Annotated in this window: 105 protein-coding genes, 2 pseudogenes and 2 riboswitches (1 of these 109 cut by a window edge); of the genes and pseudogenes, 43 read left to right on the plus strand and 64 right to left on the minus strand. The window is 72.4% G+C overall.

Features of this window, described 5'->3' with window-relative positions; all coding sequences use genetic code 11:
- Window positions 1–250: 250 nt before the first annotated feature.
- The 3 genes from ACFT32_RS08080 (at window position 251) to ACFT32_RS08090 (ending at window position 5,938) form a co-directional block, all read left to right on the plus strand.
- Complete coding sequence (locus ACFT32_RS08080; RefSeq protein ID WP_382487109.1) at window positions 251–2,740, plus strand: beta-glucosidase; 2,490 nt, start codon at window positions 251–253, stop codon at window positions 2,738–2,740.
- A 113-nt stretch (window positions 2,741–2,853) separates the two neighbouring features.
- A complete protein-coding gene (locus ACFT32_RS08085; RefSeq protein ID WP_382487111.1) occupies window positions 2,854–5,241 on the plus strand; it encodes a phosphoketolase in 2,388 nt (795 codons plus the stop codon).
- A gap of 70 nt (window positions 5,242–5,311) precedes the next feature.
- Window positions 5,312–5,938 (plus strand): DedA family protein, encoded by a 627-nt coding sequence (locus tag ACFT32_RS08090; RefSeq protein ID WP_382487113.1) that lies wholly within the window; start codon window positions 5,312–5,314, stop codon window positions 5,936–5,938.
- A gap of 14 nt (window positions 5,939–5,952) precedes the next feature.
- Here ACFT32_RS08090 and ACFT32_RS08095 read toward each other — a convergent pair whose 3' ends face one another.
- Complete coding sequence (locus ACFT32_RS08095; protein ID WP_382488813.1) at window positions 5,953–6,480, minus strand: gamma carbonic anhydrase family protein; 528 nt, start codon at window positions 6,478–6,480, stop codon at window positions 5,953–5,955.
- A 112-nt stretch (window positions 6,481–6,592) separates the two neighbouring features.
- Between ACFT32_RS08095 and ACFT32_RS08100 the strand changes: the two genes are divergently transcribed.
- Together ACFT32_RS08100 and ACFT32_RS08105 are read left to right on the plus strand one after the other, a co-directional pair.
- A complete protein-coding gene (locus tag ACFT32_RS08100) occupies window positions 6,593–7,390 on the plus strand; it encodes an acyltransferase (protein ID WP_382487116.1) in 798 nt (265 codons plus the stop codon).
- Between the two features lie 30 nt (window positions 7,391–7,420).
- A pseudogene (locus tag ACFT32_RS08105) lies at window positions 7,421–7,561 on the plus strand (acyltransferase); the annotation flags it as partial.
- Window positions 7,562–7,563: 2 nt separating this feature from the next.
- On the opposite strand, the gene ACFT32_RS08110 reads toward ACFT32_RS08105, so the two are convergent.
- Window positions 7,564–8,421, minus strand: coding sequence for an EamA family transporter (locus ACFT32_RS08110; protein WP_382487117.1), 858 nt, complete (start codon window positions 8,419–8,421; stop codon window positions 7,564–7,566).
- Window positions 8,422–8,518: 97 nt separating this feature from the next.
- Between ACFT32_RS08110 and ACFT32_RS08115 the strand changes: the two genes are divergently transcribed.
- Both ACFT32_RS08115 and ACFT32_RS08120 read left to right on the plus strand, forming a co-directional pair.
- Window positions 8,519–9,091 (plus strand): XRE family transcriptional regulator, encoded by a 573-nt coding sequence (locus ACFT32_RS08115; protein ID WP_382487119.1) that lies wholly within the window; start codon window positions 8,519–8,521, stop codon window positions 9,089–9,091.
- A gap of 42 nt (window positions 9,092–9,133) precedes the next feature.
- Window positions 9,134–9,691 (plus strand): YbaK/EbsC family protein, encoded by a 558-nt coding sequence (locus ACFT32_RS08120; protein ID WP_382487121.1) that lies wholly within the window; start codon window positions 9,134–9,136, stop codon window positions 9,689–9,691.
- Between the two features lies 1 nt (window position 9,692).
- On the opposite strand, the gene ACFT32_RS08125 is transcribed toward ACFT32_RS08120, so the two are convergent.
- Complete coding sequence (locus ACFT32_RS08125; protein WP_382487123.1) at window positions 9,693–10,721, minus strand: cation diffusion facilitator family transporter; 1,029 nt, start codon at window positions 10,719–10,721, stop codon at window positions 9,693–9,695.
- Window positions 10,722–10,783: 62 nt separating this feature from the next.
- Between ACFT32_RS08125 and ACFT32_RS08130 the strand changes: the two genes are divergently transcribed.
- Entirely contained in the window at window positions 10,784–11,143 is a 360-nt protein-coding gene (locus ACFT32_RS08130; protein WP_382487125.1) for an ArsR/SmtB family transcription factor, read from the plus strand.
- A gap of 1 nt (window position 11,144) precedes the next feature.
- Here ACFT32_RS08130 and ACFT32_RS08135 read toward each other — a convergent pair whose 3' ends face one another.
- A complete protein-coding gene (locus ACFT32_RS08135) occupies window positions 11,145–12,368 on the minus strand; it encodes a 4-hydroxybenzoate 3-monooxygenase (protein WP_382487127.1) in 1,224 nt (407 codons plus the stop codon).
- Window positions 12,369–12,404: 36 nt separating this feature from the next.
- Window positions 12,405–12,812: a CoA-binding protein gene (locus ACFT32_RS08140; RefSeq protein ID WP_382487129.1), complete on the minus strand. Its 408-nt coding sequence runs from the start codon at window positions 12,810–12,812 to the stop codon at window positions 12,405–12,407.
- A gap of 86 nt (window positions 12,813–12,898) precedes the next feature.
- Window positions 12,899–13,088, plus strand: a riboswitch (cobalamin riboswitch).
- Window positions 13,089–13,214: 126 nt separating this feature from the next.
- Here ACFT32_RS08140 and ACFT32_RS08145 point away from each other — a divergent pair.
- From ACFT32_RS08145 to ACFT32_RS08185, 9 genes are all read left to right on the plus strand, one after another.
- Window positions 13,215–14,174 carry an ABC transporter substrate-binding protein gene (locus ACFT32_RS08145; protein WP_382488814.1) on the plus strand — a complete coding sequence of 320 codons (960 nt, stop codon included), beginning with the start codon at window positions 13,215–13,217 and terminating at the stop codon, window positions 14,172–14,174.
- A complete protein-coding gene (locus ACFT32_RS08150; RefSeq protein ID WP_382487130.1) occupies window positions 14,171–15,184 on the plus strand; it encodes a FecCD family ABC transporter permease in 1,014 nt (337 codons plus the stop codon). Before ACFT32_RS08145 ends, ACFT32_RS08150 begins: the two co-directional genes overlap by 4 nt.
- Complete coding sequence (locus ACFT32_RS08155; protein WP_382487132.1) at window positions 15,181–15,993, plus strand: ABC transporter ATP-binding protein; 813 nt, start codon at window positions 15,181–15,183, stop codon at window positions 15,991–15,993. Before ACFT32_RS08150 ends, ACFT32_RS08155 begins: the two co-directional genes overlap by 4 nt.
- Before the next feature lie 73 nt (window positions 15,994–16,066).
- Window positions 16,067–16,864, plus strand: coding sequence for a hypothetical protein (locus ACFT32_RS08160; RefSeq protein ID WP_382487134.1), 798 nt, complete (start codon window positions 16,067–16,069; stop codon window positions 16,862–16,864).
- On the plus strand, window positions 16,861–17,406 hold the full coding sequence (locus ACFT32_RS08165; protein WP_382487135.1) for a SixA phosphatase family protein: 546 nt from the start codon (window positions 16,861–16,863) through the stop codon (window positions 17,404–17,406). Before ACFT32_RS08160 ends, ACFT32_RS08165 begins: the two co-directional genes overlap by 4 nt.
- 48 nt (window positions 17,407–17,454) lie before the next feature.
- A complete protein-coding gene (locus ACFT32_RS08170) occupies window positions 17,455–18,081 on the plus strand; it encodes a YigZ family protein (RefSeq protein ID WP_382487137.1) in 627 nt (208 codons plus the stop codon).
- An 819-nt stretch (window positions 18,082–18,900) separates the two neighbouring features.
- Window positions 18,901–20,064, plus strand: coding sequence for an exonuclease SbcCD subunit D (locus ACFT32_RS08175; RefSeq protein WP_382487139.1), 1,164 nt, complete (start codon window positions 18,901–18,903; stop codon window positions 20,062–20,064).
- Window positions 20,061–23,054, plus strand: a complete 2,994-nt coding sequence (locus ACFT32_RS08180; protein ID WP_382487141.1) for an AAA family ATPase — start codon at window positions 20,061–20,063, stop codon at window positions 23,052–23,054. The genes ACFT32_RS08175 and ACFT32_RS08180 overlap by 4 nt, the downstream gene beginning before the upstream one ends.
- Window positions 23,055–23,122: 68 nt before the next feature.
- Window positions 23,123–23,641, plus strand: a complete 519-nt coding sequence (locus tag ACFT32_RS08185) for an immunity 21 family protein (protein WP_382487144.1) — start codon at window positions 23,123–23,125, stop codon at window positions 23,639–23,641.
- A 157-nt stretch (window positions 23,642–23,798) separates the two neighbouring features.
- Here the strand turns inward: ACFT32_RS08185 and ACFT32_RS08190 are convergent, their stop codons facing one another.
- A complete protein-coding gene (locus ACFT32_RS08190; RefSeq protein WP_382487146.1) occupies window positions 23,799–25,490 on the minus strand; it encodes a DUF885 domain-containing protein in 1,692 nt (563 codons plus the stop codon).
- A gap of 31 nt (window positions 25,491–25,521) precedes the next feature.
- Entirely contained in the window at window positions 25,522–26,013 is a 492-nt protein-coding gene (locus ACFT32_RS08195) for an Lrp/AsnC family transcriptional regulator (protein WP_382487147.1), read from the minus strand.
- A 59-nt stretch (window positions 26,014–26,072) separates the two neighbouring features.
- Between ACFT32_RS08195 and ACFT32_RS08200 the strand changes: the two genes are divergently transcribed.
- On the plus strand, window positions 26,073–27,380 hold the full coding sequence (locus tag ACFT32_RS08200; RefSeq protein WP_382487149.1) for a trans-sulfuration enzyme family protein: 1,308 nt from the start codon (window positions 26,073–26,075) through the stop codon (window positions 27,378–27,380).
- Here the strand turns inward: ACFT32_RS08200 and ACFT32_RS08205 are convergent.
- The 5 genes from ACFT32_RS08205 to ACFT32_RS08225 all read right to left on the minus strand — a co-directional run bounded on the left by ACFT32_RS08205 (window position 27,287) and on the right by ACFT32_RS08225 (window position 33,464).
- Window positions 27,287–28,543, minus strand: coding sequence for a GNAT family N-acetyltransferase (locus tag ACFT32_RS08205; RefSeq protein ID WP_382487151.1), 1,257 nt, complete (start codon window positions 28,541–28,543; stop codon window positions 27,287–27,289). The two genes, ACFT32_RS08200 and ACFT32_RS08205, sit on opposite strands and share 94 nt — an antisense overlap.
- A gap of 128 nt (window positions 28,544–28,671) precedes the next feature.
- The gene (locus tag ACFT32_RS08210; RefSeq protein ID WP_382487153.1) at window positions 28,672–30,246 is read right to left on the minus strand and encodes an alkaline phosphatase D family protein; all 1,575 of its coding nucleotides are present in this window, start codon (window positions 30,244–30,246) and stop codon (window positions 28,672–28,674) included.
- Between the two features lie 138 nt (window positions 30,247–30,384).
- Window positions 30,385–31,824 carry a PLP-dependent aminotransferase family protein gene (locus ACFT32_RS08215; protein ID WP_382487155.1) on the minus strand — a complete coding sequence of 480 codons (1,440 nt, stop codon included), beginning with the start codon at window positions 31,822–31,824 and terminating at the stop codon, window positions 30,385–30,387.
- Window positions 31,825–31,872: 48 nt separating this feature from the next.
- Complete coding sequence (locus ACFT32_RS08220) at window positions 31,873–32,703, minus strand: alpha/beta fold hydrolase (RefSeq protein WP_382487158.1); 831 nt, start codon at window positions 32,701–32,703, stop codon at window positions 31,873–31,875.
- Between the two features lie 107 nt (window positions 32,704–32,810).
- Window positions 32,811–33,464 carry an NADPH-dependent F420 reductase gene (locus ACFT32_RS08225; protein ID WP_382487161.1) on the minus strand — a complete coding sequence of 218 codons (654 nt, stop codon included), beginning with the start codon at window positions 33,462–33,464 and terminating at the stop codon, window positions 32,811–32,813.
- Between the two features lie 110 nt (window positions 33,465–33,574).
- Here ACFT32_RS08225 and sigJ point away from each other — a divergent pair, with 110 nt between their 5' ends.
- Together sigJ and ACFT32_RS08235 are read left to right on the plus strand one after the other, a co-directional pair.
- Window positions 33,575–34,462 (plus strand): RNA polymerase sigma factor SigJ, encoded by an 888-nt coding sequence (gene sigJ, locus ACFT32_RS08230; RefSeq protein ID WP_382487163.1) that lies wholly within the window; start codon window positions 33,575–33,577, stop codon window positions 34,460–34,462.
- A 169-nt stretch (window positions 34,463–34,631) separates the two neighbouring features.
- Complete coding sequence (locus ACFT32_RS08235) at window positions 34,632–35,393, plus strand: GntR family transcriptional regulator (protein ID WP_382487166.1); 762 nt, start codon at window positions 34,632–34,634, stop codon at window positions 35,391–35,393.
- Between the two features lie 75 nt (window positions 35,394–35,468).
- Here ACFT32_RS08235 and ACFT32_RS08240 read toward each other — a convergent pair whose 3' ends face one another.
- The 3 genes from ACFT32_RS08240 to ACFT32_RS08250 form a co-directional block, all read right to left on the minus strand.
- The gene (locus ACFT32_RS08240) at window positions 35,469–36,620 is read right to left on the minus strand and encodes an ROK family transcriptional regulator (protein WP_382487168.1); all 1,152 of its coding nucleotides are present in this window, start codon (window positions 36,618–36,620) and stop codon (window positions 35,469–35,471) included.
- A gap of 88 nt (window positions 36,621–36,708) precedes the next feature.
- Complete coding sequence (locus ACFT32_RS08245) at window positions 36,709–37,371, minus strand: response regulator transcription factor (RefSeq protein WP_189724460.1); 663 nt, start codon at window positions 37,369–37,371, stop codon at window positions 36,709–36,711.
- A 14-nt stretch (window positions 37,372–37,385) separates the two neighbouring features.
- The gene (locus ACFT32_RS08250) at window positions 37,386–38,570 is read right to left on the minus strand and encodes a sensor histidine kinase (RefSeq protein WP_382487170.1); all 1,185 of its coding nucleotides are present in this window, start codon (window positions 38,568–38,570) and stop codon (window positions 37,386–37,388) included.
- A 108-nt stretch (window positions 38,571–38,678) separates the two neighbouring features.
- On the opposite strand from ACFT32_RS08250, the gene ACFT32_RS08255 reads away from it, so the two are divergent.
- Genes ACFT32_RS08255 through ACFT32_RS08265 form a run of 3 tightly spaced genes read left to right on the plus strand, consistent with a single transcriptional unit; the run spans window position 38,679 to window position 40,802 of the window.
- Window positions 38,679–39,599 (plus strand): ATP-binding cassette domain-containing protein, encoded by a 921-nt coding sequence (locus ACFT32_RS08255; protein ID WP_382487171.1) that lies wholly within the window; start codon window positions 38,679–38,681, stop codon window positions 39,597–39,599.
- A gap of 3 nt (window positions 39,600–39,602) precedes the next feature.
- Window positions 39,603–40,331, plus strand: coding sequence for an ABC transporter permease (locus ACFT32_RS08260; RefSeq protein ID WP_382487173.1), 729 nt, complete (start codon window positions 39,603–39,605; stop codon window positions 40,329–40,331).
- A 39-nt stretch (window positions 40,332–40,370) separates the two neighbouring features.
- Complete coding sequence (locus ACFT32_RS08265) at window positions 40,371–40,802, plus strand: hypothetical protein (protein WP_382487175.1); 432 nt, start codon at window positions 40,371–40,373, stop codon at window positions 40,800–40,802.
- A gap of 20 nt (window positions 40,803–40,822) precedes the next feature.
- Here the strand turns inward: ACFT32_RS08265 and mug are convergent, their stop codons facing one another.
- The 6 genes from mug to ACFT32_RS08295 all read right to left on the minus strand — a co-directional run bounded on the left by mug (window position 40,823) and on the right by ACFT32_RS08295 (window position 47,170).
- The gene (gene mug / locus ACFT32_RS08270) at window positions 40,823–41,368 is read right to left on the minus strand and encodes a G/U mismatch-specific DNA glycosylase (protein WP_382487178.1); all 546 of its coding nucleotides are present in this window, start codon (window positions 41,366–41,368) and stop codon (window positions 40,823–40,825) included.
- An 8-nt stretch (window positions 41,369–41,376) separates the two neighbouring features.
- On the minus strand, window positions 41,377–42,819 hold the full coding sequence (gene purB, locus ACFT32_RS08275) for an adenylosuccinate lyase (RefSeq protein ID WP_382487180.1): 1,443 nt from the start codon (window positions 42,817–42,819) through the stop codon (window positions 41,377–41,379).
- A 128-nt stretch (window positions 42,820–42,947) separates the two neighbouring features.
- Window positions 42,948–43,721, minus strand: coding sequence for an SGNH/GDSL hydrolase family protein (locus ACFT32_RS08280; protein WP_382487183.1), 774 nt, complete (start codon window positions 43,719–43,721; stop codon window positions 42,948–42,950).
- A 60-nt stretch (window positions 43,722–43,781) separates the two neighbouring features.
- The gene (locus ACFT32_RS08285; protein ID WP_382487185.1) at window positions 43,782–44,795 is read right to left on the minus strand and encodes a hemolysin family protein; all 1,014 of its coding nucleotides are present in this window, start codon (window positions 44,793–44,795) and stop codon (window positions 43,782–43,784) included.
- Window positions 44,792–46,132, minus strand: coding sequence for a hemolysin family protein (locus ACFT32_RS08290; protein WP_382487187.1), 1,341 nt, complete (start codon window positions 46,130–46,132; stop codon window positions 44,792–44,794). Before ACFT32_RS08290 ends, ACFT32_RS08285 begins: the two co-directional genes overlap by 4 nt.
- A gap of 156 nt (window positions 46,133–46,288) precedes the next feature.
- Window positions 46,289–47,170, minus strand: a complete 882-nt coding sequence (locus ACFT32_RS08295; protein WP_382487189.1) for an MBL fold metallo-hydrolase — start codon at window positions 47,168–47,170, stop codon at window positions 46,289–46,291.
- A 117-nt stretch (window positions 47,171–47,287) separates the two neighbouring features.
- On the opposite strand from ACFT32_RS08295, the gene ACFT32_RS08300 reads away from it, so the two are divergent.
- Genes ACFT32_RS08300 through ACFT32_RS08310 form a run of 3 tightly spaced genes read left to right on the plus strand, consistent with a single transcriptional unit; the run spans window position 47,288 to window position 49,501 of the window.
- Window positions 47,288–47,497, plus strand: coding sequence for a hypothetical protein (locus tag ACFT32_RS08300; RefSeq protein WP_382487191.1), 210 nt, complete (start codon window positions 47,288–47,290; stop codon window positions 47,495–47,497).
- On the plus strand, window positions 47,484–48,875 hold the full coding sequence (locus ACFT32_RS08305) for an amidase (RefSeq protein WP_382487193.1): 1,392 nt from the start codon (window positions 47,484–47,486) through the stop codon (window positions 48,873–48,875). The genes ACFT32_RS08300 and ACFT32_RS08305 overlap by 14 nt, the downstream gene beginning before the upstream one ends.
- 59 nt (window positions 48,876–48,934) lie before the next feature.
- The gene (locus ACFT32_RS08310; protein WP_382488816.1) at window positions 48,935–49,501 is read left to right on the plus strand and encodes a TetR/AcrR family transcriptional regulator; all 567 of its coding nucleotides are present in this window, start codon (window positions 48,935–48,937) and stop codon (window positions 49,499–49,501) included.
- A gap of 10 nt (window positions 49,502–49,511) precedes the next feature.
- Here the strand turns inward: ACFT32_RS08310 and ACFT32_RS08315 are convergent, their stop codons facing one another.
- Complete coding sequence (locus tag ACFT32_RS08315; protein WP_382487196.1) at window positions 49,512–49,937, minus strand: GNAT family N-acetyltransferase; 426 nt, start codon at window positions 49,935–49,937, stop codon at window positions 49,512–49,514.
- A gap of 159 nt (window positions 49,938–50,096) precedes the next feature.
- On the opposite strand from ACFT32_RS08315, the gene ACFT32_RS08320 reads away from it, so the two are divergent.
- Window positions 50,097–50,759, plus strand: a complete 663-nt coding sequence (locus tag ACFT32_RS08320) for a phosphatase PAP2 family protein (RefSeq protein ID WP_382487199.1) — start codon at window positions 50,097–50,099, stop codon at window positions 50,757–50,759.
- A gap of 13 nt (window positions 50,760–50,772) precedes the next feature.
- Here ACFT32_RS08320 and ACFT32_RS08325 read toward each other — a convergent pair whose 3' ends face one another.
- From ACFT32_RS08325 to ACFT32_RS08425, 21 genes and pseudogenes are all read right to left on the minus strand, one after another.
- On the minus strand, window positions 50,773–52,098 hold the full coding sequence (locus ACFT32_RS08325) for a glutamate-1-semialdehyde 2,1-aminomutase (RefSeq protein ID WP_382487201.1): 1,326 nt from the start codon (window positions 52,096–52,098) through the stop codon (window positions 50,773–50,775).
- A 7-nt stretch (window positions 52,099–52,105) separates the two neighbouring features.
- A complete protein-coding gene (gene rfbC / locus ACFT32_RS08330; RefSeq protein WP_382487202.1) occupies window positions 52,106–52,657 on the minus strand; it encodes a dTDP-4-dehydrorhamnose 3,5-epimerase in 552 nt (183 codons plus the stop codon).
- The gene (locus ACFT32_RS08335; RefSeq protein ID WP_382487205.1) at window positions 52,654–53,877 is read right to left on the minus strand and encodes a polysaccharide pyruvyl transferase family protein; all 1,224 of its coding nucleotides are present in this window, start codon (window positions 53,875–53,877) and stop codon (window positions 52,654–52,656) included. The genes rfbC and ACFT32_RS08335 overlap by 4 nt, the downstream gene beginning before the upstream one ends.
- Complete coding sequence (locus ACFT32_RS08340; RefSeq protein ID WP_382487207.1) at window positions 53,874–54,821, minus strand: glycosyltransferase family 2 protein; 948 nt, start codon at window positions 54,819–54,821, stop codon at window positions 53,874–53,876. The genes ACFT32_RS08335 and ACFT32_RS08340 overlap by 4 nt, the downstream gene beginning before the upstream one ends.
- Complete coding sequence (locus ACFT32_RS08345) at window positions 54,818–56,107, minus strand: hypothetical protein (protein WP_382488818.1); 1,290 nt, start codon at window positions 56,105–56,107, stop codon at window positions 54,818–54,820. Before ACFT32_RS08345 ends, ACFT32_RS08340 begins: the two co-directional genes overlap by 4 nt.
- Before the next feature lie 5 nt (window positions 56,108–56,112).
- A complete protein-coding gene (locus tag ACFT32_RS08350) occupies window positions 56,113–57,396 on the minus strand; it encodes a DUF4910 domain-containing protein (protein WP_382487210.1) in 1,284 nt (427 codons plus the stop codon).
- On the minus strand, window positions 57,384–58,409 hold the full coding sequence (locus tag ACFT32_RS08355) for an NAD-dependent epimerase/dehydratase family protein (RefSeq protein WP_382487212.1): 1,026 nt from the start codon (window positions 58,407–58,409) through the stop codon (window positions 57,384–57,386). Before ACFT32_RS08355 ends, ACFT32_RS08350 begins: the two co-directional genes overlap by 13 nt.
- A gap of 3 nt (window positions 58,410–58,412) precedes the next feature.
- Window positions 58,413–59,060, minus strand: coding sequence for a PIG-L deacetylase family protein (locus ACFT32_RS08360; protein WP_382487214.1), 648 nt, complete (start codon window positions 59,058–59,060; stop codon window positions 58,413–58,415).
- A complete protein-coding gene (locus ACFT32_RS08365) occupies window positions 59,057–59,851 on the minus strand; it encodes a glucose-1-phosphate cytidylyltransferase (RefSeq protein WP_382487217.1) in 795 nt (264 codons plus the stop codon). Before ACFT32_RS08365 ends, ACFT32_RS08360 begins: the two co-directional genes overlap by 4 nt.
- A complete protein-coding gene (locus ACFT32_RS08370; protein WP_382487219.1) occupies window positions 59,848–61,101 on the minus strand; it encodes a class I SAM-dependent methyltransferase in 1,254 nt (417 codons plus the stop codon). Before ACFT32_RS08370 ends, ACFT32_RS08365 begins: the two co-directional genes overlap by 4 nt.
- Window positions 61,102–62,331, minus strand: coding sequence for a glycosyltransferase (locus tag ACFT32_RS08375; protein ID WP_382487221.1), 1,230 nt, complete (start codon window positions 62,329–62,331; stop codon window positions 61,102–61,104).
- A 2-nt stretch (window positions 62,332–62,333) separates the two neighbouring features.
- Entirely contained in the window at window positions 62,334–63,563 is a 1,230-nt protein-coding gene (locus ACFT32_RS08380) for an O-antigen ligase domain-containing protein (protein ID WP_382487224.1), read from the minus strand.
- 1 nt (window position 63,564) lies between these two features.
- Complete coding sequence (locus ACFT32_RS08385) at window positions 63,565–65,088, minus strand: right-handed parallel beta-helix repeat-containing protein (protein WP_382487226.1); 1,524 nt, start codon at window positions 65,086–65,088, stop codon at window positions 63,565–63,567.
- Window positions 65,089–65,096: 8 nt separating this feature from the next.
- On the minus strand, window positions 65,097–67,049 hold the full coding sequence (locus ACFT32_RS08390; RefSeq protein ID WP_382487229.1) for an alginate lyase family protein: 1,953 nt from the start codon (window positions 67,047–67,049) through the stop codon (window positions 65,097–65,099).
- Window positions 67,046–69,217, minus strand: coding sequence for a bi-domain-containing oxidoreductase (locus ACFT32_RS08395; protein ID WP_382487230.1), 2,172 nt, complete (start codon window positions 69,215–69,217; stop codon window positions 67,046–67,048). The genes ACFT32_RS08390 and ACFT32_RS08395 overlap by 4 nt, the downstream gene beginning before the upstream one ends.
- Complete coding sequence (gene asnB / locus ACFT32_RS08400; RefSeq protein WP_382487232.1) at window positions 69,214–71,130, minus strand: asparagine synthase (glutamine-hydrolyzing); 1,917 nt, start codon at window positions 71,128–71,130, stop codon at window positions 69,214–69,216. The genes ACFT32_RS08395 and asnB overlap by 4 nt, the downstream gene beginning before the upstream one ends.
- Window positions 71,131–71,133: 3 nt before the next feature.
- Complete coding sequence (locus ACFT32_RS08405) at window positions 71,134–72,687, minus strand: Wzz/FepE/Etk N-terminal domain-containing protein (protein ID WP_382487235.1); 1,554 nt, start codon at window positions 72,685–72,687, stop codon at window positions 71,134–71,136.
- On the minus strand, window positions 72,684–74,051 hold the full coding sequence (locus ACFT32_RS08410; RefSeq protein WP_382487238.1) for a polysaccharide biosynthesis protein: 1,368 nt from the start codon (window positions 74,049–74,051) through the stop codon (window positions 72,684–72,686). Before ACFT32_RS08410 ends, ACFT32_RS08405 begins: the two co-directional genes overlap by 4 nt.
- A pseudogene (locus ACFT32_RS08415) lies at window positions 74,048–75,327 on the minus strand (glycosyltransferase family 4 protein). Before ACFT32_RS08415 ends, ACFT32_RS08410 begins: the two are co-directional and overlap by 4 nt.
- Entirely contained in the window at window positions 75,317–76,642 is a 1,326-nt protein-coding gene (locus ACFT32_RS08420) for a nucleotide sugar dehydrogenase (RefSeq protein ID WP_382487241.1), read from the minus strand. Before ACFT32_RS08420 ends, ACFT32_RS08415 begins: the two are co-directional and overlap by 11 nt.
- An 82-nt stretch (window positions 76,643–76,724) precedes the next feature.
- Entirely contained in the window at window positions 76,725–78,203 is a 1,479-nt protein-coding gene (locus ACFT32_RS08425) for a sugar transferase (RefSeq protein ID WP_382487243.1), read from the minus strand.
- Window positions 78,204–78,973: 770 nt separating this feature from the next.
- On the opposite strand from ACFT32_RS08425, the gene ACFT32_RS08430 reads away from it, so the two are divergent.
- The 3 genes from ACFT32_RS08430 (at window position 78,974) to ACFT32_RS08440 (ending at window position 82,347) form a co-directional block, all read left to right on the plus strand.
- Window positions 78,974–80,959, plus strand: coding sequence for a serine/threonine-protein kinase (locus tag ACFT32_RS08430; protein ID WP_382487246.1), 1,986 nt, complete (start codon window positions 78,974–78,976; stop codon window positions 80,957–80,959).
- Window positions 80,960–81,007: 48 nt separating this feature from the next.
- Window positions 81,008–81,685 (plus strand): hypothetical protein, encoded by a 678-nt coding sequence (locus ACFT32_RS08435; RefSeq protein WP_382487247.1) that lies wholly within the window; start codon window positions 81,008–81,010, stop codon window positions 81,683–81,685.
- A gap of 101 nt (window positions 81,686–81,786) precedes the next feature.
- The gene (locus tag ACFT32_RS08440; protein ID WP_382487249.1) at window positions 81,787–82,347 is read left to right on the plus strand and encodes a dihydrofolate reductase family protein; all 561 of its coding nucleotides are present in this window, start codon (window positions 81,787–81,789) and stop codon (window positions 82,345–82,347) included.
- On the opposite strand, the gene ACFT32_RS08445 is transcribed toward ACFT32_RS08440, so the two are convergent.
- Genes ACFT32_RS08445 through ACFT32_RS08455 form a run of 3 tightly spaced genes read right to left on the minus strand, consistent with a single transcriptional unit; the run spans window position 82,344 to window position 86,697 of the window.
- Window positions 82,344–83,240 (minus strand): LLM class F420-dependent oxidoreductase, encoded by an 897-nt coding sequence (locus ACFT32_RS08445; RefSeq protein WP_382487252.1) that lies wholly within the window; start codon window positions 83,238–83,240, stop codon window positions 82,344–82,346. The two genes, ACFT32_RS08440 and ACFT32_RS08445, sit on opposite strands and share 4 nt — an antisense overlap.
- Window positions 83,241–83,286: 46 nt before the next feature.
- Window positions 83,287–85,854, minus strand: a complete 2,568-nt coding sequence (locus ACFT32_RS08450; protein ID WP_382487255.1) for an ABC transporter permease — start codon at window positions 85,852–85,854, stop codon at window positions 83,287–83,289.
- A gap of 3 nt (window positions 85,855–85,857) precedes the next feature.
- A complete protein-coding gene (locus ACFT32_RS08455) occupies window positions 85,858–86,697 on the minus strand; it encodes an ABC transporter ATP-binding protein (protein ID WP_382487258.1) in 840 nt (279 codons plus the stop codon).
- Window positions 86,698–86,833: 136 nt separating this feature from the next.
- Here ACFT32_RS08455 and ACFT32_RS08460 point away from each other — a divergent pair, with 136 nt between their 5' ends.
- A complete protein-coding gene (locus tag ACFT32_RS08460; protein ID WP_086560028.1) occupies window positions 86,834–87,073 on the plus strand; it encodes a toxin-antitoxin system HicB family antitoxin in 240 nt (79 codons plus the stop codon).
- A gap of 4 nt (window positions 87,074–87,077) precedes the next feature.
- A complete protein-coding gene (locus ACFT32_RS08465; protein WP_382487261.1) occupies window positions 87,078–87,452 on the plus strand; it encodes a fic family toxin-antitoxin system, toxin component in 375 nt (124 codons plus the stop codon).
- On the opposite strand, the gene ACFT32_RS08470 is transcribed toward ACFT32_RS08465, so the two are convergent.
- From ACFT32_RS08470 to bioB, 6 genes are all read right to left on the minus strand, one after another.
- Window positions 87,453–88,127, minus strand: coding sequence for a class I SAM-dependent methyltransferase (locus tag ACFT32_RS08470; RefSeq protein WP_382487264.1), 675 nt, complete (start codon window positions 88,125–88,127; stop codon window positions 87,453–87,455).
- A gap of 78 nt (window positions 88,128–88,205) precedes the next feature.
- Window positions 88,206–89,135: an endonuclease/exonuclease/phosphatase family protein gene (locus ACFT32_RS08475; protein ID WP_382487266.1), complete on the minus strand. Its 930-nt coding sequence runs from the start codon at window positions 89,133–89,135 to the stop codon at window positions 88,206–88,208.
- A 10-nt stretch (window positions 89,136–89,145) separates the two neighbouring features.
- Window positions 89,146–90,045: a class A beta-lactamase gene (gene bla, locus ACFT32_RS08480; protein ID WP_382487269.1), complete on the minus strand. Its 900-nt coding sequence runs from the start codon at window positions 90,043–90,045 to the stop codon at window positions 89,146–89,148.
- Window positions 90,046–90,127: 82 nt separating this feature from the next.
- A complete protein-coding gene (bioD, locus tag ACFT32_RS08485; RefSeq protein WP_382487271.1) occupies window positions 90,128–90,853 on the minus strand; it encodes a dethiobiotin synthase in 726 nt (241 codons plus the stop codon).
- 1 nt (window position 90,854) lies between these two features.
- A complete protein-coding gene (locus ACFT32_RS08490; protein WP_382487274.1) occupies window positions 90,855–92,150 on the minus strand; it encodes an adenosylmethionine--8-amino-7-oxononanoate transaminase in 1,296 nt (431 codons plus the stop codon).
- Window positions 92,143–93,315 (minus strand): biotin synthase BioB, encoded by a 1,173-nt coding sequence (bioB, locus tag ACFT32_RS08495; protein WP_382487276.1) that lies wholly within the window; start codon window positions 93,313–93,315, stop codon window positions 92,143–92,145. Before bioB ends, ACFT32_RS08490 begins: the two co-directional genes overlap by 8 nt.
- A gap of 150 nt (window positions 93,316–93,465) precedes the next feature.
- Between bioB and ACFT32_RS08500 the strand changes: the two genes are divergently transcribed.
- A complete protein-coding gene (locus ACFT32_RS08500; protein WP_382487277.1) occupies window positions 93,466–94,593 on the plus strand; it encodes an 8-amino-7-oxononanoate synthase in 1,128 nt (375 codons plus the stop codon).
- Window positions 94,594–94,689: 96 nt separating this feature from the next.
- Here ACFT32_RS08500 and ACFT32_RS08505 read toward each other — a convergent pair whose 3' ends face one another.
- Window positions 94,690–94,920 carry a DUF397 domain-containing protein gene (locus tag ACFT32_RS08505; RefSeq protein ID WP_382487279.1) on the minus strand — a complete coding sequence of 77 codons (231 nt, stop codon included), beginning with the start codon at window positions 94,918–94,920 and terminating at the stop codon, window positions 94,690–94,692.
- Window positions 94,921–94,929: 9 nt separating this feature from the next.
- Window positions 94,930–95,790, minus strand: coding sequence for a helix-turn-helix domain-containing protein (locus ACFT32_RS08510; RefSeq protein ID WP_382487281.1), 861 nt, complete (start codon window positions 95,788–95,790; stop codon window positions 94,930–94,932).
- 213 nt (window positions 95,791–96,003) lie between these two features.
- Here ACFT32_RS08510 and ACFT32_RS08515 point away from each other — a divergent pair, with 213 nt between their 5' ends.
- On the plus strand, window positions 96,004–96,462 hold the full coding sequence (locus ACFT32_RS08515; protein ID WP_382487284.1) for an ATP-binding protein: 459 nt from the start codon (window positions 96,004–96,006) through the stop codon (window positions 96,460–96,462).
- Window positions 96,463–96,544: 82 nt separating this feature from the next.
- Here the strand turns inward: ACFT32_RS08515 and ACFT32_RS08520 are convergent, their stop codons facing one another.
- The 4 genes from ACFT32_RS08520 to ACFT32_RS08535 form a co-directional block, all read right to left on the minus strand.
- Complete coding sequence (locus ACFT32_RS08520) at window positions 96,545–96,730, minus strand: hypothetical protein (protein ID WP_382487287.1); 186 nt, start codon at window positions 96,728–96,730, stop codon at window positions 96,545–96,547.
- 359 nt (window positions 96,731–97,089) lie between these two features.
- Window positions 97,090–97,563 carry a C40 family peptidase gene (locus tag ACFT32_RS08525; protein WP_382487290.1) on the minus strand — a complete coding sequence of 158 codons (474 nt, stop codon included), beginning with the start codon at window positions 97,561–97,563 and terminating at the stop codon, window positions 97,090–97,092.
- A 3-nt stretch (window positions 97,564–97,566) separates the two neighbouring features.
- Window positions 97,567–97,779: riboswitch (cyclic di-AMP (ydaO/yuaA leader) on the minus strand.
- 345 nt (window positions 97,780–98,124) lie between these two features.
- Window positions 98,125–98,433, minus strand: a complete 309-nt coding sequence (locus ACFT32_RS08530; RefSeq protein WP_382487293.1) for a hypothetical protein — start codon at window positions 98,431–98,433, stop codon at window positions 98,125–98,127.
- 7 nt (window positions 98,434–98,440) lie between these two features.
- Window positions 98,441–99,076, minus strand: coding sequence for an ATP-dependent Clp protease proteolytic subunit (locus tag ACFT32_RS08535; protein ID WP_382487295.1), 636 nt, complete (start codon window positions 99,074–99,076; stop codon window positions 98,441–98,443).
- A gap of 90 nt (window positions 99,077–99,166) precedes the next feature.
- Between ACFT32_RS08535 and ACFT32_RS08540 the strand changes: the two genes are divergently transcribed.
- The 8 genes from ACFT32_RS08540 to ACFT32_RS08575 all read left to right on the plus strand — a co-directional run bounded on the left by ACFT32_RS08540 (window position 99,167) and on the right by ACFT32_RS08575 (window position 105,994).
- The gene (locus ACFT32_RS08540) at window positions 99,167–99,454 is read left to right on the plus strand and encodes a type II toxin-antitoxin system Phd/YefM family antitoxin (RefSeq protein ID WP_382487298.1); all 288 of its coding nucleotides are present in this window, start codon (window positions 99,167–99,169) and stop codon (window positions 99,452–99,454) included.
- Between the two features lie 189 nt (window positions 99,455–99,643).
- Window positions 99,644–99,946, plus strand: coding sequence for an urease subunit gamma (locus ACFT32_RS08545; protein WP_162468422.1), 303 nt, complete (start codon window positions 99,644–99,646; stop codon window positions 99,944–99,946).
- Window positions 99,947–99,958: 12 nt separating this feature from the next.
- Window positions 99,959–100,270 (plus strand): urease subunit beta, encoded by a 312-nt coding sequence (locus tag ACFT32_RS08550; RefSeq protein ID WP_382487300.1) that lies wholly within the window; start codon window positions 99,959–99,961, stop codon window positions 100,268–100,270.
- Complete coding sequence (locus ACFT32_RS08555; RefSeq protein ID WP_382487302.1) at window positions 100,263–101,984, plus strand: urease subunit alpha; 1,722 nt, start codon at window positions 100,263–100,265, stop codon at window positions 101,982–101,984. Before ACFT32_RS08550 ends, ACFT32_RS08555 begins: the two co-directional genes overlap by 8 nt.
- A gap of 10 nt (window positions 101,985–101,994) precedes the next feature.
- Entirely contained in the window at window positions 101,995–102,669 is a 675-nt protein-coding gene (locus ACFT32_RS08560) for an urease accessory protein UreF (RefSeq protein ID WP_382487305.1), read from the plus strand.
- Between the two features lie 134 nt (window positions 102,670–102,803).
- Window positions 102,804–103,484, plus strand: a complete 681-nt coding sequence (gene ureG / locus ACFT32_RS08565) for an urease accessory protein UreG (protein ID WP_382487307.1) — start codon at window positions 102,804–102,806, stop codon at window positions 103,482–103,484.
- Between the two features lie 2 nt (window positions 103,485–103,486).
- Complete coding sequence (locus ACFT32_RS08570) at window positions 103,487–104,245, plus strand: urease accessory protein UreD (RefSeq protein ID WP_382487309.1); 759 nt, start codon at window positions 103,487–103,489, stop codon at window positions 104,243–104,245.
- 141 nt (window positions 104,246–104,386) lie between these two features.
- On the plus strand, window positions 104,387–105,994 hold the full coding sequence (locus ACFT32_RS08575; protein WP_382487311.1) for an alpha/beta hydrolase: 1,608 nt from the start codon (window positions 104,387–104,389) through the stop codon (window positions 105,992–105,994).
- Between the two features lie 45 nt (window positions 105,995–106,039).
- On the opposite strand, the gene ACFT32_RS08580 is transcribed toward ACFT32_RS08575, so the two are convergent.
- Complete coding sequence (locus ACFT32_RS08580; protein WP_382487313.1) at window positions 106,040–107,074, minus strand: NAD-dependent epimerase/dehydratase family protein; 1,035 nt, start codon at window positions 107,072–107,074, stop codon at window positions 106,040–106,042.
- A 60-nt stretch (window positions 107,075–107,134) separates the two neighbouring features.
- The gene (locus ACFT32_RS08585) at window positions 107,135–107,854 is read right to left on the minus strand and encodes a lysophospholipid acyltransferase family protein (RefSeq protein ID WP_382487315.1); all 720 of its coding nucleotides are present in this window, start codon (window positions 107,852–107,854) and stop codon (window positions 107,135–107,137) included.
- 324 nt (window positions 107,855–108,178) lie between these two features.
- Between ACFT32_RS08585 and ACFT32_RS08590 the strand changes: the two genes are divergently transcribed.
- A complete protein-coding gene (locus ACFT32_RS08590) occupies window positions 108,179–108,634 on the plus strand; it encodes an RpiB/LacA/LacB family sugar-phosphate isomerase (protein ID WP_382487318.1) in 456 nt (151 codons plus the stop codon).
- A 47-nt stretch (window positions 108,635–108,681) separates the two neighbouring features.
- On the opposite strand, the gene ACFT32_RS08595 is transcribed toward ACFT32_RS08590, so the two are convergent.
- The 4 genes from ACFT32_RS08595 to ddaH all read right to left on the minus strand — a co-directional run.
- On the minus strand, window positions 108,682–109,914 hold the full coding sequence (locus ACFT32_RS08595; protein WP_382487320.1) for a PP2C family protein-serine/threonine phosphatase: 1,233 nt from the start codon (window positions 109,912–109,914) through the stop codon (window positions 108,682–108,684).
- A gap of 66 nt (window positions 109,915–109,980) precedes the next feature.
- Window positions 109,981–112,446, minus strand: a complete 2,466-nt coding sequence (locus ACFT32_RS08600; protein ID WP_382487323.1) for a SpoIIE family protein phosphatase — start codon at window positions 112,444–112,446, stop codon at window positions 109,981–109,983.
- Window positions 112,447–112,559: 113 nt separating this feature from the next.
- On the minus strand, window positions 112,560–113,777 hold the full coding sequence (rocD, locus tag ACFT32_RS08605; RefSeq protein WP_382487324.1) for an ornithine--oxo-acid transaminase: 1,218 nt from the start codon (window positions 113,775–113,777) through the stop codon (window positions 112,560–112,562).
- Window positions 113,774–114,130, minus strand: partial view of a dimethylargininase gene (gene ddaH, locus ACFT32_RS08610; RefSeq protein ID WP_382487326.1) — the 3' end only. It continues 465 nt past the right edge of the window; only the last 357 of its 822 coding nucleotides appear in the window; its start codon lies beyond the right edge, outside the window; its stop codon occupies window positions 113,774–113,776. The genes rocD and ddaH overlap by 4 nt, the downstream gene beginning before the upstream one ends.

The following is a 114,130-nucleotide window of genomic DNA, read 5'->3' on the forward strand; positions in this document are numbered from 1 at the left end:
AACGGTTCGATCACCACCCACGATTCATCAGTCAGCTCATGACGACGCACCACGAACAGACCAACGACGCCGCCACTTTGCGGACACGACCTAGGGCCGGGGCAGCCGGTGGGGTGACCCGGCCCGCTGCCGTGGCAGCCACGGGTCACCCGGCCGGGTGACCCAGGCGTCGGTTCACGGGGGAGAGGTTCACCCGACCTGACCGGGTGTCCGGCGGAAGGCGAAGGCGGGGCCGGCGCATAGTGCGTTCATGACCGACACCGTCTCCCGGTTCCCCCGGCGGTCCGCCCTCCGTCTGCTCGGTGGAGCCGTTGCCGTGGTCGCGGCGGCCACCGGCGGTTTCGCCCCGGCTTCCCGTGCTCACGCGAGGGACGGACGCGGCCGGGGCGCCGGCGCCCGGGTCGAGGGGCTGCTCGCCCGGCTCACCCTCGACGAGAAGATCTCCCTGCTGCACGGCGCCACCGACCCGCACCCGCTCGGCCAGGCGGGCTACGTCCCCGGAGTGGCACGGCTCGGCATCCCGCCGCTGCGTCTCGCCGACGGCCCGGCCGGTGTCCGCGTCACCCGGCACGCCACCGCCCTGCCCGCCCCCGTCCTGCTGGCCTCCGCCTTCGACCCCGACCTGGCCAGGCGCTACGGCCAGGTCATCGGACGGGAGGGCCGCGCCCTCGGCCAGGACGTGCTGCTGTCCCCGATGGTCAACCTCATCCGCACCCCGTACGCCGGCCGCAACTTCGAGACCTTCAGCGAGGACCCGCTGCTCTCCGCCCATCTGGTCGCCGCCGAGATCGCAGGCATCCAGGCCGAGGGGCTCATCGCGACCGTCAAGCACTTCGCGCTCAACAACCAGGAGCGCGACCGCACCTCGGTCGACGTACGCGTCGGCGAACGGACCCTGCACGAGACCGAGCTGCGCGGCTTCGAAGCGGCCGTCGCGGCCGGCACCGGCGCGGTGATGGGCGCGTACAACAAGGTCAACGGCACCTTCGCCTGCGAGAACGAGGAACTGCTCACCGGTGTGCTGCGCGAGCGCTGGGGCTTCACCGGCTGGGTGATGACCGACTGGTCCGCCGCGCACAGCACGCGCGAGGCCCTCATGGCGGGCCTCGACATGGAGATGCCCGACGACACCCACTTCGGCACGCCCCTCGCCTCGGCCGTGCGGGACGGCGGCGTGCCCGAGCGGTACGTCGACCGGACCGTGCGCCGCGTCCTGACCGTCATGGACCGCTTCGGGCTGCTCGGCGGCACCGTCCCGCGACGCCCGGACCGGGACGCGAAGGCCGGCGCGGCCGTCGCGCGCGAGGTCGCCGAGGCGGGCGCCACCCTGCTGCGCAACGCACACGGCACCCTGCCCCTGACCGGCGGCGGGAGCGTGGCGGTGATCGGGCCGACCGGCGCCCGGCCCCTGGTCAGCGGCGGCGGCAGCGCCCATGTCGTGCCCGAGCACGCCGACAGCCCCCTCGACGTCATCCGCTCGCGCGCCGCGCGGGTGACCTACGCGCTCGGCGAGGACGCCTTCGGCAAGCCACTCCCGGCGAGCGCGCTCGGCCCCGCCTTCGACACCGAGGCGCAGCGCGTCGACGCGGGCCGGACCTGGACTTACGACGGCACCCTCACGGTGACCGACGCCGAAGCCGGCGACGACTGGACGTTCGTCCTCCACTACTCGGGCACGCCCCCGCTCCGCCCGAAGGTCCTCCTCGACGGAGAGGAGCTCTTCCCTCTGGTGCCCGGCTGGGACGAGTACTTCATGGGCGGCCTGCTCACCCACGCGGCCGACGGCCTGTCCGTGCGCCGCAGGACCTGGAAGCCCGCCAGGGGACCGCACCGGCTGTCGGTCACCGCACAGGGCGGAGACACCGGCCAGCTGTTCCGGCTGCGCCGCATCACCGCCGCGACCCGCGCCCAGGACGTCGCGGAGGCCGTGCGGGCCGCCCGCGCCGCCCGGGACGTGGTCCTGTTCGCCTACGAGGACGCCATCGAGGGGCAGGACCGTACGACCATCGCCCTCCCCGGCAACCAGGAACGGCTCATCGAGGCCGTGACGGCGGCCAACCCGCGCACCACCGTCGTCCTCAACACCTCGTCCGCCACGTCGATGCCGTGGCTGGAGCGCACCGGCGCCGTGCTCCAGATGTACTACCCGGGCCAGGAGGGCGCGGCCGCCACCGCCGCCGTCCTGTTCGGCGACCGCGATCCCGGCGGCCGCCTCACCCAGAGCTTCCCCGCCGACGACGACCACCACCCCGTCGCCGGGGATCCCCGCCGCTACCCGGGGGTGGACGGCACCGAGCAGTACACGGAGGGCGTCCACGTCGGCCACCGCTGGTACGACGCCGAGGACGTGGCGCCGCTGTTCCCCTTCGGCCACGGACTGTCGTACACGACCTTCGCCTACGAGGACCCGGACGCGCGCTGGACGGCCGGCGGCCTGGACGTCGCCTTCACGGTCCGTAACACCGGCCCGCGCGAGGGCGTGGCCGTGCCGCAGGTGTACGCGGGACCGGCTCCGGACCTCCGGCTCGACCAGCCGGTACGGGTACTGGCCGGGTACCGGCGGCTCTCTCTGCGGGCGGGCGAACAGCGGCGTGTCACCGTACGCGTCGAGCCGCGCACCCTGTCCTCCTGGGACCCGAAGGTCCACGACTGGGTGCTCGGCACCGGCCCGCGCACGCTGTGGATCGGGGCGTCGTCACGGGACACGCGGCTGCGGACGAGCGCACGGGTGGGCGGCTGAAACCCGGCGGGTACCGAGCGGCCCGCGCCGCATGGCCGACAGGCGCCTGGCATCGAACCGGAACAAACTGGTACTCCTCCTGAGGCCGTCGCAGAACCCCCAGGGAGTCACTCATGCCCGAGGCCCCGCGCAAGGACAGCAGGACCGCACCGACCGACGAGGAGCTGCGCCGCCTGGACGCCCACTGGCGGGCCGCCAACTACCTGGCGGCCGGTCAGATCTATCTGCTGGCGAACCCCCTGCTGACCGAGCCGCTGCGGCCCGAGCACATCAAGCCCCGGCTGCTGGGCCACTGGGGGACCTCACCCGGGCTCAACCTCGTCCACACCCACCTCAACCGCGTGATCAAGAACCGCGGTCTTGACGCCCTGTGCGTCTGGGGTCCGGGCCACGGCGGGCCCTCCGTGCTGGCCAACTCCTGGCTGGAGGGCAGCTACAGCGAGAAGTACCCGGACGCGACGCGGGACGCGCCGGGGATGGAGCTGCTGATGAGGCAGTTCTCGTTCCCCGGCGGCGTGCCCAGCCACGTCGCCCCGGAGGTCCCCGGCTCGATTCACGAGGGCGGCGAACTCGGCTACTCCCTCGCCCACGCCTACGGCGCCGCCCTCGACAACCCGGGCCTGCTGGTCGCCTGCGTGATCGGTGACGGTGAGGCGGAGACGGGCCCGCTCGCCGGCTCCTGGCACGCCAACAAGTTCCTCGACCCCGTCCACGACGGTGCCGTCCTGCCGATCCTTCACCTCAACGGCTACAAGATCGCCAACCCGACCGTGCTGTCCCGCCTCCCGGAGGAGGAACTCGACGCGCTCCTGCGCGGCTACGGCCACGAGCCGATCCATGTCGGCGGCGACGACCCGGCCGTCGTCCACCGCGCGACGGCCCATGCCCTGGACACCGCGCTCGACCGCATCGCCGAGGCGCAGCGCGCCGCCCGCGAGGAGGGCGTGACCGAGCGCCCGCGGTGGCCGGTGATCGTGCTGCGCACCCCGAAGGGCTGGACCGGCCCGGCCGAGGTGGACGGCGAGCCGGTCGAAGGGACCTGGCGCTCCCACCAGGTCCCGCTGGCCGGTGTCCGGGACAACCCGGAACACCTGAGGCAGCTGGAGGCCTGGCTGCGCTCGTACCGGCCCGAGGAACTGTTCGACGCCGAGGGCCGCCCGGTCGCCGACGTCCTCGACTGCGTCCCCGAGGGCACCAGGCGGCTCGGCGCCACCCCGTACGCCAACGGCGGACTGCTGCTCCGCGACCTGCCGGTCCCTTCCCTGGACGACTTCGCCGTCCCGGTCGACAAACCGGGCACGACGACGCACGAGCCCACCCGGGTCCTGGGCGACCTCCTCGCCCGGGTCATGCGGGACACCGCCGACCGCCGTGACTTCCGTCTGGTCGGCCCGGACGAGACCGCCTCCAACCGGCTCCAGGCCGTCTTCGAGGCCAGCGGCAAGACCTGGCAGGCCGGGACACTGCCCGTCGACGAGCACCTGGACCGGCACGGCCGGGTGATGGAGATCCTCTCCGAACACCTCTGCCAGGGCTGGCTGGAGGGCTATCTGCTCACCGGCCGGCACGGGCTGTTCTCCTGCTACGAGGCGTTCGTGCACATCGTCGACTCGATGGTCAACCAGCACATCAAATGGCTGCGCACCTCCCGCCGACTGCCCTGGCGCGCCCCCATCGCCTCCCTCAACTACCTGCTGACCTCGCACGTGTGGCGGCAGGACCACAACGGCTTCTCCCACCAGGACCCCGGCTTCGTCGACCACATCCTCAACAAGAGCCCCGAGGTCGTCCGGGTCTACCTCCCGCCGGACGCCAACACCCTGCTGTCCGTCGCGGACCACGCCCTGCGCAGCCGTGACTACGTCAACGTCGTCGTGGCCGGCAAGCAGCCCTGCTTCGACTGGCTGTCGATGGACGAGGCCCGGGTGCACTGCGCCCGCGGCGCCGGCATCTGGGAGTGGGCGGGCACCGAGCACGGCCTCCGGGAACCCGACGTGGTGCTGGCGTGCGCCGGCGACGTCCCCACCCAGGAGGTCCTGGCCGCCGCGCACCTGCTCCGCCGGCACCTGCCCGACCTGGCGGTCCGGGTCGTCAACGTCGTGGACCTGGCCCGGCTGCTGCCGCAGGAGGAGCACCCGCACGGCATGAGCGAGTTCGAGTACGACGGCCTGTTCACCACCGACAAGCCGGTGATCTTCGCCTACCACGGCTACCCGTGGCTGATCCACCGCCTCGCCTACCGCCGCACCGGGCATCAGCACCTGCATGTGCGCGGCTACAAGGAGTCCGGCACCACGACCACGCCCTTCGACATGGTCGTCCGCAACGACCTCGACCGCTACCGCCTGGTGATGGACGTCATCGACCGCGTCCCGGGCCTCGCGGTGCGCGCCACGGCCGTACGCCAGCGGATGGCCGACGCCCGCACCCGCCACCACGACTGGATCCGCGAGCACGGCACCGACCTGCCCGAAGTCGCCGAGTGGACGTGGAACGCCTGAGCCGCGGAGCACGTCCTGCAACCCGGTAGGCTTCCCGTGCCCGCAGGGAAGCACAGGGAAGGAACCGGCTTTGCACGTCCAGGAGTGGCTCGAAACCGTACCCGCCGTCGCCGTCTACGCACTGGTGGGAGTGGTCATCGGCCTGGAAAGCCTGGGCATCCCGCTGCCGGGCGAGATCATCCTGGTCTCCTCCGCGCTGCTCGCCTCCCAGCACGGCGACATCGACCCCGTCGTCCTCGGCGCCTGCGCCACGGCCGGCGCGATCATCGGCGACTCGATCGGCTACGCCATCGGCCGCAAGGGCGGCCGCCCCCTGCTGGCCTGGCTGGGCAAGAAGTTCCCCAGGCACTTCAGCGAGGGGCATATCGCCACCGCCGAGCGCTCCTTCGAGAAGTGGGGCATGTGGGCCGTCTTCTTCGGCCGCTTCGTCGCCCTCCTCCGTATCTTCGCGGGCCCCCTCGCCGGCGTGCTCCGCATGCCCTACTGGAAGTTCCTCATCGCCAACGTCCTCGGCGGCATCGTCTGGGCCGGCGGTACGACGGCGGTCATCTACTACGTCGGCATCGTCGCCGAGTCCTGGCTGAAGCGCTTCTCGTGGCTGGGCCTGGTGGCGGCGGTCCTCGTCGGTGTCACGTCCATGCTGGTGATCAAGCGCAAGGCGAAGAAGGCCCAGCCCGTAGCGGCTGCCGCGGAGTAGGACGCCCTTCCCTCCTACGCGTGCACCTCACGGTGCGCCTTCGCCAGCTCGGCGTACATCGTGCCGTTGAGGGTGACCCCCTGCCGCTCTTCCTCGCTCAGCTCCCGCCGGACCTTCGCGGGAACGCCCGCCACCAGTGACCCGGGCGGCACGACCATCCCCTGCGGCACCAGCGCCTGCGCGGCGACCAGGGAACCGGCCCCGATCACGGCCCCGTTCAGCACGGTCGCCCCCATGCCGATCAGACAGTCGTCCTCGACGGTCGCCCCGTGCACCACGGCGTTGTGACCGATGGACACCCGCTCACCCACCGTCACGGGAAACCCCGGGTCGGCGTGGAGCGTGCAGTTGTCCTGCACGTTGCTGCTGGCGCCGACCGAGATCGACTCGACGTCACCGCGCAGCACCGCCCCGTACCAGACACTCGCCCCCGTACCCAGCGTCACGCCCCCGATCACCGAAGCCGTCGGCGCCACGAACGCCTCCGGATCGACCTGCGGCTCCCTGCCGCCGATCCCCGTGATCATCGCCCGCTGCGCCATGTCCGCCTCCAGAAACGTCGTAGACAACGCGCAAACCGTACGACACCCGGTGGGGCGAAGATCACAGGCCTCCGACGCCGCGCGTGGAGCTACCGCTGAGTACCGTGACCTCGTGCCGAAGCGCAAGAACACGTTCTCATCCTGGCGGCGGGGCCTCGCGCAGCGCGCCGTCCACGCGGGCTGGGCCTGGGCGCAGCGCACGGGCTCCGTCACGGCCGAGCACCCCGGGCGCTACCGCTTCGGCGCGATGGGAACCGGTACCAGACTCGCCTTCCCGCTCGGCACCGTCTTCGGCGAACCCTGGATCCACCTCGGCGCCCACTGCATCATCGGCGAGCAGGTCACCCTCACGGCGGGCCTGATGCCCGACCTCGATCTCGGCCCCGACCCGATCCTGCGCCTCGGCGACGGCGTCGTCCTGGGCCGCGGCAGCCATGTCATCGCGGACACGACGGTCACCATCGGCAGCGACTGCTACTTCGGTCCGTACGTCTACGTCACGTCCACGAACCACTCCTACGACGATCCGCACGAGCCCATCGGCAGGCAGTGGCCGCGGATGGAGCCGGTGGAGATCGGGCCCGGCTGCTGGATCGGCACCGGCGCGGTGATCCTGCCGGGTGCCCGGATCGGGCGGAACGTGGTGGTGGCCGCGGGCGCGGTCGTCCGGGGCACGGTGCCCGACCACTCCGTGGTGGCGGGCGCGCCGGCCCGTGTCGTACGGCGCTGGACCCCCGCCGACGGCTGGCAGCCGCCGCTGCGCACCCCGCCTCCGGTGCCGATACCGGAGGGCGTCACCCCTGAGCAGTTGCGCGCGCTGTCGGACCTGGACGAGGAGACGGCGGCCCGGCTGGCTGAGCTGGAGGAGGAGGCGGCGGCCGGCCTCGCGGAGCTGGAACCGGGGTCCTGACCTCAGCCCGATGCCAGGAGGGCCGCCCCACCAGGGCCGGTGCCGATACCGGAGGGCGTCACGCCCGAGCAGTTGCGCGCGCTGTCGGACCTGGACGAGGAGACGGCGGCCCGGCTGGCTGAGCTGGAGGAGGAGGCGCCCGGCCTCGCGGAGCTGGAACCGGGGTCCTGACCTCAGCCCGATGCCAGGAGGACCGTCCCCACCAGGGCAAGGCCCGCGCCCGCGGCCTGCACCGCCCGCAACCGTTCCCGGAGAAGCCCCCGCGCGGCCACGGCCGTCACCACCGGGTAGAGGGAGGCGAGCACGGCCGCGACGGTGACCGGGCCGTGCTGTGCGGCGATCGAGTAGGTGCCGTTCGCGGCGACGTCCGCGAGGCCCACGAAGGCGAGCGCGGGCAGGGAGCGCCAGGGGAAGCCGTCCGCCGGGAGGGCCGGCGATCCGCGCCGCACCGACACCAGCAGCGCGAGTCCGCCGGCGGTCACGTTCGTCACCCGCTGCACGAACAGCGCGAGGAAGAGCCCCGTGAGCGTGGTCGACGCCTCGGCGATCAGGGCCATCACCGCGCCGAAGCCGAACGCGGCGAGGAGGGTCAGGGCGATGGCCTGGCGCTGCACGGGGGCGCCGCGGAACTGGGGGCCGCCGGCCAGGCAGATACCGGCGACGGCGACCAGGATGCCGACGAACTGCAGCAGGCCGGGGCGCTCGCCCAGCACCAGGCCGACGCCGACCGGCACGGCCACGCCGATCGAACCCAGCGGTGAGACCACGCCCATCGGGCCCAGTGCGAGTGCCTTGTAGAAGGCGAGCATCGCCACCGGCCCGACGAGTCCGGCCGCCACGGCGAACCACAGCTGCGGCCCCGCCTCGCTCCAGCCGTCGGTCGCCACCACGACCGCGCCGAGCACGACCACCGCGATCGACTGCGAGACCACGACCACCGTCAGCGCGGGTGTGCGCCGGGTCAGCAGTCCGCCGCCGAAGTCGGCCAGTCCCCACAGCAGGCTGGTGGCCAGGGCGAAGAGCGCTGTCATGGTGCGGAAGCCTCGCAGTACAGTTCAGTGAACGATCAGGTCAACCACACGATAGTGCAATCGGCTGCACTGTGTCATACAAAATATTGGACGGAATGTGTCGGACCTCGAGCTGCTGACCCAGTCCCTGGCGCGCAGCGTCAAGCACTGGCGCGCGGTGCGCGGCTTCACCCTGGACGTGCTCGCCGCCCGGGCGGGCGTCAGTCGCGGCATGCTCATCCAGATCGAGCAGGCCCGCACCAACCCCAGCCTCGGCACCGTCGTCAAGATCGGCGACGCGCTCGGCATCAGCATCACGACCCTGCTCGACTACGAGAAGGGCCCGAACGTCCACATCGTCCCCGCCGAGCAGACCGTACGGCTGTGGCACACCGAGGCCGGCAGCTACAACCGGTTGCTCGCGGGCACCGAGGCGCCCGGCCCGCTGGAGATGTGGGACTGGCTGCTCATGCCGGGCGAGAGCAGCCCCTCGGACCCGCACCCCGCCGGCACGACCGAACTGCTGCACGTCACGGCCGGGGAGCTGACGCTCACCGCCGACGGTGTCGAGTACCGCGTCCCCGCGGGCTCGAGCGTCCACTTCGAGGCCAACGTCCCGCACACGTACGGCAACACCGGCGACGTGCCGATGCAGATGATCATGGCCGTCTCGGTGCCGCCCGTCTCCTGAGACGCCCGGCCGGAGGCGGTCCGCTGTTGTTAGCGTGCGGTCATGCGCGCACCCATCGGACACTTCGACGACGCCCGTCCGGCCCCGGCCTGCCTGGACGAACTCACCGGCCCGGTCGCCGGCGCCGTACGCCACTGGCCGGGCAGTGTCCCCGCCGACCAGATCCTTTACGTCGACACCGACCCGCAGTGGGCCGACACCGCCGTCTTCGTGGAGCACTACGGACGGGACCTGCTGGAGCGGTCCGCGAACTGCGTGGTCGTGGCGGGCAAGCGCGCCGGCGAGAGCACGCTCGCCGCGTGCGTCGTACTGTCCACCACCCGGGTCGATGTGAACGGCGTCGTACGCCGTCAACTGGGCGCCCGCAAGGCCTCGTTCGCCAGCATGGACACGGCGACCGGCGAGACCGGCATGGAGTACGGCGGCATCACCCCGCTCGGACTGCCGGACGGCTGGCCCGTGCTGGTGGACGCGGCCGTCGTCGACCTGCCGTACGTGCTGGTCGGCAGCGGCCGGCGGCGCGGCAAGCTGCTGGTCCCGGGCAAGGCGTTCGCGGAACTGCCGGGGGCCGTGGTGCTGGAGGGGCTCGGGATCGCCTGAGCTACGCCGGTGTGTGGTGGGCCAGTGCGAGATGCGGGTCGGCCTCGCCCGGGACCGGTGCCGGGTCGGCGTGGACCAGGGCGGCGGTGAGACGGGGCACGGCGTGCAGCAGCGCGTGCTCGGCGTCGACGGCGATGCGGTGGGCCTCGCGGACCGTCACGGCGCCGTCCACCACGACCGCGACCTCGGCGCGCAGCCGGTGCCCGATCCAGCGCAGCCGCAGTTCGCCCACCGCCCGCACCCCGGGGACCTCGGTCAGGGCGGCTTCGGCCCGGTCCACCAGGGCCGGGTCGACCGCGTCCATCACCCGCCGGAACACCTCCCGCGCCGCGTCCCGCAGCACCAGTGCGATCGCCGCCGTGATCGCCAACCCCACGATCGGGTCCGCCAGTTGCCAGCCCAGGGCAGAGCCGCCGGCGCCCAGCAGCACGGCCAGTGAGGTGAAGCCGTCGGTACGGGCGTGCAGTCCGTCGGCGACCAGCGCGGCCGAGCCGATCGCGCGGCCGACGCGGATGCGGTAGCGGGCCACCCACTCGTTGCCCGCGAACCCGACGAGGGCCGCCACGGCGACCGCCGGAACGTGCTGGACCGGGCGCGGGTCGAGAAGGCGGTCGATCGCGGTCCATCCCGCGAAGGCCGCGGACGCGGCGATCGTCAGCACGATCACCAGCCCCGCCAGATCCTCGGCCCGCCCGTAGCCATAGGTGAAGCGGCGCGTGGCCGCGCGCCGGCCCAGCACGAAGGCGATCCCGAGCGGTACGGCGGTCAGCGCGTCCGCGGTGTTGTGCACGGTGTCCCCGAGCAGCGCCACCGAGCCGGAGACGGCCACCACGAGCGCCTGGGCCAGGGCCGTCACACCGAGCACCGCGAGCGAGACCCAGAGCGCCCGCATCCCCCGGGCCGAGGACTCCAGGGCGGAGTCGACCTTGTCGGCCGTCTCGTGGGAGTGGGGGGTGAGGAGGTGGGACAGCCGGTGGCGCAGGCCGTGCCGGTGGTGGTGAGGGTGGGAGTGCTCGTGCCGGTCGCTCACGTGGGTCCCCTTCCGGTGCGAGGGAGTGGACGTGCACACGTCCACAGGGCCATTATGTGCGTATGAGCGCACGCATGCACCTGTCACCTGCGCACGATGCGCATCCGCGCAGCCCCGGCGAGGAACAGTTCGCGCTCGCCGCCGAACTCCTCGCCCTCCTGGGGGACCGGACCCGGCTCGCCCTGCTGCACGCGCTGACCAGGGGAGAAGCCGACGTCACGACCCTCACGGAGGCGTGCGGGGCGGCCCGGCCCGCCGTCAGCCAGCATCTGGCGCGGTTGCGTCTCGCGGGCCTGGTGGGCACCCGAAAAGAAGGCCGCCGCGTGATCTACTCACTCCGCGACGGCCATCTGCGCCGGCTCGTGGACGAGGCACTGAACGTGGCCGACCACCGTCTCAGCGACCGCCCCCCGCACGACTGAGTCAGTACCGCGCGGCCGTCCCCAGATACTGCTCGGCGAAGGCCGCGGCCGCCGCGGGCGAGGTGAACAGGCGGCGCAGCCGGGCGAGCGTGGTGCCTGCGCGGAACGGGTCGCCCGCCGCCGTGCCGTGGTACACCTCGGACAGCCACTGCGAGAACTCCTGGTAGTCCCACACGCGCCGCAGGCACGCCTGCGCATAGCCGGCCAGACCGCTGTCGTCACCCGTGGTCAGGCGCGCCACCAGGGCGTCGCCGAGCAGGAAGGCGTCGTGCAGGGCGAGGTTCATGCCCTTGGCGGCGATGGGGGCGACCAGATGCGCCGCGTCGCCCGCGAGGTGGAGCCGGCCGTGCACCATCGGCTCGACCACGTAGTCGTGCATGTCCAGCACGCGTTTCTCGATCAGCCGCCCCTCCGTCAGCGGCGGCACACCGGCCGCTCCGAGCCGCTGCCGCAGCTCCGCCCAGACGCGCTCGTGCGGCCAGTTCTCCGGGGCGTCGCCCGGCGGGCACTGGAGGTAGTAGCGGGTCACCTCCGGGCTGCGGGGCATCTGGCCCGCGAAGCCGTTCTCGTGACAGCCGAACAGCACGCAGTCGGCGGACGGCGGCGCCTCGGCGAGCAGTGCCAGCCAGCCGATGCCGTAGTCGTGCCGTGCGACCCGGACCCGCTCCGGCGGCAGCGCGGCCCGCGTCACTCCGCGCGCCCCGTCACAGCCGGCCACGAAGTCGCAGTGCACGACCCGCCGTTCACCCGTCTCCGGGCAGGTGTACGACACGGACGGGCTGTCGGTGTCGAGGTCGTGCAGCTCCACGTCCCCGACCCCGAAGCGGATCTCCCCGCCCCGCACGTCGGCGTACTCGCGCACCAGGTCCGTCACCAGCAACGGCTGCGGGTAGACGAAGTGGTGACTGCCCGTCATCTCGCCGTAGTGGAACCGGTACCGCTCCCCGTCGAAGCGGAACTCGCACGCGGTGTGCAGCTCCGCGCAGTCCAGCAGGTTCCGGGCGAGGCCCCGCTTCTCCAGGCCGCGGACGGCCCACTCCTCGATGACCCCGGCCCGGGGCCGCTGTTCGATGAACTCCCGGGTCTCGGCCTCCAGCACCAGGCAGTCCACGGCGGCGGCCCGCAGGATGTTGCCGACGGTCAGCCCGGCGGGACCGGCGCCCACGACGACGACCGGGAAACGCCCGGGGGAGCCTGCGTCCGCGGGCGGGGAGGCTTGGGTCATGCGCTCATTATGGAGGGGGCGCGACGGTCGTGCCCCTCACCCGACCCGCGGGATCTCGATCGCCGGGCAGCGGTCCATCACCATCTCCAGGCCCGCGGCCCGGGTGCGGTCGTACGCCGCCGCGTCGACGACGCCGAGCTGGAACCACACCGCCCCGGCGCCCTTCGCGACCGCCTCGTCCGCGACCGCTCCGGCGAGGTCGCTGTTCACGAACACGTCCACGACGTCCACGTCGAAGGGGATGTCCGCCAGACTCGCGTACCCCTGTTCGCCGTGCACGGTCTCCGCCTTGGGGTGCACGGGCACGACGCGCTTGCCGTACCGCTGGAGCACCGCGGCGACGCCGTACGCCGCGCGCTGCCGGTTCGACGACAGGCCCACCACGGCCCAAGTATCGCCGAGCTCGGTGAGGATCCTGCGGACCGTTGCGTCGTCGCCGTACACCGGCGGCCTCCTCGGGAGTCGCGTCGCGGAAGAGCTGCTGTCCGGGGAACGACGCGGGGCGCGCGGTGATTCCCCGAAGCCCACCGTGATAGCTTGCCGAGGCCAGTCGAACCCATGTACGTGGGTCAGGGAATCCGGTGCGAATCCGGAACTGACGCGCAGCGGTGAGGGGGACGGGCGGGGCCGCGGCCACTGTACGGCTGGACGTCGTACGGGAAGGCGCCCCGCACCGGGTGAACCCGAGTCCGAAGACCTGCTGGCGGCCCCCGCGGCCGGCCGGCGGCGGGGGAGCACCGTACGACCGGGCTCCGCGATCGGGCCCTCGACGTCTGAGGACTGGTTTCCTTGCCCCTCGCCCGACCCGCCCGTGCCGCCGTCCTGCTCGCGGCCGGCTCCCTGCTCATGACCGGCTGCGGGGGCTCGAAGGCCCCCACCGCCGGGGCGGCCGCCACCCTCGACAACTGCGGCCAGGAGGTCCGGGTCGACAAGGCGCCCCGGCACGCCGTCTCCCTCAACCAGGGCACCACCGAGATCCTGCTCTCCCTCGGTCTCGCCGACCGGATGGCCGGCACGGCCACCTGGACCGACCCCGTGATGAAGGGGCTGGAGAAGGCCAACGCGAAGGTGCCGCGCATCGCCGAGAACAACCCTTCCTTCGAACGGGTCCTGGACTCCGAGCCCGATTTCGTCGCCGCGTCCTTCGTCTCCACCCTCGGCAAGGGCGGCGTCGCCACCCGCGACCAGTTCGAGAAGCTCGGCGTGCCCACGTACGTCTCCCCGTCCGACTGCGCCGGCAAGGACAACTCGGGCGGCGGCGACGGCAAGCGCGACAAGGCGCTGGGCATCGACGCCGTCTACGGCGAGGTGCGGGACCTCGCGACCGTGTTCGGGGTGAAGGACCGCGGCGACAAGCTCGTGGCCTCCCTCCAGCAGCGGATGGAGAAGGCCACGCGGGGCGTCGACGCCTCCGGCGTCTCCCTGCTGTACTGGTTCGCCAACTCCGAGTCGCCCTACCTGGCCGGCTGCTGCGGAGCGCCCGGCATCATGACCCGCGCCCTCGGCGCGAAGAACGTCTTCGACGACACCCACGAGGAGTGGCCGCAGGTCAACTGGGAGACCGTGGCCGACCGCAACCCCGATGTCCTCGTCATCGGCGACCTGACCCGCGACTCGGAGACCGCGGAGTCGGCGAAGCGGAAGATCGCCTTCCTGGAGTCCGACCCCGTCACCAAGAACATGGACGCGGTCAAGCACAAGCGGTACGTGCTGCTCAGCGGACAGGCCATGAACCCGACCATCCGCACGGTCGAGGGCGTGGAGAAGGTCGCGGCCGGACTGCGTGAGTTCGGGCTCGTGAAGTGACCGTGCGCGGACCGGCGCTCGCCGCCGGAGGCGCCTTGTTGCTGGTGGTCTCCGTGGCCCTGGCGATCACCATCGGACCGGCCGACATCAGGGTCGGGGACGTGTGGTCCGTCGTCGCGTCCCACCTCGGGATCGGCAGCTCCGGACTGACGCCGATCCGGGACGGGATCGTCTGGCAGCTGCGGCTGCCGCGCACCCTGCTCGCGGCCGTGTGCGGGGCGGGACTCGCCGTGTGCGGGGCCGTGATGCAGTCGCTGCTGCGCAACCCGCTCGCCGACCCGTTCGTGCTCGGGGTGTCCTCGGGCGCCTCCACCGGCGCGGTCGTCATCGTCGTGCTGGGCGTGGGCGGCGGTGCCGTCTCGGTGTCCGCGGGCGCGTTCCTCGGCGCCCTGGTCTCCTTCGCGCTGGTCCTGCTGCTCAGCCACACCCTCGGCGACACCACCGACCGGGTCGTCCTCGCGGGCGTCGCCGCCATGCAGCTCTTCTCCGCGCTGACCTCCTTCGTCGTGCTGACCGCCGCCGACGCCGAGACGACCCGGGGCGTGCTGTTCTGGCTCCTGGGCTCGCTCGGCGGGGCCGGCTGGACCGATGTCTGGCTGTGCTTCGCGGCCCTGGCAGTGGCGCTGGTGGTGTGCCTGTCGTACGCCCGTACCCTCGACGCCTTCGCCTTCGGGCAGGACGCGGCGGCCGCGCTCGGGGTGTCCGTGGCCCGCACCCGCCTGGTGCTGCTGTGCGTCACGGCCCTGCTCACGGCCGCGCTGGTCAGCTCGGCCGGGGCCATCGGCTTCGTCGGGCTGGTCCTGCCGCACGCCGCCCGGGCCCTGGCCGGACCCGGGCACGCCCGGCTGCTGCCGGTCACCGCACTCGCCGGCGCGGTGTTCCTGGTGTGGGTCGACACCCTGGCCCGGACGGTCCTGGATCCGCAGGAGGTGCCGGTGGGGGTCGTGACCTCCCTGATCGGGGTGCCGGCGTTCGTGGCGGTGCTCTACCGGACGCGGAGGGTGCGGTGACGGAGACACACGCCGGCGATACGGCAGCGCGGGTGCGGGCCGGGCTCCGGGCGGACCGGGTCAGCCGCCGCGCCGACGGGCGCCTCATCCTGGACGGCATCGTCCTCGCGCCCGAACCCGGCTCCACCGTCGGCGTCCTCGGTCCGAACGGCTCCGGCAAGTCCACGCTGCTGCGGCTGCTCGCCGGGCTGCTCACGCCGACCGCCGGAGTCGTCACCCTCGACGGCACGCCGCTGGGCGACCTGCCCCGCCGTACCGTCGCCCGCCGCCTCGCCATGGTCGAGCAACAGGCGGACACGCAGGTCGAGTTGACCGTGCTGGACGTCGTACGGCTGGGCCGTGTGCCGCACCGCCGGGCCTGGACACCCGCCTCGGCGGACGACGAGCGGGCGATATACGCGGCCCTGGAGCGCACCGGCCTCGCCGCCCGTGCCGGCCAGCCCTGGCACACCCTCTCCGGCGGCGAACGCCAGCGCGTCCAGATCGCCCGCGCGCTCGCGCAGGAACCCCGGGAGCTCCTCCTGGACGAGCCCACCAACCACCTCGACATCCACCACCAGCTGGATCTGCTCGCCCTGGTCACCGGCCTGCCGGTCACCACCGTCGTCGCGCTGCACGACCTCAACCTCGCGGCGATGTACTGCGACCGGGTCGTCGTCCTACGCGAAGGCACGGTCGTGGCGGGCGGTGCTCCGGGGGACGTCCTCACGGAGGAGCTCATCGCGGAGGTCTACGGGGTACGGGCCGCCGTCAGCCGCGAGGGGCCCGAACAGCGGCCTCATGTGCGCTTCCTGGGCACGCTGGCCTGAGGGCCGCCGGCCCTGGTGCCGGGCACGCCATTGGTGGGGTGCTTCCCGCCACGGTGGCCTGAAAACACCGAACATGCCTGCGTATGCCCGCCCACCCGCCTACGCTCGCCTCGTGCTGCGCATCATCGACGCCCGTAGCGGCGAGCCGGTCGACGCCGCCCCGGCCCGCCGGGGCCTGACCCGTGTCGAGGTGCACGCGCCCGGCTTCGACACGACGAGCCTGCGGGTGCTGCTCGTCGCGGACCTGCTCGTCCGGGCCCTGGAACTCGGCGGCACCCCGGTGTGGGCGCTGCTGACCGGGGGACGACGACAGGCCGAGCTGCGGGCGGAGGCCACCGCCCTCGGCATCCGGCCGTTCGAGGACAGTCCCGACGTGAGCGCCGGGCTGGGCGAGGCCCAGGTCATCCATGTAGCGGTCGAGGGCGGCACGGCGACTGACGGTGTGCGGATCGCTGTCGCCCCCGCGCACATCGACGGGGCCCCCGCGCATCCCGAGAACCCGGGCACACCGGACGACACCGGCACCGGCATCGACCCCGGTGTCCTGCGTCTCGCCCTCCTCGCCCGGCACCACAGCGCCCCCGCCCGGCTGGACGCGGCCGCGTTCGACGAGGCCCGGGGCACCCTCGCCCGGTGGCGCGGTGCTGTCGCGCGGTGGGCCCGGCGGCCCTCGCGGCCGGTCCCCGACGAGGTGCGCGGGCGGTTGCGCGACGCCTGGGAGGATGACCTGGACGTGCCCGGGGTACTGGATGTCCTGCACCATGTCGAGACCGAGCCGGGGCTGCCCGACGGCGCGCGCTTCGAGACGTACGCGTACGCCGACCGGCTCCTCGGCCTCGACCTCACCCGCGACCTGGGATCCCCGTCATGATCGAGCGCGCCGGAGCCGGCCCACTGCGCCGTCTGGTCGTCCTGCGGCACACCAAGTCCGCCTGGCCCTTGGACGTCGCCGACCACGAACGCCCCCTCGCCCCGCGCGGCCGCCGGGACGCCCCCGCGGCCGGGCGCGCCCTGGCCGAGGCCGACTGTCTGCCGGACCTCGCGCTGTGCTCCACCGCCGTACGCGCGCGCCGGACCTGGGACCTGGCCGCCGGCCAGTGGGGCACGCCCCCGCCGGTCCGCCACGACCGGCGGCTGTACGCCGCCGGCCCCTCCGGTCTGCTCGCCGTCGTGCACGAGGTGCCCGCCGAGGTCGAGACGCTGCTGCTGATCGGGCACAACCCCGAACTGGAGGAACTGGTCCTGGCGCTCGCCGCCGACGGCCTCGACGACACCCTGGAGCGGGTCCGTACGAAGTTCCCCACCTCGGCGATCGCCGTCCTGTCCTGGCGTGGCACGGCCTGGCGGTCCCTCACTCCCGGCACCGCGCTGCTCACGTCCGTGATCGTGCCCCGGGGCCGGAAGGAGAAGTAGCCGCGGACCGGTCCTGGCCGCTCCCGGGCGCCCGCATAGGCTGGCCGGATGCAGGACGAATACCGCACGGTCGCCCGCGCGGGCGTGCACGAGACCGAGGTCAACCGCTCCCGCTTCCTGTGCGCCCTCGCCCCGGCGGCCACCGAGCAGGAGGCTCAGGAATTCATCGCCGCCGTCCGTAAGGAGCACGCCGCCGCCAGCCACAACTGCTGGGCCTACGTCATCGGCGCCGACGCCTCGGTCCAGAAGGCGAGCGACGACGGCGAACCCGGCGGCACCGCCGGCGTCCCCATGCTCCAGATGCTGCTCCGCCGCGACATGCGGTACGTCGTCGCCGTCGTCACCCGCTACTACGGCGGCGTCAAGCTCGGCGCCGGCGGCCTCATCCGGGCGTACGGCGGAGCGGTCGGCGAGGCCCTGGACACCCTCGGCTCGCGCACCCGCCGCAGGTTCCGCCTGGCCACCGTCACCGTCGACCACCAGCGGGCGGGCAAACTGGAGAACGACCTGCGCACCACCGGCCGCGAGGTACGGGACGTGCGCTACGGCGAGGCGGTCACGATCGAACTCGCCCTCCCGGACGCCGAGGTGGACGCCTTCCGGGCGTGGCTCGCCGACACCACCGCCGGGACGGCCGGGTTCGAACCGGGCGGGGAGGCGTACGGCGACGCCTGACGCGCGGTCGGCCGCCGGCCCGGCGGCCGAGCACGACGGCCCGCGGAGCACCGCCGGGGCCGTCGCGTACACGGACGCGCTCCGCCGCCCCGGCCGGACCGGCGAAGGGACGGAGCGGTGAACGCCGGGCCGCCTGCCGCGGGCGGAGGCTACCGGTCCGGAGGACCCGGGGCGGCCTACCCCCTGTATGCCGCCCGGACCGTCCGTGTCGTCCACGCCGTTGGCCGCCGAGACGGAGGGGTTGTTCAGGATCCAGGCGACCGGGCCACCCGCTTCGAGCAGTACCGCGCGGACCGCTACCAGGAGGCCCTCGCGGAGGTCGAGCACCTGCCCGGCGACTCCCCGTCGGAGCGCCGCATGCGTGAGATCAGCCACCTGCACCTCACCCGCCGGCTGCCCGCGCTGCTCGACCGCAAGGACCGGCTCAGCAGCTCTACGAGAAGGACCCCCGGGCCCGGACCCATGCGCTGCTCGCCGACCGCTCCTCTCCCGCCTTCGACATCGTCGACGCCGGCGAACTCGGCCGCATGCTCGAGCTCCCCCAGGGCCACTACGACACACAGTTGCGCCGCAACGGGCCGGAGACCGCCCTGTGCCTCGACTGATGGATGCGCGAGTACGACATCGCGCCGGAATGACGGCTCTACAGACAGATGCAGACATGTCCGGTGAATCACCGCCGAAGGCGGGGGCGGACCGAGGTTCGTGGTGGATCAGGTGCCCGCACGCGTTAGCGTGGTGGGTCTGACAGCGAGCCGTGCCGGTTCGCGCTGGTTGTGGAGTGGTGGCAGGGAGAGACATGCGGGTCGGAGCGGCGTCTTGAGACTGCTGCACACATCCGACTGGCACCTCGGCCGGTCGTTCCACCGGGTGAACATGCTCGGCGCCCAGGCCGAGTTCATCGGCCACCTCGTCGCGACCGTACGGGAGCGGTCCGTGGACGCGGTGGTCGTGTCGGGGGACGTCTACGACCGGGCGGTTCCGCCGCTCGCCGCGGTCGAGCTGTTCGACGACGCCCTGCACAGGCTGGCCGACCTCGGCGTGCCGACCGTGATGATCTCCGGGAACCACGACTCGGCCCGCCGTCTGGGCGTCGGCGCGGGCCTGATCGGGCGGGCCGGCATCCATCTGCGGACCGAGCCGTCGGCGGCCGGCACCCCGGTGGTGCTGGCCGACGCCCACGGCGACGTCGCCTTCTACGGGCTCCCGTATCTCGAACCGGCCCTGGTGAAGGACGAGTTCGGCGTGGAGAAGGCCGGGCACGAGGCCGTGCTCGCCGCCGCCATGGACCGGGTCCGCGCCGACCTCGCCACCCGTGCGCCCGGCACCCGCTCCGTCGTCCTCGCGCACGCCTTCGTCACCGGCGGCGAGCCCAGCGACAGCGAGCGGGACATCACCGTCGGCGGCGTGGCGGCGGTGCCCGCGGGGGTGTTCGACGGCGTCGACTACGTGGCGCTCGGGCATCTGCACGGCTGCCAGACCCTCACCGAGAACGTCCGCTACTCCGGCTCCCCGCTGCCCTACTCCTTCTCCGAGGCCGGGCACCGCAAGAGCATGTGGGTCGTCGACCTGGACGCCGACGGGTCGGTCGGCGCCGAGCGCGTCGACTGCCCCGTGCCCCGGCCCCTGGCCAGGATCCGGGGCACGCTGGAGGACCTGCTCGCCGACCCGGGGCAGGCTCGGCACGAGGAGTCGTGGGTCGAGGCGACGCTCACCGACCAGGTCCGCCCGGCCGACCCGATGGCCCGGCTCACCGAGCGCTTCCCGCACACGCTCAGCCTCGTCTTCGACCCCGACCGCACCGAGGACGACCCCGACGTGTCGTACGCCCGGCGCCTGGCCGGCCGCGGCGACCAGCAGATCGCGGAGGACTTCGTCGCCCATGTGCGCGGCGCCGGACCCGACGCGCACGAACAGGGCGTGCTGCGGGACGCGTTCGACGCGGTCCGCGCCGACGAGACCGTGCGGGAGGTGGCCCGGTGAGGCTCCACCGGCTGACGGTCACCGCCTTCGGCCCCTTCGGAGACACCCAGACCGTCGACTTCGACGAGCTGTCGACGGCCGGGCTGTTCCTGCTGCACGGACCGACCGGTGCCGGCAAGACGTCCGTCCTCGACGCCGTGTGCTACGCCCTGTACGGCTCGGTGCCGGGCGCCCGGCAGGGCGGCGGCCAGGGCGCGACCCTGCGCAGCGACCACGCCGCACCCGCGACCCGCACCGAGGTCACCCTCGAACTCACCGTCGCCGGACGCCGGTTGGAGGTCACCCGCCAGCCGCCCTGGGAGCGCCCCAAGAAGCGCGGGACCGGCACGACACTCGACAAGGCCCAGACCTGGCTCCGCGAGTACGACGCGACGGCCGCGGCCTGGAAGGACCTCAGCCGCTCCCACCAGGAGATCGGTGAGGAGGTCACGCAGCTGCTCGGTATGAGCCGGGAGCAGTTCTGCCAGGTCGTGCTGTTGCCGCAGGGCGACTTCGCCCGGTTCCTGCGCGCCGACGCCGAGGCCCGGGGCAAGCTGCTCGGCCGCCTCTTCGACACCCGTCGCTTCGCCGACGTCGAGAAGCGTCTCGCCGAGCGGCGCCGGGCCACCGAGGCCCAGGTGCGGGACGGGGACGCCGACCTGCTGGCCGACGCCCACCGTATGCAGCAGGCCGCGGGCGACGCCATGGAGCTGCCGGACCTGGATCCCGGCGAACCCGGGCTGGCCGAGGCCGTGCTGGGCGCCGCCGCCGTCGCCCGCAGCACCGCCCGGGAACAGCTCACCGTCGCCGAGTGCACGCTCTACGCCGCCGAGTCCGCGCACGCGGCCACCGGCCGCGCCCTGGACGACGTACGCGAACTCGCCCGGCTCCAACGGCGGTTCGCCGAGGCGCGGGAGCGGGCGGCGCGCCTGGAGGAGGGGGCCGAGGCCTACCGGGAGGCGCAGGCGCGCATGGAGCGCTCCCGCAAGGCCGAGAAGGTCGCGCCCGCCCTGGACCTGCGGGAGTCCGCCGACGCCGAACACCGGCGGGCCGCCGACGCGGAGGCACGCGCGCGAGCCCTGCTGCCCGAGACCTTCGCCGACGCCGGCGCGGCCGGACTCGCGACCGCCGCACGCCGGTCCGCCGAGGAACTGGGCGGACTGGACTCGGCCCGCCGCGCCGAGCGCCGGCTGACCGAACTCCGCGACGAACGCGCCGGCCTGGACCGCCAGGAGCGTGCCGACGCGGAGATCCTGCGGGAGGCGGAGGACTGGCTCGACGGCTGGGAGGAGGCCCGCGCCGGGCTCCAGACCCGGGTGGATTCCGCGCAGCAGGCCGCCTCCCTCGCCGAACAGCTCGCCGTACGGCGTGAACCCGCGCGGCAGCGCCTGAAGGCGGCCCGGCTGCGCGACCAGCTCGCCAAGGACACCGACCGGTCCGCCGACCGGGTCCGCGACGTGCGAGAGCAGGCGCTGCGGGCCAAGCAGCACTGGCTCGATCTCAAGGAACAGCGCCTGACCGGCATCGCCGCCGAACTGGCCGCGCACCTAAGCGACGGCGAGCCCTGCGCCGTCTGCGGTGCCACCGAACACCCCGCCCCCGCCCGCAAGGTCGCCGGGCACGTCGACCGCGAGGCCGAGGAACACGCCCTGGCCGCCTACCAGCGCGCCGACGAACGGCGCACGGCGGACGAACGGCGGCTGGGTGACGTACGGGAGGCGCTGGCGGCGGCCACCGCCGAGGCCGGTGACACACCCACCGGGCAACTCGCCGATGAGGCCGAGGAGCTGGAGGAGCAGTACGAGCAGGCCCGCCGTGCCGCCGCCGAGCTGCACTCCGCGCGGGAACGGCTGCGGCAGGCCGGGCACGAGCAGGAACGGCGCGTCGCCGCCCGGCAGGAGGCCGCCGTACGGACCGCGGCCCGGGTCGGACACCGGGAGCGGCTGGACCGGGAACGGGCAGGCCTGGAGGAGGAACTGGACCGGGCGCGGGGCGCCCTGGACAGCGTCGCCGCCCGAGCCGCGCAGCTGGAGCGGCGGACCGCGCTGCTCACGGACGCCGCCGACACCGCCCGCGCCGCCGAGGACACCGCCCAGCGGCTCAAGGACGCCGACGCCAGGCTCGCCGACGCCGCCTTCCGCGCCGGCTTCGAGACCCCGCAGGCCGCGGCCGACGCCCTCCTCGACGACGCCGCCCACCGCGAGCTGCAACGGCGGCTGGACGCCTGGCAGACCGAGGAGGCCGCCGCCCGGGCCGTCCTCGCCGAGGCCGACACCGCGGCCGCCGCCCGGCAGCTGCCCGCCGACCTGGAGAGCGCGGAGCGGGCCGCTTCCGCCGCGGACCGGCGGACCCGCGACGCCGCCTCCGCCCATGACGCCGCCGCCCGGCGCTGCACCGAACTCGACCGGCTGTCCGCCCGGGCGACCGCCTCGGTGCACCGGCTGGCGCCGCTGCGGGAGGAGTACGACCGGGTCGCCCGCATGGCCGGCCTCACCGCGGGCACCTCGGCCGACAACGAACGCCGGATGCGCCTGGAGTCGTACGTCCTCGCGGCCCGGCTGGAACAGGTCGCCGCCGCCGCGACCGTACGGCTGCGGCGCATGTCGTCCGGCCGCTACACCCTCGTCCACTCCGACGACCGCACCGGGCGCGGGCGCAGCGGACTGGGACTGCATGTCGTCGACGCGTGGACCGGCCGCGAGCGGGACACGGCGACGCTGTCGGGCGGCGAGACGTTCTTCGCGTCCCTCGCCCTCGCCCTCGGCCTCGCGGACGTCGTCACGGACGAGGCGGGCGGTGTGCGGCTGGACACCCTCTTCATCGACGAGGGCTTCGGCAGCCTCGACGACCAGACCCTCGACGAGGTCCTCGACGTCCTCGACTCCCTGCGCGAACGCGACCGCAGCGTCGGCATCGTCAGCCATGTGCCCGATCTGCGACGGCGGATCCACGCGCAGCTGGAGGTCGTCAAGGGCCGGTCCGGATCGGTGCTGAGGCAGCGCGGGACTTAGGAGGGACTTGTGGGGAGGCCCTAACCCCCGGCCCGGTGGCGCGAGTTGGCATTGTAGGTTCTTGACTCATGGTGCGATACGCGGAGCCGGGCACGGTGGAGTGGGTGGAGTCGGGCGGCGGACCGCTGATTGCGGTGCCCGAGACGGTTCTGCCGTTCTGGGCGGGTGCCGACGGCGAGGAGACGGCGTCGGACTACGACCGGGCCTGTGAGGTGGACGGACACGTCGGGCTGCTGCCGGTCGGCGACTGCACGGCCCTGGTGCTGGGCGACGAGCCCGCCTCGACCGCGTATCTGCCCGACCAGGGCGTCTTCGTGCGGTGGTGTGCGGGCGATTCCGAGGGTGAGCTGCTGGCGAGTGTTCGGGGCGCTGTCGCGACGGCGCAGTGGGGGCCGGAGGTCAGCTGGCAGGTGCCTGGGCCGGTGCTTCTGTTTGACGCGGCCTGGCCCGGGGGCGAGGCCGCGGGGAGTGACCGGGTGCGGGTGGCTCTGGAGCCGGGGAGGTATGCGGTTCGGGCGGCTCGGGTGCAGCCGGGGCCCGAGGTGTGGCTGGGGCTGGTGCAGCTTCGGTTGTCGGCACCGAGGTAGCAGGGGGTTGTTGGCTGTTGGCGTGAGCGGGTTGTCTGTGGCTGGTCGCGCAGTTCCCCGCGCCCCTGAGGCCGGTATCGCCGGCGTCGTTCGTACGGCCCGGCCCGCCTCATCCGCGCCGGCCATGGATGAGGCGGACTTTCGGCGCCGGCCGCGTCTACAGCTGGGACAACTCGTCCACCAGGTCGTCCAGGCCCAGTGAGCCCTGGGAGAGGGCCGCCATGTGCCACGCCTTCGGGTCGAAGGCGTCGCCGTGCCGGGCGCGGGCGTTCTCGCGGCCCAGCAGCCAGGCCCGCTCGCCGAGCTTGTAGCCGATGGCCTGGCCCGGCATGGACAGATAACGGGTCAGCTCGCTCTCCACGAAGTCCGCGGGGCGGCTGCTGTGCGAGCCGAAGAACTCCTGCGCCAGCTCGGGCGTCCAGCGCTCCCCGGGGTGGAAGGGGGAGGCGTCCGGGATGGTCAGCTCCAGGTGCATGCCGATGTCGATGATGACGCGCACGGCCCGCATCATCTGCGCGTCCAGATAGCCCAGCCGGCGCTCCGCGTCCGTCAGGAAGCCCAGCTCGTCCATCAGCCGCTCCGCGTACAGCGCCCAGCCCTCGGCGTTGGCGCTCACCATGCCGACACCGGCCTGGTAGCGGGAGAGGTCCTGCGCCACGTGCTTCCACTGGGCCAGCTGGAGGTGGTGGCCGGGCACCCCCTCGTGGTACCAGGTCGACACCAGGTCGTAGACCGGGAAACGCGTCTTGCCCATGGTCGGCAGCCAGGTGCAGCCCGGTCGCGAGAAGTCGTCCGACGGCTCGGTGTAGTACGGGGCCGCGGCGCTGCCCGGAGGGGCGATGCGCGACTCCACCCGGCGCACCCGCTCGGCCAGGTCGAAGTGGGTGCCGTCGAGTGAGTCGATCGCCTCGTCCATCAGGGACTGGAGCCACTGCCGCACCTCGTCGACGCCCTCGATGTGCGTGCCGTGCTCGTCCAGGTGCGCCAGCGCCACCCACGGCGTGGCCGCGCCCGGCAGGATCTTCTCGGCCTCGGTCCTCATCTCGCCGAGGAGGCGGTGGTACTCGGACCAGCCGTACGCGTACGCCTCGTCCAGGTCGAGGTCCGTGCCGTTGAAGTAGCGCACCCAGCGCGCGTACCGCTCCCGGCCCACGACGTCCGGCGCGCCCTCGATCGCCGGTGCGTACACGTCCCGCATCCAGTCGCGCAGCCGCAGGACGGCCTCGGTGGCCGAGCGGGCGGCGGTGTCCAGCTCGGACCGCAGCGACTCGGGGCCCGCGGCCGCGAACTGCTCGAACCAGCCCTGTCCCTCGCCGTCCGCGTCGGCCCACTCGCCGAGCTGCTCCACGAACGTGGCCGTGGCGCGGGGCCCGCCGTGCAGCTTCCGCTCCAGGCCGAGTGCCAGGGACTCCCGGTACCCCTCCAGCGCGGCCGGGACCGCGCGCAGCCGCTCCGCGATCGCCGTCCAGTCCTCCTCCGTCTGCGCCGGCGTCACGGTGAACACCTGCCGCACCGCATGGGCGACAGAACTCAGGTTGCTGACGGAACGCAGGCTCTCCTCGGCGTCGTGCACGGCGAGTTCGGCGTTGAGCCGCTCGCGCAGCAGCCGTCCGCAGCGGCGTTCGATCTCACTGTCCGCGCCGGGCAGCCGCTCGGCCTCGTCCAGCCGGGCCAGTGTCCGGCGCGCCAGCTCCGCGGACGCCTCCTGGCCCGCGGGCGAGGTGTCGGGCAGCCTGCTCGAACTCTCCTTCACGCCGAGGAACGTGCCGGTGATCGGGTCGAGGGCGACGAGCTCGTCGACGTAGGCGTCGGCGACCTCACGGGGCAGCGGGCTCTTGATCTCAGACATGCGGCCATCCTCGTACGACGACAAGCGCACGTCATCCGGATTGAGCCGAGGGCGAAGGCGGCAGCAGCGGCCCGCACTCCCACTGCTGGAAGATCAGCCGGGTCTCCACACGCGCCACCTCCCGCCGCGAGGTGAACTCGTCCAGCACGAGCCGCTGGAGGTCGGTCATATCGGCGACCGCGACATGGACGAGATAGTCGTCCGGTCCGGTCAGGTGGAAGACGGTCCGTGACTCCGGCAGTGCCCTGATCCGCTCCACGAACGGCCCCACCAGTTCCCGCCGGTGCGGCCTGACCTGCACCGACAGCAGGGCCTCCAGGCCTCGCCCCAGCTTGGCCGGATCGAGCTCCAGCCGGTGCCCGAGGATCACGCCCGAGCGGCGCAGCCGGGTCACCCGGTCCAGACACGTCGACGGCGCCACCCCGACCTGCGTGGCGAGATCCCGGTACGTCGCCCGGGCGTCGTTCTGCAACAGCCGCAGAAGGAGGAGATCCACCGGGTCCAGTACGACAGATTCGGCCATCGGCCGAACGTAACACGGCATTCTCCCGCACAGAACCGGTCAGTGTTCACTCTCCCCTCATGGACATGGGCATGGACATGAACACGGGTACCGCGCCGAGAGCTCTCGCCACCGAGGCCGTGCACGCCGGGCGCGACGACCTCGCCCGGCAGGGGCTGCACGCCCCGCCGATCGACCTGTCCACCACCTACCCGTCGTACGACAGCCGCGGCGAGGCGGCCCGGATCGACGCGTTCGCCGCCACGGGCTCGGAGCCGGACGGCCCGCCCGTCTACGGACGGCTGGGCAATCCGACCGTCGCCCGCTTCGAGACCGCGCTGGCCCGCCTGGAGGGCACCGAGGCGGCCGTCGCGTTCGCCAGCGGCATGGCCGCGCTGAGCGCCGCCCTGCTCGTCCGCGCCTCGATGGGGCTGCGGCACGTGGTGGCCGTACGTCCCCTCTACGGCTGCAGCGACCATCTGCTGACCGCCGGGCTGCTGGGCTCGGAGGTGACCTGGACCGACCCGGCCGGAATCGCCGACGCGCTGCGCCCGGACACCGGGCTCGTCCTGGTGGAGTCCCCGGCCAACCCCACGCTCGCCGAGGTCGACCTGCGGGCCGTCGCCCACGCCTGCGGTTCGGTGCCGCTGCTCGTGGACAACACCTTCGCCACACCGGTCCTCCAGCGCCCCGCCGAGCAGGGCGCGCGGCTGGTGCTGCACAGCGCCACCAAGTACCTCGGCGGACACGGGGACGTGCTGGCGGGTGTGATCGCCTGCGACGAGGAGTTCGCGGGCAGGCTGCGCCAGGTGCGGTTCGCCACGGGCGGTGTGCTGCACCCGCTGGCCGGCTATCTGCTGCTGCGCGGACTGTCCACCCTCCCCGTGCGGGTCCGGGCCGCCTCCGCCAACGCCGCCGAACTCGCCCGCCGCCTCGCCGCCGACCCGCGGGTGGCCCGAGTGCACTATCCGCGCATCGGCGGCGCGATGGTCTCCTTCGAGGTGCACGGCGACCCGCACGAGGTCATCGCAGGCGTCCGCCTGATCACCCCCGCCGTCAGCCTCGGCAGCGTCGACACCCTCATCCAGCACCCGGCGTCCATCAGCCACCGCATCGTGGACGCGGACGACCGACGCGGCGCCGGGGTGAGCGACCGGCTGTTGAGGATGTCGGTGGGTTTGGAGGACGTAGAGGACCTGTGGATGGATCTGGACAGTGCGCTTACGCGTTCAGGGGCGCGGGGAACTGCGCGACCAGCCACAGCGCACCCGCACCCGCCGACTGACGAATCCCGCTACGGCGCCGAGGCACTCCCCAGCTCACCCGCAGCCGACGCAACCCGCTCACCCAGCCGCGCCGTGATCACCAGCGTCCCCTCCTCGACCTGATAGTCGAGCGGAAGCCCCAGCCCCCGCATCGCCGCGACCATCCCCGTGTTGGACGCCTGCGTCACGGCATACACACTCCCGCACCCGGCATCGACAGCCATGGCCACCAGCCTGCGCAGCAACTCGGCCCCCACACCCCGCCGCTGCCAGGCATCCTCGACGATCAGCGCGACCTCCGTCTCGTCCCCGTCCCACAGCAGATGCCCGAGCCCGACGACGCGCCCCGACGCGGTCTGCACGGCGAGCGTACGGCCGAAGCGGGGGCTGAGCAGGTGGTTCAGATACCGGTCGGCATCGCCGACCGGACCGTGGTAGCGAAGCCTCAGCGTGCGGTCCGAGCACCGCTCGTGCATCGCCCGGGCCGGCTCCAGATCACGGGTGTCGGCCCGGCGCACGGTGATGTCGGCGCCCTCGGCGAGGGTGAGGGTGTCCCGGCCGTGCGGGACGCGCGGGCCGAGCCGGGCGTCCAGCTCCACCAGAGCCCTGGCCCGGGCGAACTCGGTCGGGGTGAACGGCAGGTACGGCCGCTCCACGGTGATCACTCCGCCTTCCGGGGCGCGCAGGCGCAGCACGGTGTCGTCGAGGGCCCCCTCCACCGGTACGCCGCCGGGCGCCCGGTCGCCGCCGACGGGCGCCGGCTGGGAGCGGATCGTGCAGCGACCCAGCAACTGGCGCAGGGCCAGCGGCAGTTCCGCGGCGTCCAGGGCGGTGCGGGCGGCGAGCCCCAGGACCCGGGTCGGCGCGTCCACCAGGTCGTGGGCGTCGGCACGCTCGATCCAGGTGTCGGTGCCGCCGGCGGTCCGGACGGCCGTGGTGATCCCGGACCCCGGCAGCTCGCCAGGGGCCCGCAGCAGGAACTCGTCCACCGTGCCGTCGGCCAGCGGATGGGCCTGCAGGCTCAGGATGTCGACGCGCTGCCCGGCGAGGGCCGTGCACAGCGCCGCCAGTGACCCCGGCTCGTCCCGCACCGTGGTCCGCATCCGCCACAGCGTGCTCGCCCCCGGCACCGGCTCCGGTGCCGGGGACTCGGTATGGTCCGGCGGCGGCGCGTTCTCGTGGCGTCGTGTCCGCCAGGCCCGGAGCGCCGTGGTGAACCGCCGCATCGTGGTGGCGGGGCGGCAGTTGTTGTTCGAGTGCGTCGCTTCAGTCACTTTTCGCGTCATGCACCCACTGTGACGGAACGGTGTTGCGTGATCGCGAACTCTTTGTGTCTGGCGGGTAAAGGGGACAGTCTGCCCCCTTTATCGACGCTTCAAACGTTGCGCTCCGTACTTGCCGGACTCACTGGAACCTACTGGCCGACCCGGCCCGGCTGGAGCACCTGTGTGAACAGCACGGTGCCGTCCTGCTCGCGCAGACGGACCGTCAGCTCGCCGCTGCCGCCGTCGATGTCGACCTCGCCGAAAAACTGGTAGCCGCCGGCGGGCGAGACGTTGGCCGTCGTCGGCGCCTTGATGAACACGCGGTCCGGACCGAAGGTGCCGTCGAGCGTGTTCGCCGGGAAGGCACCGGCGTTGAGCGGGCCCGACACGAACTCCCAGAAGGGCTCGAAGTCGGTGAAGGCGGCCTTCGACGGCAGATAGTGCTGCGCCGAGGTGTAGTGCACATCGGCCGTCAGCCACACCGTGCCCGTGATCCGCCGGTGCTTGATGAACCGCAGCAGCTCGGCGATCTGCAGTTCGCGGCCGAGCGGCTTGCCGGGGTCGCCCTGCGCGACCGCCTCGATGTTCGGCTTGCCGTCACCGGTGTCCGGGACGACCAGGCCGATCGGCATGTCCGAGGCGATCACCTTCCACACCGCACGGGAGCGGGACAGCTCGCGCTTCAGCCACTCCAACTGCTCGCGGCCGAGGATGCCCTGCGCGTCGGTGGGCTGGTCGTCCGTCGAGTTGGCGTTGCGGTAGGTGCGCATGTCCAGGACGAAGACGTCCAGCAGCGGGCCGTGGTGCTGCACGCGGTGGACCCGGCCGCTCGGGCGGCGCAGCGTCGAGATGGGGAAGTACTCCGAGAACGCCTGGCGGGCACGGGAGGCAAGCACGTCCACGTTCTTCTCGGTGTACCGGGTGTCGCCGAGGATCTCGCCCGGGTACCAGTTGTTGGTGACCTCGTGGTCGTCCCACTGGATGATGGACGGGACGCGGGCGTTGAAGGCGCGCAGGTTCTCGTCCAGGAGGTTGTAGCGGAAGTTGCCGCGGAACTCCGCCAGGGTCTCGGCGACCTTCGCCTTCTCCTCGGTGGTGATGTTGCGCCAGGTCCGTCCGTCGGGCAGGGCCACGGTCTCGGTGAGCGGGCCGTCGGCGTAGATGTTGTCGCCGCTGCAGAGGAAGAAGTCCGGGTCCAGGGCGCCCATCGCCTCGTAGATCCGGTAGCCGCCGAGCTCCGGGTTGATGCCCCAGCCCTGCCCGGCCAGGTCACCGGACCAGACGAACCGCACCCCGTCGCGGCGCTTGGCGGACGCGGTGCGGAAGCTGCCGGTGACGGGCTCGCCGGTGCGGCGCGGGTCGTCCGGGTCGGCGAGCAGCACCCGGTAGTGGATCTGCTCGCCGGACGGCAGTCCGCGCAGCGGGGTGGTGCCGGTGAAGTCCGTGCCCGGGCCCAGCAGCGGGCCGTGCCATCTGCGCGAATTACGGAACGACTCGGTCGCCGATGTCTCGACGATCATCCGGGCGGGCCGGTCGGACCGCACCCACACCAGCCCGGAGTCGCAGGTCACGTCTCCCGCCTGCACACCCCACCCCGCCTTCGGGCGCCCGGACCGGGCGAAGGCCGGCGCTGCGCCGAGGGCGGTGGGCAGGGACAGGGCCGCCGACGCGGCGAGGGAGCCCCGCAGGACGCTACGGCGCCCGGGGAACGGACGGTGTGACATGGATACGCCTCCAGGGACGGGATCCGGCCAGTGTGCAGAGCCACAACTACTGGCACGCCGCAGCGCACACACGAACCCCAAGTGAACAACTGACCGCAGGGGCGGGGGAACCGGCACGCAGGGGCGAGCCCGGCGGAGTCACCCGGTGGCCGCCCGCGCCATCAGACGTACACCCTCGGCGATCCGGGCGGGCGGCACATGGGCGTAGCCCAGGACTAGCCGCACCTTCTTCGTCTCGGCGCTCTCGGTCCGGGGGTGGGTGCAGGACGACAGCGGGCGTACCGCCACCCCGGCGTCCGCGACGCGCGCGAGGAACCGCTCCTCGGGGCCGTACCGCTCCGGCAGCGTGGCGATCACATGCAGGCCCGCCGCGATCCCGGACACCTCCGAGCCGGGGAAGTGCTCGTCCAGGGCGGCGACCAGCGCGTCACGCCGCTCGCGGTAGGCGCGCTGGCAGCGGCGCAGCTGGCGGTCGTAGTCGCCGCGTTCCAGGAACCGGGCGAACAGGGCCTGGTCGAGGGCCGGGTGGCCGAGGTCCATGGTGCGCTTGCGTTCGACGATCTCCTCCGCCCAGGACTCGGGCACCAGCAGCCAGCCCAGCCGCAGCCCGGGGGCGAGGGACTTGCTGACGGAGCCCGTGTAGGCGACATGGTCCGGGCCGAGGCCCTGGAGCGCTCCGACGGGGGCGCGGTCGTAGCGGAAGTCGCCGTCGTAGTCGTCCTCCAGGACGATGCCGTCCACCTCGCGTGCCCAGTCCAGCAGTCCGGCGCGGCGATCGGCCGAGTAGGCGATGCCGGTGGGGAACTGATGGGCCGGAGTCGTCACCACGGCCCGTACGCCCGACGCCCGCAGCGGCTCCAGGGCGATCCCCTCGCCGTCCACGGGCACCGGCACGACCGTGACCCCGGCCGAGGCGTACAGCGCGTCGTGCTGGGGACTGCCGGGGTCCTCCACGCCGACGGTGCGCACCCCGCGCGCGTGCAGTGCGAAGCCGAGCAGGGTCGTCGCCTGGGCGACCCCGGAGACCACCACGATCCGCTCCGGGTCGGCCACCACGCCCCGCCGCCGGGCGAGCAGTCCGGCCAGCGCGGTACGCAGCCGGGGCAGCCCGCGCGGATCGGGGTACCCCAGGTCCTGGTGCGGCAGTTCCGCCAGCACATCGCGCTGCGCGGCGGCCCACGCCGAGCGCGGGAACAGCGACAGGTCCGGTGTGCCGGGCACGAAGTCCGCGCGGGCACCGGGGGAGCGCGGTGCGAGGTCGCGCGCCCGCGGCCGGGCGGCCCGCGCGGCCGCTCCGACCCAGGTCCCGGCGCCCCGGCCGCTGCGCAGATACCCCTCGGCCGTCAGCTGCTCGTACGCCTCCGTGATCAGCCCCCGCGACACCCCGAGGTCCGCCGCGAGATCCCGGCTGGACGGCAACCGGGTGCCCGGCGCGAGCCGGCCCGAGCGGACCGCCTCGCGCAGCGCCGCCTGGAGGGACCGGCCCCGCGTGCGTGCCGGTGCCGCGGCGGCGGGGAGCAGCAGCTCCCAGGCGGCGGACGCGGCACCTCCGCCCGGAGCGCTCTGCGGTGGCTTCATGAAGGGAGACCCTAGAGGCTCCTCGCTCCGCGCGAGCCCCGGTACGGGTCAGCGGCTGCCGTCGAGGACGACCCTGGCGACCAGTGCCGGGTCGTCGTTCATCGGGACGTGGCCGCAGCCCGGCAGCCGTACCAGCCGGGCCCCGGGGATGACGCCCTTGGCCCGCACGCCCTGGCGGGGGATGAGGAGCCGGTCCCGGCTGCCCCAGGCCACGGTGACCGGGGTGCCCACGATGTCGTCGCTGAACCGCACGGTCCTGCCGGAGCGGAGCGTCTCGGAGAAGCCCTGCGCCCCGGCCAGCGCCAGCGTCTCGGCGACCACGGCCTCGGGCGAACGACGGCCCGGGCGGGCGTAGATGGTGCTCGTCAGCAGCGTCCGGCCGATCGCGGGACGGGCCAGCCGTTCGACGACGGGCAGGGGCAGCCGCCGGGCGATCTGCCGCATCGTCATCAGCACGCCGAAGGCGTAGCGGCGCTCGGCCTCGTTCCAGAACCCGGCGGGGGACAGCGCGGTGACAGACCGGACGAGCCGCGCCCGGGCCAGGTCCAGGGCCAGCAGACCGCCCAGCGAGTTGCCCGCCACATGCGGCCGTTCGATCTCCAGCGCCTCGCACAGGGCCACGAGGACGGTGTTCATCGTCGGCAGGTCGTGCGCCATGCCGTCCGGCAGCGCCGGCGACTCGCCGCACCCGGGCAGGTCCACGGCGATCACATCGCGCTCGGCCGCCAGCGCCGGGATCACCGGGTCCCACACCTGCCGGTGGTGGCCGATGCCGTGCAGCAGGAGCAACGGGTCGCCGCTGCCCCGGCGCGTGTAGGACAGGGTGACGTTCTGCTCGCCGTGCGCGGAGGCGACTTTGAAGGAGACGGTGGCGGACATGGGGTGCTCCTCGGCTGTACTCGCTGACGGACGCTGTAGACAGCTTGTCAGCAATTACTACCGGCGGGTAGCCCCGAGTCGTCGCCACCTTCACGGCCACGGCCCGCTCAACGGGCCCGGCGCAGCTCCAGGTTGAAGTCCGCGTGCCCGAACTTCTGCATCAGGCCGACCCACAGCGGCAGCCACATCTCCACGGCGCGCGCCGCCCGGATGCCACCGAGGTCGAGCACCCGCTCACGCGGCCAGCCGAACTCCCCGAGCAGGGCCGTCACCTGCTCCCTGGCGCTCGCGTCGTCCCCGCAGACGAAGACGTTGTGTTCGCCCGGTACCAGCCCCGGTTCCACCATCACCCGGCAGTTGACGGTGTTGAGCGCCTTCACCACGCGCGCGTGCGGAAAGGCCCGCTGGAGCTGCTCGCCCACGCTGTCCGACTCGACGGGGGACAGCCGCAGCTCGCCCTCCTCGAACGCCAGCGGGTTGGAGACGTCCACGATGACCTTCCCATCGAGGTTCTCCGTCCCCGCCGCCTCCAGCGCGGCGAGGGCCACCCGCCCGCCCACCGCGTTCACCACGACCTCACCGAATGCCGCCGCCTCCGCGAACGTCCCCGCGTCCGCTCCGGCACCCGCGGCGGCGGCCCACTCCAGAGCCGCCGGGTTGTCCCTCGTGCGCGAGCCGAGCCGCACCTCGTGCCCCAGCTCCACCAGCCGGCCGCCGAGGGTGCGCCCGACGTCGCCCGTGCCCAGAACCGCGTACCGCATCGCCACCTCCGGGAACCCTGCCGGCGATCACCGGCGTCCTGTCGCCCATTCTGTCCGGGAAGGGATGATTCCGCCTGGACAGGGCCGCACCGGTGGGCTGGGATGGAGCCGTGACCACCGAGACCGCGACCGACCTCTTCGAAGCGCACCGCCCCGTCCTGCTGGGCGTCGCCTACCGCATGCTGGGCCGCGTGGCCGACGCGGAGGACGTGGTCCAGGAGGCCTGGCTGCGGTGGTCGGGCAGCGATCGCGGCGACGTGCGCGAACCGCGCGGCTACCTCGTACGGATCACGACCCGCCTCGCCATCGACCGGCTGCGCCAGATCAAGTCCCGCGGGGAGACGTACGTCGGTCCGTGGCTGCCCGAGCCGTACGTCACCGACTTCGGCGACACCGTGCCGGACACCGCCGAGCGGGCCGTGCTCGCCGACTCCGTCTCCCTCGCCGTCCTCGTCGTACTGGAGTCGCTGTCACCGCTGGAGCGGGCCGTGTTCGTGCTGCGCGAGGCCTTCGGCTTCCCGTACGCCGACATCGCCGCCATGCTCGACCGCGGCGAGGCGGCGGTGCGCCAGCTGGCCGGACGGGCCCGCAAGCACGTCGAGGAGCGCCGGCCCCGCTACGAGGTCGATCCCGCCCAGCGCCGTGACCTCACCGAACGGTTCCTCGCCGCGGCGGCCGACGGCGACCTCGAAGGGCTGATGGCGCTGCTCGCCCCGGACGTCCGTCTCGTCGGTGACAGCGGTGGCAAGGCGCGGGCGCCGCTGCGGGTCCTCCGGACGGCGGACAACGTGGGCCGCTTCCTCGTCGGTGCCGCGCGCAAGGGCGACGTCCCGGACTTCTCCGTGCGTTTCCTGGAGCTCAACGGCGGCCCGGCCATGCTGGTCCTGTCGGGCGACAAGCCCGACTCCGTCTTCCAGCTCGACGTCGCCGACGGGCAGGTCCAAGCGGTCTACATCGTCCGCAACCCCGACAAGCTCCGGTCGCTGGTCGTCGAGTAGCCGGTGCCCCCACGAGCCCCGGGGACCTCGCATGAACGCCCCGTGAACGTTCCCGGCCATTGGTCTTGACCAAGGATCAGGGCCGCCCTATGGTCGCAGAGAAGTGAAACAACCTTTAAAAAACAAGGGCGCTAAAACGCCGCCGACCACGGCGATTGCGGAGGACAGGGTGGGGACCACGCAGCTGGAATCGGTGCCGGAACCGAAGTACTGGCATCTCAAGACCGTGCTCAGTGAAGCGCTCGACTCGGAGTTCTCGGTGGGGGAGATCCTGCCCAACGAGCGCGACCTCGCGGCCCGGTTCGGCGTCGCCCGCGCCACGCTCCGCCAGGCCCTGGAGCAGCTCGAACTGGAAGGCAGGCTGCAGCGCCGCCGCGGTGTCGGCACGACCGTCGCCCCGCCGCGCATGGGCGTCTCCCTCGGTACCGGCCCGCACACCTGGCCCGGCGGCTCCGAGGACGCCTGGCAGCCCGTCGACTGCGTGGCGGCGGTGCCGTCGGCGGCTGTCGCCGAGGCGCTGGCGACCGGCCGTGACGAGGTCGTCCATGTCGTGCGCCGCTCCCGTGTGTCGAACGGCCGGCCGGTGGCCGCGGAACTGCTGTACATCCCCGAGTCCTCGGTGCCCGAGCTCTCCGGCATAGACGCGCCGTCGGGAGCGGCACGTGCGCGTGCGGTGCTGCGTGAGTTGCAGCGGCTGGAGCTGGGGCGGCAGGAGAACGCGGTGGAGCTCGGCTCTGCCGGCGCCGATGATGCGAAGGAGTTGGATCGGCTGCCGGGGGCTCCTGTTCTGGTGGTGACGACGCGGTTTGTTGTCGGGGGGCGTACGGCTGCGCTGTCGGTTGCTACGTATCGCGCTGACACGTGCCGGTTGACCTTCGGTGATTCGGGTGGGGTCGAGATTCATGACGGGCCTGAGCAGCGGGCGTCCTGAACCTTTGCGCCGTGGGGGTGTGGTGAATCGGGGGCTGCGGGTTCGTTGTGGTTGCTCGCGCAGTTCCCCGCGCCCCTAAAGGAGAGGGCGTTGCTCCACCGCGAAGAGTTGTTCCTCCACGTGGTCCAGGGCCAGGCGTAGGGCGCCGGTCGCCACTGCCGCGTCTCCGAGGCGGGAGAGGGTGACCTGTGGGGGGCGCAGGCAGTAGCGGGAGAGTTCTTGGCGGAGGGGGTCCAGGACGCCGTCCAGGCCCGCTGCCCAGCCGCCGATGACGACCAGTTCCGGGTCCAGGGCGAGGACGAGGGCCGCCACGTCGTGGACCAGGCGCTGGAGGAAGCGGTCGACGGCAGCGCGGGCCCGCTGGTCGCCCTCGCGGGCCTGTGCGAACACCTCGGCGACCGCCTGCTCGTCGAGCGGGTGCAGGGGTTCGTCGGTGGTGGAGAGCAGGGTCTCCGGGGTGACCTCCCGGCCCAGCAGATGCAGCGCGCCGATCTCGCCGGCCGCCCCGCCGTAGCCCCGGTGCAGCCGCCCCCCGATCAGCGCACCGGCGCCCGGGCTGAGCCCCGCCAGCACGAACACCACGTCGTCCGACTCGGTGGCCGCGCCCTTCCAGTGCTCGGCGACGGCAGCCGCGTTGGCGTCGTTCTCGACCAGGACCGGGCACTTGAAGGACCGGCTCAGCCGCTCGCCCAGCCGCAGCCCCGTCCACCCCGGCAGCGCGGTGCCCAGCCGTACCGTGCCGTCCGCCTCGACGATCCCGGGCGTCGCCACGCCCACGGCCCGCAGCGAGCCGCGTGCGACACCGGCCCGCCGCAGCAGCTCGGCGACCGCCCCGCGCAGCCGCTCCAGCCGCTCGTCGGCCCCCGCCGTCTCGGACACGTCCTTGGCCTGGGCGCCGATCACCCGGCCGTCCAGGTCGGCCAGCATGGCCGCCACCCGGTGCGCCCCGATCTCCAGCCCCAGCAGATGCCCGGCCTCCGCCCGGAACCGGAACCGCCGCGCCGGGCGCCCCTGCCGCCGCGCGGCACCCTCCTCGGCCGCCTTCTCGACCACGAGCCCGGCCTCGATGAGCCCTTCGACGACGCCCTCGACGGTCGGCCGGGACAGTCCCGTCACCCGGGTGATCTCGGTCAGCGTCGCGCAGTCCGTGGCACGCAGCGCGTGCAGCACCACCGCGGAATTGATCCTTCGCAGCAGCGAGGGATCCCCGCCGGTCAGCCGCCCCACCGTCCGTCCTCCCAGGTCGCGCGCGTGTTGGCCGGATCGTACTCGGCGCGGCGCGCCCCGGCGAGGGTCCGGCACCGGCCTCCGCTGATCAGCCCGGTGCCACGAAGCCCGACTCGTATGCGGCGATCACCGCCTGGGTCCGGTCCCGCGCCCCCAACTTCGCCAGCACCGCGCTCACATGCGACTTCACGGTCTCCGTCCCGACGACCAGCCGGGCGGCGATCTCCGCGTTCGACAGCCCCCGCGCCATCAGCCGCAGCACCTCGGCCTCGCGCTCGGTCAGCTGGGCCCGCTCCATCACGGCCCGCGCCGCGCGGTTCCCGCCGTCGTCGCCGTACTCGGCGGCGAGCTGCCGCACCGAGGCCGGGAACAGCAGCGACTCGCCCTCGGCGATCAGCCGCACCGCGTGCACGATCTCGGCCGGCCGGGCCCGCTTGAGCAGAAACCCGTCGGCCCCGGCCCGCAGCGCCTCGTACACGTACTCGTCGTTCTCGAAGGTCGTCACCACCAGGATCCGCGGCGGCTCGTCGACCGTTCGCAGCAGCGCCCGGGTGGCCTCGATGCCGTCCAGCAGCGGCATCCGTACGTCCATGGCGACCACGTCGGGCCGCAGCCGCCGAACGAGCGGGATCACCGCCGCCCCGTCGGCGGCCTCCCCGACGACCTCGATGTCGGGCTGTGCCTCCAACACGGCCCGCAGACCCGCGCGTACGAGGGGTTCGTCGTCTACGAGGAGAACGGTGACCGGCATCCGGACAGCGTAGATCAACTCAGCGGTAGTTCGACATGAACCTGCCAGTCACCTTCGTCGGGGCCGGTCCTGGCCCGTCCGCCGAGCAGGGCGGCGCGCTCGCGTATGCCGCGCAGACCGCTGCCGCGTCCGGAGCCAGGGCCGGGTCCGGGTATCGGCTCGGGCAGCGGATTGCGTATCGCCAGGACGAGGGTGTCGCCGGTGACCTGGACGCGTATGTGTGCCGGGGCCGCGTCCGCGTGCCGCAGCACATTGGTCAGCGCCTCCTGGAGGATCCGGTAGCCCTCCCGCGACACCGGCCCCGGCACGGTGTCCACGGGGCCGGTCACCTCGGCGTCGACCTTCGCTCCGGAGGCACGCGCGGACTCCAGCAGACGGTCGGCGTTTACGAGGGTCGGCCTGCTGCTCACCGGCTTCTCCGACTCGCGCAGGATGCCGAGCACCCGCTCCAGATCCTCCAGGGCGGCCCGGCCGGTCTCCTCGATGGCGACCAGGGCACGGTCGGTGAACTCCGCGTCACCGGCGGCCCGCGCGGCTCCCGCCTGTACGACGGCGACCGTGAGCGCGTGTCCGATGGAGTCGTGCAACTCGCGTGCGATACGCGTGCGTTCCAGGAGCTGCTCGGTGCGTATCTCCAGCGCCTCCATCCGCTCGGAGTGTGACGGTCCGAGGAGCCGCTTGGCCAGCGCGGTGATGAGTCGGCCCGCCCCCACCACGACCACGGCGAGCAGCAGCAGCGGCAGGGGGGCGAGCAGGGCGTGCCACCAGTGCGGTCCCTCGACGGGCACGAACCCGTCGCCGGCGGGCTTGGTGCCGAACGCCGTCGTCGCCAAGTCGATCGCGAGGAGGGGCAACTGGACGGAGAGGTGGGCCACGACCCAGCCGAAGACCAGCCGCGCCTCCAGCCACACCGCCGTCCGCCCGCGATCGGCCCAGGTGACCGACGGCGTGGTCACGATCTCGCCGCTGTCACCGCCGTCCTGCCGATGACCGGTCAGCAGCAGCCTGGCCTGGAACCCCTCCACGACCCGCGTGACAGGCACGAGGCCGGCGAGTCCGAGCAGCGCGGCCGCTGCGAGCTGGGTCCACAAGGCCTCCTCGATGAACAGCCACAGCGACGACCACACGATGGCCACCAACAGGTGCAGCCACCGCGTGTACGTCACCGCCCGTGCGAACGGGCGCAGTATGCGGACCATGGCGTCATCGTGCCAGCCGCCACTGACAACGGACTTCCCCCGCACGGGGGAGGCGATCTCCACGGCCGGGGGAGGCCCGTACCCCGCTCGACCGGCCAGGCTGCTGCCATGACCAGCATCGACGTCCAGTCCCTCACCAAGGAGTTCGGCACCAAGCGCGCCGTCGACGACCTCACGTTCCGTGTGCTGCCCGGCCGCGTCACCGGGTTCCTCGGCCCCAACGGCGCCGGAAAGTCCACCACCATGCGGCTGGTGCTCGGCCTCGACCGGCCGACCGCCGGTTCAGCGACCATCGGCGGACGCGCCTACCCGACGCTGCGCGAACCCCTGCGCCACGTCGGCGCCCTGCTCGACGCGCAGGCCGCGCACGGCTCCCGTACCGCCCGCGACCACCTCCGTTTCCTGGCCGCGAGCAATCGCATCCCGGACCGGCGGGTCGACGAGGTGCTGGAGGAATCCGGCCTGGCATCGGTGGCCCGGCGCCGCGTACGGACGTACTCCCTGGGCATGTGCCAGCGACTCGGCATCGCCGCCGCCCTGCTGGGCGACCCCGAGGTGGTCATGCTGGACGAGCCGTCCAACGGTCTCGATCCCGAAGGCATCGTGTGGATCCGGCAGTTGCTGCGACGGCTCGCGGGGGAGGGGCGGACGGTCCTGGTCTCCAGCCATCTGATGAACGAGACCGCGTCCTTCGCGGATCACCTCGTCGTCCTCGGCCGGGGCCGGCTGCTGGCCGACACCCCGATGCGGGACTTCATCCACGCACGCGTGCGGCCGCTCGTACGGATCCGTACGAGCGACCCCGCCGTGCTCAAGAGCGCCCTTGCCCGGCACGGCCACGAGGCCGAGGAGCACCCGGACGGCCACTGGACCGTGCACCACGCACGCGTGGACGACATCGGCCGCATCGCCTCCGCCGCGGGTGTACCGGTCCTGGAACTCGCGGCCGAGGAGGGCACCTTGGAGCAGGCCTACTTCGACCTGACCGCCGCCGAGACCGAGTTCACCGCACAACCGCAGGAGGCCTGAACCATGCGACTCACGCCCGTACTCCGCTCCGAGTGGCTGAAGATCCGTACGCTCCGCTCGCTGCCGGGAGCTCTCCTGGCCTTGTTCGCAGCGACCACGGCGTTCTCCGCGATCGCCGGTGTCTCCGAGACCTCGGACCCGGGATTCGACGCGCTGTTCACGTCCCTCTCGGGTGTCATACCGGGCCAGATCGCGGCCATCGCCTTCGGGACCATGGCCGTGTCGGCGGAGTTCCACCCGGGGGCGCTGCGGCTCTCGCTGGCCGCGGTTCCCCAGCGCGGCCGGTGGTTCGCGGCCAAGGCGGCCGTCATCGCCGTACCGGCCCTCCTGGTGGGGCTGGTGACGGCTCTCGCCGCTCTCCTCGTGGCACGGGCGGGTCTCGGACCGGCAGCCGACGGGCTCGGCACCGGTGAGCAGGTGCGCGCTGTCGTGGGCTGCGGGGTCTACCTCATGCTCATGGCCCTGTTCGCGGCCGGGCTGGCCGCCCTGCTGCGCAGCGGCGTGGCCACGCTGTCGGTGTTGATCCCGTTCATCCTCGTCGTGGGGTTCGTGATCGGCGACGCCACGGGCACCGTGGCCGACTTCCTGCCGGACAAGGCGGGGCAGTTGGTCATCCACGGGACGCACGAGGGATCCTCCCTCGGGCCGTGGTCGGGGCTCGCGGTGACCGCGCTCTGGACGGCCGCCGCGCTGCTCGCGGGAGCGTGGAGCTTGCGCCGCCGGGACGCCTGACCGCCGCCAAGTGTCAGTGGGGGCGGGTTTACTGGACCCATGAGCATCGCACGGCACATCGCCCTCGTCGACGAGCTGTGCTACCGCCCCTTTCCGGCGGAGCACGGCCCGTCGGACGTCGGCATGTCAGGACCCGGCTACCACGTGGCGGTGTTAGAGAGCGGGCCCTGCGGCGACCCCGCGACCCGGGCCGTGACGATCGACCAGTTCGAGAAGGACCGGGACGCCGTCTACGAGCTTCTCGCCTCGCGCTGGGGCGACACCGGCCCCTACAACCTGCGGACGGTCCTGCTGCGCACCGAGCACGAGGAGATACCCCGGCCGTGGGCCGACCTCAGCGCACGCGCCGGTGTGGCATACCTCTGGGAGATGGAAGGCTCCGGCCGCTGGGTCGCCGTGGCGGTCGCGGACCGGGACGAGTCGGACGCGGTTCACCTGCTGGCCCTGGTCACGGAGACGGACCCGCCGTAAAGGATCAGCTACGCGAGGGATCAGCTCCCGGCGGCTTCCCGCAGCCGTCCGAACTCCTCCGCCATGGTCTCGGCCGTCCAGTGCGCGTTCAGCCCGCTCGGGTTGGGCAGCACCCACACGCGCGTGTCCCCGAACGTCCGTGACTGCGGCCCGACCTGAGCCTTCCGGTCGTCGAACGCGGCGCGGTACGCGGTCACACCCACCACCGCCAGCCAGCCCGGCCGCAGCCGCTCCGCCTTCAGCGCGAGCAGCCGCCCGCCCTCCCGGTACTCCTCGGCGCTCAGCTCGTCGGCCCGAGCGGTCGCCCGCTCCACGACGTTGGTGATGCCGAGCCCGTACGACAGCAACTCCCGCTGCTCGGACGGCTTCAGCAGCCGCGGCGTGAAGCCGGACCGGTGCAGTACCGGCCAGAAGCGGTTGCCGGGGCGGGCGAAGTGATGGCCCGTCGCGGCCGTCATCAGCCCGGGGTTGATCCCGCAGAACAGCACCCGCAGACCGTCCGCGACCACGTCGGGCACGACACGGTCGCGGGCGGCCTCCAACTCCTCGGGCGTGAAGCGCGCCATGCGGCGCGTCAGAGAATCGCGCCGGGCGTGTAGCCCGCGGCCTGGGGGTGCTGCTTCACGATCTCCTCGACCCGGGCGACCACGGTGGCGACCTGGTCGCCCGCGGCACCCGTGAAGGACAGCTTGTCGGCCATCAGCGCGTCCAGCTGGGCGCGGTCGAGCGGAATGCGCGCGTCGGCGGCCAGCTTGTCGAGCAGCTCGTTGCGCTCGGCGCCCTGCTCGCGCATCGCCAGCGCGGAGGCGACGGCGTTCTCCTTGATCGCCTCGTGCGCGAGCTCCCGGCCCACGCCCGCGCGCACGGCACCCATCAGCACCTTGGTGGTGGCGAGGAACGGCAGGTACCGGTCCAGCTCCCGGGCCACGACCGCAGGGAACGCGCCGAACTCGTCGAGCACCGTCAGGAACGTCTCCAGCAGCCCGTCCAGCGCGAAGAACGCGTCCGGCAGCGCGACCCGGCGCACCACCGAGCAGGACACGTCGCCCTCGTTCCACTGGTCGCCCGCCAGCTCGCCCGTCATCGAGGCGTAGCCGCGCAGGATCACCATCAGGCCGTTGACACGCTCGCAGGAGCGGGTGTTCATCTTGTGCGGCATCGCCGAGGAGCCGACCTGGCCCGGCTTGAAGCCCTCGGTGACCAGCTCGTGCCCGGCCATCAGCCGGACCGTCTTCGCCAGCGACGACGGTGCCGCCGCCAGCTGCACCAGCGCCGTCACGACCTCGTAGTCCAGGGAGCGCGGGTAGACCTGGCCGACCGACGTGAACGCCTGTGAGAAGCCCAGGTGCGTGGCGATCCGCTGCTCCAGCTCGGCGAGCTTCGCGGCGTCCCCGCCCAGCAGGTCCAGCATGTCCTGCGCGGTGCCGACCGGGCCCTTGATGCCGCGCAGCGGGTAGCGGCCCAGCAGCTCCTCGACGCGGCCGTAGGCCACGAGCAGTTCGTCGGTGGCGGTCGCGAAGCGCTTGCCGAGGGTGGTGGCCTGCGCGGCGACGTTGTGCGAGCGGCCGGCCATGACCAGCTCGCCGTACTCGCCGGCCAGCTTGCCCAGCCGCGCCAGGACGGCGACCGCGCGGTCGCGCATCAGCTCCAGCGAGAGCCGGACCTGCAGCTGCTCGACGTTCTCGGTGAGGTCGCGGGAGGTCATGCCCTTGTGCACGTGCTCGTGCCCGGCGAGGTCGTTGAACTCCTCGATCCGCGCCTTCACGTCGTGCCGTGTGACCTTCTCGCGCTCGGCGATGGAGGCCAGGTCGACGGTGTCGAGAACACGCTCGTAGTCGGCGAGCGCCGCGTCCGGCACCTCGATCCCGAGGTCCTTCTGGGCGCGCAGCACGGCGAGCCAGAGCTGCCGCTCCAGCTTCACCTTCTGCTCGGGGGACCAGAGCGTGGCGAGCTCGGCGGAGGCGTACCGTCCGGCGAGGACGTTCGGGATGCGGGGCTTGGCGGGAGCGGAAGTCACGTGGACGGATTCTACTGGCGATTCGTGCAGGCCAGCGCACCGGCCCTTTCGTCGGAACCTACGAGAACCGGGGGGATGAAGTCGTGCGGCCGGCCCCTGACGTTGATCACGCGGGTGTTCACGAGGACCTACAGCTCGTACGGCAGCAGCTCGGGGCGCTTCGGCGGCAGGCCGTCGCCCGAGGAGCGGCCCGTCAGACGGCGGCCTATCCAGGGCAGCAGGTACTGCCGGGCGAAACGGACGTCCGCAGCGCGGCGCATGACCCAGCCCGGCGGCAGCGTCGTCGGCATCGGCGTGCGCCACTCGGTGTCCTCGGGCTCGTAGCCGAGCGTCTGCCACACGGCCTCGGCGACCCGGCGGTGGCCCTCGGCCGTCAGATGCAGCCGGTCCACGTCCCACAGCCGGGGGTCGCCGAGCGAGGGGGCGCCGTAGAGGTCGACGACGATCGCGCCGTGCCGGGCGGCGAGCTCGTCGACGCAGGCGAACAGCTCCTCCATACGCGGCCGGAACCGCTCCAGGACAGGGCCCCGCCGGCCCGGGCTGCGCATCAGCACCAGCTGCTTGCACGACGGGGCCAGCCGCTCCACGGCCTCCTCCAGGAGGGCGCGCACCCGGACCATGTCGCACTTGGGCCGCAGCGTGTCGTTGAGCCCGCCGACCAGGGTGATCACATCGGGCTTCATGGCCGCCGCCACGTCCACCTGCTCGTCGACGATCTGCTGGATCAGCTTGCCGCGCACCGCGAGATTGGCGTAGCGGAAGCCGGGTGTGCCGGCCGCCATCCGGGCGGCGAGCAGGTCGGCCCAGCCGCGGTAGGTGCCGTCGGGCAACAGGTCCGACATGCCCTCGGTGAAGGAGTCGCCGACCGCGACGAGGCTGCTGTGGGTGGGGTTCGTGTGCATGGCGACGGAAATAATATCCCGTGCACATACCCAGCAGTCGGTCGGTCGGCGAGAGCCCCCTCACGTCCGCTGGCCGAACAGCTCCCGCAGTACGTCCTCCATGGTCACGAGCCCGGCCAGCCGCCCGTCCTCGCCCAGTACCGCCGCGAGATGCGTACGGCTGCCGCGCATCGCGGTGAGGACGTCGTCCAGCGGTGTGTGCTCCCGCACGCGCGCGATGGGCCGCATGTCCCGCAGCCGGAACGGCACGTCGCGTCCGAGGGCGTCCAGGGCGTCCTTCACATGCAGATAGCCGACGATCCGCCGCCCCTCGTCCACCACCGGGAAGCGGGAGAACCCGGAGTCCGCCGTGAGCTGCTCCAGCTCGTCCGGGGTGACGCCCACGCTCGCGTACACCACCCTCTCCAGCGGCAGCACCACGTCGCGCACCGGGCGGCGGCCCAGCTCCAGCGCGTCGTGCAGCCGCTCCTGGGCGCGGTCGTCGATCAGGCCGGCCTCGCTGGAGTCCTTCACGATCTGCGCTATCTCCGCGTCCGAGTAGGAGGCGGCGACCTCCTCCCGGGCCTCCACGCGCAGCAGCTTCAGCAGTGCGTTGGCGAAGGCGTTGATCGTGAAGATCACCGGGCGCAGCGCCCGGGACAGCGCCACCAGGGGCGGGCCGAGGGCCAGCGCGCTGCGCACCGGCTCGGCGAGCGCGATGTTCTTCGGCACCATCTCGCCGAGCAGCATGTGCAGATACGTGGCCAGGGCCAGCGCGATCACGAAGGACACCGCGTGCCCCGCGCCCTCGGGCACGCCCACCGCGTGGAACACCGGCTCCAGCAGATGCGCGATCGCCGGCTCGGCCACCACACCCAGCACCAGCGTGCACAGCGTGATGCCGAGCTGCGCGGCCGCCATCAGCGCCGACACGTGCTCCAGGCCCCACAGCACGCTCTTGGCGCGCCGGTCGCCCCGGTCGGCGTAGGGCTCGATCTGGCTGCGGCGCACCGAGATCAGCGCGAACTCGGCGCCGACGAAGAAGGCGTTGACGACGAGCGTCGCCAGACCGATCAGCAGCTGTACGGCGGTCACAGCTCCGCTCCCTTCTCGTCGGGCTTCTCGTCGTCGAGCGGCGCCCGCAGCCGGACGCGCGCCGCCCGGCGGCCCGCCGCGTCCAGGACCTCCATCCGCCAGCCGGCGACCTCGAGGGTGTCACCGACGTCCGGTATCCGGCCCAGCACCGTCGCCACCAGCCCCGCGAGCGTCTCGTACGGCCCCTCCGGCGCGCGCAGCCCGACCCGCTCCAGATGGTCCACGCGCGCGGAGCCGTCGGCCGAGTACAGGGCATGGCCGGCCTCGTCCGTGCCGGCCGGGGCGAGGTCGGGCAGCTCGTGCGGGTCGTGCTCGTCGCGCACCTCGCCGACGACCTCCTCGACGATGTCCTCCAGGGTGGCCACGCCCGCCGTGCCGCCGTACTCGTCGATCACGACGGCCATCGTGCGCTTGCCGGAGAGCCGGTCCAGGAGCCGGTCGACGGTGAGCGTCTCCGGCACCAGCAGCGGTTCGCGCATCAGCTCGGAGACGAAGATCCGGGTCCGGCGCTCGGCCGGTACCGCCAGTACGTCCTTGACGTGCGCGGTCCCGACGACCGAGTCGAGGGTCCCGCTGTAGACGGGGAACCGTGACAGCCCGGTCGCCCGGGTCGCGTTCGCCACGTCCTCCAGGGTCGCCTGCACCTCCAGGGCGACCACCTGCACCCGGGGCGTCATCACGTTCTCGGCGGTCAGGTCGGCGAGGTTCAGCGTCCGCACGAACAGCTCTGCGGTGTCGGCCTCCAGGGCGCCTTCCTTGGCCGAGTGACGGGCCAGCGCCGCCAGCTCCTGCGGACCGCGCGCCGAGGCCAGCTCCTCGGCGGGCTCCACACCGATCCGGCGCACCACCCGGTTCGCCGTGTTGTTGAGGTGGGTGATGAAGGGCCGGAACGCGGCGCTGAACCAGCGCTGGGCATTGCCCACGGTCTTGGCGACGGTCAGCGGGGAGGAGATCGCCCAGTTCTTCGGAACCAGCTCGCCGACCACCATGAGGAACACCGTCGACGCGGCTGTGCCGAGCACCAGCGCCAGGGTGTGCGACGCCGACCGCGAGACACCGGCGTCCTCCAGCGGCCCGGCGATCAGCGCCGCGATCGACGGCTCGGCGAGCATGCCGACGACCAGGTTCGTGACGGTGATGCCGAGCTGCGCCCCGGAGAGCTGGAACGTCAGGCTCCGTACGGCCTTCATTGCGCCCTGCGCACCCCGCTCGCCGCGCTCCACCGCCCGCTCCAGCTCGGAGCGCTCGACCGTGGTGAGGGAGAACTCGGCGGCCACGAAGGCGCCACAGGCGAGCGAGAGCAGGATCGCCGCCAGAAGGAGGAGCACTTCGGTCATCGGTTCACCCCCGTTCCATGGTTCTCCAGGACGGGGCGGAACGCGCGGTGTCGCGCACTGGGAGGCACGCCCATGGGCGGACGCTCACAACCTTTCATGCAGAACCGAGTGGCCATCCAAGGTTAAAGGATGGGCAAAGTCCTTCCGAGGGGGTGCTCAGGGCGAGTCGGCGGGGGTGGGCGCGAGCCGGTAGGCGCCCTCGTGGGCGATGACCCGACCCGCGGTGGGCGGTGCGAAGTGGGTGCCCAGGAGGAGGGTGTCCGTACCGGCCAGGGCGTCGAGCAGCCCCCGGCGCGAGGCCTCGGACCGTACGGGATCGATGTCGACGCACGCGCCGATGCCGGGGTGGGCGAGCTGGACGGGGTGGTGGACGCAGTCGCCGGTGATCAGTGCCGTCCGTCCGCGGCTCGTCAGTTCGACGGCGAGGTGGCCGGGGGTGTGTCCCGGGGTCGGGACCAGGCGCAGGTCCGGGGCGACTTCGACACCCTCGGCGGGGACATCGACGAGGTCGAGCAGCCCGGCCTCCTGCACCGGGATCACGGAGTCGCGGAACATCTGCGCGCGTGCCTCGTCCATGGCGTACCCGGCCCAGAACTCCCGCTCGACGCGGGAGGTCAGGTAGCGGGCGTGCGGGAACGTGGGCACCCATGCGCCGTTCACCTCCCGGGTGTTCCAGCCGACGTGGTCGGCGTGCAGATGGGTGAGGATCACCAAGTCCACCGAGTCCGGGGGGAATCCGGCGGCGGTGAGGCGCCGCAGGTAGTCGGTGTCGAGGTCGTGCCAGGCGGGATTGGCCCGCTGCTTGCCGTTGCCGATGCCCGTGTCCACCAGGACGCGCAGCCCGCCGGCGGTGAACGCGAAGCTGTGGCTGTCCAGGCACAGGACGCCGTCGCCGTCCGCGAAGTGGGGGCGCAGCCAGTCCTGTCCCGCCACGAGGTCCGGTGTGGCGTCGGGCAGCAGCCACGGTCCGGTGGCGGGCGGCAGTGGGACCTCGTCGACGCGGTGGACGGTGAGGTCGCCCACGGTCCATGTGGTCATCGGTCTCTCCTCGAGCCTGGGAGCAATCGACTAAAGCAATCAGTTTGCGTTAAGTCGACCGTAAGTCCTACAGTCCACTAACGCAAACAGTTAGCTTTTGTCGTCACAGGGGAGTCCATGTCCCGCGCCGAACTCACACCCCCGGAAGCGGCCCGCTGGGCCCACCGCGCCGGGCTCGTCCTGCCGGCCGACCGCCACGCCGCGGTCGCGGCCACCGCCGACCACATCCACTCCGTGGTCGCCGTCCTGCGCGAGCTCGACTTCGGCGACACCCCGCCCGCCCCCGCCTACCGCGCGGCACAGGAGGCCCACGATGCGGCCGTATGAACTGACCCTCGGCGCCGCGGCCGAGCTGATCCGGGCGCGGCAGCTGTCTCCCGTCGAGCTGGCGGACTCCGTGCTGGAGCGCGTCGAACAGGTCGAGCCGCGGCTCGGGGCCTATGTCACCGTCACCGCCGAGCACACCCGCCGGGCCGCGCGCGAAGCCGAGCAGGACATCGCGGCCGGCCGGCACCGCGGTCCGCTGCACGGCATCCCGATGGGGCTGAAGGACCTGATCGACGCCGCCGGACTGGCGACCTCGGCCGGCTCCCGGGTCAGGGCCGGCCACCGCGCGCACACCGACAGCACCGTCGCCGCACGTCTGAAGGCGGCCGGTGCCGTCCTGGTCGGCAAGACCCACACCCACGAGTTCGCCTACGGGCTGACCACCCCGCAGACCGGCAACGCCTGGGACCGCGACCGGGTCGCCGGCGGCTCCAGCGGCGGATCGGCGGTCGCCGTCGCCGCGGGCACCGCCACCTTCGCCCTGGGCACCGACACCGGCGGATCCATCCGGGTGCCCGCCGCGCTCAACGGGGTCGTGGGCCTCAAGCCGACCTACGGCCTCGTCCCGCGCCACGGCGTCACCTCGCTGTCCTGGTCCCTGGACCACGTCGGCCCGATCACCCGCACCGTCGAGGACGCGGGCCTGGTCCTCGACGCCCTGGCCGGCCACGACCCCCGCGACCCCGCCTCCCTGGCCACACCCACGGCGGACCACCGCCCGACCGGGGGCACCGACCTGACCGGACTGCGCATCGGCGTGCCGCGCACCTGGTATTTCGACCACGTCGACGCCGAGGTGGAGGCCGCCGTCCGGAACGCGATCGACCGGCTCCGGGATCTCGGTGCCCGGCTCGTCGACGTCGAGATCCCCATGACCCGCTACATCAAGGCCACCCAGTGGGGCCTGATGGTCCCCGAGGCCACCGCCTACCACGAGAGCACCCTGCGCACGGTCCCCGAGCTCTACCAGGCCGACGTCCGCATCCTCCTGGAGGCCGGCGAACTGATGCCCGCCGGCGACTACTTGCGGGCCCAGCGCTCCCGCACCCTCATGCGGCAGGAGTGGGCGGACATGCTGCGCGACGTCGACCTGATCGCCGCCCCCACCCTCCCCGCGACCGCGGTCCCGGCCGGCCAGGAGACGATCACCTGGTCCGACGGCACCGTCGAGGGCGTCTCGGAGGCCTATGTGCGGCTCTCCGCCCCCGCCAACATCACCGGCGTGCCGTCCCTGTCCGTACCCGTCGGCCATGACTCCGAGGGCCTGCCGATCGGCATGCAGCTCCTCGGCCGGCCCCTCGGGGAGAGGCTGCTCCTGCGGGTCGGCCACGCCTACGAACAGACCCGGCCCGCCCGCGAGCTCGCGCCCGCGGCCTGAACCGAGAACCGTCCCAGACGCAAAGGGTTCGCTTTAAGGTGGGTGCCGTGAGCAGACAGATGGTGCGCCCCGGCGGCCGCAGCGCCCGGGTCCAGGCGTCGGTGCACGCCGCCGTGCGCGAACTCGCCTCGGAGCTGGGCCGGGACGCCCTGACGGTGCCGCTGGTCGCCCAGCGCGCGGGCGTGACACCGTCGACGATCTACCGCCGCTGGGGCGACCTGCAGGAACTGCTGTCGGACGTGGCGGTCGAGCGCCTGCGGCCCGACACCACGCCCGGCGACCACGGCACCCTGCCCGCCGACCTGACGGCCTGGGCCGAGCAGTTCCTCGACGAGATGGCCTCGCCCGCCGGCCGCGCCTACATCCGCGACGCCCTGCTCGGCGACCCCGACGGCGGCAACGCCGGCCGGTGCTCGGCCTACGCCGCCGAGCAGATCGGCCTCGTCCTCGCCCGGGCGGCCGGACGCGGGGAGCGGACACCCGACGTCGAGACCGTGATCGACCAGGTCGTCGCGCCCGTCATGTACCGCATCCTCTTCCGCCCGGACGGCCTCGACGCCGCCTACGCCCAGCGGCTCGTGGCCGGGGTCCTCGCCCCGGCCGGGGAGACACTCCCTGGCCGATGAGGGGCCTGCCCTAGCCGATGAGGGGCTTGACCCAGCGCCGCCAGTGGTCCTCGCGGTGGTAGCCGGCCGCGGCCCAGGTGTGGTGGGCCTGTTCGTTGGCCTCCAGGACCATGGCGTCGACGCGTCGCCCGCCCAGGGCCGCGAAGCGCTGTTCGGCGGCTTCGAGCAGGGCGGTGGCGATGCCTTGCCGGCGGTGATCGGGGTGTACGGCGAGCCGGTAGACGGAGCAGCGCCATCCGTCGAAGCCGGCTATGACGGTGCCCGTGAGGAGACCGTCGCGCTCGGCGAGGAGCAGGGCCTCGGGGTCTCGTGTGATGAGGCGGGCCACTCCGTCGTGGTCGTCGCTGATGCTGGTGCCTTCCGCGGCTTCGCGCCAGAACCGCAGCACGGTGTCGATGTCCGAGAGGGTCGCGCAGCGGATGTGAAGGTCGCTCATGGGGCGAGCCAAGCAGAGCGCGGGCCTGTCCGGCGATCGGGTTTCAGTACCCGGACACCGCCTGTTGGTTAGGGTGGCCACCGGAGACTGACGGCGCCCGCCCGGGCCGAGTCGGACACGACGGGGGGCTCGTTCGTGGGGAGTTGGCGCCCGGCAGTCATGGCTGCCCATCGGTCGGCGCCCGCGGTGCTGCCCCCGGCGCTGCGCGTGTGGCTCGGGCTGATCGCGGCCCTCGCCGCGCTGATGGTCGTCGCGATCGGGGTCCTGTACGCCGGGCACGGCGAGCCCGGCACGGTGGACGGGTGGATTCAGCCGGCGGTCGACGGTGTGCGGCCGCCGTGGCGGAACCTCGCTCTGGCCACGGACTTCCTGGGGGAGCCCCTGGGAGCGGCGGCGCTGGTCGTGGCCGCGGTGACGGGCTGCCTGCTGCTTCGGCACCCTCACGCGGCGGTGTTCGTCGTCGCCGGCGCCGGCCTGACCGTGGGGACGACGAAGCTGCTCAAGCCCCTGGTGGGACGCACCATCCACGGCGCCGACAACCTGTCCTACCCGAGCGGGCACACCGCCTTCCTCACGGCGCTCGCCCTCGTGGTGGCGCTGCTCGCGGCCGGCCGGCTCGGCCTCGGCAGGACGGCCGGCGCGGTGCTCGTGCTCGGGGCGGCGCTCGTCGCCGGCGCCGCCATGGGCTGGGCGCAGGTCGCCCTGGGCGCGCACTACCCGACCGACGTCCTCGGCGGCTGGTGCACGGCGCTGGCGGTGGTACCGGCGACCGCGTGGCTCATCGACCGGGTGCCCGACGCCGGTCGCCGAGACCGTCATTGACGTCACGTCAGGTTCATACCGAGCGGCGGAACACCGGCTTCACCGGCCGCCCGGCCAGCCAGGGGGTGGGGTCACCGGCGTCCAGTGCCTTCCGGTACACCGCACACGCCTGGGCCACCACATCGACGGTGTGATCGATGTCGGCCTCGCTGAGCGCGCTGCTCACCACGAACGACGGGGCCAGCACCCCGCCCGCGAGGAGCCGGCGCAGGAACAGGGTGCGGTACTCCTGCGACGGCTGCCGGTTCTCGTCGAGGGTGGCGAAGACCAGGTTGCTGGCCCGGCCCCGGACGACGACGTGGTCGCCGACGCCCATGCCGGCCGCGGCCTCGCGGACACCGGCGGCCAGCCGCTCGCCGAGGGCGTGCAGCCGTGCGGTGATCCCTTCCTCGGCATAGGTGGCTTGGACGGCCATCGCGGCTGCCAGGGAGTGCGTTTCCGCGCCGTGCGTGGTGGACAGCAGGAACACCCGCTCGCCGGAGTGCCGCAGCCCGCCCCGCTCCATCAGCTCGCGGCGCCCGGCCAGGGCGGAGACGGCGAACCCGTTGCCCAGCGCCTTGCCGAACGTGGAGAGGTCGGGGACGACGCCGTACAGGCCCTGGGCGCCCGCCTCGGACCACCGGAGGCCGGTGATCATCTCGTCGAAGATCAGTACGCAGCCGTGCCGGTCGGCCAGTTCACGGAGGCCCTCGAGGTAGCCGGGCGGCGGCTCGGTGTGGGTGGCGGGTTCGAGGATCAGACAGGCGACCTCGTCCTGATGCCGGGTCAGCAACTCCTCCGTGGCGGCCAGGTCCCCGTAGGGGAACGCCACGGTGAGGTCGGTGGTCGCCGCCGGAATACCGGCCGGCATCGGAGTCGTACCGATGAACCAGTCGTCGACGGAGAAGAACGGATGGTCGGCGCAGAGGGCCACCCGGGCGCGACCAGTGGCGGCACGGGCGAGGCGCACCGCGGCGGTGGTGGCGTCGGAGCCGTTCTTCGCGAACTTCACCATCTCGGCGGTCGGCACCGTGGCCAGGAAGCGTTCCGCGGCCTCGACCTCCACGACGGACGGCCGGACGAAGTTGCTGCCGCGGTCGATCTCCCGCCGTACCGCCTCGGTCACACGTGGGTGGGCGTGGCCGAGGCTGACCGACCGCAGGCCGGAGCCGTACTCGATGTAGCGGTTGCCGTCGACGTCCCACACATGGGCACCGCGGCCGTGGCTGATGACGGGGGCCAGGTTCTCGGGATACTGGTCGTCGCCCTTGGCGTAGGTGTGCGCGCCCCCGGGGACCAGGGCGTGCAGCCGCTCGTTCGCCGCCCGCGACCGGGGCAGGAAGAACTCCTCAGTGTCCACGCTGACTTCAGCTCTCTCTCTGCTTCAGGACCTCGGCGAGGCTCGGCGCCTCCCGGTCCCGCTGGGACATCGATGTGGCAGGCAGCGGCCAGCGGATCGCGAGCTCCGGATCGTCGAAGGCGATCGTCACGTCCTCGGCCGGGTCGTGCGGGCGGTCGATCCGGTACGAGGTGTCGGCGGTCTCGGTCAGCGCCTGGAAGCCGTGCGCGCACCCCGCCGGGATGTACAGGGTGGTCTGCGTCTCGCCGGACAGCTCGAAGGAGGCCACGTTGCGATAGGTCGGCGAGTCCGGCCGCAGGTCCACGACGACGTCGAAGATCTGCCCGTACGAGCACCGCACCAGCTTGGCCTCGCCGGCGCCCGAGCGCAGGTGCAGGCCGCGCAGCACGCCCCGGACCGAGCGGGACACGCTGTCCTGGACGAAGGCGTCCGGGTCGAGGCCCACCGAGCGGACCACGTCGGCGTCGAAGGTGCGGCAGAAGAAGCCGCGTTCGTCGGCGTACGGGGTCGGCTCGAACAGGTACGCGCCGGCGATCGCCGGGACTTGGGTCGCCTTCATGGAGTCTCCTGCCGGGTGCGGGCGGGCGGATGGTCGTTCGCCGGGAACAGGGCGGCCGTCAAGGCGGCGAACTGGTCCCGGAGTTGCCGGGCGGTGAGCCGGTTCCGCTCGGCGAGGGTCCGCCGCAGCTCCGCCGATCGCTTCTCCAGTGCGCGGAACTGCTCCAGCAGCCGGTCGGCGTCGACCTCGCGAGCCGGGTGGCAGTACGCTCCGAGACCCATCCGGTCCATGAGGGCGTCGCTCTTCGCTGCGTAGGTGAGGGCGAGGGTCGGCGTTCCGGTCTTCAGCGCGCAGACCAGGTTGTGGTACCGGGTCGCCACCACGGTGTCGGCCGCCGCCGTCTCCTTCATCAGATCGGCCAGCGAGGCCGCATCCGCGGCAGTGACCAGCGGCGAGTCCACCGCGTCGAGGATCGTGGCGACCACCGACGCGTCGCACGCGTCGCCGGTGAGCAGCCGGACCGGCCTGCCTTCCTCGACCAGCGCGCGGACGAAGCGAGTTGTCCCGTCGAGGTAGCGCCGGTGGATCTCCTCGGCCCGGGCACGGTCGTCGTTGCCGCCGTGGAAATCCATGACACCGACGCAGACCAGCCCGGGCGGGCCGGAGGCCGGGCCGGCCGGTGGCGTCGGCAGGGCGAAGGCGAGGTCCGGGTAGACCTCGTCGCGCGCGGTGTCCACGCCCATCTCCCGCATCGCGTCGCGGGACAGGGCATCCCGGTACGACCGGTAGGCGGCCAGCCGCGCCGACCGGCGCACCAGGGCCCGGGTCGCCCGGTCGCGGATCGCGGCGGCGCCGACGCCGACCAGCGCGACCCGGGTGCCGAACAGCCGGCCGGTCGCGCAGAGCAGCAACAGGGAGTACGGGAAGCCCCACGGCCGCAGCGGCAGCGTGGCCTCCAGAACACCCATGCCCGGCACGATCACCACGTCGTGCCGGCGCACCCAGGCGGCCATGCGGACCACATCGACGAGTTTGCCCAGTCCCTTCCCCGCGATCGAGCCCGCACGGGACGCGGTCCGGTACTCCCCGCGATACCAGTGCAGCCGCGTCGCCGGGATCCCGTACCGGGCCGTGACGGCCTCGGGTCCGCCGCACAGCGCGTCCACGGCCGCGTCCGGGTGCTCGGCGCGGAGGTACCCGAGTACGGCTTCCAGTGACCCGTCGTTGCCGAGGTTGCCGGAGCCGAGCAGGCCGAACACCCCGACGCGGGCAGCGGTCACGCCTGCCTCCCCTCACGGCCGGCGACCAGAGCGTCGACGGAGACGGTGAGCTTGGCCGGGTCGACCGGGGCGCGGTCCTCGACCCGCTCGCCGGCGCCCGGCCGGGCCCGGCTGGTCATCCACGCGGCCAGATGGCGGTAGCAGGCGCGCCGGTCGGCCGCGGAGAGCGGCGCCCGCTGAATCGCCGAGACGAAGCCCCAGACGTACTCGGCCAGCAGCCGGGGCGTCGGGTGCAGCGCGCCCGCCCGGCGCGGGTCCAGGTTGACGCACCTGGAGCGCTTGGAAGGGTTCGCCCGCTCGGCGCGGGTGGGATGGTCGCGGCGGAAGTACAGGAGCTCCGGCACCTGGTGGAAGGGGCCGTGCAGGACGATCTCGGCGACGAACGTCCGGTCCGCGTGGTGATAGCTGTCGTGCGGCTTCACCCGGCGCAGCATGTCGGCGCGCATCACCCCGTAGAAGTCATCGCCACCGGGCTCGAACAGGAAGCTGCGGAAGCGCTCAGGCGCGTGCGGGGAGGCGGTGGCCAGACCGTACTCGTAGGGGACCGTCACCTGTCCTTCGCCGTCGATGACCGCCTGGTCGGAGTGTGCGAGGACCACGTCCGGCCGCGCGTCCAGCGCCTCCACGCAGCGCCGCAGCAGGTCCCGGGCGTAGAGGTCGTCGTGCGAGGCCCACTTGAACAGTTCGCCGCGGCACTCGGTGAACACATAGTTGTGGTTGGGCGCGGCGCCGATGTTCCGAAGCAGCCGGATGTACCGGATGCGTGAGTCCTGCGCGGCGTACTTGCGGCAGATGTCCTCGGTCCCGTCGGTCGAGGCGTTGTCGGAGATGACCAGCTCGAAGTCCTCGTAGGTCTGGCCGAGCAGGGCGTCGAGCGATTCGGCCAAGTACTCCTCGCCGTTGTACACGGGCAGGCCGATGCTCAGCCGGGGATGGGCGGTCATGACGTCCTCACTTCAGGGATGGGTTCCTTCAGGTGCTCGCGCAGGGCGGACCGCAGCTGCAGCCACCACACGGCCGAGCCGGCGAGGGTCGCGGCGGCGATGCCCCAGGCCGAGCCGACCGTGCCGGCCAGGGCCGCGCCGCCGAGCCCGCCGGCGACGTAGCAGGCGGAGGCGAAGAGCTGGCAGCGCAGGCTGCGCCGGGCCGCGGCGAGCGAACGCAGCCCGGCCGCCGCGCCGGTGCCGAGGCCGGCGCCCGCGACGCCGAGGGTGACCGGCACGATGAGCTGGGCGGCGGAGTGCCAGACGTCGCCGAGCACGAGCTCGCCGAGCCGGTCCGGCATCAGCAGCAGTGCCCCGCCCCACAGCAGCGCGGCGACGGCCTGCCCGCCCCCCAGCAGGAGGCAGAACCTGCCGAGGCGGTGCGGGGCCCGCCGCAGCACCCGTGCCGCCTCAGCGACGGTGACCAGAGACAGTCCCATCAGCACGGCGAGGAACGGGCCGAGCAGAAGCTCAGCGCCCCGGACCGCGCCCACCGCGCCGACCCCGGCGATCGCGCCGAGCCCGTACGCACGCAGCTGGCTCGCGCCGCTGAGGCTGACGTTCTCGACCAGGTACCGGTAGCCGAGGTCGCGTTGCTCGCGCAGCCACGCGCGTGCCCGGTCCGTCCGGGGCAGGATGCCGGACTGGACGTAGCCGTACCCCGCGGCCACCGTGGCGGACGCGCCCCAGGCGAGCACGAAGGCCGCCACGCTGCCCACCCGGGCCGCCACCACCATGGCCGGGACGAGCGCGACGCCCCACACGACGTCGTTGACGAACGCCTTGCGCCCGGTGCCGGCGGCGAAGAACGCGTACCGCCAGGCGTCCTGGAGCAGCAGCCCCGGCAGTATGACGCCGAGGCAGGCGAACGCGGGCCCCACGCGTCCGCCGAGCGCGAGACCGACCATCAGACAGGCGGCGCCGATGGCGGCACCGACGCCGAGGGCGGTACCCGACGACCGGGCCACCGCCCCCCGCCAGGACGCGTCGGACACGCCGCTGAAGCGCACCACGAGCGGGTCGGTGGCAAGCCCGCGGGAGACGTTGAGCACCACGCCGTACGTCACCCAGGCGAGGCTGAACACGCCGAACGCGGTCACCCCCAGCGAGCGGGCCACATAGATCCCCACCGCGAAGTTGCTGATGCTGGAGGCCGCCTGGTCGGCCAGCCCCCAGGACAGCCGGCCGGCGAAGGCCCGCCGGGCGGATCCCGCCGGTGCCTTCGCCTTCTCCTCCTCGGTGGTCATCCGCGTCATGCCTTGATCAGACCGGCGCCGTGCAGGGCGTCGGACGCTGCGGCGACCGTGTCGAACGGCAGCCCGGACCGCTCGGTGACATCCAGCAGACTGTGCTCGCCGTCGGAGAGGCTGAGCACCCACAGCATGGCCATCTGGGCCTGCTTGGTGTCACTGCGCCCGCCGAGCGCGTCGTACAACCCGCGTCGGCCGAGCTGCGGTTCGCCGTAGGGGCTGAGGTTGAGGTACCTCCGGTTGCGGTCGAGGACGGCGAACGCCTCGCGGCAGACGGCGAGGGTGTCCGCCATCGCCTGAGGGGAGACGAAGTCCGGGTTGTCCGCCGAGGTGTGGTACTCGGGGTAGCCGGCATACGGGGTCCGGCTGAGCGAGCCCACGCCGAGGTCGAACCCGGGTGAGCAGTACTGCCGCTCGTCGTAGCCGTACGGAGTGAACTCGGTGACGCGGTGCGGGCGTTCGGAGGCGGTCAGCACATGCCCCATCACCCGGTCGATCTCCGCGTCGCCGCGCCTGCTCCGCTTGTACGTCAGCTGTCCCGAGTCACCCGCGCAGGCCAGCACGAGTCCGTGCTTGACCCGATCGATCCGCTCCGCGTTGCGGGCCAGCCAGGTGATCGCCCCGATGGTGCCGGGCGCGTAGATGAACCGGTAGGTGTAGTACGGCTTCTCCTCCGCCAGCGCCCGGGCCAGGAACGTCGCCACCGCGATGCCGGCCAGGTTGTCGTTGGCCAGCGACGGGTGGCAGACATGGCAGGAGACGATCACCTCGTCGGCGACCTGCCCGGGAACCATGTGCTCGGCGTAGGTGAGGTGGCCGTCGGCGAGGGTGGAGTCGATCCGTACCTCGTAATCGCCCTCCGGCAGCGCGTCCAAGGTCTCCTGGGCCAGGCAGAAGCCCCATTCCGGCTTGTAGTAGCTGGTGCGGTACGGCACCCAGCCCGGGTGCTCCGGCAGGGTGTGCAGGTGTTCGCGCAGCTCGGCGAGCGGCATGGTCGTCGACACCGGCACGCTGTAGCCGAGCACGTGCAGGCTGGACGCGGCGAAGTCGACGACCCGGCGGCCGGCGGTGTCGGCGATGTACGCGTCCCGGATGTTCCACTCCTGCGGCACCGTCCAGTCGAGCACCTGAGTCCCGGTCGGCACCTCGTGCACCTGGAGCGGGACGTACTCGGCGACGATGTCCAGGGTGGCGCGCACACCGTCGCCGGTGATGCTCCTGCAGAGCGGGTACAGCCGCTCCACCAGCGCGTGCATCTCCTCGCCGACCGCTGTCACCGGCGCCACCGCAGGGTGTCGTCGACGGTGCCGGCGTCGGACGCCGCGCGCAGCACGGCAAGACGGGTGAAGCGCCGCTCGAAGTCCTCCTGGTTCAGCCCGTGTTCGCGGTAGGCGTCGGCGAGTTCGAGCGCGCCCCGCTTCACCGTCCACTCGCAGTCGAAGCCGGGGATCGCGGCACGGAACCGGGAGAAGTCCACCCGGTACGAGCGCGGATCGGCACCGGTCTCCCCGGTGATCACCACCTTCGAGCCGGACACCGCCTCGGCGACCTGCTCGGCGATCTCGGCGACCGTGACGTTGTTGGTCTCGCTGCCGATGTTGAACGCCCGGTCGTGCACCGCTTCGCGCGGCGCGGTCAGCGCGGCCGTGAAGGCCCGTGCGATGTCGGCGGCGTGCACCAGCGGACGCCAGGGGGTGCCGTCGGAGAGCACCAGCACCTCGCCGGACAGCAGCGCGTGGCCCACCAGGTTGTTCAGCACGATGTCGGCGCGCAGCCTGGGGGAGTAGCCGAAAGCGGTGGCGTTGCGCATGTACACCGGGCTGAAGTCGCCGTCGGCCAGCCCGTGCAGGTCGTCCTCCACCCGCACCTTGGACTCCGCGTACGGCGTCACCGGGCGCAGCGGGGCGTCCTCGCCCACCAGCTCGTCGCCGCCTGCCGCGCCGTAGACCGAGCAGGTGGACGCGTACAGGAAGCGCCCCACTCCGGCGTCCCGGGCCAGCCGGGCAAGGCGGACGGACGCGTGGTGGTTGATGTCGTAGGTGAGCTCCGGCGCCAGCGAGCCCAGCGGGTCGTTGGACAGCGCCGCCAGGTGGATCACGGCGTCGGCCCCGGCCACGTGTTCGGTGGTGACGTCGCGCAGGTCCACCCGGTGCCCCGACGGGTCCGCGGGCGGCTCGCCCAGCACGCAGTCGGCGAACAGGCCGGCGTCGAGACCGACGACCTCGTGCCCGGCGGACGTGAGGACCGGGGCCATCACGGTGCCCAGGTAGCCCTGGTGTCCGGTCAGCAGTACGCGCATGGTTCATCCCCCCAGATGGAGCGTGAGTTTGGTGACGGCGAACGCCTCGGCGTAGCGCGCCTGGCATTCGATGCCGCGGATCCGGGCCAGCCCGAGGAAGGCCTCCCGGTCGTACCAGGGCCGGTGCCGCTGCGAGGGGTAGTGCTCCTGCAGCAGTCGCACCTTCTCCTCGGCGATCTCCGGCGTCAGCGGCTGGTACGCCGACGGACGGCCGAGGTCGCCGTCCCACTTGACGATCTCGTAGCCGAGCACGAGGTGATCGCGGAACGCGGTGGGTATCAGCTGCGCCAGACCCCGGTGATCCTGGTGCGCGTCCTCGGTGCGCGGGGCCAGGATCAGCTCCGGATCGGTCTGTCCGCGCAGTTCCTCGACCGCGGCCTTGGCCTCTTCCCAGTACGCGGGCAGCCGGCCGTCGGGCAGCTTGTGCACGGTGATCCGCAGGTCGGCGCCGGGGCAGAAGGCGGCCAGCGCGGCCCGCTCCTCCTGCTCCCGGTCGGTGCCACCGCCGGAGAGCACCAGCGCGTCGACGCGGAGGCCCGGCCGCGCCAGGCACATCGCGAGCAGGGTGCCGCCCGCGCCGATGGCGATGTCGTCGCAGTGCGCGCCCACCGCGACGATCCGGTCCAGGGGCCCGGCCCCGAGCCGGATCACGCCCTGGCTCCGACGCTGTCCTGTTCCCACACGGCCCACGGGCGGTCGCCCCGGGCGTAGGCTTCGTCGAGCGCGGCCCGTTCCTTCACGGTGTCGGTCGGCTTCCAGAAGCCGCGGTGCTGGTGCGCCACCAGCCGCCCCTCCTTGGCCAGTCGGGCGCATCCGTCGGCGACCAGGTCCCCGTTCTCCGGGATGTGGTCGAAGACCTCCTGGCGGAGCACGAAGTAGCCGCCGTTCTCCCACAGCGGCATGTCGCTCACCGCGGTGATTCCCCCGACCAGGCCGTCCTCGCCCAGGTCCACGCAGTGGAACGAGGACTGCGGCGGCACCACCATCATCGACGCACCGGCGTCGCGCCGGGCGAACCGGTCGATCATCTCCGGCAGCGGGGCGTCGGTGAGCACGTCGGCGTAGTTGGCGAGGAACATCTCGTCGCCGTCCAGGTGGTGCCGCACCCGGCGCAGCCGCTCCCCGATCGGCGACTCGATGCCGGTCTGCGCGAACGTGATCGTCCAGTCGGCGATGTCGGTGGACAGCAGCTCGGTCCGCCCGCCCCGCAGCACGAAGTCGTTGGACGTCGTCTCCTCGTAGTTGAGGAAGAAGTCCTTGATGTGGTGGGCCCCGTACCCGAGGCACAGGATGAACTCCGTGTGCCCGTAGTGCGCGTAGTAGCGCATGACGTGCCAGATCAGCGGTCTGGGGCCGACCATCGCCATCGGCTTGGGCACGTCGTCCGCGGCGCCGCTCCGCATCCGCATCCCGTAACCGCCGCAGAACAGAACGACCTTCATGCCTTGACCTCGACAATGCTCAGTTCCGGGATGGGGAAGACCAGCCGGCCGCCCCAGTCGTGCACGAAGGACAGCTGCTCGACCAGCTCGGCCCGCAGGTTCCAGGGGAGGACGAGCACGTAGTCCGGTTTGTCGGCGGCTATCTGCTCGGGCGGCAGGATCGGGATGCGGGTGCCCGGGGTGTACCTGCCGTGCTTGTAGGGGTTGCGGTCGACCGTGTACGGGAGCAGGTCGGGCCGGATGCCGCAGTGGTTGAGCAGGGTGTTGCCCTTGCCCGGGGCGCCGTAGCCGACGACCGTCTCACCGCGCTCGGCCGCCGTGATGAGGAACTTCAACAGGTCCCGGCGCACCTTGGCCACCCGGGCGGAGAACTCGGTGTACCCGGACAGCTCCTGAAGCCCGGCGGCCTTCTCCCGGGCCAGCACGTCGGTCACCCGCTGCGTCGGCTCGCCGGCCACCTCGGCCGGCCGGGCCCACAGCCGGATGGAGCCGCCATGCGTGGGCAGCAACTCGACGTCCACGAGGGTGAGTCCGCCGCTCGCCAGCGCCCGGGTCGCGGACGCGACCGTGTAGTACTGGAAATGCTCGTGGTAGATCGTGTCGTACTGGTTCTCCTCGATCAGGGTCAGCAGGTGCTGCACCTCGATGGAGACCCAGCCGTCGTCGGCGACCAGGGCGCGCAGCCCCTTGGTGAACCCGACCACGTCGGGGATGTGCGCGTACACGTTGTTGGCCACGACCAGGTCGGCCGGTCCGTGCTCCTCGCGGACGGCCGAGCCGGTGTCCGGGCTCAGGAACTCCGTGAGCGTGGGCACACCCGCGTCCCGCGCCGCGGCGCCGACGTTCACCGACGGCTCGATGCCCAGGCAGCGGATCCCCCGGTCCACCACGTGCTTCAGCAAGTACCCGTCGTTGCTGGCGACTTCGACCACGAAGGACCCCGAGCCCTCGGAGCCGTCGGTGCCGAGCCCCACCCGCTGTACGGCGTCGGCGACGAAGGTGCGCGCGTGCTCCACCCAGGAGGTCGAGAACGAGGAGAAGTACGCGTACTCCTCGAACGTCTCCTCCGGCGTGATCAGCGGCGGGATCTGCGCCAGCCAGCAGTCGGTGCAGACCCGCAGGTGCAGCGGGTACGCGGGCTCCGGCTGGTCCAGTCGGTCCGCGGCGAGAAAGCTCTCGCACGGCGGTGTCGCCCCGAGATCGACGACGCTCGCCAGCGTCGCCGAGCCGCAGAGTCGGCATCGTGTCATTTACTGCCCCCCATTGATTCGGTCCCCGATTGATTCCGTCCGACCCGCGATCGCGGAGCGGTACCCCTCCACCAGGCGCTCCAGGCCGACGGCCGGGCTGAAGCCCTGCTCGTAGCGGCGCCGGGCCGCCCGGCCCATCTCCCGGTTGCGGGCTCGCTCCGCCGTGATCCGGCGTAGGCGATCCGCGAGCGAGGCGGCGTCGCCCGGCTCGTGCAGCAGCCCGGTCACCCCGTCCTCGACGAGTTCGACGAACGCGCCGTGACCGGCGGCGACGGTCGGGACCCCCGCCGCCATCGCCTCCACGACCACCAGGCCGAACGCCTCCAGCCACGTCGAGGGAGCCACCACCGCGACAGCACGCGCGACGGCCTTCCGGCACTCCGCCGTGTCGTACAGGCCGACACAGCGCACGTCGTCCCGGCCCGCCGCCCAGGCGGTCACCTCCGGCTCCAGTGGCCCCGAGCCGGCGATCACGAGCGGCACGCCCACACCGCCGCTCGCCGCGATCTCGTCCCACGCGGCCATGAGCAGCCGCACGCCCTTGGCCTCCGCTAGCCGGCCGAGAAAGAGCAGATGCTCACCGGCGCCCTCTCGGCACGTGCCGGGGTCGGGCACGAAGTTGTGCTTCACCGCCAGCCGCTCGGCCGGCATACCGGCCCCCACCAGGACGTCGCGCTGTGCCGCCGAGATGCAGAAGAACCGCTCCACGCCGGACCACCAGCGCCGCCGGTTGACCGACAGGCTGACCGCGAGCGGCACCGTCGCCAGCCGGGAGCCGCGGTAGCAGCCGTGCCGCACGGCGGGCAGCGGCGTCGACCCGACGCACTCGGTGCACGGCCGGCCGTCCCGCTGGAGCGTGCCGGGCGGGCAGACCTGGGTGTAGTTGTGCAGCGTGGCGACGGTGGGCACACCGGCGTCGGCGCAGGCGGCCAGCACCGCCGGCGACAGGAGCGGGAAGACGTTGTGGACGTGCACCACGTCCGGCCGCTCGGTGCGCAGCCGGGCGGCGAGCTCCCTACGCACCGCCGGGTTCCACGGCACGAGGAGCGGCACCGCGGCCTTGGCCGGGAGGGACCGATCGGCGATGGTGTCGCTGCGCCGCTCGAACACCTCGACCCGGTGGCCGGCCTCGCGCAGCAGCGCCACCTCCTGATCGACGACCTTGTTCTCCCCACTCGGCTGTGCCGAGGCGTAGCGGTTGTGCACTACCAGCACGTGAAGGCCGTGCATGTTCAGGTCACCTCCGATGTCCGGGCCCAACGCGGGATACGTCGTGCTGTGACTTCGGGCGTCGCAGGGGGAGGTGCCGCCAGCAGCGAGGCCGCCACGGCCAGATGCAGCAGATAGGGCGAGGCGTCGCCCAGCCCGGCCTCGGTGTACGACGCGATCGCGCAGTAGCTGATCAGGAAGATCGCGCAGGCCCTCTGCAGCGACGGCGGCCGCAGCAAGGCGACCCCGCCCAGCACGATGATGATCGCCGCCACCAGGACCACGCCGGTCATCCCCTGCTCGTGGTAGACGGCCAGCCAGCTGTTGTCGATCGGCAGCCCGCCGAACGACTTGTCGCCCAGGCCCGCGCCGAACAGGAACTCCGAAGTGGACCGGGGCGCCGCCAGCAGGGCGTCCCAGACCTTGGCCCGACCGGTGAGGCTGGTGAAGTTCTCCTGGCTCTGGCCGCGCAGGAACCACGCCTGCAGCGCGGAGGAGAACCCCACCGCGGCCACGGCGGCGCACAGCACCGCCCAGGCGAAGAACCGGCGGGCGGCGGCACTGGTCAGGACGAGCGAGCCGATCGCCAGCGCCAGTCCGGTGAACAGGCCGAGCGTGGCCGTCCGGGTATGGGTCAGCGCGAGCAGGACCAGTGCCGGCACGACGACCACCGCCGCGCTGACCCTGTCGGTCCGACGGCCCAGCACGAGCAGCACGGTGAGCCCGATGATCACCGCGGCGTACTGTCCGATCTGCGGCGGGGTGAGCGGCCACAACGCGCCGACCAGCCGCCCGCCGTAGAGTTCGGGCATGGCCGCGCCCGGTGAGATGACCAGGCCGGCGGCCACCGACCCGAGCACCGCGAAGTACATCCGGATGTGGTGCCGGACGAACGTCAGGCCACCGTCCCACCAGCGGCTGAGCAGCCACAGCGTGGTGACGAAGAGGGCCAGCCGGGCGCAGCGGAACAGCGCCCCGAACCCGGACTCCAGGCTCGCGCTGGAGATCACGCTCACCACCAGCAGCAGGGTGAGCAGGAACACGAAGGCACTGGCCCGGATACGCAGCCGGAGATTGACGGCGAGCGCCAGCGCGAACGCGGCCACCAGCGCACCCATGGTGACCATCTGGATGAGGGAGCGCGGCAGCGGGACGATGGTCTTCGCCCCGGCGGAGCCGAGCGTGTTGAGGATCAGCAGCCCCCAGGCCGTACCGACGATCCTCGACGTGTGGTCCGTGCGGCCCGGGCTCATCTCAACCACCGTCCCGCGCGCGGAAGGTGCTGCCCGCGTCCTGCCGGTACGGCGTGCCCTGCCACTGCCCGAAGTCGAGCACCCGGCTCGGGTCGTGGGCGACGAACTTCCAAGGCCCGAGGTAGACATTGTCGTGCCAGCGGTTGTGCTGCTCGCCGGTGATCGCCTCCGCCACCCGCTCGCCCTGGTAGGGCGACCAGTCCGGATAGGTGCCGTAGTTGGCCAGCACCGCCATGCGGTCGCACTTCACCGTGCACCCGACGACGGAGGTGTCCAGCACGAAGCGGTTGTGGTGGATGTCCACCCGCTGGGTCTTCCACCGGCAGTCGGCGTAGAGCGGTGCGGTGGCGATCCCCGGCCGCGCGCAGCGGTCGGTGTCCTTCACCAGCAAGGTGCAGTCACCTGAGGAGGTGTTGGCCGGGCTGTTGCAGAACCGGTCGGCGTTCTCCCACAGGGTGATCCCGGACCAGTTGTCCTCCAGCACGTTCCGGTAGATCTCGATCTTGTTCGTGCGGGCCCGGATCCGTGGTTCGCCGCCGGACTCGGACAGATAGACGGTCGCGAACGGGAAGTTGTCGCCTCGGTCGGCGGATCTGCGGCCCTCGACCCGGTTGTTCCGGCGGATCGTGTTCTTCCGGATGACCGCGTTGTAGCTGGTCTCGTAGATCAGCGCGGCACCGTCGTTGGCCTCGAGCACGTTGGCCTCGATGCGGAAGTCGTTGTTGTTGGTGTCCGCCCACAACCCGGCTCCGCGGTTGTCGTGCACCCAGTTGCCGCGCACATCGGCGCCGTCGACGGCCCAGAACTTGACCCCTCCGGTGCAGCCGCAGCCCTCCCGCCGCCGCTCCCAGTCGTCGGTGTTGTTGCCCACGATCTCGTTGCCCTCGACGACCAGGCCGCTGATACGGCCGCCGGCCTTGTACGCGTTCATGCCGTACTGCCCGTTGCCGCGCAGGCAGCTGGCGCGGACCCGCTGGCGGGCACCGGCCATCAGCCCGGCGCCGGAGTTGTTCTGGATCGTCGCGTGCTCGATCACCCACCCGTCGGCCGAGTCGTGGTTGACCACGCCCTCGTTGTGCGGCGCGACGAAACCCTGCACGGTCAGATGGCGGACGGTGACATCGCGGGCGGTGCCGCCGAACGCGTACTGGTTGGTCTTCCGGCCGTCGAGCACCGCGCCCGGCGCGCCGAGGTAGCTGTTCCCCTTCTTGGGGATGACCTGGGCGTAGCGGTCCGGCTCGAGCCAGTGCTTACCCGGCCGGAGCCAGAACGTGGTGTTCGGGGGGCTGCTCTTGGTCTTCGCGGCCAGGTCACCGACCACCCCGGGGTCGACCGTCACCGCGCCCGCCGGTGCCTTCGCCGGTCCGGCCGCGGGCTCGGCGCACACCCGGGCCACGGACGTGGACGACGGCGCCGCGGCCGGCTTCGCCCCGGCGTCCGACGTGCTGTCACAGCCGGTCGCCGCCAGCAGGGCCAGGGCCAGCGGTGCCGCCGATAACGCCCGGAGCCGCCACTTGATCTCCACGAGCCCCCCTAGCCGCGGAACTTGAGTACGGTGGTGAACCCTTCCGCGCCGTCGGCGAAACCGGTGCCGACCAGCGTGGTGGCGGGTTCCTTGCGTCCGAAGCCGGCCGAGTACCAGCCGAGCGGCGGATCGGTCTCGCCGCGGTGCGCCCGCCAGGTCAGCTGCCCGGGCAGGTCGAGCACGGCGGAGCGGTCCTCGCCGTCCCGGGTCCAGGTGAGCACGGCCCGGTTTCCCTCCAGGTCCGCGGTGATCGCGGGGCCGAGGTGGAAAGCGAGGCGCACGGCCCGGCGGTCGCCCCGGACCTCGTCGACCACCCGCAGCTCCCGGCTCGCGGCCGTCAGCTCCACCCGGCGGCGGTGCACGGAGCCCTGGTAGCCGTCGTGCTCGGCGCTCCAGCGGGCCACGTCCTCGCAGGAGGTGTCGGCGGCCAGGACGCGGGTCTCGGCGTGCCGGGTCCACAGGAACGGACCGCCGGAGACGGACTGGTCAGCGCCGTCCAGTTGCAGGGTGTTGTGGCCGAGGGTCGACCGGAAGTACCGCCGCCACTCGGGCTGCCCGTGGTAGCAGTACGTCCCCGGGTCGGCGAGCACATCGACCCCGTCGTGCCGGACCTCCACGGACAGCGCGTCCGCGTGGGCGTGCGCGGCGATGGACAGGAACCCGTGCGGACCACCGTCGCAGCGGCACCAGATCTCCTCCGGGCCGCGCAGGATGGTCATGCCCGCGTCCGCGAAGTGGGCCGGTCGGCTCACCGGGCGGGACACGGCCGCTTCAGCGGGCTTGATGAGCGCCGCCAGCAGCAGGGTGCGCACATCGGTGCCGGTCACCGCGGGCCACCAGGCGAGCCGGCCGAACACGGCGTCCCCGGTGGCCAGCAGCGAGGCCCAGCGGTCGGTGCCCGCCCCGTCCACGACCAGACCGTGCCCGTCGTCCGCGTCGCCCTGGCGCGGCGGCCGCAGCCGGTTGTCCACGACGGCCGCGAGCGCGTCGGTCATCCCCAGCAGGACCCGGCGGACGGTCGTGGGGACCGGCACGCCCGCGGCATCGGCCTCGGCCACCGCGGCCAGGCCGAGCTCCAGCACCAGTCCGTGATACTCGGAGGCCAGCTCGCGGTTGAGGCCGGAGCGGAAGGTGTTGCTCCGCAGGTGCCGCTCCAGCGACCGCAGCGCGTCGGCCCGCCAGCGCGCCGAGGAGGGGAACCACCCGAACGCGCAGGCCGCGGCGAACTGCCCGGCGGCCTCGGCGACGACGTGGTTGTTCGCCGAGGACCCCCGGCTGGGGAAGGCGGCCAGCCAGCGCTGGTGGTGCCAGATCTGGTTCAGCGCCACCGGGTTGTCCTCGAACAGCCCGGCCGCGCCCGGCCAGCCGTCGAGCAGCCGACGGATCCACACCCAGGACAGCAGCCGGATCCCCAGCTCGATGCCGCTGATCCAGTGCACGCCGCGCAGCGGTGGGTTGGCCGCCCACCACGACCGCAGGTGCGCGGCCACTCGGTCGGCGTACCGCTCGTCCCCGGTGATCGCGTAGGCGGCGGCGAGCACGGTGAGGTACTGGTGCCGGGACGGCTCCCAGATCTGCTTGATGTCCCCGACCGCGTCCTCGCTGCGGTACGGCACGTCGAAGGCGTAGCCCGACGGCGCCCGGCGCCCGGTCTTCGGGTCGTACCACCAGTCCGGGTCGGCCAGGTCGTCGCGGACCACCCCGAAGTACTCGGCGTGCCCGGCCATCAGCCGGTCCGCCTCGGCGACGAGGCGTTTCGCGGCGTCCGGTGGCACCGCGTCGAGCGTCCCGGCGGGCAGTACCGCGGTGAACCGGGCGCCGGTCACGCTCGGGCAGTCCGGGCGCGCCGACCGCCACAGCCGCCTGCGCACCGCGTCGGCCGCCCGGCCGCCGACCTCCCGCGGTCCCATCCGGGACAGCCGCCGTAAGTACCAGCCCGGACTCCCCGAGATCACAGTCATCGCGCCCGCTCCAACGTCACCGGCACGCCGCCGGCCAGACCGGACCGCACGGCGAGGGTGGCCGACGTGGTGGCGACCAGCGACTCCAGCGGCACCGGCATCGGCCCGCCGCTCCGCACGGCCCTGACGAACGCGGCCAGTTCGGCGTTCTGCCCCTTGTCACGGGCCTGGGGCAGTCGCGAACTGACCCACCGCTTGCGGCCGTGGACCGAGGCACGGACGAAGTCGTCGAGCCGCAGCACCTTGCCGTCGGCGACCAGGTCCAGCGTCTCCTTGGGGAAGCCGGGCGCGCCGTTGGTGACGTAGCTGATGGTGGCGGTGGACCCGTCCGGGTAGCGCAGCACGACCTGGAGGTCGTCGTTGCCGGACGTGGCGACCGCGTACACCGAGACCGGGTCGGCCTCGAGCAGCCAGCTCGCCGTGTCGATGAAGTGCCCGCCCTCGCCGGCGAACCGCGAGCCCTCGGTGCCCTGCCGGAGGTACCAGCTGCCGTGCTGGAGCCGGCCCGCGTTGACCAGATAGCGCAGGCTGGCCGGACCGGTCCGGGCGCCGAACCGCTTCTTGGCCTCGGTCAGCAGTGGTGCGAACCGGCGGTTGAATCCCACCTGGAGCCGGTCGTTGCCGGACTCCTCCACCGCCGCGAGCACGCCGGCCAGTTCGTCCTCGGTGAGCGCCAGCGGCTTCTCCACGAACACCGCCTTGCCGGCCAGCAGCGCCCTCCGGGTCAGCTCGGCGTGCGAGCTGTGCCGGGTGACGACGAACACCGCGTCGACGGCCTTGTCGCCGAGCACGGCGTCGAGATCGGTGGTCGCCCCGGCGAAGCCGAACTTCCGCTGCGCGTTGGCCCCGGACAGCGCTGTCGTGGTGACGACCGTGGACAGCTCGACGCCGTCGCGCCCGGCCAGATGCGGCAGAAGCATCGACGTCGCGTAGTTCCCCGCGCCGACGAACGCCAGCCGCACCGGCGTCCCGGCGGTCCGGAGGGGACTCCGCTTCACGTTCACCGAGGGAACGGCCACCGCCGGAGCCTCGGCTTCCACTGCCTGTTCGGGGTACCGGAACAGCACGGCCACGGCCTTCAGGTCGCCGTCCTTCAGGCGCTGGTACGTCTCGACGGCGTCGTCGAAGCCGGCGATGTGGGAGACCAGGGGCTCCACGTCGACGCGGCCGCGGGCGACGAGATCGAGGAAGCACGCCAGGTTGCGCCGCTCGGTCCAGCGCACATAGCCGATCGGGTAGTCCCGGCCCTCCAGCTCGTACTCCGGGTCGTAGCGCCCGGGGCCGTAACTGCGGGAGAACCGGACGTCGAGCTCCTTCTCGTAGTACGCGTTCCACGGCAGGTCCAGACGGCACTTGCCGATGTCGACGACCCGGCCGCGGTCCCGGCACAACCGGGCGGCCAGCTCGACGGGCTGGTTGCTGCCACCGCCGGCGGCCAGATACACCTGGTCCACGCCGTGGCCGTCGGTGAGTTCGGCGACGGCGGCCTCCACGGCCGCCGACTCGGGGTCACCGCAGGCCACGGCGCCCAGACGCTCGGCGAGCTCGCAGCGCGCCGGGTCGGGGTCGACGCCGACGACGCGCACCCCCGAGGCGCCCAGCAGCTGCACCACCAGCTGCCCGATCAGCCCGAGGCCGATGACCAGGGCCACCTCGCCGAGCTGCGGCTCGCCCTGGCGGACGCCCTGCATCGCGATCGACCCGACGGTGCCGAAGGCCGCGTGCCGCGGTTCGAGCCCGTCCGGCACCGGGACGTAGAGGTTCTTCGGCACCCAGTTCAGCTCGGCGTGCAACGCGTGCTCATTGCCGGCGCAGGCCACGAGGTCGCCGGCCTTCACATCGTCGACCCCCGCGCCGACCTGCTCGACCACCCCGCACAGCGAGTAGCCCAGCGGTGTGTAGGAGTCCAGCTTGCCCATGACCTTGCGGTAAGTGGCGGGCACCCCGTTGGTGGCCACGCTCTGCATGACCTTGGCGACCTGGTCCGGCCGGGAGCGGGCCTTGCCCAGCATCGACATGCCGGCCTCGGACACCTTCATGAGCTCGGTCCCGGTGGAGATCAGCGAGTAGGCGGTGCGGACCAGCACACCGCCCGGCTTGCACCCCGGCACCGGCACGTCGAGCACCGCCAGCTCGCCGCTCTTGTAGTTCTGTACAACCTGCTTCACTCGAACTCCCCAGAAGTCGCGCCGCGGTACCAGTACTCGAGGGTCAGCACATGCCATAGATGCTTGGAGAAGTCCTGCTGCCCGGCGGCGTCCTCGGCGGCCATCCGCCGCAGCGCGTCCCGGCGCAGGAACCCGGAGCGGACGAGCTCGCCGTCGTTGATCACCTCGCGCACCAGCGGCGCGAGATCCCGGCTCATCCAGGCCCGCAGCGGGGCGCTGAACAGGCCCTTGGGCCGGTAGACGATCTCCGTGGGCAGGATCGAGGTGGCCGCCTCCTTCAGCACGGCCTTGCCCTGCCGGCCGACGATCTTGCGATCGCCGGGAAAGGCGAAGGCGGCCTTCACCACCTCGACGTCCACATACGGCACCCGCACCTCGGTCGACGCGGCCATGCTCGACCGGTCGGTGTAGGCGAGGTTCAGGCCCGGCAGGAACATCCGGGCGTCGCCCAGGCACATGCGGTTCACGAAGTCGTCGAGGTGGTTGTCCTCGTAGATGTCCCGGTGCTCGGTGAGCACGTCGTCGACCGTGCCGGCCAGATCCGGGTTGATCAGGCCGAGCAGCTCGTCCTGGTCGTACATCGTGTAGCTGCGCCGGAACGCCGTTTCCTCCGGCAGATCGGCGAAGGACAGGAACCGCTTCGCGAACCGCACAGAACGCAGCCCCCTGCGGCCGGTGGCGACCGGCAGCCGGTCCACGGCCGCGTACACCCCGCGCCGCACAGGTCGCGGAACCCGCTGATAGCGCAGCGCGAGCACGTTGGCCAGGTGCTTGCGGTACCCGGCGAACAGCTCGTCCGCGCCCATTCCCGAGAGCATCACCTTGACCCCGGCCTCCCGGGCGGCCGAGCAGATCAGGAAGGTGTTGATCGCGGCGGGGTCGCCGATCGGCTCGTCCAGGTGGTACGTCATCCGCGGCAGCAGGTCGAGCACATTCGGGGCGATCTCGATCTCCCGCAGGTCGACGCCGAACCGCTCGGCCACCTGCCGGGCGTAGCGCAGGTCGTCCGGCATCGCCTCGAACTTGGCGTCCTCGGCGCGGAATCCGATCGTGTAGGCGGAGATCCCGGGCTGGTGGCGGGCGGCCAGGGCGGTCAGCCAGCTGGAGTCGAGACCGCCGGAGAGGAAGGTCGCCACGGGTACGTCGGAGAGCAGGTGCCGCCGGGTCGACTCCTCGACGACGGCGGCCAGATCCGGCAGCTCGCCGCTCCGGGCCCGCTCCCGGCCCTCGGCGGCGACGTCCTTCAGGTGCCAGTAACGGCCGCGCTCCACCCGGCCGTCGGGCCGGATCCGCAGCCAGCTCCCCGGTGGCAGCTTCTCCGCTTCGCGGTACGCGCACCGTGAGTCCGGCACCCAGTAGTAGAGGAGCGAGGCCACCAGCGCGGCATGGTCCACCTCGAGAGCACCGCCGGTGGCGGCGGCGAGCGCCTTGAGCTCGGAGGCGAACACCAGGCCCTCGCCGCGCCGGAGCAGGAACAGCGGCTTGACGCCCAGCTGGTCGCGGGCGAGGACCAGTTCGCCGGTCCGCTCGTCGAAGACCCCGAACGCGAACATGCCGCGCAGCCGGGGCAGGCAGTCAGTGCCCCAGCGCCGCCAGGCCTCCAGCAGCACCTCGGTGTCGGAGGTACCGCGGAAGCGCACCCCGCCGGCGGCCAGTTCGGCACGCAGCTCGGGCGCGTTGTACAGCTCGCCGTTGTACGTCAGGACCAGGCCGCCCGAGACCATGGGCTGGGCGCCGGTCTCGGACAGGTCGATGATGGCCAGCCGGCGGTGCCCGAGATGCACTTCGCCGTCACCGGCGGCATGGCTGTACCGGCCCGCCCCGTCAGGGCCGCGGTGGGCGAGGGTGTCGGTGAGCCGGTCGGTCACGGCCTTCCCGTCCGGCCATCGGTAAGTACCCGCGATGCCACACATGTCCTACCGTGCCTCCTGGTCGTTGTCCGGACCCCGTGCGGCCCACACCGGCAGCCGTTCCGTCCGCCGTTGGCCATCCCCCACTGCCTGAACGGCCTGGGAGGTACCCCCACCGTTTGGCCGGGCCGGTTTCTCGCCGCGGCCACGCGCGGGGTGCGGGCCGTCCCACAGGGTGCCGTCGGTCCGGTCACGCGGATCGGGGTCGATCAGCACCACGCCGATCACCGGGATGTGCTGGTCCGCGAGCTGCCGGGCCACGGTGTGCAGCCATGCCGTGCTGCCGTGCCCGGCACGCACGACGAGCACGGTCCGCGTACCGAGGTACTGGAGGTCGGTCCACGCCGTGCCGGGCGCCACCGAGCCCACGCCGAGCCGGAGTTCCTGATGCCGCGCGGCCTCGGCACGCTCGCCGCCGCTGACCACGGTCGGGTCTCCCGGCTTCGGTCGGCGGCCCGCGAGCTGCCGGCCGGGCAGGCCGTCGACGATGACCACCGGCCCCTCCGCCGCCAGTGCCCCGGCGAGGTCCAGGGCGATCACGCTCGTGCCGCGCGCACAGCCCAGTTCCAGCAGCGACACCGGTTCCGCGGAGCTGCGCACGGTGCGGGCCAGGGACGCGGTGAGCCTGGTCCGTGCCGCCCGGATCCGCCGGCGCCGCCACGGACCGGTCGACCGGCGGGGCAGCTCCGCGATGACCGAGGCGCCGAGGTTCGCCGCGATGTCCCGGCGCAGGACGGGGCGGTCCGCCACCACCGTGCCGATCGCTGCCACCGCGAGTCCCAGGACGAGTCCGAGGACGAGTCCGATCGCGGCGTCGGTGGCGGCGGCCCTGGGCAGGGAGTGCCGCACCGCGTGCGGGGCGTCCACGATCTGTGTGCCGGCGACGAGCTGGGGCGTGCCGATGCGTGCCTCCGCGGCGCGCTGGCCGAAGTCGGTGATGCGCGAGGTGAGTTCGGCCCGGCGGGCGAAGAGCGACTCCATGTCGGCCGACGCCTTCGGGTCGCTCTCCGGCGGTCCGTCTCCGATCGCCTTGTTGACCTGGGCGAGTTCGTCCCGCATGCGGTCACGCTGGTCGAGCAGGGTCTTGGCCTCGGCGTCCGCGGCTTCCCGTATCCGCTTCACATGGTCCGCGACGAACGCCTCGGCCAGGGCCTTGGCCCGGGCCACCGCTTCCGCGTCGCTGTCACCTGTCGCATTGATCTGCAGCAGGTTGTTGGTCAGGCCGGTCCCTGCGTAGTCCCGCATGAAGTCCTCCGGTTTCTCCGGGGACCCGAGGGACCGCAGGGCCTGGCCGGCGATCCGTGTGGTCCGCAGCAGCTCGACATCGGTGCGGATCAGTGTTCCGGGGTCGTTCGGCTGGTCCTCTTGATGCGCGACCAGCACCTTGGTCACCGCGGTCGGCGGTGGCGGCAGCAGGATCGCCACCGCCGCGCCGAGGAGCAGCCCCAGCAGCGCCATGGAGCACCACAGGCGCCGCCGTCTGCGCACCGCCACCACCAGCGACTGGAGGTCCAGCAGCGGAGCGGCGGCCGACTGCTCCGACGTCGTACTCGTCGTCACCGCGAACCTCCCGCCGCGTTGTCGCCGACCGCGAGCGCCGGAGTGGCGGCATCTTGAGGACGGCCGGCGGGCCGCGTGGGACGGGCCCGGACCGAGCCGGCGAGGACGATGCCGACGACCTCGTGCCGGGCGTCCGCACACGCCTCGGCGATGCCGGTGAGTTCCCCCGCGGTCCAGCGGCCGGCGCTGAGCACGACCAGGGCACCGGACTCGTGGTCGCGGTCCGGCACCATCGGCCGGTCCACCGAAACCCCCACCACCCGCAGCGGCGGATCGTTCTCGGCCTCGGCGACGAGCTGGCCGGCGGCCCGGTGGGCGATCTCGTCGCCGTCCGGGACGACGACCAGCAGCCGCCGGGGGGCCGGGAGCCGGTCCCGGAGGCGGGCGCACACCCGCCGGTAGCGGATCCGCCTTCCGGCCTCGTCGCCGGACGTCTGCGGACTCGGTAGGTCCCACCGGACATCGACGCCCAGCAGCCGGCGGATCCGGGCCCGCCGGCCGCCGTCCTCCGTCCGGTGCGCGGGCGGTTCACCGGGTACGTCGACGGTGCCCAGCGACTCCGAGCCCAGCGCCGCGGCGATCTCCGGTTCGGTGCGCGGCCGACGGCTCATCCGTGCGGCGGTGAGATGGCCGATGACCGCGAGCAGGAAGGACAGCAGTGCCCCGCCGACGACGAGCTGCGTCCTCGTCGGCGGCGCCTCGCCGGCCGGCCGGGCCGCCGGACCCATGACGACCATGCCGGCCTTGTCGGCGGCCGGGTCGGCCTCGTCCAGCTTCTTCACGGCCTCCTGCAGCGTGGTGCGCAGCTTGGCCAGCTCGGTGCGGGTCTGCACGCTCTCCACGGTCTGCCCCGGATCGGCCGCGTCGGCCAGCTCGGTGATGCGGCGGCTGGTCCGCACCACCAGCTGCCGCAGTGCCTCGGGGCGCTCCGCCGCTTCGGGGTCGGTGTCGTCGCCCGCGATGCGCGCGGCGAATGCCACGAATTGCCGGGCGACCTGGTCGGAGAGCCGCTGGGCGCGCTCCGGGGTGTCGGCCGTGCCCGAGATCTTGATGATGTTCCCGTCGGCGGCCTGGGCGCTCACCCGATCCCGCAGTTCGCCGCTGCTGACTCCGGTCCAGCCGAGCGTGGCGGCCGCGCGGTCGACCACCACCGAACTGCTCGCGATCTCCGCCTGGGTCAGCAGCTCGCGCTCCTCCCACGCCCCGGGCAGCAGTACCGATGCCGACGTCGTGTACCGCGGCGGAATCAGCAGGGAGGTGCCGTAGCCGACGAGCGCACCCAGCACGGCGAGGACGGTGAGCAGCCGCCCGCGCCGACGGATGATCCGCCCGATCGTGACCAGGCGTATTGTTTCATCGCTCAACAGTGCGGCCTCTTCCCTGCCTGGTACGGGTCGCTCTCGACACCGGAGCGTGGTCACGGCAGGCAGCGGCGTAGGCGGCGAGCAGCGACGCCTGTGAGTTCCGCCAGGAGAGCGGCCCGCTGATCCGCTCCTGGCCGATCTTGCCCATCCGGGCCCGCTTGTCCGGATCATCGAGCAGCAGCGTGATGAGCTTCGCGAACTCGGCCTCGTCGTTGGCCTGCGCGTAGACGGCGGCATCACCGGCGGAAACGCGGGCCTCCCGGAGGTCGAACGAGACGATCGGCCGGCCCATCGCCATGTACTCCAGGACCTTGTTCATGGTCGACACGTCGTTGAGCGGATTGCGCGGGTCGGGGGAGAGGCACACGTCCGCGGTGGACAGGTAGCGCACCAGGTCGGCGTCCGGGATGCGCCCGGTGAACTCCACCTGCTCGGAAAGCCCGAGCCGCCGGGACAGCTCCACCATCGCGTCGAAGGCGTCGCCGGCGCCGACGAACACCGCGTGCCAGTCGCTCCGCCCGAGCTCGTCGCGCAGCTTCGCCAGGGCCCGCAAGGCGTAGTCGACGCCGTCCTGCGGGCCCATGACCCCGAGGTAGCACAGCAGATGAGGCTTGCCGCGCTTCAACTCCGGCTCGGGCGGCACCGGTCGGAAACGGTCGGTCGCGGGCGCGCTGCGCACCACGAAGACGTCCTCCGGCCGCCGGCCGCCACGGCGCACCGCGACGTCCCGGTAGCTCTCGTTCGTGGCGAGCACGATGTCCGCGGCCCGGTAGGTCAGCCGTTCCAGCGCGCACACGGCGCGGTAGAGCAGATCCTCGCCGCGGTCGAACCGGGAGAGGTACAGCTCGGGTACCAGGTCGTGCTGGTCGAAGACGAACCGCGCGCCGCGCCGCTTCATCCACAGTGCCGGCAGGAACAGCAGGTCGGGCGGGTTGCAGGCGTGGATCACGTCGACCGGGCCGACCTTCCGGGCCAGCCGGACCGTGTGCCACAAGGCCGATCCGTACTCCCGCAGGTAGCCGGCGGGCCCTCCGGTGGCCGCGCGCAACGGGTAGCGGTGGATCCGCACCCCGTCGATCACCGCCTCCGGCTCCGTGTCCCGCTTGCTCCCCCGGGGGCAGATGACGTGCACCTCCCAGCCCGCGTCGCGCAGCGTCGTGCACTCCTGCCACACCCGCCGGTCGAACGGCACCGACAGGTTCTCCACCAGGATCAGCGCGCGCCGGTCCGTCCCCTGGCCGCCGGCCGTGTCACCCGACGATCTGTCACCAAGCAAGGCCCACGTACCCCGGTTCGGCCCGGCGCGCCTCGGCGTCGGGAAGGCGGATGAGGTCGACGATCACCGTGCCGTCGCCATGGGGCAGCGCCGACAGCACGGCCGGATCACTGCTCCCGACGAGGCACACCTCGGCGTGCTCCAGCACCTCGTCGACCGAGTCGGCGAGCAGTTGCGCCAGGTGCGGCAGCCGGGTCTCGATGTACTCGCGGTTCGCGCCGATCAGCCGGGACAGGCTCACGTTGGCGTCGTAGATCTTCAGTTCGTACCCCTTGCCGAAGAGCCTCTCCGCCAGCTCGACGAGCGGGCTCTCGCGGAGGTCGTCGGTGCCGGGCTTGAAGGACAGCCCGAACAGGCCCACCCGGCGCTTGCCGGTGCGCTCGACCAGCTCCACCGCACGCTGCAGATGGTCGGAGTTGGAGGGCAGCACATGGGCGAGGATGGGCACCGAGACGTCGGCCCGGCGCGCCGCGTGGACCAGGCTGCGCAGGTCCTTGGGCAGGCAGGAGCCACCGAAGGCGAAGCCGGGCCGCAGGTAGGCGGGGCTGATGTTGAGCTTGCGGTCGGCCAGGAACACGTCCATCACCTGGTGCGAGTCCACCCCGAGCGCCTGGCACACCGCGCCCAGCTCGTTCGCGAAGCCGATCTTGAGGCCGTGGAAGGCGTTGTCCGCGTACTTGATCGCCTCGGCCGTCGGGACCGGCACCCGGAACACCTCGCCGGGCAGGCCCTTGTACAGCGCCATCACGGCATCGCCGCTCGCCGGGTCGAGTTCGCCGATGACGGTCTTGGGCGGGTCGAAGAAGTCCCGCACGCTGGTGCCCTCGCGCAGGAACTCCGGGTTGACCGCGACCCCGATGTCCACCCCGGCGGTGCCGCCGACGGCCTTCTCCAGGATCGGCACCAGCAGGTTCAGGCAGGTGCCCGGGAGCATGGTGCTGCGGAACACCACGGTGTGGCGGCCCCCCTGACCGGCCCTCTCTGCCAGCGCGGCGCCGATCTCCTCGGTGACCCGCTCCAAGTACGCGGTGCACAGGCTGCCGTTGGGCTCCGACGGTGTGCCCACACAGACCAGTGACACCTCGCTGTCCATGATCGCCTCGCGGACGTCGCCGGTGGCGCGTAACGCCCCGGTCCGCACGACCTCGGCGATGAGATCGCCGATCCGTTCCTCGACCACCGGGGCCTTGCCGTCGTTGACCAGGTCGACCTTCACCTGGTTGACGTCCACCCCGATGACCTCGTGGCCCATGCCGGCCAGGCACGCGGCCGACACACAGCCCACGTAGCCGAGCCCGAAAACGCTGACTCTCATGACCCGTTCCTCCCCCCAGGCAGGCCCTTGCGGCCTGCGCTCAGCGCGCCGGCGGGACCGCCCCGCCGCTGCCCCCCGCGCATCAGTAGGCCCCCTGGCCGTGGAGCACCGCGCGTAGCGTCTTCCACAAGATCACCGTGTCCAGGGCCAGCGACCAGTCCTCCACGTACCGCAGGTCCAGCCGGACCGCCTCCTCCCATGACAGGTCGCTGCGTCCGCTGATCTGCCACAGGCCGGTGAGTCCGGGCTTGACCAGCAGCCGCCGCCGGATGTCCGGGCCGTACGCCGCGGACTCCTCCGGTAGCGGAGGCCGCGGACCGACGAGCGACATCGATCCGGTGAGCACGTTGAAAAGCTGCGGGAGCTCGTCGAGCGAGTACCGGCGCAGCACCGTTCCCACCCGGGTCACCCGCGGGTCCTGGCGGACCTTGAAGAGCAGGCCGGCGCCCTCGTTGAGGTCGGCCAGCTCGGCACGTGCCCCGTGCGCCCCGGCGACCATGGTGCGGAACTTGAGAATGGTGAACTCGCGGCCGTCCTTGCCCACCCTGCGCTGGCGGTAGAACACCCCGCCCCGGCTGTCCATCAGCACGAGCAGCCCGACGAACACCATCAGCGGAGCGAACAGCACCAGCAGAAACGTTGCGCCTACTCGGTCGACGACCCCTTTGACCACTCGGCGGCCCCCGGTGAAGGCCGGCATGCTGACCCGCAGCAGCGGGATCCCGAGCACCGCGTCGATGTGCAGCCGTGGACCGGCCACCTCCATCAGCACGGGGGCCACGACCATCTCGGCGTCGCTGCCCTCGAGGTTCCAGGCCAGCCGCTGCAGCCGGTCCGGTGACCAGTGCGGGTCCGGGGTGACCGCGACGACCCGGTAGCCGTCGCGGCGGACGTGGCCCGCGACGTCCGCCAGTCGGCCGACGACCGGTACTCCGTCCAGTTGATCACCGTCGATCCCGAGACCGTCCGTCGTGCAGACCGCGTCCACCCGCCAGCCGAGGTGCGGGAACTTGCGGGTCCGGGTGATCAGGTCGTGCACGGTGGCCGGGCTGCCGGCCGCGAGCACCGGTCTCAGGCACCGGCCTTCCTTGCGCTGTTTGTGCAGCCCGAGTCGCAGCAGATACCGCGCGGTCATGGTGACGAGCGCGATCGCGGGGATCGCGACGAAGATCCAGAGCTTGATGTTGCGCGAGGTGAGGGCGATGCCCCCGAGTGCCAGTACGACGGTCGCCGCGAACAGCGAGCGTCCGAGCCTGCGGAATTCCTCAGCGCCCTGGCCGAGCGCTGCCGGAGCCCACGCCCGGCCCACCGCGAGCGCCCCCAGCACCAGCAGCTCGGTGCCGAAGGCGAGGATTCCCCACTTCTCGTGCCAGTTGGCCGCGTCCCGCGCCCCGAAGAAGTTGCCGATGGCCGCCACCACGAAGGCGGTGGCCACGGTATCGCTGATGATCACGGTACGGCGGTACCGCTGCTCCCAATCGATCGCGGGCCGGCTGATCGCCCCGTCCGCCAGACGCCCGCGCGCTGACGGATACGGGCGGGCTAATCCCCCTTGCCGCACAGAACCCCCCAGGTCCCCAGTGGTTCGACGTGCTCGCCCAACACTGTTCCTCCCCCCGGGAGGCCCCCGCCCCCCGCGCTGTTCGTCCCCCGGGGAGGCCCCCGCCTCCCTCGTCGTGCGCATGACATCCCAACCCCTGCGGAGCTGCCTGAACAACCCACCCCGGCGGCAGCGGACTCGCCCGTCCTACTGGCTTTGTGCAGCGCCGGACCTATAGATCATTAAGGGTCGCCTCGTGCCCGAACAGCTGAAGCACGGTCAATCTAGACCATCGGGGCCAGTATGGAGAGAGGGTGTGTGCAATTTGTGTTCAAGGTTTGAGGCAAGATCCACCGACCGGTGACCACTCACGGACGCCGCGACGCCGACCCTCTGGAGGGCAGCCGTCAGGTGCGCCGGCCGCGCACGAGCGAGAACAGGTCATGCGGCGCCCCCTCGCGGGTGGGGCGCTGGAGCAGATCAGGGGTTCCGGGAGGGTGGCGGCTCACTGGATCTGTCCGGAAGGTGCCGTGTGGATATCCCCGAGGCTCGCTCATGCATGGCCTTGAGGCCGTCCGGACCCGAACTGGACCAAAACACCGGCCCGCGGCCACCACGACCGCCTCACAGTTCTGCCCGGCCGCTCCAAATCCCCTTTCGCCGCTGCCGCTTGAATCAACGTCAGCGATAACGGTTGCAGAACTGTGAAATTTCTTCCCGCATTGGATCTTTTTCCGTTGGGAGAATTCTTGCCGGAGAAACCTCCGTACGACTGAACTCCAGGGGGAAGTGTGACAGGAGCGAGTGAGCGCGACGGGTGCAAAGGGGACTGGGGTGGCGATTCATGGACCGTCCCCGGATATGTCGATTTGAAAAACCTGGGCAAAGGCGGTGGCGGCCGGGTGGTGGTCGCCCGTCATGTCTCGACCGGCCGGAACGTCGCTATCAAGTACCTCAATGAGGAACTGTGTTCGAAGTCGGAATTTCGTACTGCCTTGCGAACCGAGGCCCGGCTCCTCAGTGACCTGACATCGCCTCATGTGACCCGCCTCTACGAGTACGTCGAAGCCGAGCAGGGCGCGGCCATCGTCATGGAACTCGTTTACGGCGCCGCACTCCGCGCCCTGCTGAAGAAGAAGGGGTCCACACACCCCGAGGCCGCACTCGTCGTGCTGAAAGGGTCCCTGTTGGGGCTGGCCGCCGCGCACGGCGTCGGCGTGGTGCACCGCGACTACAAGCCCGAGAACGTGCTGGTGAACTGGGACGGCCGGACCAAGCTGGTGGACTTCGGAATTGCCGCGCGCACCGGCGACCGCCACAACTTGTGCGGTACCTGTGCCTACATGCCTCCGGAACAGTGGAAAATGGAGGCCGCCACCCCGGCCGGCGATGTGTACGCGGCGACCACCACCCTCTACGAGTGCCTTACCGGCGTGCGCCCGTTCGAGGGGCCGGAACCCTATGACTTCCTGCGCCAGCACGCCGAGGAGCCCGTGCCCATGGACCGGGTGCCGGGAGAGGTACGCGGGCTGATCCGGCACGGCATGGCCAAGGACCCGGCGCTCCGGCCCGCGAACGCCCTCGACTTCCTGAGGGAACTGGAGTGGGTGGCTGGGAACGCGTACGGACCCGACTGGGAGGAACGCGGCCAGAGTCGGCTGGCCGCGGTGGCGGCGGCCCTGGTGCCTCCGGCGATCTCACGCCTGGACGCTCGTCTGGTGGGCTCCTCGGCCGAACTGGCCCGTACCGTGCTCACCGCAAGGCGCCGCGGTCGGCCGCACAGGCGGGGCGATGTGCTCACCGGCGCGGCCGCCGTGGCGGTGGCGGGGCTGCTGAGCCTGGCGCCCAGTGGCTGGACGGGTGGGCCGGAAGCGCACGCCGGTGCTCACACTCAGGCCGTCACCACGCTCGACGTACGGAAGGGCACCGGTTCGGCGCAGGAGACGCGGAGCACCGGGCCGGTTTCGGACTCCGGCGGCACCGGCCCGTCTGGCGCGCAGGACAGCGGCACGGAGTCCAGGGCGCAGACGGGTGAAACCGGCTCCGACACGGTCAGGAACAGTGGGGACGGCGACACCGGAACGAACCCCGACGCGGGTACCGGCACGGAAGGCGGCACCAGCACCGGCGACACCGAGACCCACGGCCACGAGGACACCGGCACCCGGGCCGACACCGACCGCACCCACGAGAACACCGGCTCGGAGACCGACACCGATCGCAGCGGCACGGACTCTCCTGACGACGGGAACACCAACGGGGGGAACGGCGGGACGGGCAACCCCGGCACGGGCAACCCTGGGCCGGATAACCCCGGGACGGGCAACCCTGGGCCGGATAACCCCGGGACGGGCAACCCCGGGACGGGCAACCCCGGGACGGGCAACCCCGGGACGGGCAACCCCGGGACGGAAGGCCCCGGGACGGATAACCCCGGGACGGAAGGCCCCGGGCCCGTCAACCCCGGCACCGGTCAAGCCGACGATGACGATGACGGGGGCGGGGGCGCGATCGCGGGGACCGGCGACAGTGATCCCGGGGCTGCGGGCGGCGCCGGCTCCGCAACCAACGTGGGCCCAGGTGCTCACACCAGCGCCACTGCCGGTTCGCAGGAGAGCTCGAAGCTCATCTCCAGCTCGCAGTCACTCAGTACCACCAGCCAGAGCAGCACCGACACCGGCGACTCCGCCGGCGGCGCCGGCACGGGTTCCGCTTCGACGCCGGCTGTGACCCCGCGGCAAGGCGCTCCGGCGGCCGTCGAGGGCGAGCCCGGCTGATGCCGGTCCACCGGAGCCTGTGAGAGCGAGCTGAACGGAGGGGCGAGGATGACGGACCACGGCGAGCGTCCGGTGGTGCCGTGGGACTTACCGGATCCGGGCCTGGAGCCGACCCTGCAGGACCCGGATGTGCAACCGACCATCAGAGACGTCGACGACGACGCCACCTACGTTCCGACCGTCCTCGACGACCACTGGACCAGTACCGAGCCCGCGCCCGAGTCCGAGGTCCTGCACTTCGGACCGGGCGTCCCGCCCCTGGGGCTGACGGACACCGCCGTCGACGTCTGGCGCGGCACGGCGCAGCACAAGAGCCGGCAGCAGCCCCGCGGTCGACTGCACCGGCTCCGCAGATACCGCCTGGCGGCGGCCGTCCTGGCGATCGTGCTGGCCTGGCTGTTCTGGCAACGGCAGACGGCGGACCTGCGGATCACCCAGGTGACGGCACAGACGAGCAGCGTCGTCCAGTGCGACGGAACAGCCGAGGTGGTGGCGGTGGTGAGAACCAACGGGGCGGCCGGGGCGCTCACCTACGAGTGGCACCGCAGTGACGGCACCTCCTCGGGTCCGCGCGAAGAGCGGCTGGGCAGAGGACAGGACGAGACACGCCTCCGCCTGCTGTGGACCTTCCACGGCAAGGGCACCAGCAAGGCGACAGCGCGGCTGGTCATCGAGTCCCCCAGCCGGCACACGGCGTCCGCCTCCTTCGCCTACACCTGCCGCTGATCCGGCACGGCCGGCTCGGCCCGGGGATTCCCGCGAGTCGCGACAGGTCCTGCGGCGTCCGGCGGTCGTACTGTCGAACCCGATACCGAGGAGGACTGCTGATGCGCAGCGTGACCTATTCGATGAGCGTGTCACTCGACGGCTACATCGTCGGGCCGGACGGCGACTTCGACTGGGGGCTGCCCGAGGAGGTCTTTCGCTTCTGGATCGACGAGATCCGAGGGGTCGGCGTCCACCTGATGGGACGGCGGCTGTACGAGACGATGCTGTACTGGGAGACCGCCGACCAGGACCCCTCGCTCGACGCCGCGGGGCACGAATGGGCCGCGCTCTGGAAGCCGCTCCCCAAGGTGGTGTTCTCCACCACGCTGTCCACGGTGCAGGGCCACGCCCGTCTGGCCTCCGGCGGCGTGGCGGAGGAGATCGAGCGGTTGAGGGCCGAGCCGGGGGAGGGCGAGATCGCGATCGGCGGCGCGACTCTCGCCGCTGAGGCGGCCGGGGCGGGCCTGATCGACGAGTACCGGACCATGGTCTACCCGGTACTCGTCGGCGGTGGCATCCCGTACTTTCCCCGGCACGAGCGCCGGGTGGATCTCGAACTCGTCGAGACCCGCAGCTTCGCTTCGAGGGTCGTCTACCTCCGCCACCGCGTGACGCGCTAGCCGGCCCGCCCGCGCAACCGTTCGATGACCGGCGCGAACGCCTCCATGTACGGCTCCAGGATGGTCAGGTACGTGAAGCCGTAGCGCTCGCGCCGGGACAGGACCTGGTCGGTGATCTCGTCCAGCGTGCCGACCAGGGTGACGGGAAGGTCCAGTACCTCGTCCGCCGTCAGGCCCGGTACGCGGTCCAGCAACGGCTGGATGGCGGCCTCGCGGTCCTCGGTGCCGATCACCACCTGCACCAGCAGATTCAGCTCGGCCGGCTCCGCGCGGCCCTCCGCGAACTTCAGATACCGCGCCACACGCTCTTCGAGATCGTCCGCGCTGATCGGCGTCAACTGCCCCGTTGTGCTGCCCGGTGCCGTGCGCGCACCGGTGAACGCCGCTATGTCGGCGTGCTCGGCGGCCAGCCGCAGCATCCGGTCGCCGTTCCCGCCGACCAGCAGCGGCACCCGCGGCCGCTGCGCCGCCCGCGGCTGGTGCTCCTCGGAAGCCAGCAGGCGCTCCAACTCCTCTACGGTGCGCCGCAGATGGTCCACCCGCTCGCCCGGCGAGCCGAACGGCAGCCCGGCCGACTCGTGCTCGTCCCGTGCGTAGCCGGTGCCGACCCCGAGTTCCAGGCGCCCGCCCGTCAGCGCGTCCGTCGTCGCCACCTCGCGGGCCAGCAGCGCCGGATTCCAGAAACCGGCGTTGAGCGTGAAGGTGCCGAGCCTCGGCCGCTCGGTCGCCTCGGCCGCCGCCACCAGCGCGGGGAAGGGCGCGGGCATGCCCAGATGGTCGGGGACGAGGATCACGTCGTAGCCGAGTTCCTCGGCCCGGCGGCACTTGGCGCGCCACTCCTCGCCAGGGGCGGCCGTGAGCATGTTGATTCCGAAACGGAACGGGCGCGGCATGAACTCTCCTCACCGAGAAGGGACTTGAGCGACTGCCGCGATTCCATCATTCGTGCGCGATGGCCGCCAGTACGTTCATGCGGGATGCACGCAACGCCGGCAGCAGCGCGGCCACCACGCCCACCACCGCAGAGCCGATCACCACCGCGACGATCGTGCCCCACGGGATCGCGAGGGCCGTCATGCCCTGGAGCGCCAGCACCTGCTGTGTGCACACGCCCCACACCAGCCCCAGCGCGAGCCCCAGGACCGCGCCGAACACCGCGATCACCACCGACTCCAGCCGGATCATCCGCCGCAGCTGACGCCGGGCCAGCCCGATCGCCCGCAGCAGCCCGATCTCCCGGGTGCGCTCGACCACCGACAGGGCGAGGGTGTTGACCACGCCGAGCACCGCGATGATGATCGCCAGCCCCAGCAGCGCGTACACGAGGTACAGCAGGACGGCGATCTGGTCGTGCACCAGCTGCTTGTAGTCGGCCAGGTCCCGCACCTGCACCTGCGGGTACGGATCCAGGGTCCGCTCCAGGTTCGCGCGCAGCTCGTCGTCGCTCGTGCCGGGGGCGGCGTTGACGTACAGCGCGGAGTCCTGCCCGCCCGGCGCGTACCGCTCCAGCGTGGCGAGACCGAAGTAGAGCCCGCCCTGCGTGCCGAACCCCTCGGCGGAGTCCTGGTCCGTGAGGGCCCCGACCTTCAGCTCGGCCGAACGGCCGCCCTGGAACGCCACCGGGACGGTGCTGCCCACGCGTACGCCGTGGTCGCGCGCGAAATCCCGGTCCATGGCCAGGCGCCCGGCCGCCAGTGCCGACGCGGAGTCCCCTTGGACATACGTGATGTTGGCGACCTCGTCCAGCCGCGGATCGTAAGCCGCAGCGGTCGTCTCCACCCGGTCGCCGTCCGGCAGCCGCACCGCGACCGGCGTGAACCGCCCCCGCACGACCAGGCCCACGCCGTCGGTGCCGCGCACCTCGTCGGTGACCTCCTTCGGGAACGGCAGGAAGTTGGTGTTCTGGATCACGAAGTCGGCGCCCAGTGTCTTGTCGATCTGCTGGTCGAACGACCTGGTCATCGAGGCGCTCGCCACCGACATCCCGCCCACCAGGGCGAGACCCACCATCAGGGCCGCCGCGGTGGCCCCCGTACGGCGGGGATTGCGCAGCGCGTTGCGCTGGCTCATCCGGCCGACCGACCCGAACAGAGCGGGGAAGGCCGCGCCGAGCACACGGATCACCGGGCGCACCAGCAGCGGACCCGCGATCACGGTGGCGATCAGGGTCAGGACGACACCCAGCCCCAGCAGGGACGCCGCCGACGAGGTCCGGGTCGCCGCCGCGCACCCCGCGAGCGCCGCCGCCCCGGCCGCCCCGACGATCGCGCCCGCCACCGCGCGCATCCGCAGCGGCCGGCCCACCCCGGCGACCTCGGCGTCCGCGAGCGCGGCCATCGGCGAGACCCCCGCGGCCCGCCGCGCCGGGAGGTACGCGGCGACGAAGGTGACCCCGAGCCCGACGACGTACGCCGTCACGGGCGTCACCCAGCCGATGACCATCTCGCCGGCGTCGATGTTCATGCCGAGCAGGCCCATCAGCTCGATGAGCCCGGCCGCCAGCCCGATGCCCGCCGCGAGCCCCAGCGTGGAGCCGACCAGGCCGAGCAGGAGGGCCTCGACGAGGACCGAGCGGCGGACCTGGCGCCGGTCGGCGCCGAGCGCGCGCAGCAGCCCCAGCTCGCGGGTGCGCTGGGCGATGAGCATGGAGTAGGTGTTCACGATCAGGAAGACGCCCACCAGCACGGCGATCCCGGCGAACCCGACCATCACGTACTTGATGACATCCAGGAATCCGCCGAGCTGCTCGACGTCCGACTCGGCCTGCTCGCCGGCCGTCCTGAAGTCGTAGGTGTGCGCGCCCAGCGCGGCGGCCACGCGCTGCTTGAGCTGTGCGTCGCTGACGCCCTCCGCCGCGTCGACCGCGATGCTGGTGGCGCCTCCCGGGCTGCCCAGCAGTTTCGTCTGCGCGGTCCGGGTGTCGAAGAAGACCAGGGCGGCGCCGGGGTTGGTGGTGGTGAACGTGACGATGCCGACGACGCGGACCTCGAACGACCCGGGCGGCGCGATCACGGTGAGGGTGTCTCCGATGCGCACGTCCTTGCGGCCGGCGGTCTCCGAGTCGAGCAGCGCCTGGGCCGGTCCGCGCGGTGCGTGACCGGAGGTCAGCTCCACGGGGCTGCGCTCGGTCGGGTTCCAGGCGGTGCCGAGCGTGGGAGCCCCGGTGGTCGGGCCCACCGGCTCGTTGTCCTCGTCGGCGACCGTGAGGCCGTCCACGTCCACCTCGGCCCGTGCCGCCGCGACCCCGTCGACCTGCCGCACGCGTGCGGCGAGCGCGGCCGGCAGGGTGGCCGTCCGGCCCGAGGGCACGGCCTCGTCGAGGTCCTCCTTCGGGCTGACCGTGACATCGGCCGCGGTGGAGGCGAACAGCCGGTCGAACGTACGGCTGACCGTGTCCGAGAAGATCAGGCTGCCCGCGACGAACGCCACGGACAGCAGGACGGCGAGCGCGGAGAGCAGCAGCCGCCCCTTGTGCGCCAGGAAGCTTCTCAGGGTCGCCTTGAGCACGGGTCAGTTCTCCTCGGCGGCCGGGGTGTCCTCGGATCCTGCGGCGGGAGGGGTGTCCTCGAACCGGGTGCGGATCGTGTCGAACCTCTTCAGGCGTTCCAGTACGGCCTCCGCCGTCGGCCGGGGCATCTCGTCCACGATCCGTCCGTCCCCGAGGAAGAGCACCAGGTCCGAGTGGGCGGCGGCGCCGGGGTCGTGGGTGACCATGACGACCGTCTGGCCCAGCTGGTCCACCGCCTCGCGCAGAAAGCCGAGCACCTCAAGACCGGCGCGCGAGTCGAGGTTGCCGGTCGGCTCGTCCGCGAAGATCAGCTCGGGCCGCGAGGCCAGAGCCCGCGCACAGGCCACGCGCTGCTGCTGGCCCCCGGAGAGCTGCGACGGCCGGTGCCTGAGCCGGTCCCGCAGGCCCAGGGTGTCGATGACCTGGTCCAGCCACTTCTCGTCGGGCTTCCTGCCCGCGATGTCCATGGGAAGGGTGATGTTCTCCAGCGCGTTCAGGGTCGGGATGAGGTTGAACGACTGGAACATGAACCCGATCCGGTCCCGGCGCAGCCGCGTCAGCTCGCGCTCCTTCAGCCCCGTGATCTCCGTGTCGCCGAGCCACACCTGGCCGGCCGAGACGGTGTCGAGACCCGCCAGGCAGTGCATCAGCGTGGACTTCCCGGAGCCCGACGGCCCCATCACCGCGGTGAACCGGCCCCGCGCGACGTCCACGTCCACCGAGTCCAGCGCCAGCACGGCCGTCTCGCCGGAGCCGTACGCCTTGGTCAGACCGCGGGCGCGGGCCGCGATCCCGTCGGCCGACGCCAGGCCGGGGGCGTGCTCCGCAGCAGGTGTGGACAAGGCCGCCTCCTCGGGGTGGATGTCCGGACTTCGTCGTCTTGCCCGAGGGTAATGTGACGCGGCCCACACTCGGTATCCTCCGCGAGTCGGAGTCCTGGCCTTGCCGGTGCTAGCGTTCTCGCGCTAGCGTCGAGGTATGGCGAAGACCCAGCTGAACGTGCGAGTGGACGAGGGCACCGCCCGAGCCGCCCGCGAACGCGCCCTGGCCCGTGGAATGAGCGTCAACCGCTACATCGAAGAGCTGGTCAGACAGGACACCGGCGAGGTCGGCCACACCTTCGTGGAGGCCGCCGCCGACTTCATGAAGCAGTACGAGTCCGTCTTCGCCGAGGAGTTCGGCGGGGACCGGGAGGGCACACGCGAAGGTCGTCACTGATCCCTTGAACAACCTCGAGATCGATCTCGCCTGGCTGCTGATGCTCGCCGAGCACAAGACCCCGGGAGACCCCCAGGTCACCGACTGGGGAGCCCTCGTCGCCGCCGTCGCACGCCACCAGGCCGCCATATTCGACGTCCCCGTCTACGACAGCCCGCACGCCCGCGCCGCCGCGCTGCTCCAGTTGCTGATCCACGTCCCCGCGCTGGAACGCTCCAACGCGCTGTTCGCCTCCGCCGTCGCCTACGCGTATCTCGTGGCCAGCGGCGCCAAGGTCGTCACCTCGCCCGAGCAGGTCCGCGACCTCGCCAAGCTGGTCAAGAGCGGCGAGGCGTCCGTGCGGGACATCGAGCGGGAGCTGCTCCAGTGGAGCCTGTGACTAGGAGCTGACCGGGCGCCAGGCCGTGCCCAGTACGCAGTACGAGGCGGGCAGGGTCGGTCCCTGCTCCGGCATCAGCACCTGCCGGTAGGGGCCGAGTTCGAAACCGGCGTCGCGCAGCGCCCGCACCGGCTCCCGCGACAGATGGCAGCCCCCGTTCAGAACCGGCCACACCGTCCGGTCCAGCGCGCGCTGGCTGAAGGTCATCACCCGGCCGCCGCCCCGGCCGTGCTCGAAGAACCGCACCTCGCCGCCCGGCCGCAGCACCCGCCGGAGCTCCCCGAGCGCCCGGGGCACGTCCCGCACACTGCACAGCACCAGCGACACCACCGCCGCGTCGAAGCCCTCGCTCTTGACCGGCAGCGCCTCGGCCGCACCCGGCACCACGTCCACCGGCACCTCGGCGCGCAGGGCGGCCTCCACGGCCAGCCGCCGCAGCCGCCGCTCCGGCTCGATGGCCACGACCTCCGAGACGGTGCCCGGGTAGTGCGCGAAGTTCAGCCCGTTGCCCGCGCCGATCTCGAGCACCCGCCCGGACAGCCCGTCGAGCAGTCTCTCGCGCACCCTGCCCAAGCCCATCCGGGTCTCGGCGGCGACGCTGATCCGGGCGTAGTAGCGGGCGAACAGCGGATGGTGCACGGCATCCCGCGGCACCTTGCCGGAGCGGAGCGGCATGGAGACCTCCCTGCTAGGCGGACCTACCGGGATTGTCCCCCGCGGGGCCCCCACGCACCCCTGCCGCCGGCATCCCGGCTAGCCCGGACGGACGCGGCCGAGCACCGGAAGGTGATCACTCCCGGTGGCGTCCAGGGCGGACACCTCCGTCACCTCGGCCCCTCTCCCCAGCACCTGGTCGATCCGCGCCACCGGAAAGGAGGCAGGCCAGCTGAACGCGAACCCCGAAGGAGGGGCGTCCAGTCGGGAGGTGAGCGGACCGAGCCCCCGGTCCTGCACCGTGCCGTTGAGGTCGCCGACCAGCAGGAGCCGGTCGGCCGGGTCGTCAGCGATCCGTGCCCCGAGCAGTGCCGCGCTCTCGTCACGGGCCGCCGACGTCAGCCCCGTCGGGCCCAGACGGACGGACGGCAGATGGACCACGTACACCGCGAGCTTTCCACCGGGCGCGGACACCGTGGCCCGCAGACCGCGCTGCCAGCTCTCCGGAAAGCCCTCCGGCCGGATGTCCACGGGCCGCACGTCCGACAGGGGCCAGGCCGACCACAGACCCACCGTGCCGTGGACCGCCCGGTGCGGCCGGGAGGCGCCCAGGACGTCCTGGTAGGCGGGCCGTGCGGCGGGCGTCAGCTCCTCGACGGCCACCAGCTCCGCACCCGTGGCACGCAGAGCCCGCGCGGTGCCGGAGTGGTCGGCGTTGTCATCGGCCACGTTGTGCTGGACGACCGTCAGGCCGTAGGCCTCCGGGGGCGAGGAGAACCACAGCCCGCCGAACATCCACAACCAGACGGCCACCGGGGCCAGGCAGGCGAGCAGCCCCGCCCTCGACCGCTTGAGCGCGGCGAGACAGCCGAGCAGAGGCACGGCCACGCCCAGCCACGGCAGGAACGTCTCCAGGAGGCTTCCGAGCCGCCCGACCCCGTTCGGCACGGCGGAGTGCAGGGCCAGCAGGCCGGCGACACCGACGGCGCCCGCGACGAGCCAGGCGTCCCACGACCGGCCACCCCTCACCCCGCGCTCCCTAGCCGAGTTCCGACGCCAGCAACGCGGCGGCCGAGGCCACCAGCGGGTTGTCGGCTGCGGCGTCCTCCTCCGGCTGGGTGGTCAGGACGGACATCACGATCGGCGGACCGTCCGGCGGCCAGGTGATGCCCACGTCGTTGTTGCCGCCGTACCGTCCTCCGCCGGTCTTGTCGGCGACCAGCCAGTCGGCGGGCAGCGCCTTGCGGAACTTCTCCGTGCTGGTGGTGTTGCGCAGCAGCCAGTCCGTGAGCCGCGCGCGGTCCCGGGGCTCCAGCGCGTCGCCGAGCACCAGACGGGCGTAGGTCAGGCCGACGGCGCGCGGGGAGGTCGTGTCGGTCACGCGCCACGGTTCCGCGGAGTTGAGCTCGGGCTCCCACCGGTCGAGCCGGGTGACCCCGTCACCGACCGAGCGGCAGAAGCGCGTGACGGCGGTCGGTCCGCCCAGCTCCACGAGCAGCAGATTGCCCGCGGTGTTGTCGCTGAAGCGGATGGTGGCGTCGCAGAGTTCGGCGACGGTCATACCGGTCGCGACGTTCTTCTCGGTGACGGGGGAGTACCCCGACTTCTTCACGTAGTCCTGGGTGTAGTGGACGCGCTTGGCCAGGAACTCGCCGTCGCGGTCGAGGTCCCGCAGGACAGCCGCCGCGGCCAGCGTCTTGAACACCGAGGCCATCGGGAAGCGTTCGTCCGCCCGGTAGGCCACGGTCCGGCCCGTGCGCAGATTGCGGGCGTAGACGCCCAGCCGTGCGGTGTGCTTCTGTTCGAGCTCCCTCAGCCGTGCGGTGACGCCACCGGTACCGGGTAACGCGTGGGCCGTGCCGCCGCCGAGCGAGAGAGCGGCGGCCGCGCCCACGACGAGGGCCGTACGGCGGGACGGGCGTGAGTGTGTCGCGTGCAAGGCGTTCCCTCCAGAGGTGATCACGTACGTAGTTCAACACGCGATCACGTCCGCCTCGGTTTCACCGCGCGCCCGCCGGGACTCAGGACACCGGGGGCGCCTCCCGCACCCGGAACGCCTCCGCGTCCCATGTACCGTCCAGACGAGGCGCCAGCCAGTGCGGCGCGGCCGATCGGAAGGCGGCGGGGGAGAGGGCCCCGGCCCCGGCGGGAACGGAGCCCAGCAACGGCGCTCCGGCAACGTCCGGCAGGTCCGCGAGATTGCAGCGCGCGGCGAGATCCGGAGCCGCGGGCCAGCTCCCGATCACGATGCCGGCCAGGTCGAGCCCACGGGAGCGGAGTTCACGCGCTGTCAGCTCCGTCGTGTTCAATGTGCCGAGCCCCGCCGGCGCCACGACCAGCACCGGCGCCGACAGCAGCCGGGCCGCGTCCGCCAGCGTGCCGCCGGCCGCGTCGAACCGTACGAGCAGTCCGCCGGCCCCCTCGACCAGCACCAGGTCGTGCTCGGTGGCCAGCTTGGCGGCGGCTTCCGCGACCTCCCGCGGATGCACCGGGGTACGACCGGCCCGGCGGGCGGCCGTGGCGGGCGCCAACGGCTCGGGGTACCGGGCGAGTTCGGCCGTCGTCACGGCGCCCGCGAGCCGCGCGACCTCGGCGGCGTCCCCCGGCTCGTCCGGCCGTACACCCGTCTGCGCGGCCTTCAGCACGGCCACGGACCGGCCGGCCGCTCTCGCCGCCGCGGCGACGGCGGCGGTCACGACCGTCTTGCCGACCTCCGTGCCCGTGCCCGTGATCATCAGTACCGACATGTCATCCCTCCCGCGCCGCCGCGCACACCGCCCGCGCGATCCGCGCCACATCCGCGTCGCCCGTGATGTACGGCGGCATCGTGTAGATCAGATCGCGGAAGGGCCGCAGCCACACGCCCTCGCGTACGGCCGCCTCGGTGGCCGCGTTCATGTCCACGGCGTGGTCCAGCTGCACGACCCCGATGGCGCCGAGGACCCGCACATCCGTCACACCGGGCAGCTCCGAGGCCCCCGAGAGCCCGTCCCGCAGCCCCGCCTCGATCCGCTTGACCTCCGCGAGCCAGTCCTGGCCGAGCAGCAGCTCGATCGAGGCACAGGCCACGGACGCCGCCAGCGGATTGCCCATGAAGGTCGGGCCGTGCGCGAGCACCGGCACTTCGCCCCGCGAGATGCCGTCGGCCACCCGCGCGGTGCACAGCGTCGCCGCCATGGTCAGATAGCCGCCGGTCAGCGCCTTGCCCACGCACATCACATCCGGCGTCATGGCCGCGTGCTCCGCAGCGAACAGCGCGCCCGTACGGCCGAACCCGGTCGCGATCTCGTCGAACACCAGCAGCACGTCGTGCGCGTCGCACACCTCCCGCAGCACCCGCAGATAGGCGGGTGAGTGGAAGCGCATCCCGCCCGCGCCCTGCACCACCGGCTCGACGATCACCGCGGCCAGCTCGTCGGCGTGCCGCTCGACCATGCCGCGCAGGTGCTCGGCGTACGCCTCGTCGTACTCGGCGGGCGGCGCGTCCGCGAACACCTGACGCTGGAGCACCCCGGTCCACAGGTCGTGCATCCCGCCCTCGGGATCGCACACCGACATCGGCTGCCAGGTGTCCCCGTGGTAGCCGCCGCGCCAGGTCAGCAGCCGCCGCTTGCCGGGACGGCCCAGCGAACGCCAGTACTGCAGGCACATCTTGACCGCGACCTCGACCGACACGGACCCCGAGTCGGCGAGGAAGACATGCTCCAGACCCTCGGGAGACATGTCGACAAGAAGCTTCGCCAGTCGTACGGCGGGCTCGTGGGTGAGCCCGCCGAACATCACATGGCTCATCCGCTCCAGCTGCCCGCGCGCCGCCTCGTTGAGCACCGGGTGGTTGTAGCCGTGGATCGCGGACCACCAGGAGGACATGCCGTCGACCAGCTCTCCCGAGCCGTCGGCGAGCCGCATCCGCACCCCGCTCGCCGACTCCACGACGAGCGGTTCCTGCCGTCCGGGCATCGGGCCGTACGGATGCCACACATGCCGCCGGTCGAGCTCCAGCAGCTCGGGCACCGTCAGCTCGGGCGGGGTCCGTTCAGGCATTGGGCGCGAGGTCCGTTCCGGCGCCCCTGCGGCGGACGGCGACCAGGTCGGTCCGGGCATCGGCGGCCGTACGGGGCTCGGAGGCCTCCGGGGCGGCGTCGGAGCCGCAGCCTCCACCACCCTCGGAACCGCAGACCCCGCCGCCGTCGTGGCAGCCGCCGGACCGGTGTTCGGGCAGCGTCACCTGGTCGGTGCCCTCCACCTCGAACCCGGCGTCCGCGATCATCTCGAGGTCGGCCTTGCCCGCTTGGCCCTCGGTGGTCAGGTAGTCGCCGAGGAAGATCGAATTGGCCAGGTTCAGGGCGAGCGGCTGCATCGAGCGCAGATGGACCTCCCGGCCGCCCGCGATGCGCACCTCGACGTCCGGGCACACGAAGCGCACCATCGCGAGGATCCTGAGGCAGCGCTGCGGGGTGAGGTTCCACTCCTTCGCCAGCGGGGTGCCCTCGACCGGGATCAGGAAGTTGACCGGAACCGAGTCCGGGTCCAGCTCGCGCAGCGAGTAGACGACGTCCACCAGGTCCTCGTCCGACTCGCCCATGCCCGCGATCAGCCCGGAGCAGGCGGAGAGGCCTGCCGCGTGGGCCTTCTCGACCGTGTCCACACGGTCGGCGTACGTGTGCGTGGTCGTGATCTCCCCGTACGTCGCCTCGGACGTGTTGAGGTTGTGGTTGTAGGCGTCGGCGCCCGCCTCGCGCAGCCGCTCGGCCTGCCCGTCGGAGAGCAGTCCGAGGCAGGCGCACACCTCGACGCCCTCGTTGCTCTCCTTGATCGCCTTGATCGTGTCGGAGACCCGGTCCACGTCCCGGTCGGTCGGACCGCGCCCGCTGGCCACCAGGCACACGCGCTTGGCGCCCCCGGCCACGCCGGCCGCCGCCGCGTCGGAGGCCTGGTCGGGTTTGAGCCAGGTGTACTTCAGGATCCCGGCCTGGGAGCCGAGCCGCTGCGAACAGTAGGAGCAGTCCTCGGGGCAGAGGCCGGACTTCAGGTTGACGAGATAGTTGAGTTTCACCCGTCGGCCGAACCAGTGCCGGCGCACCTTCCCGGCCGCGGCCACCACATCCAGCAGGTCGTCGTCGGATGTCGCGAGGACGGCGAGTGCCTCTTCGCGGGTCGGCAGCTCGCGCCGAAGCCCCTTGTCCACCAGCGTGTTCAGCAGGTCCATGAGAGCCGATCCTGTCCTACGGACCCGCTCCGGGCCAAGGAGAGTTCGCACAACAGAGTCGCTTCGAGGTGTGGGTATTGCCACATACTGACCTGCTGGTGGTCCCGCTAGTGTCTGTGCACTGCCTACAAAATTCCCGGAGGACCACCCATGGCGTTCGGCTGGATCGACGAGCAGGCGCGAGTGCGCCGCCGCGCCGGACTCGTACGGACTCTGCGCCCCCGTCCGGCCGCCTCACCGCTTCTCGATCTGGCGAGCAACGACTACCTGGGACTGGCCCGGCACCCCGAGGTCACCGAGGGCGCGGCACGTGCCGCGCGGGTCTGGGGCGGCGGTTCGACCGGCTCCCGCCTCGTCACCGGGAGTACCGAACTGCACGCGGAACTGGAAGCGGAACTGGCCGGATTCTGCGGTGCCGAGGCGGCCCTCGTCTTCTCCTCCGGCTATGCGGCCAACCTCGCGGCGGTCACCGCGCTGGCCCCGCACGGCTCACTGATCGTCTCCGACGCGGGCAACCACGCCTCGCTCATCGACGGCTGCCGGCTGGCCCGCGGTACGACCCAGGTGGTGGCGCACGCCGAGCCGGACGCCGTGCGCAAGGCGCTCTCGGCACACGAGGGCGCGGCGATCACGGTGTCCGACACGGTCTTCTCGGTGGACGGCGACGCGGCTCCGCTCGCGGAACTCGCCGCGGCCTGCCGGGAGCACGGCGCCGGGCTGGTGGTCGACGACGCCCACGGCCTGGGCGTCCTCGGCGACGGCGGCCGCGGCGCCCCGCACGCGGCGGGGCTCGCGGGCGCCGACGACGTCGTCGTGACGGTCACGCTGTCCAAGTCGCTCGGCGGCCAGGGCGGAGCCGTCCTCGGCCCCGCCCGGGTCATCGACCACCTGGTCAACGCGGCACGGACGTTCATCTTCGACACGGGGCTCGCCCCCGCGGCGGCGGGGGCGGCCCTGGCGGCCCTGCGGCTGCTGCGCCGCGAACCGGAACGGGCGGCCCGGGCCCGCGCGGTGGCGAGCGAACTGCACGCACGCCTGACCGCCGCGGGTCTGGAAGCGGTACGTCCGGACGCCGCGGTGGTCTCGGTGCGTGCGCCCTCCCCCGAGGACGCCGTGCGCTGGGCGGCCGAGTGCCGCGCGGCGGGCCTGGCCGTGGGCTGCTTCCGTCCTCCTTCCGTGCCCGACGGCATCTCACGACTCAGGCTGACCGCCCGCGCGGACCTGACCGGGGAACAGATCGAACGCGCTGTACGGCTGATCGGCGAGACGCGACCATGAGTCGGCGTGACACGGCCGGGCGTCGCACGATGACGGACTGAACGGTGACGGACTGAACAGTGACGGACTGAACGGTGATGGACCGATCAGAAACGGTCAGATGCGGTCGACCGCGGCCGTGAACTCCGCCCAGCTCCTCTGCGAGAAGAGCAGCGCGGGCCCGGCCGGGTCCTTGGAGTCGCGCACGGCGAACAGTCCGGCCCAGGGTGGGGTGTCCGGACACGCGGTCTCGACGCAGTTGTTCGCGCCGGTGCTGTAGCTGCTGCGCAACCACCGCACACCGTGCAGTTCGGTGCTTGAGGGGACATGACGAGGCAGTGCACGCATGGTGCCTCCTTACGCGCCGGCGGCTGTCCCGGCGATGAAATCCAACGAGTCCTCGGGCGAAAGGGCGTGGATCTGAAGGGCGTTGAAGGCCTCCGTGTAGGCCTGGAGGTCTTCTTTCCGTTCGAGGTAGAGGCTACTCGTCAAGTGGTCGAGAACAACTACGTTCAGATCAGAAGTGCTCGAAAATGAGAAAATAACGAAAGGGCCGGTGACGCCGATGTGCGCACCGGCGGCGAACGGCAGTACCTGGAGCCGCACCTGGGGCAGGCGCGCCGCCTCGACCAGCCGTTCCAGCTGCCGGGCCATGACCCCGGGCCCGCCCACCTCCCGCCGCAGCACGGCCTCGTCCAGGACGGCGCTCAGTTCCAGCGGCGGATCCGCGCGCAGCACGTCCTGCCGGGCCAGTCGCACCTCGACCAGCGTGTCCAGCCGGTCCTCCGGCAGCCCCTCCACCGCGGCCTTCGTCACCGCACGCGCGTACTCGGGCGTCTGGAGCAGCCCCGGGACGACGGTGGTCTCCAGCGTGCGCATCGCGGTGGCCTGGGACTCCAGGCTGATGAAGTCCCGGTAGGTCGGCGGCAGCACCCCGCGGTAGGCGTGCCACCAGTGGTGTCTGCCGCCCCCGTCGTCGGACCCCGCCAGTACCAGGAGCAGCTCGCGAAGTTGGGAGTCCGTCACACCGTAGGCGTCGAGGAGTAACCGCACATCGGCCGGTTTCACCCCGCTCGTGCCCGTCTCGATCCGGCTGACCTTGGACTGGTGCCAGCCCACCAGCCGGGCCGCCTCACCGCTGGTGAGGCCCGCCGAGGTGCGCAGCGCGCGCAGTTCGGCGCCCAGTTTCCGGCGGCGCACCGCGGGACCGTGCTGCATGGGCTTCTCCTTACTCCTTCCGAGCCACCCAAATACGGTCTCGCGTCGTAGAGTTCACCGCTTTGAGCGACAGATATATGCATATCTTGGTGGATCGCCGCCCTTCGCGGGTGTTCTGGTGGCACTCTGGCGGCGAAGCACCAGTCCGGGACCGTACTCGAACCGTCCGCTCCGTGTCGGGCTGCGGTCCCGTGGGAAAGGGACGACGTCGCCATGGCAGACCATTTGGAAACATCCGTCACTCTGCCGAGCGATCCCGCCTCGGTCTCCGCAGCGCGTGCCCACGTCGTGGACACGCTGGCGGAGTGGGGCCTGCCGGCGGGCACGGAAGTGTCCGACACCATCCGGCTCATCATCTCCGAGCTCGCCACCAACGCCGTCCAGCACACCTTCGGGCAGTCGCCCACGTTCACGGTGGACCTCGTGCTCGACCGCGACGAACGGCTGCGCATCGGGGTCACGGACAGTCACCCGCGGCTCCCCAGACGGCTCCCCGCCGCCGTCCAGCAGGACAACGGCCGCGGTCTGGTCATCATCCGCTGGCTGACCGTCGAATGCGGAGGCAGGCTCAGGATCCGCCCCACCCGTGAGGGCGGCAAGACCATCTCCGTCGAACTTCCGTGGACCGTCCCGGCCGAGCCCGTGACGGCGGCGGGACAGCAGGAACCGTAGCCTCAGCGCAGCGTGCCGCCCTCGAGTGCGCGCACTCCCGCCGGCGCGACCGACGTCCGCGCCACCGTCCCCGCAGAGCCTGTCACCGGCGCGGTGCGGGGATCCTGACGGTGCCCTGGGGCGCCGCCTCCCCGACGGCGGGCTCCGGCTCCTCGCGGCCGCCGCTCGTCTCCTCCCGCAGCCCCGCCCGTCGCACCAGCCGGGGGAGCACGCCCCACAGTCCGACGCAGACCAGCAGCACGGAACCGCTGAAAGCGAACACCAGCACGATCAGGCCCGTCGTGGCTGACCCGCAGCTCCTGGAGCAGCTCGACGAAGTCGCGGTCGGCGCGCTGCAGGGACTGTGCTCGGCCATGGCGCGATGAGTAGCCACTTGAGCCCGTGTCACGCTCCCGGCGTGGGGGGGGGGGGGGGGGGGGCCCCCCCCCCCCCCCGGGGGGGGGGGGGGGGGGCCCGCCCCCCCCCCCGCGGGGGGGGAGGGGGGCGGCGGCCCCCCCCACCCCCCCCGAGGGGGGGGGGTGGGGGTGGGCGGGGGCGGTGCGCGGGGGGTCTATCCCGCGGCGGGCCGGGGGCCCGGGGGGGGGGGGGGGGGGGGCGCCGCCCCGCCCCCCCCCCACGCCGGGTGGATCACTTCACGCGCCCGTACCAGACGCTCTTGGTCCAGATCTTCTGCAGCCGCACCACGTCCCCGCTCTTCGGGGCGTGCCAGAGCTTGTTCTTACCCGCGTAGATACCGACGTGGTACACGTTCCGGCCCGAGTGGAAGAACACCAGGTCTCCCGCCTTGCGGTTCTGGGCGGAGATGTGGCGGGTCTTGTTGTACTGCTGGGCGGCCGTGCGCGGCAGCTTCTTGCCGACCTTCTTGAACGAGTACAGCGTGAGGCCCGAGCAGTCGAACCGGTGCGGGCCGGTGGCGCCGTACTTGTAGGGCGATCCCTTCTTCGAGGCCGCTATCTGGAGTGCCTTGGTCGCCGACGTGGCTGCCGATGCCTCGGAGGCGAAGCCGGGGGCCACGATGGAGCCGCCCACGGCGGCGATGGTGAGGGCCGAGGCCGTACCGGCCCGGACCATGAGCGACGGGACACGATTGAGCGCAGTCATGCGCAACCCTTCGTCAGCCGCCTGTGAAGGATGACCTGTCGGATTCGGGCTGGCGAAGTTGCCCGGCCGCTGACGCGGCTTCACCCCAAGGGCTGCTCGGGTCCGGTCATGGCGTGACCGTCCCGGCGACCCGTCGTGCTTGGGTCCTCCACTCCTGCCGATCCACTCCTGTCGACCGGTCATCCAGGCGGCGGCAGGACTCGGCGTCCGCCCGGATCGCCCCGCCGCTGTGGCGGGGGCTTGTCGTCAGTCAGGGATCTTGACTGATGGTTGTCATGAAATCCCAACGGAACCGGGGATTTGTGTTGTTACTCACCACTCACCCGTTCGGGTGGACACGTCTGTGTTCGAGCCGGTGTCCACCACCCCGCGCACCGCCGGACCAGCGACGGAATGTCCTATTCCGCCCCTCCGCCCCTCGCGTCGCGCAACCGTGACGGTCCAAAAATTGGTGTCCCGTCTACTCCGAACAGCGGTACGTCGTTTGGCCCGTTTCGACTCAGGCCCGGACGCCACGTCGACAGAGCGGGCGTCCGGGCCGACGGATCAGCCGGATCAGGGTCAACCGACGGACTCCGGGGGCAGGGTGACGCGGGCGGTGCGGCGCTCGCCGTCCAGCACCCGCAGGGCCCGGGCCAGAGTGTCGGCGTGCAGTTCCGTCTCGCCCCGCTGGTGCATCACGGCCAGCGCGTCACGCAGTGCGGCCGCCTTGCCGACCAGGGCCTGGGCGGCGCGCAGTCCGCGATAGGTGTCGCCGTGCAGCGCCGGATTGATCCGGCCGAGCAGGTCCACGACCTCGAGGTAACGGTCGATCAGCTCCGCCTCCGCGCGGGTCAGGGCGGGCAGTGGAGGCAGTTCGGGCGGCAGCACCGGCGGCTCACCTTCCGGTCGGCGCGGCCATGGTGGCCTTGCGGTTGGGGATGATCCGGTCCACCAGGCCGTACTCCACCGCCTCCTGGGCGGTGAGGATCTTGTCCCGCTCGATGTCCTCGCTCACCTGTTCCCGGGTGCGGCCGGTGTGCCGCGCGAGCATCTCCTCCATGCGGGTCCGGATCCGCATCAGCTCGTCGGCCTGGATCGCCAGATCGCTGGCCTGTCCCTGGACGGGCTCGGGCAGGGCGGGCTGATGGATCACCAGACGCGCGTCCGGCAGCATGGACCGCTTGCCCGGCGTGCCCGCCGCCAGCAGCACCGTGGCGGCCGCCCCGGCCTGGCCCAGACAGACCGTCTCCACGTCACACGTGACGTAGCGCATCGTGTCGTAGAGGGCCGCCATCGCGTGGAACGCGCCGCCGGGGGAGTTGATGTAGAGCTGGATGTCGCGGTCCGGTGCCTGGTGCTCGAGGTACATGAACTGGGCCATCACGTCGTTCGCCGAGATCTCGTCCACCGGCGCCCCGAGGAAGACGATCCGCTCCTCCAGCAGCTTCGAGTACGGGTCCATGGTCCGCTGCCCGGAACTCGTGCGTTCGGTGAACTCGGGCAGCACGTGACGGGCGGACGGTCGGGTCATGGGGAACCCCTCCTCGCGGGCAGAGCCGTCTCCGGCGACAGCTTCGTCTGTAAAAAATGTACAGGACGTACGTCACGTTATGATGGCCGCATGGCCTACGAGATTCCGGTGACGCAAGCCAGGGCTGAGCTCGCCGACCTGATCAACCGCGTGGTGTACGCCGGCGAGCGCGTCGTCGTCACCCGGCACGGCAAGCCCCTCGTCGCCCTCGTGTCAGCCGATGACCTGCGGCGACTCGAAGAGGCCCAAGAACTCGCGGAGCCCGCCGAGGAGCAGGTGATCAGCGCCGTCTCCGCGGTCCGCGAGGTCGCGTCCGCTCCTCGCGAACACCGGCGGTTCGGGATCGCGGCGGAGCACCGGGGGGCCAACCCGGCGTAGTCCGGAGACCGGCACCCGAAACACCTGCGGGCGTGCGAGGCCCGTGATCACAGGCCTGAAGGATCACGGCTCGGTTAACGTGCCCGAAACTCGGTCCAACTAGCCTGCCGCCACGCCACCAGGGCTTTTCCCCCGGGGCTGCGGCAGCCGGGCCCCGCACGGTCCGGAGCGAGGACTGTGAGGTGGGACGTGCAACTGACCCCGCACGAGCAAGAGAGACTGCTGATCCACGTCGCGGCCGACGTGGCCGAGAAGCGCAGGGCCCGCGGGCTGAGGCTGAACCACCCCGAGGCGGTCGCGCTCATCACCTCGCACATCCTCGAAGGCGCCCGTGACGGCCGTACCGTCGCCGAGCTGATGTCCTCCGGACGCAAGCTGCTCACCCGGGACGACGTCATGGACGGCATCCCGGAGATGATCCACGACGTCCAGGTCGAGGCCACCTTCCCGGACGGCACCAAGCTCGTCACCGTCCACGACCCGATCGTCTGACGGGGAGCCGCCGTGATTCCCGGAGAGATCCTCTTCGCCGAGGACCCGATTGCGTACAACGAAGGCCGCGAGGTCACACGGCTCACGGTCCTCAACGCCGCCGACCGGCCCGTCCAGGTCGGCTCCCACTACCACTTCGCCGAGGCCAACCCCGGCCTGGAGTTCGACCGCGCCGCGGCCCGCGGCAGGCGGCTGAACGTCGCCGCCGGCACGGCCGTGCGCTTCGAACCCGGGATCCCCGTCGACGTCGAACTCGTTCCGCTCACCGGCGCCCGTGTCGTGCCCGGTCTGCGCGGTGAGACCGGAGGTGCCCTCGATGCCTGAGATCTCGCGTGCCGCGTACGCCGACCTGTTCGGCCCGACGACCGGCGACCGGATCCGGCTCGCCGACACCGACCTGCTGGTGGAGATCGAGGAGGACCGCTCCGGCGGCCCCGGCCGGGCCGGTGACGAGGCCGTCTTCGGCGGCGGCAAGGTCATCCGCGAGTCCATGGGCCAGGCGCGTGCCACGCGGGCGGAGGGCACCCCGGACACCGTGATCACCGGCGCGGTGATCATCGACCACTGGGGGATCGTCAAAGCCGACGTCGGCATCCGCGACGGGCGGATCACCGGCATCGGCAAGGCCGGCAACCCCGACACCATGGACGGCGTCCACCCCGACCTGGTCATCGGCCCGGAGACCGAGATCATCGCGGGCAACGGGCGGATCCTCACGGCCGGCGCGATCGACGCCCACGTCCACTTCATCTGCCCGCAGATCGCCGACGAGGCGCTCTCCTCGGGCATCACGACCCTCGTCGGCGGCGGTACGGGCCCGGCCGAGGGCTCCAAGGCCACCACCGTGACCCCCGGCCCCTGGCATCTCGCCCGGATGCTGGAGGCGATGGAGGCCTATCCGCTCAACATCGGCCTGCTCGGCAAGGGCAACACCGTCTCGCACGAGGCGATGCTGTCGCAGATCCGCGGCGGCGCGCTCGGCCTGAAGCTGCACGAGGACTGGGGCTCGACCCCGGCCGTCATCGACGCCTCGCTGACCGTCGCCGAGCAGACCGGCATCCAGGTCGCCATCCACACCGACACGCTCAACGAGGCCGGTTTCGTCGGCGACACGCTCGCCGCGATCGCCGGGCGGGGCATCCACGCGTACCACACCGAGGGCGCGGGCGGCGGGCACGCGCCGGACATCATGACCGTGGTCTCCGAGTCGTACGTGCTGCCGAGCTCCACCAATCCGACCCGGCCGTTCACCGTCAACACCGCCGAGGAACACCTCGACATGCTGATGGTCTGCCACCACCTCAACCCGGCGGTGCCGGAGGACCTGGCCTTCGCCGAGTCCCGGATCCGGCCGTCCACGATCGGCGCGGAGGACGTGCTGCACGACCTGGGCGCGATCTCGATCATCTCCTCCGACTCCCAGGCCATGGGACGCGTCGGCGAGGTCGTCATGCGGACCTGGCAGACCGCGCACGTGATGAAGCGGCGCCGGGGTGCCCTGCCCGGGGACGGACGCGCCGACAACCGCCGGGTCCGTCGCTATGTCGCCAAATACACGATCAACCCGGCGCTCGCCCAGGGCCTGGCCCGGGAGATCGGTTCGGTCGAGAGCGGCAAACTGGCCGACCTGGTGCTGTGGGAGCCGGCGTTCTTCGGCGTCAAGCCGCAGCTCGTCATCAAGGGCGGGCAGATCGCCTACGCGCAGATGGGCGACGCGAACGCCTCGATCCCCACGCCCCAGCCGGTCCTGCCGCGCCCGATGTACGGGGCGATCGGCCGGGCACCGGCCGCCAACTCGCTGAACTTCGTCGCCCCCTTGGCCGTCGAGGACGGGCTGCCGGACCGGCTGGGGCTCGGCAAGCGGTTCGTGGCGATCGAGTCGACGCGCGGGGTCACCAAGGCCGACATGCGGGAGAACGACACGCGCCCGGACGTGCGGGTCGATCCCGACAGCTTCGCGGTGCACATCGACGGGGAACTGGTCGAGGCGGCGCCCGCGGCCGAACTGCCCATGGCCCAGCGCTACTTCCTGTTCTGAGGACGCCCTGATGTCACGAGCAGCGCTTCTCGTCCTGGCCGACGGCCGCTTTCCCGCCGGCGGCCACGCACACTCCGGCGGAGCCGAGGCCGCGGTCAAGGCCGGGCGGATCAAGGGGGCGGCGAGCCTCGCGGACTTCTGCCGGGGGCGCCTGCACACGGCCGGATCGGTGGCGGCGGCACTCTCCGCCGCCGCGGCACTCGGGATCGACCCCGTCGCGCTGGACCGTGCCGCGGACGCCCGTACGCCGTCCCCCGCGCTGCGGCTCGCCGCACGCAAGCTGGGACGCCAGCTGATGCGAGCCGCCCGTTCGACCTGGCCGTCCACCGAACTGGACGCGCTGGCACGGGAGTTCCCCAAGGGCGCCCATCAGCCGGTGGTGCTCGGACTGACGGCACGGGCGGCCGGACTGGGGCCGGTCGACGCGGCGTACTGCGCGGCGTACGAGAGCGTGAGCGGCCCGGCCACGGCGACGGTGCGGCTGCTGAGCCTGGATCCCTTCGACGCCACGGGGGTGCTGGCCCGGCTGGCGCCGGAGCTGGACCGGGTCGTGGACCGGGCGGTGGAGGCGGCGCGGAGAGTCGTCGACGAGGGGGCCGACGCGTTGCCGGCGGGCTCGGCACCACTGCTGGAGATCGGGGCGGAGGTGCACGCGTCCTGGACTGTCCGCCTGTTCGCATCGTAGCGGCCTTCTGATCGGCCCCAAAGGGGCGCGGGGAACTGCGCGACCAGCCCCCACGCACCCGCACCCCGAAACCCGCGCTCACCACCCCGAACCCGGTCGCCCCGAACCAGGACCCTCTCCACCAGGAGCCGCACATGCACCTCGACCACCCCAACCCCCACGCCCCCACAGCCGTAAGTGCCGACGCCCGTCGACCCGACGGCACCCGCAGAGCGCTCCGCATCGGCCTCGGCGGACCCGTGGGGTCCGGCAAGACCGCCACCGTCGCCGCACTCTGCCGGACGTTGCGGGACGAACTGTCACTCGCGGTCGTCACCAACGACATCTACACCCGGGAGGACGCCGAGTTCCTGCTCCGGGAAGCCGTGCTGCCGCCCGAGCGGATCACCGCCGTGGAGACGGGCGCCTGCCCGCACACCGCGATCCGGGACGACATCTCCGCCAACCTGGAAGCGGTGGAGGACCTGGAGGACGCCGTCGGGCCCCTGGACCTGGTCCTCGTGGAGTCCGGTGGGGACAACCTCACCGCGACCTTCTCCAAGGGGCTCGTCGACGCGCAGATCTTCGTGATCGACGTGGCCGGGGGCGATGACATCCCGCGCAAGGGCGGGCCGGGCGTGACCACCGCCGACCTGCTCGTCGTCAACAAGACCGACCTCGCACCGTACGTCGGCTCGGACCTCGCGCGCATGGCGGCGGACGCCAAGGCGCAGCGGGCCGAACTGCCGGTCGTCTTCCAGTCGTTGCGGAGCGAGGCCGGGGTGACGGACGTCGCCGTGTGGGTCCGGGCCCGGCTCGCCGCGTGGACGGTGTGAGCGTGCACGGTACCGGGGTGCGGTCCGTGGCGCGGATCGTCGCCCGGGACGACGGCCGGGGCGGGACCTCCCTGCCCGTGCTGGAGAGCGACGGACCCCTGGCGCTGCGGCGGACCAGGGCCGGTGGCCCCGAGGCGCGGGTCATGCTCGTCGGGGCGATGAGCGGGCCCCTGGGAGGTGACCACTTCACCGTGGAGGCCCGGGCGGAGGAGGGGGCCCGGCTGTCGGTCGGATCGGCCGCCGCCACCATCGCGCTGCCGGGGCAGGCGAAGAGCGAGGCACGTTACGACGTACGGCTCGACGTCGCCGGCGATGCCGAACTGCACTGGCTGCCCGAGCAGTTGATCTCCGCCCAGGGCAGCGACCTCTACGTCACGACCCGTGTCGACCTTGCCGCCACGGCCCGGCTCGTGCTGCGCGAGGAGCAGGTGCTGGGGCGCGTCGGTGAGGAACCAGGACGGCTGACGAGCCGTCTGACCGTGCGGATCGCCGAACGAACCGTGCTCGACCAGGAGCTGGCCTGCGGCCCCGGCGCACCGGACGGCTGGGACGGGCCCGCCGTGCTCGCGGGGCACCGGGCGGTCGGGCAACTGGTCGTCGTACGACCCGAGTTCGCCGCCGAGCCGGTGACGGCCCGGGCGCTGGGGGAGGGGGCCTCGGTCGTGCCGCTCGCCGGACCGGCGGCGCTGGTGACCGCCGTGGCGCCGGACGCGCTGAGGCTGCGGCGGCTGCTCGACGAGGCGCTGACGTCCCTCGCGTAGACGCTCGTACCGGCGTCCGTAGAGCAGAACTCATTCTCCGTTTATCGGATTGGCAAAGAAGCGCGACGGACCCTGTTCTCAGCAACCTCACAGCCGCGAGGATCCCCGTACTGATCGCAACGATGTACGGGGAGGTCCCCCTTGAGGGGTACGAGACCGAAGAGGCGGGTGACGGCGCTCGGTTCGGCCGGAGCACTCGTCACGGCCACGCTGATAGCCGGCGCCGTCGCGGCGCCCTCGGCGAACGCCAGCGCGAGCGCGGGCACCCGCCACGGCCAGGACCGCGAGGCGCGGGGCGCCGCGGTCGCCGCCGCCAGGGCCGCGAAGGCCGGTATCGACTGGCAGGACTGCCCCGCCGACTGGAACCTGGCCAAGCCGATCCAGTGCGGGTACGTCACCGTGCCGCTCGACTACGCCAAGCCGCACGGCAAGCAGATCAAGCTCGCCGTCGACCGCATCGGCAACACGGGCACGAAGGCCGAGCGGCAGGGCGCGCTCCTCTACAACCCCGGCGGCCCCGGCGGCTCCGGACTGCGCTTCCCCGCCAGGGTCACGAGCAAGAACCCGGTGTGGGCCAACGCCGCCAAGGCCTACGACTTCGTGGGCTTCGACCCGCGCGGCGTCGGCAAGTCGGCGCCCATCTCCTGCGTCGATCCGCAGGAGTTCGTCAAGGCACCCAAGATGGACCCGGTGCCCGGCTCCGAGGCCGACAAGCTCGCCCAGCGCAAGCTGGCCCGCGAGTACGCCGAGGGCTGCCAGGACCGCAGCGGCGCGATGCTGCCGCACATGACCACGCCGAACACCGCGCGCGACCTCGACGTCATCCGCGCCGCCCTCGGCGAGAAGAAGCTCAACTTCCTGGGCGTCTCCTACGGCACCTACCTCGGCGCCGTCTACGGCACCCTCTTCCCGGGCCATGTGCGCCGCATGGTCGTCGACAGCGTCGTCAACCCGTCCAGGGACAAGATCTGGTACCAGGCCAACCTGGACCAGGACGTCGCCTTCGAGGGCCGCTGGAAGGACTGGCAGGACTGGGTCGCGAAGAACGACGCGACCTACCATCTCGGCACCACCCGCGCCGCCGTCCAGGAGAAGTGGCTCGAGCTGCGGGCCACGGCGAAGAAGAACCCCCTCGGCGGGGTCGTCGGCCCGGCCGAGCTGATCTCCTTCTTCCAGAGCGCCCCGTACTACGACTCCTCGTGGGCCCCGGTCGCCTCGGTCTTCAGCAAGTACGTCGCCGGAGACACCCAGGCGCTGATCGACGCCGCCGCCCCCGACCTGTCCGACACGGCGGGCAACGCCTCCGCCGAGAACGGCAACGCCGTCTACACGGCCGTGGAGTGCGCCGACGCCAAGTGGCCCACCAGCTGGCGCACCTGGGACCGGGACAACACCCGGCTGCACAAGGACCACCCGTTCATGACCTGGGCCAACGCCTGGATGAACCTGCCGTGCGCCACCTGGCCGGCCAAGCAGCGGACGCCGCTGGACGTCAAGAGCGGCAAGGGCCTGCCCGGAGTGCTCATCGTCCAGTCGGAGCGCGACGCGGCCACGCCGTACGAGGGCGCCGTCGAACTGCACAAGCGGTTCAAGGGCTCCCGCCTGATCACCGAGAAGGACGCCGGTTCGCACGGCGTCGCCGGGCTGGTCAACCCGTGCGTCAACGAGCGGGTGGACACCTACCTGCTGACCGGCGAGCTGGACCGCCGCGATGTGACCTGCGCACCGCACGCCACGCCCAAGCCGTAGTCCCGGCAGGGGGGCGGTCGTCCGGCCGCCCCCTCAGTCGCCCCCTCAGCCGTCCCGCTCCGCCAGCCAGGCGTCCTCCGCCGCGTAGTCGAAGAGGTTGCCGTACGCCTGGTGCATCTTCGGGTACGCCTCCCGCCAGTCCCGCGCGGCGAGTTGTTCCTCGATCCAGGCGACCGTCTCCGGCAGGGTGTCCGCGTACCGCGCCACCGGCCGGTAGCCCAACTCGCGTTCCGCCGCCGACATGTCGCACACCACGGGCATCGGCACCGACCAGGGCGTGTCGCCCACCCCGGGCGCGGGCGGGGGACCGTCCACGAGCACGTCCTCGGTCTTCACACCCATCACCGCGTCGATCTCCGCCGCGATCCGGGCCACCGTCGGCGCGTCCGGGTCCACGGCGTTCAGGACGCGGGCGCCCGGCCGGGCGGCGGCCAGCCGGATCAGCTCGGCGATCGTATGGGCGCTCGCCGGATGGAACCGGCTCTCGCCGCCGTAGGCGAGCACGCGCCGCCGCCGGCCGTCGAGGTTGCGCTTCACCAGGTACAGCTCGCGCGCTGTCCGGCAGTACGCCCCGTGGATGGCGCCCGCGCGCAGCAGCGTGGTCGGCAACCGGTCGCCCGCAGCGCGGAGTTCGCGCTCCAGCGCCGCCTTCCGGGTGCTGTACGAGGCGTCGCCCGGTGGCACCGTGCGCTGATTCTCCGTCAGCGGCACCGGGTACTCGGGAAAGCCCCCCGGCTCGCCCTGCGTGTCGAAGCCGCGGCCCCGCTCGTCCTCGTACACCGACACGCTGGAGATCACCACCGCCGAGCCGACCCGTCCGGCCAGCCCCGTCAACTGCCGTGCGTGCCCGGCGTCGTACGCCACCATGTCCACCAGGACGTCGCAGCCGTCACCGATCGCGGCGGACAGCGCCGCGTCGTCCTCCCGGTCGGCCCGCGCGGCCTGTACGCCGTCCGGCCACCCGGGGTGCCGGCCGCCGCCCCGCGAGACGGCCGTCACCTCCCAGCCGTCCCGGGCCAGCGCCCCCACGGCCACCCGTCCGATCTGTCCCGTCGCTCCGATCACCACAGCACGTGTCATGCGACGACCGTACGGTGGCCGGGGGCCGGGCCACCTGCGGTTCTGCCGACAGCAGAGGCCTCAACTGAGCGGCATGCGCGGAAACTTCCGCTCCTTCGCCGCGGCGGCCTCCTCGGCCTTCACGACGGCCGCGTACTGGTCGACGTACTCCTGCTCGGAAAGGGAGAGGATCGCGTACATGAGCTCGTCGGTGATGGCGCGCAGGATGGCCTTCTCGTTCTCCATGCCGGCGTAGCGGGAGAAGTCGAGGGGCTTGCCGAAGCGGATCACGACGGGGTGGATGTTGGGAATGACCTTGCCGGGCGGCTGGGCCTCGAAGGTGCCGATCATCGCGCAGGGGATGACCGGGACACCGGCCTTGAGGGCCATCACGGCGACACCGACCTTGCCCTTGTAGAGCCGGCCGTCGTGCGAGCGCGTGCCCTCGGGGTAGATGCCGAGCAACTCGCCCTTGCTCAGCACGCCGAGGCCCTCGCGGATCGCGGCCTGGCCCGCGTCCTTGCCCGAGCGGTCGACCGGGATCTGCCCCGCGCTGCGGAAGAAGAAGGCCGTCAGCCGGCCCTTGAGGCCCGGGCCCGTGAAGTACTCGGCCTTCGCGAGGAAGGTGATGCGCCGCTTGAGGATCGCGGGCATCAGGAAGTGGTCCGAGAACGACAGGTGATTGCCCGCGACGATGGCGGCGCCCTCGGACGGCACATGCTCCAGCCCCTCTATTCGAGGGCGGAAGACCAGTCGCAGCAGCGGGCCCAGCAGCACGTATTTCAGAAGGTAGTAGAACAAAGCGGGCGCTCCTCGACTCTGGCGGTGAACTCAACCGCCGCGTTCCAGCAGGTCAACCGGCGTGTCGTGGGGTGCCAGTGTAGGTGCAGGCGCAGCCACCGGGCACCTCGCGCGGCGGGACCTCGTCGATCCTTCACCTATTGACTGACGGTCAGTCAGTCGGGCGGGGGCGTCCGGTGGTGCTCATGCGGCTGGGGAGGGCCGCGGGACCAGCGTGCTGGTCCGTACGGGTGATCGGCAAGCCGAACGGGTGGCATGGCCGGGTTGCGTTGGGTGCCTGGCCAACCGCTGGTTCTTGCGGTCCCGGCGAGTAGTCTGCGCAGCATGCGGATCTCTGTTTCCTCGGACATGGACGAGCCCGTCGCCCGCGCCCTCGTGGCAGCGCTGCGGGACCGAGGGCACGAGGTGCGCCCGCACGGCGCGCTGAGTGACGGGGGCGACCCTCAGTGGGCGGTGTGCTCCGAGGCCGCGGCCCGCGAGGTCGCCGACGGGACGGCCGACCAGGCCGTGGTGTGCTGCTGGACCGGCACGGGCGCCTCGATCGCCGCGAACAAGGTGCCGGGCGTACGCGCCGCCCTGTGTACGGACGCCTACACGGCCGATGGGGCGCGCCGCTGGAACGACGCCAACGTCCTCGCGCTCTCACTGCGGCTGACGTCCGAGCCGCTGCTGACGGAGATCCTCGACGCGTGGTTCGCGGGCGAGCCCAGCGGCGACACCGAGGACCGGCAGAACGTGGACCGCGTCCGGCTGCTCGACCACGGCCGGAACCGGCTGTAGGCGACACCTGAGACACCTGAGACACCTGAGACACCTGCGACACCCGGTCACAACCGCACGATGACCAGCGCGGTGTCGTCGGTGGCGCCGCCGGGCGGCAGCAGTTCCAGCAGGACGGTGTCGGCGAGGGTCTCGGGGTCCTGGTCCCGGTTCCGGGCCAGCGCGTCGGCGAGGCGGCCCAGGCCGGTGTCGATGTCCTCGCCGCGCCGCTCGATCAGCCCGTCGGTGTAGAGCACGAGGGTCGCGCCCGGTGTGTACGAGGTGTCCGCCTGGGGTCTGGGAATCGGGTCGGGGCGGGCGTCGAGCGGGGTGTCCGTGGCCCCGTCGAGCAGTTCCGCCCGGCCGTCGGCGTGGACCAGTACGGGCGGGAGATGGCCGGCACTGCTGTAGGTGATGGTGTGCCGGTCGAAGTCGATGAAGGTCGTCACGGCGGTCGCCGACTCGGCGCCGCCGACCACGTGCGCGTAGCGCCCCAGCACGTCCAGCGCCTGGGCCGGACCCTCGGCGACCCGGGAGGCCGCGCTGAGCGCGCTGCGCAACTGGCCCATGACGCCGGCGGCCTCCAGTCCGTGCCCGACCACGTCGCCCACGGACACCCCGACCCGGTGGCCGCCGACCAGGTCGACCAGGTCGTACCAGTCCCCGCAGACGTTGAGCGCGCCCACGGCGGGCCGGTAGCGGACGGCGGCCCGGTGGTGGTGTCCGACCTGGCGGCGGTCGGGCAGCATCGCCTCCTGCAGGGCCAGGGCCACCTCCCGTTCCCGGGAGTGCGCCTGGCGCAGCCGGTCGTTGAGCTCCTGCAGCTCACGGGCGCGGGTGTAGAGCTCGGCCTCAAGCGCCCGCGACCGGGACCCGCTCGGGCGGCCGTGGGCGCGGATCAGCTCGGTGACCTCCTCGACCCGCAGGACCAGCAGCACCACCTTGCCGTCCGGCCTGGTCAGCGGCGCGTTGACCAGGCTCCAGTAGCGCTCCTCCCAGTGGCCCGGACGGTCCGGGGGCTCGACGTCGTAGCGCTGGAGCGCCATGGTGTCCCGTTCGCCGGTGGCCAGGACCCGGTACAGCGAGGCCTTCAGGTTGGCCATGCCGGAGGCGTGCGGGTCGTTCGGGTTGTCCGGGAAGAGGTTGTCGAGGTCGCCGCCGACGACCTGCTGGCGCGTGCGACCGACCACCCGGAGGAACTCCTCGTTGACGTCCGCGTAGACCAGGTCGGGCGTGAGCAGGGCCACCACACCCGGGAAGGCCTGGAACACGGCCTCGTAGTCGATCGACGTATCCGTCATCGCTGCCGCCTCACCACTACCGGTATCAGACCAGTTTCCCACGGTATGCGGCAATCGCTCCGGGTCTCAGTCCGTGAGGTCCGCCAGCGACTGCTCCGCCCAGATGATCTTCCCGGCGGGGACGAACCGGGTGCCCCACCGCTGGGTCAGCTGCGAGACCAGCAGCAGTCCGCGCCCGCCCTCGTCCGTGGTACGGGGATGGCGCAGATGGGGCGCGGTGGCTCCGCCGTCGAAGACCTCGCAGACGAGAGCGCGCTCCCGGATCAGCCGGAGCCGGATCGAGCCGGTGGCATACCGGATGGCGTTGGTGACCAGCTCGCTCACCACCAGTTCCGTGGTGAAGACCAGCTCGTCCAGGCCCCAGTGCGCCAGCTGCCGGGTGGCCGTGCGGCGGGCGTCGGCGACGACGGCCGGATCGGAAGGCAGGTCCCAGGCCGCGACCTGCTCCGTGCCGAGCCGTTTCGTCCGGGCCATCAGCAGGGCCACGTCGTCGTACGGACGCGCCGGGACCAGCGCGTCGACCACGGTCAGGCAGTGCGACTCGAGCGGGCCCGCCTGTTCCAGCGCCCTGCGCAGCCGCTCCCGGCCGGCGTCGACGGCCCAGGTCGTCTCGCCCCGGGCCAGCAGCCCGTCGGTGTGCAGGGCGAGCGTGCTGCCCTCCACGAGGGTCAGCTCGACCGCCTCGAAGGGCGGGCCGCCCACGCCGAGCGGCGGCCCCTGCGGCAGATCGACGAACGTGACCGAGCGGTCGGGCGCGACCACGGCCGGGGCCGGGTGGCCGGCGGCCGCCATCGTGCAGCCGCCGTCGACCGGGTCGTAGACCACATACAGGCACCCCGAGCCCACGGACGACCGCCCGCCGTCGGCGCCCGCCGCGCCCGGCTCGACGCCCTGCTCCCGTGCCGACCGCGCCACCAGGTCGTCGAGGTGTGCCAGCACCTCCTCGGGCGGCAGATCCAGAGCGGCCAGGGTCCGTACGGCGGTCCGCAGCTGCCCCATGGCCGCGGCGGCGTCGATGCCGTGCCCGGGCACCTCGCCCACGACGAGCGCGACGCGGCCGCCGGACAGCGGGATGAGGTCGTACCAGTCGCCGCCCAGGCCGGTCAGCTCGTCGGCCGGCCGGTAGCACGCGGCCACCTCGACGGCGTCCTGCTCGGGAAGCCGGTGGGGGAGCAGACTGCGCTGCAGCACGAGGGCGGCGTCACGCTCGCGGGTGTAGCGCCGGGCGTTGTCCAGGCAGACGGCCGCGCGGGCGACGAGATCCTCGGCCAGATGCAGGTCCTCCTCGTCGAAGGGCTCCCTGCGGTGGCGCCGGAAGAAGGTGGTGACGCCCAGGGTGGTTCCCCGCGACCGGATCGGCACGGTCATCACGCTGTACAGGTCCAGCTCCAGAAAGGTGACGGTCCGGCGGCCCTCCGGGAGGTCCGTGGCCCACTCCCGGGTCACCGGATCGAGCCGCTCCGCACGCCAGGAGCGTCCCGTGGTCAGACAGCGGACCGGGGGCGACCCGGCCAGGTAGGTCGCGACGTCGCCGACCTCCAGGGCGCCCTGCGGGAGGTCGTCCTGCGCGGACCGCTGGCCGGCCCGGCGCAGCGCCACCGGATCCGTGTCCGCGAGCGGCCCGGGAGCCGGCTCGGCGCCCCGCAGCACCGCCTCCAGCAGATCCACGGTGACGAAATCCGCCACTCCCGGCACGGCCACGTCGGCCAGCTCCTGGGCGGTGCGCGGGATGTCCAGGCTGCGGCCGATGCTCTCGCCGGCCCGGTCCAGCAGCGCCAGCCGCTGCCGCGCGCGGTGCCGCTCGGTCATGTCGACGACCGTGTAGTACACGCCCAGCGGGTGGCCCCGGTCGTCCTCGAGCCGGGTGAACGACAGCATGTGCGCCGTCTCGCGCAGCGGCGCCGACCGCACCTGGCCCACGTGCTCGTACCCGACGACCGCCTCGCCGGTCTCCAGGACGTGCCGCATCTGCACCTCGACCGCCTGGGCGTCCATGCCCGGCTGGACGTCCGCGAAGCGCAGCCCGAGCCGTCGCGCCGCCGGTCCACCGCCGAACTGCTCCAGGGCCGTGTTGGACCACACGAACCGCAGGTCGGTGTCGACGATGGCGATGCCCACGGAAGCGTCGGACACCATCCGTTCCAGCACCGTACGGCTCATGTCCCAGCCGGGGGCCTGGCCCAGCTCCGACAGGAGCACCAGCCAGCGCGAGCCGCTGTGCGTCTCCTCGGTCGAGGTGATCCGGGCCATGACCCGCACCGGCTGCCCGTTCTTGCGGCGGGCGGTGAGCAGCCCCGCCCAGCCGCCGTCCCTGCGGCAGCGCTCGACCAGGTCCGGCACGCGCTCCGCGTCCTCGGCGGCCAGCAGGTCGGACAGCTTCCTGCCGACCGCCTCGGCAGCCGGGTACGCCAGCAGCCGCCGGGCGTCGTCGGTCCAGCCCGTCACCACGCCCTGCGGATCGAGCAGCAGGGGCACGGCGTCGGCCACGTCGAACCGCCGCCGGGCAACGCCGTACTCCTCGTGTGCGCCCACCGGCCGACCTCTCTGTCGCTGAGAGTGGTCTACCACCTCTTGCCCCCATCTTCACCCTTCCCGCGTAAGGGGGCGGCTTGTGCAGGTCCGGTCGGGGCGGCTGCGGCGCTGCCTTACCCCAGCACCCTCGCCAGCGCCGAGAGTGCGCCCGCGAGCTCCTCGCCCGTGATCGTCAGCGGCGGTGCCAGGCGGATCGTGGAGCCGTGGGTGTCCTTGACCAGGACTCCCTCCCGCATGAGGCGTTCGCTGACCTCGCGCCCGGTGCCGAGGGCCGGGTCGATGTCGACGCCCGCCCACAGGCCGCGCGAGCGGAATCCGACGACGCCCTTGCCGACCAGTTCGGTCAGGCCGTCCCGCAGGGTCACGCCCAGCTCCGTCGCGCGGCTCTGGAACTCGCCCGTCTCCAGCAGTTCGACCACTGCCGTGCCGACCGCGGCCGCCAGCGGGTTGCCGCCGAAGGTCGAGCCGTGTTCGCCCGGCCGCAGCACCCCGAGGACCTCACGGCGCGCCACCACCGCCGACACCGGCACGATCCCGCCGCCCAGCGCCTTCCCCAGCAGCACCATGTCCGGCACGACCGACTCGTGTTCCACCGCCAGCGTGCCGCCGGTACGGCCGAGCCCGGACTGGATCTCGTCGGCGATGAACAGGCACCCCTGCCGCCGCGTCAGCTCACGCACGCCGGCCAGGTAGCCGTCGTCGGGGATGATCACCCCCGCCTCGCCCTGGATCGGCTCGATCAGCACCGCCGCCGTCGTCTCGTCGACCGCCGCCTCCAGCGCGGCCAGGTCGTTGTACGGCACGACCCGGAAGCCCGGTGTGAACGGGCCGAAACCCTGCCGCGCCGTCTCGTCCGTGGAGAAGCTGACGATGGTCGTCGTACGGCCGTGGAAGTTGTCCGCGGCCACCACGATCGTCGCCCGGCCGTCCGGCACGCCCTTGACGTCGTAGGCCCACTTGCGGGCCACCTTCACCGCGCTCTCCACCGCCTCCGCACCGGTGTTCATGGGCAGCACCATGTCCAGGCCCGTCAACGCGGCCAGCCGCTCGGCGAACTCGGCGAGCCGGTCGTTGTGGAAGGCGCGCGAGGTGAGGGTCAGCCGGTCGAGCTGGCGATGGGCCGCCTCGATCAGCGCCGGATGCCGGTGGCCGAAGTTGAGCGCCGAGTAGCCGGCCAGCAGGTCGAGGTAGCGCCGCCCCTCCACGTCCTCCACCCAGGTGCCCTCGGCACGGGCGACGACCACGGGCAGCGGATGGTAGTTGTGGGCGAGGACCGGCTCCTCCGCGCGGATGAGCTCCTGCGAGTCACGGGTGCGGGCAGGTGCGGTCATGAGCGGATCTCCCGGATCTCCTGGGTGCAGCACTTGATGCCGCCACCGGCCTTGTGGAACTCGGACAGGTCGACGGGGACGGGGACGTAGCCACGGTCGGCCAGCTGCCCGGCCAGGGCCGTCGCCCCCGGTGAGATGAACACATGGCGCCCGTCGGAGACGGAGTTGAGCCCGAACGCCATCGCGTCCTCGTGGGTGGCGAGTACCGCGTCCGGATACAGCCGGGCGAGCAGCTCCCGGCTGCCGGGCGAGAACGCCTCGGGGTAGTAAGCGACATTCTCCTCGTCGAGGACGAACAGCGCCGTGTCCAGGTGGTAGAAGTACGGATTCACCAGAGTCAGGCTGATCACCGG

Origin of the sequence: Streptomyces sp. NPDC057002 (genome assembly GCF_042673825.1) — a bacterium.
GTDB lineage: Bacteria > Actinomycetota > Actinomycetes > Streptomycetales > Streptomycetaceae > Streptomyces.

Coding starts and splice junctions, on each gene's coding strand:
- ACFT32_RS08080 (WP_382487109.1), top strand. CDS start 251: ATGACCGACACCGTCTCCCGGTTCCCCCGGCGGTCCGCCCTCCGTCTG.
- ACFT32_RS08085 (WP_382487111.1), top strand. CDS start 2,854: ATGCCCGAGGCCCCGCGCAAGGACAGCAGGACCGCACCGACCGACGAG.
- ACFT32_RS08095 (WP_382488813.1), bottom strand. CDS start 6,480: ATGGCGCAGCGGGCGATGATCACGGGGATCGGCGGCAGGGAGCCGCAG.
- ACFT32_RS08110 (WP_382487117.1), bottom strand. CDS start 8,421: ATGACAGCGCTCTTCGCCCTGGCCACCAGCCTGCTGTGGGGACTGGCC.
- ACFT32_RS08120 (WP_382487121.1), top strand. CDS start 9,134: ATGCGCGCACCCATCGGACACTTCGACGACGCCCGTCCGGCCCCGGCC.
- ACFT32_RS08130 (WP_382487125.1), top strand. CDS start 10,784: ATGAGCGCACGCATGCACCTGTCACCTGCGCACGATGCGCATCCGCGC.
- ACFT32_RS08135 (WP_382487127.1), bottom strand. CDS start 12,368: ATGACCCAAGCCTCCCCGCCCGCGGACGCAGGCTCCCCCGGGCGTTTC.
- ACFT32_RS08145 (WP_382488814.1), top strand. CDS start 13,215: ATGACCGGCTGCGGGGGCTCGAAGGCCCCCACCGCCGGGGCGGCCGCC.
- ACFT32_RS08160 (WP_382487134.1), top strand. CDS start 16,067: ATGCCTGCGTATGCCCGCCCACCCGCCTACGCTCGCCTCGTGCTGCGC.
- ACFT32_RS08165 (WP_382487135.1), top strand. CDS start 16,861: ATGATCGAGCGCGCCGGAGCCGGCCCACTGCGCCGTCTGGTCGTCCTG.
- ACFT32_RS08170 (WP_382487137.1), top strand. CDS start 17,455: ATGCAGGACGAATACCGCACGGTCGCCCGCGCGGGCGTGCACGAGACC.
- ACFT32_RS08185 (WP_382487144.1), top strand. CDS start 23,123: ATGGTGCGATACGCGGAGCCGGGCACGGTGGAGTGGGTGGAGTCGGGC.
- ACFT32_RS08190 (WP_382487146.1), bottom strand. CDS start 25,490: ATGTCTGAGATCAAGAGCCCGCTGCCCCGTGAGGTCGCCGACGCCTAC.
- ACFT32_RS08195 (WP_382487147.1), bottom strand. CDS start 26,013: ATGGCCGAATCTGTCGTACTGGACCCGGTGGATCTCCTCCTTCTGCGG.
- ACFT32_RS08200 (WP_382487149.1), top strand. CDS start 26,073: ATGGACATGGGCATGGACATGAACACGGGTACCGCGCCGAGAGCTCTC.
- ACFT32_RS08205 (WP_382487151.1), bottom strand. CDS start 28,543: ATGACGCGAAAAGTGACTGAAGCGACGCACTCGAACAACAACTGCCGC.
- ACFT32_RS08210 (WP_382487153.1), bottom strand. CDS start 30,246: ATGTCACACCGTCCGTTCCCCGGGCGCCGTAGCGTCCTGCGGGGCTCC.
- ACFT32_RS08215 (WP_382487155.1), bottom strand. CDS start 31,824: ATGAAGCCACCGCAGAGCGCTCCGGGCGGAGGTGCCGCGTCCGCCGCC.
- ACFT32_RS08220 (WP_382487158.1), bottom strand. CDS start 32,703: ATGTCCGCCACCGTCTCCTTCAAAGTCGCCTCCGCGCACGGCGAGCAG.
- ACFT32_RS08225 (WP_382487161.1), bottom strand. CDS start 33,464: ATGCGGTACGCGGTTCTGGGCACGGGCGACGTCGGGCGCACCCTCGGC.
- ACFT32_RS08245 (WP_189724460.1), bottom strand. CDS start 37,371: ATGCCGGTCACCGTTCTCCTCGTAGACGACGAACCCCTCGTACGCGCG.
- ACFT32_RS08250 (WP_382487170.1), bottom strand. CDS start 38,570: ATGGTCCGCATACTGCGCCCGTTCGCACGGGCGGTGACGTACACGCGG.
- ACFT32_RS08255 (WP_382487171.1), top strand. CDS start 38,679: ATGACCAGCATCGACGTCCAGTCCCTCACCAAGGAGTTCGGCACCAAG.
- ACFT32_RS08260 (WP_382487173.1), top strand. CDS start 39,603: ATGCGACTCACGCCCGTACTCCGCTCCGAGTGGCTGAAGATCCGTACG.
- ACFT32_RS08265 (WP_382487175.1), top strand. CDS start 40,371: ATGAGCATCGCACGGCACATCGCCCTCGTCGACGAGCTGTGCTACCGC.
- mug (WP_382487178.1), bottom strand. CDS start 41,368: ATGGCGCGCTTCACGCCCGAGGAGTTGGAGGCCGCCCGCGACCGTGTC.
- ACFT32_RS08280 (WP_382487183.1), bottom strand. CDS start 43,721: ATGCACACGAACCCCACCCACAGCAGCCTCGTCGCGGTCGGCGACTCC.
- ACFT32_RS08290 (WP_382487187.1), bottom strand. CDS start 46,132: ATGACCGAAGTGCTCCTCCTTCTGGCGGCGATCCTGCTCTCGCTCGCC.
- ACFT32_RS08295 (WP_382487189.1), bottom strand. CDS start 47,170: ATGACCACATGGACCGTGGGCGACCTCACCGTCCACCGCGTCGACGAG.
- ACFT32_RS08300 (WP_382487191.1), top strand. CDS start 47,288: ATGTCCCGCGCCGAACTCACACCCCCGGAAGCGGCCCGCTGGGCCCAC.
- ACFT32_RS08305 (WP_382487193.1), top strand. CDS start 47,484: ATGCGGCCGTATGAACTGACCCTCGGCGCCGCGGCCGAGCTGATCCGG.
- ACFT32_RS08310 (WP_382488816.1), top strand. CDS start 48,935: ATGGTGCGCCCCGGCGGCCGCAGCGCCCGGGTCCAGGCGTCGGTGCAC.
- ACFT32_RS08315 (WP_382487196.1), bottom strand. CDS start 49,937: ATGAGCGACCTTCACATCCGCTGCGCGACCCTCTCGGACATCGACACC.
- ACFT32_RS08320 (WP_382487199.1), top strand. CDS start 50,097: ATGGCTGCCCATCGGTCGGCGCCCGCGGTGCTGCCCCCGGCGCTGCGC.
- rfbC (WP_382487202.1), bottom strand. CDS start 52,657: ATGAAGGCGACCCAAGTCCCGGCGATCGCCGGCGCGTACCTGTTCGAG.
- ACFT32_RS08340 (WP_382487207.1), bottom strand. CDS start 54,821: ATGACCGCCCATCCCCGGCTGAGCATCGGCCTGCCCGTGTACAACGGC.
- ACFT32_RS08345 (WP_382488818.1), bottom strand. CDS start 56,107: ATGACCACCGAGGAGGAGAAGGCGAAGGCACCGGCGGGATCCGCCCGG.
- ACFT32_RS08355 (WP_382487212.1), bottom strand. CDS start 58,409: ATGCGCGTACTGCTGACCGGACACCAGGGCTACCTGGGCACCGTGATG.
- ACFT32_RS08365 (WP_382487217.1), bottom strand. CDS start 59,851: ATGAAGGTCGTTCTGTTCTGCGGCGGTTACGGGATGCGGATGCGGAGC.
- ACFT32_RS08370 (WP_382487219.1), bottom strand. CDS start 61,101: ATGACACGATGCCGACTCTGCGGCTCGGCGACGCTGGCGAGCGTCGTC.
- ACFT32_RS08375 (WP_382487221.1), bottom strand. CDS start 62,331: ATGCACGGCCTTCACGTGCTGGTAGTGCACAACCGCTACGCCTCGGCA.
- ACFT32_RS08380 (WP_382487224.1), bottom strand. CDS start 63,563: ATGAGCCCGGGCCGCACGGACCACACGTCGAGGATCGTCGGTACGGCC.
- ACFT32_RS08390 (WP_382487229.1), bottom strand. CDS start 67,049: ATGACTGTGATCTCGGGGAGTCCGGGCTGGTACTTACGGCGGCTGTCC.
- asnB (WP_382487232.1), bottom strand. CDS start 71,130: ATGTGTGGCATCGCGGGTACTTACCGATGGCCGGACGGGAAGGCCGTG.
- ACFT32_RS08420 (WP_382487241.1), bottom strand. CDS start 76,642: ATGAGAGTCAGCGTTTTCGGGCTCGGCTACGTGGGCTGTGTGTCGGCC.
- ACFT32_RS08435 (WP_382487247.1), top strand. CDS start 81,008: ATGACGGACCACGGCGAGCGTCCGGTGGTGCCGTGGGACTTACCGGAT.
- ACFT32_RS08440 (WP_382487249.1), top strand. CDS start 81,787: ATGCGCAGCGTGACCTATTCGATGAGCGTGTCACTCGACGGCTACATC.
- ACFT32_RS08445 (WP_382487252.1), bottom strand. CDS start 83,240: ATGCCGCGCCCGTTCCGTTTCGGAATCAACATGCTCACGGCCGCCCCT.
- ACFT32_RS08460 (WP_086560028.1), top strand. CDS start 86,834: ATGGCGAAGACCCAGCTGAACGTGCGAGTGGACGAGGGCACCGCCCGA.
- ACFT32_RS08470 (WP_382487264.1), bottom strand. CDS start 88,127: ATGCCGCTCCGCTCCGGCAAGGTGCCGCGGGATGCCGTGCACCATCCG.
- bioD (WP_382487271.1), bottom strand. CDS start 90,853: ATGTCGGTACTGATGATCACGGGCACGGGCACGGAGGTCGGCAAGACG.
- ACFT32_RS08490 (WP_382487274.1), bottom strand. CDS start 92,150: ATGCCTGAACGGACCCCGCCCGAGCTGACGGTGCCCGAGCTGCTGGAG.
- bioB (WP_382487276.1), bottom strand. CDS start 93,315: ATGGACCTGCTGAACACGCTGGTGGACAAGGGGCTTCGGCGCGAGCTG.
- ACFT32_RS08500 (WP_382487277.1), top strand. CDS start 93,466: ATGGCGTTCGGCTGGATCGACGAGCAGGCGCGAGTGCGCCGCCGCGCC.
- ACFT32_RS08505 (WP_382487279.1), bottom strand. CDS start 94,920: ATGCGTGCACTGCCTCGTCATGTCCCCTCAAGCACCGAACTGCACGGT.
- ACFT32_RS08510 (WP_382487281.1), bottom strand. CDS start 95,790: ATGCAGCACGGTCCCGCGGTGCGCCGCCGGAAACTGGGCGCCGAACTG.
- ACFT32_RS08515 (WP_382487284.1), top strand. CDS start 96,004: ATGGCAGACCATTTGGAAACATCCGTCACTCTGCCGAGCGATCCCGCC.
- ACFT32_RS08525 (WP_382487290.1), bottom strand. CDS start 97,563: ATGACTGCGCTCAATCGTGTCCCGTCGCTCATGGTCCGGGCCGGTACG.
- ACFT32_RS08535 (WP_382487295.1), bottom strand. CDS start 99,076: ATGACCCGACCGTCCGCCCGTCACGTGCTGCCCGAGTTCACCGAACGC.
- ACFT32_RS08540 (WP_382487298.1), top strand. CDS start 99,167: ATGGCCTACGAGATTCCGGTGACGCAAGCCAGGGCTGAGCTCGCCGAC.
- ACFT32_RS08555 (WP_382487302.1), top strand. CDS start 100,263: ATGCCTGAGATCTCGCGTGCCGCGTACGCCGACCTGTTCGGCCCGACG.
- ACFT32_RS08560 (WP_382487305.1), top strand. CDS start 101,995: ATGTCACGAGCAGCGCTTCTCGTCCTGGCCGACGGCCGCTTTCCCGCC.
- ureG (WP_382487307.1), top strand. CDS start 102,804: ATGCACCTCGACCACCCCAACCCCCACGCCCCCACAGCCGTAAGTGCC.
- ACFT32_RS08580 (WP_382487313.1), bottom strand. CDS start 107,074: ATGACACGTGCTGTGGTGATCGGAGCGACGGGACAGATCGGACGGGTG.
- ACFT32_RS08590 (WP_382487318.1), top strand. CDS start 108,179: ATGCGGATCTCTGTTTCCTCGGACATGGACGAGCCCGTCGCCCGCGCC.
- ACFT32_RS08595 (WP_382487320.1), bottom strand. CDS start 109,914: ATGACGGATACGTCGATCGACTACGAGGCCGTGTTCCAGGCCTTCCCG.
- rocD (WP_382487324.1), bottom strand. CDS start 113,777: ATGACCGCACCTGCCCGCACCCGTGACTCGCAGGAGCTCATCCGCGCG.